Source organism: uncultured Methanobrevibacter sp., from assembly GCF_900314615.1.
Classification (GTDB): Archaea; Methanobacteriota; Methanobacteria; order Methanobacteriales; family Methanobacteriaceae; genus Methanocatella.
Genome location: NZ_OMWA01000001.1, coordinates 1 through 115,343 on the forward strand (window position 1 = coordinate 1; position 115,343 = coordinate 115,343).

General features: G+C 33.0%; 122 protein-coding genes and 1 pseudogene (1 of these 123 running past the window's edge). 83 read left to right on the plus strand and 40 right to left on the minus strand.

Annotated features, from left to right (window positions below; all coding sequences use genetic code 11):
* The 14 genes and pseudogenes from QZN33_RS00005 to QZN33_RS00070 form a co-directional block, all read left to right on the plus strand.
* Positions 1-261: pseudogene (locus QZN33_RS00005) on the plus strand (uL13 family ribosomal protein); the annotation flags it as partial.
* 18 nt (positions 262-279) lie between these two features.
* Positions 280-681: a 30S ribosomal protein S9 gene (locus QZN33_RS00010; RefSeq protein ID WP_296787949.1), complete on the plus strand. Its 402-nt coding sequence runs from the start codon at positions 280-282 to the stop codon at positions 679-681.
* Positions 682-727: 46 nt separating this feature from the next.
* Positions 728-1,024 (plus strand): hypothetical protein, encoded by a 297-nt coding sequence (locus QZN33_RS00015; RefSeq protein ID WP_296787952.1) that lies wholly within the window; start codon positions 728-730, stop codon positions 1,022-1,024.
* A gap of 54 nt (positions 1,025-1,078) precedes the next feature.
* On the plus strand, positions 1,079-1,276 hold the full coding sequence (locus tag QZN33_RS00020; protein WP_296787955.1) for a DNA-directed RNA polymerase subunit K: 198 nt from the start codon (positions 1,079-1,081) through the stop codon (positions 1,274-1,276).
* A 135-nt stretch (positions 1,277-1,411) separates the two neighbouring features.
* Positions 1,412-2,656: a phosphopyruvate hydratase gene (eno, locus tag QZN33_RS00025; protein ID WP_296787957.1), complete on the plus strand. Its 1,245-nt coding sequence runs from the start codon at positions 1,412-1,414 to the stop codon at positions 2,654-2,656.
* A 24-nt stretch (positions 2,657-2,680) separates the two neighbouring features.
* Positions 2,681-2,875: a 4Fe-4S dicluster domain-containing protein gene (locus QZN33_RS00030; RefSeq protein WP_296787960.1), complete on the plus strand. Its 195-nt coding sequence runs from the start codon at positions 2,681-2,683 to the stop codon at positions 2,873-2,875.
* Between the two features lie 22 nt (positions 2,876-2,897).
* Positions 2,898-3,497, plus strand: coding sequence for a 30S ribosomal protein S2 (gene rpsB, locus QZN33_RS00035; RefSeq protein WP_296787962.1), 600 nt, complete (start codon positions 2,898-2,900; stop codon positions 3,495-3,497).
* 9 nt (positions 3,498-3,506) lie between these two features.
* Complete coding sequence (gene amrB / locus QZN33_RS00040) at positions 3,507-4,355, plus strand: AmmeMemoRadiSam system protein B (RefSeq protein ID WP_296787964.1); 849 nt, start codon at positions 3,507-3,509, stop codon at positions 4,353-4,355.
* A 9-nt stretch (positions 4,356-4,364) separates the two neighbouring features.
* Positions 4,365-5,327 carry a mevalonate kinase gene (gene mvk, locus QZN33_RS00045; protein WP_296787968.1) on the plus strand — a complete coding sequence of 321 codons (963 nt, stop codon included), beginning with the start codon at positions 4,365-4,367 and terminating at the stop codon, positions 5,325-5,327.
* Between the two features lie 4 nt (positions 5,328-5,331).
* A complete protein-coding gene (locus QZN33_RS00050; RefSeq protein WP_296787970.1) occupies positions 5,332-6,132 on the plus strand; it encodes an isopentenyl phosphate kinase in 801 nt (266 codons plus the stop codon).
* Positions 6,133-6,136: 4 nt separating this feature from the next.
* Complete coding sequence (fni, locus tag QZN33_RS00055; protein ID WP_296787972.1) at positions 6,137-7,183, plus strand: type 2 isopentenyl-diphosphate Delta-isomerase; 1,047 nt, start codon at positions 6,137-6,139, stop codon at positions 7,181-7,183.
* A gap of 3 nt (positions 7,184-7,186) precedes the next feature.
* Positions 7,187-8,530 (plus strand): RNase J family beta-CASP ribonuclease, encoded by a 1,344-nt coding sequence (locus tag QZN33_RS00060; protein WP_296787975.1) that lies wholly within the window; start codon positions 7,187-7,189, stop codon positions 8,528-8,530.
* Positions 8,531-8,541: 11 nt separating this feature from the next.
* The gene (idsA, locus tag QZN33_RS00065) at positions 8,542-9,522 is read left to right on the plus strand and encodes a short chain isoprenyl diphosphate synthase IdsA (protein WP_296787978.1); all 981 of its coding nucleotides are present in this window, start codon (positions 8,542-8,544) and stop codon (positions 9,520-9,522) included.
* Between the two features lie 369 nt (positions 9,523-9,891).
* The gene (locus QZN33_RS00070; RefSeq protein ID WP_296787986.1) at positions 9,892-10,677 is read left to right on the plus strand and encodes an ADP-ribosylglycohydrolase family protein; all 786 of its coding nucleotides are present in this window, start codon (positions 9,892-9,894) and stop codon (positions 10,675-10,677) included.
* On the opposite strand, the gene QZN33_RS00075 is transcribed toward QZN33_RS00070, so the two are convergent.
* A complete protein-coding gene (locus tag QZN33_RS00075) occupies positions 10,672-11,457 on the minus strand; it encodes a TrmB family transcriptional regulator (protein ID WP_296787990.1) in 786 nt (261 codons plus the stop codon). The genes QZN33_RS00070 and QZN33_RS00075 overlap by 6 nt on opposite strands.
* A 120-nt stretch (positions 11,458-11,577) precedes the next feature.
* On the opposite strand from QZN33_RS00075, the gene hcp reads away from it, so the two are divergent.
* Together hcp and QZN33_RS00085 are read left to right on the plus strand one after the other, a co-directional pair.
* A complete protein-coding gene (gene hcp, locus QZN33_RS00080; RefSeq protein WP_296787993.1) occupies positions 11,578-12,888 on the plus strand; it encodes a hydroxylamine reductase in 1,311 nt (436 codons plus the stop codon).
* A gap of 2 nt (positions 12,889-12,890) precedes the next feature.
* Positions 12,891-13,217 (plus strand): cupin domain-containing protein, encoded by a 327-nt coding sequence (locus tag QZN33_RS00085; protein WP_296787996.1) that lies wholly within the window; start codon positions 12,891-12,893, stop codon positions 13,215-13,217.
* Positions 13,218-13,278: 61 nt separating this feature from the next.
* Here QZN33_RS00085 and QZN33_RS00090 read toward each other — a convergent pair whose 3' ends face one another.
* Genes QZN33_RS00090 through QZN33_RS00105 form a run of 4 tightly spaced genes read right to left on the minus strand, consistent with a single transcriptional unit; the run spans position 13,279 to position 16,333 of the window.
* Positions 13,279-14,052 (minus strand): PhzF family phenazine biosynthesis protein, encoded by a 774-nt coding sequence (locus QZN33_RS00090; protein WP_296787997.1) that lies wholly within the window; start codon positions 14,050-14,052, stop codon positions 13,279-13,281.
* The gene (locus QZN33_RS00095) at positions 14,049-14,855 is read right to left on the minus strand and encodes a class I SAM-dependent methyltransferase (RefSeq protein ID WP_296788002.1); all 807 of its coding nucleotides are present in this window, start codon (positions 14,853-14,855) and stop codon (positions 14,049-14,051) included. The genes QZN33_RS00090 and QZN33_RS00095 overlap by 4 nt, the downstream gene beginning before the upstream one ends.
* Before the next feature lie 9 nt (positions 14,856-14,864).
* Complete coding sequence (locus tag QZN33_RS00100) at positions 14,865-15,320, minus strand: GNAT family N-acetyltransferase (protein WP_296788004.1); 456 nt, start codon at positions 15,318-15,320, stop codon at positions 14,865-14,867.
* A complete protein-coding gene (locus tag QZN33_RS00105) occupies positions 15,317-16,333 on the minus strand; it encodes an aldo/keto reductase (protein WP_342764125.1) in 1,017 nt (338 codons plus the stop codon). The genes QZN33_RS00100 and QZN33_RS00105 overlap by 4 nt, the downstream gene beginning before the upstream one ends.
* Positions 16,334-16,427: 94 nt before the next feature.
* Here QZN33_RS00105 and QZN33_RS00110 point away from each other — a divergent pair, with 94 nt between their 5' ends.
* Positions 16,428-18,098: a glutamate--tRNA ligase gene (locus QZN33_RS00110; RefSeq protein ID WP_296788008.1), complete on the plus strand. Its 1,671-nt coding sequence runs from the start codon at positions 16,428-16,430 to the stop codon at positions 18,096-18,098.
* A 9-nt stretch (positions 18,099-18,107) separates the two neighbouring features.
* On the plus strand, positions 18,108-18,581 hold the full coding sequence (locus tag QZN33_RS00115; RefSeq protein WP_296788009.1) for a hypothetical protein: 474 nt from the start codon (positions 18,108-18,110) through the stop codon (positions 18,579-18,581).
* A 57-nt stretch (positions 18,582-18,638) separates the two neighbouring features.
* On the opposite strand, the gene QZN33_RS00120 is transcribed toward QZN33_RS00115, so the two are convergent.
* On the minus strand, positions 18,639-20,369 hold the full coding sequence (locus QZN33_RS00120; protein ID WP_296788011.1) for a hypothetical protein: 1,731 nt from the start codon (positions 20,367-20,369) through the stop codon (positions 18,639-18,641).
* A 308-nt stretch (positions 20,370-20,677) separates the two neighbouring features.
* On the opposite strand from QZN33_RS00120, the gene QZN33_RS00125 reads away from it, so the two are divergent.
* The 4 genes from QZN33_RS00125 to QZN33_RS00140 are packed head-to-tail and all read left to right on the plus strand — an operon-like array spanning position 20,678 to position 23,809.
* Positions 20,678-21,913: an LL-diaminopimelate aminotransferase gene (locus QZN33_RS00125; protein ID WP_296788013.1), complete on the plus strand. Its 1,236-nt coding sequence runs from the start codon at positions 20,678-20,680 to the stop codon at positions 21,911-21,913.
* A 9-nt stretch (positions 21,914-21,922) separates the two neighbouring features.
* The gene (locus QZN33_RS00130) at positions 21,923-22,615 is read left to right on the plus strand and encodes a DUF6882 domain-containing protein (RefSeq protein ID WP_296788014.1); all 693 of its coding nucleotides are present in this window, start codon (positions 21,923-21,925) and stop codon (positions 22,613-22,615) included.
* A gap of 7 nt (positions 22,616-22,622) precedes the next feature.
* Positions 22,623-23,219 carry a DUF6891 domain-containing protein gene (locus QZN33_RS00135; protein WP_296788016.1) on the plus strand — a complete coding sequence of 199 codons (597 nt, stop codon included), beginning with the start codon at positions 22,623-22,625 and terminating at the stop codon, positions 23,217-23,219.
* Entirely contained in the window at positions 23,216-23,809 is a 594-nt protein-coding gene (locus QZN33_RS00140; protein ID WP_296788018.1) for a hypothetical protein, read from the plus strand. The genes QZN33_RS00135 and QZN33_RS00140 overlap by 4 nt, the downstream gene beginning before the upstream one ends.
* 117 nt (positions 23,810-23,926) lie before the next feature.
* Here the strand turns inward: QZN33_RS00140 and QZN33_RS00145 are convergent, their stop codons facing one another.
* The 5 genes from QZN33_RS00145 to QZN33_RS00165 all read right to left on the minus strand — a co-directional run bounded on the left by QZN33_RS00145 (position 23,927) and on the right by QZN33_RS00165 (position 30,555).
* The gene (locus tag QZN33_RS00145; RefSeq protein WP_296788020.1) at positions 23,927-24,541 is read right to left on the minus strand and encodes a hypothetical protein; all 615 of its coding nucleotides are present in this window, start codon (positions 24,539-24,541) and stop codon (positions 23,927-23,929) included.
* Entirely contained in the window at positions 24,531-26,282 is a 1,752-nt protein-coding gene (locus QZN33_RS00150; protein ID WP_296788022.1) for a glycosyltransferase, read from the minus strand. The genes QZN33_RS00145 and QZN33_RS00150 overlap by 11 nt, the downstream gene beginning before the upstream one ends.
* 9 nt (positions 26,283-26,291) lie before the next feature.
* Entirely contained in the window at positions 26,292-26,681 is a 390-nt protein-coding gene (locus tag QZN33_RS00155; RefSeq protein ID WP_296788024.1) for a response regulator, read from the minus strand.
* Positions 26,682-26,786: 105 nt separating this feature from the next.
* Entirely contained in the window at positions 26,787-28,655 is a 1,869-nt protein-coding gene (locus QZN33_RS00160) for a sensor histidine kinase (protein ID WP_296788027.1), read from the minus strand.
* Positions 28,645-30,555 (minus strand): histidine kinase dimerization/phosphoacceptor domain -containing protein, encoded by a 1,911-nt coding sequence (locus QZN33_RS00165; RefSeq protein WP_296788031.1) that lies wholly within the window; start codon positions 30,553-30,555, stop codon positions 28,645-28,647. The genes QZN33_RS00160 and QZN33_RS00165 overlap by 11 nt, the downstream gene beginning before the upstream one ends.
* A 185-nt stretch (positions 30,556-30,740) precedes the next feature.
* On the opposite strand from QZN33_RS00165, the gene QZN33_RS00170 reads away from it, so the two are divergent.
* From QZN33_RS00170 to fdhD, 5 genes are all read left to right on the plus strand, one after another.
* Positions 30,741-31,760, plus strand: coding sequence for an adenylosuccinate synthetase (locus tag QZN33_RS00170; protein WP_296788034.1), 1,020 nt, complete (start codon positions 30,741-30,743; stop codon positions 31,758-31,760).
* Between the two features lie 58 nt (positions 31,761-31,818).
* Positions 31,819-32,259 (plus strand): cyclophilin-like fold protein, encoded by a 441-nt coding sequence (locus tag QZN33_RS00175; RefSeq protein WP_296788038.1) that lies wholly within the window; start codon positions 31,819-31,821, stop codon positions 32,257-32,259.
* Positions 32,260-32,312: 53 nt separating this feature from the next.
* A complete protein-coding gene (locus QZN33_RS00180) occupies positions 32,313-34,775 on the plus strand; it encodes an ATP-binding cassette domain-containing protein (protein WP_296788041.1) in 2,463 nt (820 codons plus the stop codon).
* A 13-nt stretch (positions 34,776-34,788) separates the two neighbouring features.
* Entirely contained in the window at positions 34,789-35,898 is a 1,110-nt protein-coding gene (locus tag QZN33_RS00185; protein WP_296788044.1) for an aldo/keto reductase, read from the plus strand.
* Between the two features lie 63 nt (positions 35,899-35,961).
* Positions 35,962-36,792 carry a formate dehydrogenase accessory sulfurtransferase FdhD gene (gene fdhD / locus QZN33_RS00190; RefSeq protein ID WP_296788047.1) on the plus strand — a complete coding sequence of 277 codons (831 nt, stop codon included), beginning with the start codon at positions 35,962-35,964 and terminating at the stop codon, positions 36,790-36,792.
* Positions 36,793-36,795: 3 nt separating this feature from the next.
* On the opposite strand, the gene QZN33_RS00195 is transcribed toward fdhD, so the two are convergent.
* The gene (locus QZN33_RS00195) at positions 36,796-37,551 is read right to left on the minus strand and encodes a HesA/MoeB/ThiF family protein (RefSeq protein ID WP_296788079.1); all 756 of its coding nucleotides are present in this window, start codon (positions 37,549-37,551) and stop codon (positions 36,796-36,798) included.
* 8 nt (positions 37,552-37,559) lie between these two features.
* The gene (locus QZN33_RS00200) at positions 37,560-38,567 is read right to left on the minus strand and encodes a 7-cyano-7-deazaguanine synthase (protein WP_296788081.1); all 1,008 of its coding nucleotides are present in this window, start codon (positions 38,565-38,567) and stop codon (positions 37,560-37,562) included.
* Positions 38,568-38,967: 400 nt separating this feature from the next.
* Here QZN33_RS00200 and QZN33_RS00205 point away from each other — a divergent pair, with 400 nt between their 5' ends.
* Together QZN33_RS00205 and QZN33_RS00210 are read left to right on the plus strand one after the other, a co-directional pair.
* Positions 38,968-40,269 (plus strand): GMC family oxidoreductase N-terminal domain-containing protein, encoded by a 1,302-nt coding sequence (locus QZN33_RS00205; RefSeq protein ID WP_296788396.1) that lies wholly within the window; start codon positions 38,968-38,970, stop codon positions 40,267-40,269.
* Complete coding sequence (locus QZN33_RS00210) at positions 40,266-40,466, plus strand: MoaD/ThiS family protein (protein WP_296788083.1); 201 nt, start codon at positions 40,266-40,268, stop codon at positions 40,464-40,466. Before QZN33_RS00205 ends, QZN33_RS00210 begins: the two co-directional genes overlap by 4 nt.
* Before the next feature lie 3 nt (positions 40,467-40,469).
* Here QZN33_RS00210 and QZN33_RS00215 read toward each other — a convergent pair whose 3' ends face one another.
* Complete coding sequence (locus QZN33_RS00215; protein WP_296788399.1) at positions 40,470-40,946, minus strand: class I SAM-dependent methyltransferase; 477 nt, start codon at positions 40,944-40,946, stop codon at positions 40,470-40,472.
* Between the two features lie 189 nt (positions 40,947-41,135).
* Here QZN33_RS00215 and QZN33_RS00220 point away from each other — a divergent pair, with 189 nt between their 5' ends.
* The 4 genes from QZN33_RS00220 to QZN33_RS00235 all read left to right on the plus strand — a co-directional run bounded on the left by QZN33_RS00220 (position 41,136) and on the right by QZN33_RS00235 (position 45,519).
* Positions 41,136-42,089, plus strand: a complete 954-nt coding sequence (locus QZN33_RS00220) for an ABC transporter substrate-binding protein (RefSeq protein WP_296788085.1) — start codon at positions 41,136-41,138, stop codon at positions 42,087-42,089.
* A 118-nt stretch (positions 42,090-42,207) separates the two neighbouring features.
* Positions 42,208-42,993 (plus strand): class II glutamine amidotransferase, encoded by a 786-nt coding sequence (locus QZN33_RS00225; protein WP_296788087.1) that lies wholly within the window; start codon positions 42,208-42,210, stop codon positions 42,991-42,993.
* Positions 42,994-44,394, plus strand: coding sequence for a hypothetical protein (locus QZN33_RS00230; RefSeq protein WP_296788089.1), 1,401 nt, complete (start codon positions 42,994-42,996; stop codon positions 44,392-44,394). It abuts the gene before it with no gap.
* Between the two features lie 153 nt (positions 44,395-44,547).
* On the plus strand, positions 44,548-45,519 hold the full coding sequence (locus tag QZN33_RS00235) for an ABC transporter substrate-binding protein (protein WP_296788092.1): 972 nt from the start codon (positions 44,548-44,550) through the stop codon (positions 45,517-45,519).
* 21 nt (positions 45,520-45,540) lie between these two features.
* Here the strand turns inward: QZN33_RS00235 and QZN33_RS00240 are convergent, their stop codons facing one another.
* The 3 genes from QZN33_RS00240 to acs are packed head-to-tail and all read right to left on the minus strand — an operon-like array spanning position 45,541 to position 48,677.
* Positions 45,541-46,167 (minus strand): DUF447 domain-containing protein, encoded by a 627-nt coding sequence (locus QZN33_RS00240; RefSeq protein ID WP_296788095.1) that lies wholly within the window; start codon positions 46,165-46,167, stop codon positions 45,541-45,543.
* Positions 46,164-46,523: a hypothetical protein gene (locus QZN33_RS00245; protein WP_296788099.1), complete on the minus strand. Its 360-nt coding sequence runs from the start codon at positions 46,521-46,523 to the stop codon at positions 46,164-46,166. The genes QZN33_RS00240 and QZN33_RS00245 overlap by 4 nt, the downstream gene beginning before the upstream one ends.
* 57 nt (positions 46,524-46,580) lie before the next feature.
* Positions 46,581-48,677, minus strand: a complete 2,097-nt coding sequence (gene acs, locus QZN33_RS00250; RefSeq protein ID WP_296788102.1) for an acetate--CoA ligase alpha subunit — start codon at positions 48,675-48,677, stop codon at positions 46,581-46,583.
* Between the two features lie 331 nt (positions 48,678-49,008).
* Here acs and QZN33_RS00255 point away from each other — a divergent pair, with 331 nt between their 5' ends.
* Positions 49,009-49,929, plus strand: a complete 921-nt coding sequence (locus tag QZN33_RS00255; protein ID WP_296788104.1) for a DUF2121 domain-containing protein — start codon at positions 49,009-49,011, stop codon at positions 49,927-49,929.
* 11 nt (positions 49,930-49,940) lie between these two features.
* Positions 49,941-50,864, plus strand: coding sequence for an MBL fold metallo-hydrolase (locus tag QZN33_RS00260; RefSeq protein ID WP_296788106.1), 924 nt, complete (start codon positions 49,941-49,943; stop codon positions 50,862-50,864).
* Here QZN33_RS00260 and aroC read toward each other — a convergent pair.
* From aroC to QZN33_RS00275, 3 genes are read right to left on the minus strand one after another with little or no spacing between them, the layout of a single operon-like run.
* Positions 50,861-51,961, minus strand: coding sequence for a chorismate synthase (aroC, locus tag QZN33_RS00265; RefSeq protein WP_296788109.1), 1,101 nt, complete (start codon positions 51,959-51,961; stop codon positions 50,861-50,863). The genes QZN33_RS00260 and aroC overlap by 4 nt on opposite strands.
* A gap of 48 nt (positions 51,962-52,009) precedes the next feature.
* Positions 52,010-52,657 carry a hypothetical protein gene (locus tag QZN33_RS00270; RefSeq protein WP_296788112.1) on the minus strand — a complete coding sequence of 216 codons (648 nt, stop codon included), beginning with the start codon at positions 52,655-52,657 and terminating at the stop codon, positions 52,010-52,012.
* A 2-nt stretch (positions 52,658-52,659) separates the two neighbouring features.
* Positions 52,660-53,139 (minus strand): DUF6932 family protein, encoded by a 480-nt coding sequence (locus tag QZN33_RS00275; protein ID WP_296788119.1) that lies wholly within the window; start codon positions 53,137-53,139, stop codon positions 52,660-52,662.
* 239 nt (positions 53,140-53,378) lie between these two features.
* Here QZN33_RS00275 and hemB point away from each other — a divergent pair, with 239 nt between their 5' ends.
* The 10 genes from hemB (at position 53,379) to QZN33_RS00325 (ending at position 61,368) form a co-directional block, all read left to right on the plus strand.
* The gene (hemB, locus tag QZN33_RS00280) at positions 53,379-54,383 is read left to right on the plus strand and encodes a porphobilinogen synthase (protein WP_296788122.1); all 1,005 of its coding nucleotides are present in this window, start codon (positions 53,379-53,381) and stop codon (positions 54,381-54,383) included.
* Positions 54,380-55,258 (plus strand): triphosphoribosyl-dephospho-CoA synthase, encoded by an 879-nt coding sequence (locus QZN33_RS00285; protein ID WP_296788124.1) that lies wholly within the window; start codon positions 54,380-54,382, stop codon positions 55,256-55,258. Before hemB ends, QZN33_RS00285 begins: the two co-directional genes overlap by 4 nt.
* Positions 55,259-55,333: 75 nt before the next feature.
* A complete protein-coding gene (locus QZN33_RS00290; RefSeq protein WP_296788127.1) occupies positions 55,334-55,954 on the plus strand; it encodes a TetR/AcrR family transcriptional regulator in 621 nt (206 codons plus the stop codon).
* Positions 55,951-56,565: a GNAT family N-acetyltransferase gene (locus tag QZN33_RS00295; RefSeq protein ID WP_296788129.1), complete on the plus strand. Its 615-nt coding sequence runs from the start codon at positions 55,951-55,953 to the stop codon at positions 56,563-56,565. Before QZN33_RS00290 ends, QZN33_RS00295 begins: the two co-directional genes overlap by 4 nt.
* A 2-nt stretch (positions 56,566-56,567) precedes the next feature.
* Complete coding sequence (locus QZN33_RS00300; protein WP_296788132.1) at positions 56,568-57,299, plus strand: flavodoxin family protein; 732 nt, start codon at positions 56,568-56,570, stop codon at positions 57,297-57,299.
* A 28-nt stretch (positions 57,300-57,327) separates the two neighbouring features.
* Complete coding sequence (locus QZN33_RS00305) at positions 57,328-57,711, plus strand: putative zinc-binding protein (RefSeq protein WP_296788135.1); 384 nt, start codon at positions 57,328-57,330, stop codon at positions 57,709-57,711.
* 24 nt (positions 57,712-57,735) lie between these two features.
* Positions 57,736-58,011 (plus strand): nitroreductase family protein, encoded by a 276-nt coding sequence (locus QZN33_RS00310; RefSeq protein ID WP_394347036.1) that lies wholly within the window; start codon positions 57,736-57,738, stop codon positions 58,009-58,011.
* A 148-nt stretch (positions 58,012-58,159) separates the two neighbouring features.
* On the plus strand, positions 58,160-58,891 hold the full coding sequence (locus QZN33_RS00315; protein ID WP_296788138.1) for a M15 family metallopeptidase: 732 nt from the start codon (positions 58,160-58,162) through the stop codon (positions 58,889-58,891).
* Positions 58,892-59,053: 162 nt separating this feature from the next.
* Positions 59,054-60,595 (plus strand): phenylalanine--tRNA ligase subunit alpha, encoded by a 1,542-nt coding sequence (locus QZN33_RS00320; protein WP_296788141.1) that lies wholly within the window; start codon positions 59,054-59,056, stop codon positions 60,593-60,595.
* Entirely contained in the window at positions 60,595-61,368 is a 774-nt protein-coding gene (locus tag QZN33_RS00325; protein ID WP_296788144.1) for an exodeoxyribonuclease III, read from the plus strand. The genes QZN33_RS00320 and QZN33_RS00325 overlap by 1 nt, the downstream gene beginning before the upstream one ends.
* Positions 61,369-61,390: 22 nt before the next feature.
* Here the strand turns inward: QZN33_RS00325 and QZN33_RS00330 are convergent, their stop codons facing one another.
* Positions 61,391-62,080, minus strand: a complete 690-nt coding sequence (locus QZN33_RS00330; protein ID WP_394347037.1) for a TIGR02253 family HAD-type hydrolase — start codon at positions 62,078-62,080, stop codon at positions 61,391-61,393.
* 41 nt (positions 62,081-62,121) lie between these two features.
* A complete protein-coding gene (locus QZN33_RS00335; protein ID WP_296788149.1) occupies positions 62,122-62,805 on the minus strand; it encodes a DNA polymerase domain-containing protein in 684 nt (227 codons plus the stop codon).
* Positions 62,806-62,997: 192 nt separating this feature from the next.
* On the opposite strand from QZN33_RS00335, the gene QZN33_RS00340 reads away from it, so the two are divergent.
* The 7 genes from QZN33_RS00340 (at position 62,998) to QZN33_RS00370 (ending at position 66,716) form a co-directional block, all read left to right on the plus strand.
* Positions 62,998-63,345, plus strand: a complete 348-nt coding sequence (locus tag QZN33_RS00340; RefSeq protein WP_296788151.1) for a hypothetical protein — start codon at positions 62,998-63,000, stop codon at positions 63,343-63,345.
* Between the two features lie 73 nt (positions 63,346-63,418).
* Positions 63,419-63,730 (plus strand): hypothetical protein, encoded by a 312-nt coding sequence (locus QZN33_RS00345; RefSeq protein ID WP_296788154.1) that lies wholly within the window; start codon positions 63,419-63,421, stop codon positions 63,728-63,730.
* Positions 63,731-63,738: 8 nt separating this feature from the next.
* Positions 63,739-63,975, plus strand: a complete 237-nt coding sequence (locus QZN33_RS00350) for a hypothetical protein (RefSeq protein ID WP_296788157.1) — start codon at positions 63,739-63,741, stop codon at positions 63,973-63,975.
* A gap of 193 nt (positions 63,976-64,168) precedes the next feature.
* Positions 64,169-64,543: a 30S ribosomal protein S8e gene (locus tag QZN33_RS00355; protein ID WP_296788159.1), complete on the plus strand. Its 375-nt coding sequence runs from the start codon at positions 64,169-64,171 to the stop codon at positions 64,541-64,543.
* 96 nt (positions 64,544-64,639) lie between these two features.
* Positions 64,640-65,659 carry a hydrogenase expression/formation protein HypE gene (gene hypE / locus QZN33_RS00360; RefSeq protein WP_296788162.1) on the plus strand — a complete coding sequence of 340 codons (1,020 nt, stop codon included), beginning with the start codon at positions 64,640-64,642 and terminating at the stop codon, positions 65,657-65,659.
* Positions 65,660-65,668: 9 nt separating this feature from the next.
* Entirely contained in the window at positions 65,669-66,070 is a 402-nt protein-coding gene (locus tag QZN33_RS00365; RefSeq protein ID WP_296788168.1) for an RDD family protein, read from the plus strand.
* A 7-nt stretch (positions 66,071-66,077) separates the two neighbouring features.
* On the plus strand, positions 66,078-66,716 hold the full coding sequence (locus QZN33_RS00370; protein ID WP_296788171.1) for a hypothetical protein: 639 nt from the start codon (positions 66,078-66,080) through the stop codon (positions 66,714-66,716).
* Here QZN33_RS00370 and QZN33_RS00375 read toward each other — a convergent pair.
* Complete coding sequence (locus QZN33_RS00375) at positions 66,713-67,168, minus strand: thermonuclease family protein (protein WP_296788174.1); 456 nt, start codon at positions 67,166-67,168, stop codon at positions 66,713-66,715. The genes QZN33_RS00370 and QZN33_RS00375 overlap by 4 nt on opposite strands.
* A gap of 2 nt (positions 67,169-67,170) precedes the next feature.
* Positions 67,171-67,863: a CRISPR-associated protein Cas4 gene (cas4, locus tag QZN33_RS00380; protein ID WP_296788177.1), complete on the minus strand. Its 693-nt coding sequence runs from the start codon at positions 67,861-67,863 to the stop codon at positions 67,171-67,173.
* Positions 67,864-67,947: 84 nt separating this feature from the next.
* Between cas4 and QZN33_RS00385 the strand changes: the two genes are divergently transcribed.
* Complete coding sequence (locus QZN33_RS00385) at positions 67,948-68,814, plus strand: radical SAM protein (RefSeq protein ID WP_296788182.1); 867 nt, start codon at positions 67,948-67,950, stop codon at positions 68,812-68,814.
* A gap of 21 nt (positions 68,815-68,835) precedes the next feature.
* Entirely contained in the window at positions 68,836-70,119 is a 1,284-nt protein-coding gene (locus QZN33_RS00390; RefSeq protein ID WP_296788186.1) for a DEAD/DEAH box helicase, read from the plus strand.
* Here QZN33_RS00390 and QZN33_RS00395 read toward each other — a convergent pair whose 3' ends face one another.
* Genes QZN33_RS00395 through QZN33_RS00420 form a run of 6 tightly spaced genes read right to left on the minus strand, consistent with a single transcriptional unit; the run spans position 70,120 to position 75,639 of the window.
* Entirely contained in the window at positions 70,120-70,923 is an 804-nt protein-coding gene (locus tag QZN33_RS00395) for a winged helix-turn-helix transcriptional regulator (RefSeq protein ID WP_296788405.1), read from the minus strand. It abuts the gene before it with no gap.
* 59 nt (positions 70,924-70,982) lie between these two features.
* Positions 70,983-72,389 carry a single-stranded-DNA-specific exonuclease RecJ gene (gene recJ / locus QZN33_RS00400; RefSeq protein ID WP_296788189.1) on the minus strand — a complete coding sequence of 469 codons (1,407 nt, stop codon included), beginning with the start codon at positions 72,387-72,389 and terminating at the stop codon, positions 70,983-70,985.
* Positions 72,390-72,394: 5 nt separating this feature from the next.
* Complete coding sequence (locus QZN33_RS00405) at positions 72,395-72,664, minus strand: signal recognition particle subunit SRP19/SEC65 family protein (RefSeq protein ID WP_296788192.1); 270 nt, start codon at positions 72,662-72,664, stop codon at positions 72,395-72,397.
* Positions 72,665-72,672: 8 nt separating this feature from the next.
* Entirely contained in the window at positions 72,673-73,767 is a 1,095-nt protein-coding gene (gene glf, locus QZN33_RS00410; RefSeq protein WP_296788194.1) for a UDP-galactopyranose mutase, read from the minus strand.
* Positions 73,768-73,772: 5 nt separating this feature from the next.
* Positions 73,773-74,876, minus strand: coding sequence for a glycosyltransferase (locus QZN33_RS00415; RefSeq protein ID WP_296788196.1), 1,104 nt, complete (start codon positions 74,874-74,876; stop codon positions 73,773-73,775).
* Positions 74,869-75,639, minus strand: a complete 771-nt coding sequence (locus QZN33_RS00420) for a uroporphyrinogen-III synthase (RefSeq protein ID WP_296788199.1) — start codon at positions 75,637-75,639, stop codon at positions 74,869-74,871. Before QZN33_RS00420 ends, QZN33_RS00415 begins: the two co-directional genes overlap by 8 nt.
* A gap of 405 nt (positions 75,640-76,044) precedes the next feature.
* On the opposite strand from QZN33_RS00420, the gene QZN33_RS00425 reads away from it, so the two are divergent.
* The 6 genes from QZN33_RS00425 to QZN33_RS00450 all read left to right on the plus strand — a co-directional run bounded on the left by QZN33_RS00425 (position 76,045) and on the right by QZN33_RS00450 (position 79,304).
* Complete coding sequence (locus QZN33_RS00425; protein WP_296788201.1) at positions 76,045-76,365, plus strand: hypothetical protein; 321 nt, start codon at positions 76,045-76,047, stop codon at positions 76,363-76,365.
* A gap of 4 nt (positions 76,366-76,369) precedes the next feature.
* On the plus strand, positions 76,370-76,756 hold the full coding sequence (locus tag QZN33_RS00430; protein WP_296788203.1) for a hypothetical protein: 387 nt from the start codon (positions 76,370-76,372) through the stop codon (positions 76,754-76,756).
* Positions 76,757-77,107: 351 nt separating this feature from the next.
* The gene (locus tag QZN33_RS00435; protein WP_296788206.1) at positions 77,108-77,572 is read left to right on the plus strand and encodes a flavodoxin; all 465 of its coding nucleotides are present in this window, start codon (positions 77,108-77,110) and stop codon (positions 77,570-77,572) included.
* Positions 77,565-78,080, plus strand: a complete 516-nt coding sequence (locus QZN33_RS00440; protein ID WP_296788209.1) for a flavodoxin family protein — start codon at positions 77,565-77,567, stop codon at positions 78,078-78,080. The genes QZN33_RS00435 and QZN33_RS00440 overlap by 8 nt, the downstream gene beginning before the upstream one ends.
* A gap of 311 nt (positions 78,081-78,391) precedes the next feature.
* On the plus strand, positions 78,392-78,832 hold the full coding sequence (locus tag QZN33_RS00445; protein ID WP_296788212.1) for a hypothetical protein: 441 nt from the start codon (positions 78,392-78,394) through the stop codon (positions 78,830-78,832).
* A 1-nt stretch (position 78,833) separates the two neighbouring features.
* Positions 78,834-79,304 (plus strand): hypothetical protein, encoded by a 471-nt coding sequence (locus tag QZN33_RS00450; RefSeq protein ID WP_296788215.1) that lies wholly within the window; start codon positions 78,834-78,836, stop codon positions 79,302-79,304.
* Between the two features lie 119 nt (positions 79,305-79,423).
* Here the strand turns inward: QZN33_RS00450 and QZN33_RS00455 are convergent, their stop codons facing one another.
* Together QZN33_RS00455 and QZN33_RS00460 are read right to left on the minus strand one after the other, a co-directional pair.
* Positions 79,424-81,001, minus strand: a complete 1,578-nt coding sequence (locus QZN33_RS00455; RefSeq protein WP_296788221.1) for a hypothetical protein — start codon at positions 80,999-81,001, stop codon at positions 79,424-79,426.
* 35 nt (positions 81,002-81,036) lie between these two features.
* A complete protein-coding gene (locus QZN33_RS00460; RefSeq protein ID WP_296788223.1) occupies positions 81,037-84,561 on the minus strand; it encodes a DEAD/DEAH box helicase in 3,525 nt (1,174 codons plus the stop codon).
* Positions 84,562-84,868: 307 nt separating this feature from the next.
* Here QZN33_RS00460 and QZN33_RS00465 point away from each other — a divergent pair, with 307 nt between their 5' ends.
* From QZN33_RS00465 to QZN33_RS00475, 3 genes are all read left to right on the plus strand, one after another.
* Positions 84,869-85,747 (plus strand): ROK family protein, encoded by an 879-nt coding sequence (locus tag QZN33_RS00465; protein WP_296788226.1) that lies wholly within the window; start codon positions 84,869-84,871, stop codon positions 85,745-85,747.
* 201 nt (positions 85,748-85,948) lie between these two features.
* Complete coding sequence (locus tag QZN33_RS00470; protein ID WP_296788239.1) at positions 85,949-86,161, plus strand: hypothetical protein; 213 nt, start codon at positions 85,949-85,951, stop codon at positions 86,159-86,161.
* Between the two features lie 347 nt (positions 86,162-86,508).
* Positions 86,509-87,333, plus strand: coding sequence for a hypothetical protein (locus tag QZN33_RS00475; RefSeq protein WP_296788240.1), 825 nt, complete (start codon positions 86,509-86,511; stop codon positions 87,331-87,333).
* A gap of 219 nt (positions 87,334-87,552) precedes the next feature.
* Here QZN33_RS00475 and QZN33_RS00480 read toward each other — a convergent pair whose 3' ends face one another.
* The 3 genes from QZN33_RS00480 to QZN33_RS00490 are packed head-to-tail and all read right to left on the minus strand — an operon-like array spanning position 87,553 to position 89,103.
* Positions 87,553-87,693, minus strand: coding sequence for a hypothetical protein (locus QZN33_RS00480; protein ID WP_296788242.1), 141 nt, complete (start codon positions 87,691-87,693; stop codon positions 87,553-87,555).
* A 34-nt stretch (positions 87,694-87,727) separates the two neighbouring features.
* On the minus strand, positions 87,728-87,859 hold the full coding sequence (locus QZN33_RS00485; RefSeq protein ID WP_296788244.1) for a hypothetical protein: 132 nt from the start codon (positions 87,857-87,859) through the stop codon (positions 87,728-87,730).
* A 53-nt stretch (positions 87,860-87,912) separates the two neighbouring features.
* Complete coding sequence (locus QZN33_RS00490) at positions 87,913-89,103, minus strand: hypothetical protein (protein ID WP_296788246.1); 1,191 nt, start codon at positions 89,101-89,103, stop codon at positions 87,913-87,915.
* Positions 89,104-89,411: 308 nt separating this feature from the next.
* On the opposite strand from QZN33_RS00490, the gene QZN33_RS00495 reads away from it, so the two are divergent.
* The gene (locus QZN33_RS00495) at positions 89,412-90,416 is read left to right on the plus strand and encodes an acyltransferase (RefSeq protein WP_296788249.1); all 1,005 of its coding nucleotides are present in this window, start codon (positions 89,412-89,414) and stop codon (positions 90,414-90,416) included.
* Positions 90,417-90,490: 74 nt separating this feature from the next.
* Here the strand turns inward: QZN33_RS00495 and QZN33_RS00500 are convergent, their stop codons facing one another.
* The 4 genes from QZN33_RS00500 to QZN33_RS00515 form a co-directional block, all read right to left on the minus strand.
* Positions 90,491-91,483: an acyltransferase gene (locus tag QZN33_RS00500; protein ID WP_296788251.1), complete on the minus strand. Its 993-nt coding sequence runs from the start codon at positions 91,481-91,483 to the stop codon at positions 90,491-90,493.
* An 18-nt stretch (positions 91,484-91,501) separates the two neighbouring features.
* Entirely contained in the window at positions 91,502-92,599 is a 1,098-nt protein-coding gene (glf, locus tag QZN33_RS00505) for a UDP-galactopyranose mutase (RefSeq protein WP_296788253.1), read from the minus strand.
* Between the two features lie 99 nt (positions 92,600-92,698).
* A complete protein-coding gene (locus tag QZN33_RS00510; protein ID WP_296788255.1) occupies positions 92,699-93,418 on the minus strand; it encodes a radical SAM protein in 720 nt (239 codons plus the stop codon).
* 17 nt (positions 93,419-93,435) lie between these two features.
* Positions 93,436-94,833, minus strand: a complete 1,398-nt coding sequence (locus QZN33_RS00515; protein ID WP_296788258.1) for an oligosaccharide flippase family protein — start codon at positions 94,831-94,833, stop codon at positions 93,436-93,438.
* A gap of 428 nt (positions 94,834-95,261) precedes the next feature.
* On the opposite strand from QZN33_RS00515, the gene QZN33_RS00520 reads away from it, so the two are divergent.
* The 11 genes from QZN33_RS00520 to QZN33_RS00570 all read left to right on the plus strand — a co-directional run bounded on the left by QZN33_RS00520 (position 95,262) and on the right by QZN33_RS00570 (position 106,781).
* A complete protein-coding gene (locus QZN33_RS00520) occupies positions 95,262-97,268 on the plus strand; it encodes a pyruvate formate lyase family protein (RefSeq protein WP_296788262.1) in 2,007 nt (668 codons plus the stop codon).
* On the plus strand, positions 97,269-98,231 hold the full coding sequence (locus QZN33_RS00525) for a hypothetical protein (RefSeq protein WP_296788268.1): 963 nt from the start codon (positions 97,269-97,271) through the stop codon (positions 98,229-98,231).
* Positions 98,232-98,471: 240 nt separating this feature from the next.
* Positions 98,472-99,506, plus strand: coding sequence for an N-acetylneuraminate synthase (neuB, locus tag QZN33_RS00530; RefSeq protein WP_296788271.1), 1,035 nt, complete (start codon positions 98,472-98,474; stop codon positions 99,504-99,506).
* Entirely contained in the window at positions 99,488-100,642 is a 1,155-nt protein-coding gene (neuC, locus tag QZN33_RS00535; protein WP_296788274.1) for a UDP-N-acetylglucosamine 2-epimerase, read from the plus strand. The genes neuB and neuC overlap by 19 nt, the downstream gene beginning before the upstream one ends.
* Before the next feature lie 5 nt (positions 100,643-100,647).
* A complete protein-coding gene (locus QZN33_RS00540; protein ID WP_296788276.1) occupies positions 100,648-101,655 on the plus strand; it encodes a Gfo/Idh/MocA family protein in 1,008 nt (335 codons plus the stop codon).
* Between the two features lies 1 nt (position 101,656).
* Positions 101,657-102,592, plus strand: a complete 936-nt coding sequence (locus QZN33_RS00545) for a Gfo/Idh/MocA family protein (RefSeq protein ID WP_296788279.1) — start codon at positions 101,657-101,659, stop codon at positions 102,590-102,592.
* Complete coding sequence (locus QZN33_RS00550) at positions 102,589-103,329, plus strand: cytidylyltransferase domain-containing protein (protein WP_296788281.1); 741 nt, start codon at positions 102,589-102,591, stop codon at positions 103,327-103,329. The genes QZN33_RS00545 and QZN33_RS00550 overlap by 4 nt, the downstream gene beginning before the upstream one ends.
* 8 nt (positions 103,330-103,337) lie before the next feature.
* A complete protein-coding gene (locus tag QZN33_RS00555; RefSeq protein ID WP_296788283.1) occupies positions 103,338-103,739 on the plus strand; it encodes a DapH/DapD/GlmU-related protein in 402 nt (133 codons plus the stop codon).
* 108 nt (positions 103,740-103,847) lie between these two features.
* On the plus strand, positions 103,848-104,963 hold the full coding sequence (locus tag QZN33_RS00560) for a DegT/DnrJ/EryC1/StrS aminotransferase family protein (RefSeq protein WP_296788288.1): 1,116 nt from the start codon (positions 103,848-103,850) through the stop codon (positions 104,961-104,963).
* Between the two features lie 8 nt (positions 104,964-104,971).
* Complete coding sequence (locus tag QZN33_RS00565; RefSeq protein WP_296788291.1) at positions 104,972-105,952, plus strand: UDP-N-acetylglucosamine 4,6-dehydratase family protein; 981 nt, start codon at positions 104,972-104,974, stop codon at positions 105,950-105,952.
* A 28-nt stretch (positions 105,953-105,980) separates the two neighbouring features.
* Positions 105,981-106,781 carry a DUF4422 domain-containing protein gene (locus QZN33_RS00570; protein WP_296788294.1) on the plus strand — a complete coding sequence of 267 codons (801 nt, stop codon included), beginning with the start codon at positions 105,981-105,983 and terminating at the stop codon, positions 106,779-106,781.
* Here QZN33_RS00570 and QZN33_RS00575 read toward each other — a convergent pair.
* Positions 106,778-107,809, minus strand: a complete 1,032-nt coding sequence (locus QZN33_RS00575; RefSeq protein ID WP_296788297.1) for a glycosyltransferase family 52 — start codon at positions 107,807-107,809, stop codon at positions 106,778-106,780. The genes QZN33_RS00570 and QZN33_RS00575 overlap by 4 nt on opposite strands.
* Before the next feature lie 115 nt (positions 107,810-107,924).
* Here QZN33_RS00575 and QZN33_RS00580 point away from each other — a divergent pair, with 115 nt between their 5' ends.
* The 8 genes from QZN33_RS00580 to QZN33_RS00615 form a co-directional block, all read left to right on the plus strand.
* Complete coding sequence (locus QZN33_RS00580) at positions 107,925-108,632, plus strand: class I SAM-dependent methyltransferase (RefSeq protein ID WP_296788301.1); 708 nt, start codon at positions 107,925-107,927, stop codon at positions 108,630-108,632.
* Between the two features lie 10 nt (positions 108,633-108,642).
* Entirely contained in the window at positions 108,643-109,716 is a 1,074-nt protein-coding gene (locus QZN33_RS00585) for an alanine--glyoxylate aminotransferase family protein (protein ID WP_296788305.1), read from the plus strand.
* Complete coding sequence (locus QZN33_RS00590; RefSeq protein ID WP_296788308.1) at positions 109,713-111,041, plus strand: Gfo/Idh/MocA family oxidoreductase; 1,329 nt, start codon at positions 109,713-109,715, stop codon at positions 111,039-111,041. The genes QZN33_RS00585 and QZN33_RS00590 overlap by 4 nt, the downstream gene beginning before the upstream one ends.
* 15 nt (positions 111,042-111,056) lie before the next feature.
* On the plus strand, positions 111,057-111,881 hold the full coding sequence (locus QZN33_RS00595) for a phosphorylcholine transferase LicD (protein ID WP_296788310.1): 825 nt from the start codon (positions 111,057-111,059) through the stop codon (positions 111,879-111,881).
* Between the two features lie 42 nt (positions 111,882-111,923).
* Positions 111,924-112,976 carry a UPF0104 family protein gene (locus QZN33_RS00600; protein WP_296788313.1) on the plus strand — a complete coding sequence of 351 codons (1,053 nt, stop codon included), beginning with the start codon at positions 111,924-111,926 and terminating at the stop codon, positions 112,974-112,976.
* 150 nt (positions 112,977-113,126) lie between these two features.
* Complete coding sequence (locus tag QZN33_RS00605; RefSeq protein WP_296788316.1) at positions 113,127-114,623, plus strand: sodium-dependent transporter; 1,497 nt, start codon at positions 113,127-113,129, stop codon at positions 114,621-114,623.
* 405 nt (positions 114,624-115,028) lie between these two features.
* Positions 115,029-115,208, plus strand: coding sequence for a hypothetical protein (locus tag QZN33_RS00610; protein ID WP_296788319.1), 180 nt, complete (start codon positions 115,029-115,031; stop codon positions 115,206-115,208).
* Positions 115,195-115,343, plus strand: the beginning of a protein-coding gene (locus QZN33_RS00615; RefSeq protein ID WP_296788323.1) for a DUF2283 domain-containing protein. It continues 229 nt past the right edge of the window; the window shows 149 of its 378 coding nt (coding positions 1-149); the start codon lies at positions 115,195-115,197; its stop codon lies beyond the right edge, outside the window. The genes QZN33_RS00610 and QZN33_RS00615 overlap by 14 nt, the downstream gene beginning before the upstream one ends.

Here is a 115,343-nt window from a genome sequence, read left to right on the forward strand (position 1 = left end):
GCAAGTATTTCCAACCCTCGTGACTTAGGTCCTAAATATCCTAGAAGACCAGATGATATATTTAGAAGAACTGTAAGAGGAATGTTACCTTTCAAAAAATCCAAAGGTAAAACTGCATACAAAGGATTAAAAGCTTTTGTTGGCGTACCTGCTGAATATGCAGATGCAGAACTCACTTCAGTTCCTGAAGCAGAATATAAAAATATTAAAAAAGGTATCGAATTAGGAGAAATCTCCAAACTTTTAGGAGCTACCTTTTAGATATATGGATGTGTGATTATGGTTAAAGTTATTCATACAAGTGGAAAACGTAAAACAGCTATCGCAAGGGGTACTGTTAGAGAAGGAACCGGTAAAGTAAGAATCAACAGAGTTCCTTTAGAACTTTATTCCCCAGAGCTTGCTAACTTAAAATTACAAGAACCATTAACTTTAGCTGGAGATTTAGCTAATGAAGTGGATATTAATATCCATGTTGTTGGTGGTGGAGTAATGGGTCAAGCTGAAGCTGCACGTATGGTTATTGCAAAAGGACTCGTACAATGGTCTCAAGATATGGATTTAAAAGAAAAATTCACTCAATATGACAGAACCATGTTAGTAGGTGACCCAAGACGTTCTGAACCTAAAAAATACGGTGGTCCTGGAGCAAGAGCACGTAAACAAAAAAGTTACAGATAAACTCTGTAATTTTAAATTTTATTTAAATTAAAAAAAGATGATATAAATGATTCCTATTAGATGCTTAAGTTGTGGAAAACCAGTTTCTTCTCATTTCGATGAGTATACAATAAGAATGATTGGTGGTAAACAGCTATTTCATGAATTAGAAGATCGTGATTTAGTTGGTGCCTTTATGGAACAATTAACTATTGAGAAAAAAGAAGCTAATGAAATTCTTTCTAACTTAGGATTACGTGGCAATTACTCTGGTGATAAATCTAAAGATGTTTTAGATGAATTAGGTTTAACCAGGTACTGTTGTAGAAGAATGTTAATTTCTCATGTTGAAACATGGGATTAACCGGTTTAGGGATTTTATATTTGAATATAATCTTGGTAAAATATATGCCTAAAAATGGAAGTAATATTCATGAATGTTGAAAAAAAATTAACAAGGTTTGAAAGGGCTAGACTTCTTGGAGCTAGAGCAATTCAAATATCCATGGGTGCCAGACCTTTAGTTGAAATAACTGACTCTCTTGACCCAATTGATATAGCTTATGAGGAGTTAAAAGCTGGAGTTTTACCATTAGATGTTATTAGAGATGAATAAATAGTTTATCTATTTATTCCCAAATTTATTTAAAAAAAATAAAAAATACCAACATAACTCTATAAAGAAACTTACTGATTTTTTAAAGAGTATAGATTATATGGTAATAAATTAATTGACACTGAGGTGTTTTTTTTGGATAGTATAATAGAAGATGTCCAAGTTCGTAAGATTTTGGATAGCAGAGGAAACCCAACTATTGAAGTAGATGTAGTTACTTGGAATGGTTTTGGTAGAGCTGCTGCACCAAGCGGGGCAAGTACCTGTTCTCGTGAAGTTGTATCTTTTCCAGATGGCGGAGTGGATGTAGTAGTCCGTGAAATGGAAGATTTTATAGCTTCAGAATTAATTGGTATGGATGCTAATGATATTAACACCATCGATGAAGTCTTAAAAGAGATTGATGGTACTGATAACTTAGCGGCTATTGGGGGAAATACTACTGTAGCTATTTCTATGGCCGTAGCTAAAGCCGCTGCACAATCTTATAACATGCCACTATACAAATACATTGGTGGTCACTTAGTTAATGAATTACCATTCCCTTTAGGAAATATGATGAATGGTGGTGCACATGCGGGCGTAAATGCACCTGATATCCAGGAATTTCTGGTAGTGCCTACTGGAGCTAATAGCGTTGTCGAAGCTGTTTTCGCAAATGCTAGTGTTCATAAAAGACTAAAAGAATTAATTCAGACTAAAGACTCTAACTTTACTGGTGGTAAAGGTGACGAAGGAGGATGGGTGCCTAACATAACCAATGATGCTGCTTTGGAAATTCAGGCTAAAGCATGTGAAGAGATTGGCGATGAATTAGGTATTGAGATTAGACCTTCTTTGGACATGGCAGCTTCTGAACTATGGAATGCAGATGAGCAGAAATACGTTTATGCTCAAGATGGTGTTAAAAGAGACACCGGCGATCAAATTGATTTCGTAAAAGATATTATCGATACTTATAATATGTTTTATGTAGAAGACCCATTTGATGAATCCGATTTCAATGGATTTTCTGAGTTAACCTCAAAAGTGGGTGAAAAATGTTTAATTTGTGGCGATGATTTATTTGTAACTAATAAGGAATTATTAGCTAAAGGAATCGAAACTAAAGCTGCAAATGCTATTATCATCAAGCCTAATCAGATTGGTTCATTATCTGAAACTTATGCTACTGTAAAACTGGCAAAAGAAAATGATATTATTCCTGTTGTATCACACAGGTCTGGTGAAACCACTGATGAGACTATTGCACATTTGGCTGTTGGTTTATCATGTCCAATGATTAAAACAGGAGCCATCGGCGGTGAAAGAATAGCAAAATTAAATGAACTTATTCGCATCGAAGAAGAACTTTTAAATCCACAGATGGGTAAATTTTAAGAAAAAATACATGGAGATTATACGATGTCAAAAGTAATACTTGATTACGATAAATGTGATGGTGCTGACTGTGCAGAATGTGCTGATGTTTGCCCAATGGAAGTTTTAGTACTCGAAGGAGATAAAATAGAAATTCACAATCCTGAAGACTGCAGTTATTGTGAAGTATGTATGGATGTATGTCCAAACGAATGTATTCAAATTGAAGATGAAGATTAAATTAGATAAAAGGTGATTATTAATGGCTAACGAACTTTTAATTGACTTAGATAATTATTTAGCAGCAGGTTTACATATCGGAACCCAACAAAAAACAAGTGATATGGAAAAATACATATTCAGAGTAAGATCTGATGGTTTATACGTTTTAGATATTCAAAAAACTGATGAAAGAATCAGACAAATTGCAAAACTTTTAGCAAAATACGACCCGGAAGATATTTTAGTAGTAGCTACCCGTCAATATGGTCAAGCTCCTGTTAAAAAATTCGGTGAAATTACCGGAGCAAAAACCATTCCTGGCAGATTCATCCCTGGTACTTTAACCAACCCAAATTATGCTAAATTTATCGAACCAAAAATTATTGTTGTAACTGACCCAAGATCAGACGCACAAGCAATTTTAGAATCCAAACAAAACGGTATTCCTGTTGTCGCATTATGTGATACTGAAAACTTACTCAGTTTTGTTGACATTGCTGTACCTGTAAACAACAAAGGTAGAAAAGCTATTGCATTAGTTTACTGGTTACTCGCTAGACAAATTTTAAGAGAAAGAGGAGATATTCCTGAAGACGGTGACTTAGATATAGAACCAACCGACTTTGAACTTAAATTCTAAATGATTTAAATGATTAGAAAACCTGCTGTTGCTGGAGCGTTTTATCCGGATAATCCTGATATTCTTAAAAAAACTATTGAGGATTGTTTTTTAGACAAAAGAGGTGTTGGTGAAATACCAACGCTTAATTCTTTTGATGGTCTAGATTATCCTTTAAACATTATGGTTCCGCATGCAGGTTATCAATATTCTGGTGCAATAGCCAGTCACGGCTATTGCAAATTAGTTCAAAATGGTTTTCCGGAAGTATTTATTATTCTAAGTCCTAATCACACTGGTTTGGGCAGTGAAGTTTCTGTTTTTAATGAAGGCGAATGGATTACTCCGTTAGGTAATATTGAAGTTGACGGGGAATTTGCAGATTCAATTATTTCACATTCAGATATTGCATCTGCAGATTTCATGGCTCACATTCGTGAACACAGCATTGAAGTTCAGCTGCCTTTCCTACAGTATTTTTCAAATGATTTTAAAATAGTTCCAATTACTATGGGATCCCAGTCATTTTCCGCTTCAAGCGATTTGGCAAAGGCAATTTTTGATGCTGCAAATGAATTGAACAAGTCTTATGCAGTTATTGCAAGCACTGATTTATCCCATTTTAACAATCAGGAAAAAGCTAATAAAGTGGATAACTTTGTTCTGGAAGATATTGGAGAGATGAATGAATTCAAACTCTTTGAAGAAGTTGTTCAGTATAACATTACCATGTGTGGTTACGGTCCGGTAATTACAACCATTTATCTTTCAAAAATGTCAGATAAAAACAGTTGTGATATATTGTCCTATGGGACAAGTGGAGATGTTACCGGAGACTTTACTTCTGTTGTCGGGTATGCTTCAGGTATTTTTAAATAAGGTGTGCATATGATAGCAAAGGCCTCAGCTCCTGCAAAAGCAATATTATTTGGTGAACATTCAGTTGTTTATGATGAACCTGCTATTGCCGGTGCTGTTAATAAAAGAGCTTACATTACAGTTAAGGAATCTCAATGCGATAAATCTATTTTTAGAGCACCTAATATTAATTTTGAAGCGGAATTACTTACCCGAGAAAAGAAATATATTTTAAGAAAAGGAAAACCAGGTATTATTCGATATATTTTGGAATCTCTTTATAGAGTTCACGACCACACTCCAATAGACATTACCCTAAATTCCAACGTACCTATCGGCTCAGGATTAGGGTCATCTGCTGCAGTTACAGTAGCTACTCTGGCAGCATTATACCGATATCACAATATTCGTTTTAACAAAAAATCTTTAGCTCATGATGCTCACATGGTTGAACAGGCAGTTCAGGGAGTTGCAAGTCCTTTGGATACTTTAGTATCTACCTATGGTGGCCTTGTATATTTATCCAGAAATAAGCAGGTTGAGCATTTCAATGTTAATTTTAATGTTCCGTTTGTTGTTGGTTTTACCACAAAACACGGAAACACAGGAAAAATGGTTAAAGATGTAAGATCTCTTAAAAATAGAAATCCTAAAATCATTAATCCAGTAATATCCTCAATGGGTAATTTGACCAATTATGCAAAGCAGGCTATTTTAAAAAGAGACTTTAATAAAGTTGGGGAATTGATGAATATTAATCATGGATTTTTAGATGTTTTAGGAGTTAATACTTTAGAATTATCTAGAATGGTTTATAATGCAAGGGAAGCTGGAGCTATAGGTTCAAAAACTACTGGTGCCGGTGGAGGAGGCAGTATTATTGCTCTTTGCCCTGGAAAAGTGGAACAAGTGGCAGAAGCTATTAATCGTGATGATAATGTTTTAAAAATCCGTTTCACACGTAAAGGAGTTTCTTCAAGGGTGTACAAGTGATTTTATGATTATTTTAAAAATTGGTGGCAGTATTTTAACAAATAAAGACTCATCAAAAAGTGAAGTTGATGAGGAATCTTTGAAAAGAATTGCATCCGAAATCAAATCTTCTCTTGATAATGAAAATAAAGAATTGATTATTGTACACGGTGCAGGTTCTTTTGGACATCCTCCTGCCAAACAATACAGAATCGGTGAAAAGTTTGCAGAAGATGAATATCCTGAAAAAAGAATTGGTTTCAGTAAAACTCAAAATGCCGTTAAAAAATTAAACATGCTAATTTGTGAAGCTTTCATTGATGAAGGTTTGCCTGTTGTTGCAATTCCAGCATCAAGTTTTATGAGCGCTGCAAATAAGAGGATTACTGAAGGAAATCTGGATTATTTCAGTAAATATTTAAGTAAAGGATTTATTCCTGTCATTTATGGTGATGTTGTTTTAGATTCTGAGCTGGAAATATGTGTAATTTCCGGAGACCAGTTAATACAATATCTTGCAAGGAATCTCAATCCGACTCAGGTGATTCTTGGGACTGATGTCGATGGAGTTTACAATAAAAATCCTAAAACTCATGATGATGCAATATTTTTTGAGAAATTCTCCTCACTTGAAGATCTGGATACATTAGAAGGAACAACCAATGTGGATGTTACTGGTGGAATGGTTGGTAAAATTAAAGAACTTTTATATTTAGCTGATTTAGGAATTGAATCTAAAATAATAAATGCTGAAGTTAAAGATAATATTTTCAAAGTATTGGAAAATGAAGACGTTAAAGGAACTGTAATTTCAAGGGGAAATTAAAAGTATGATTTCAGATAGAAAATTAGAGCATTTATTAATTTGTGAAAATTATGATGTGGAGTTTAAGAATAAGACTACAGGTTTTGAAGACATTGAACTGATTCATAATGTCCTGCCTGAAATTGATAAAAATGAAATAGATTTATCAACTTCTGTTTTTGGTAAAAAATTAAACTCCCCTTTATTTATTACTGCAATTACTGGAGGACACCCTGCAGCAAAACCTATCAATAAGGAATTGGCAATTGCAGCTGAAAGCAATAATATTGCTTTGGGAGTTGGTTCCCAAAGGGCTGCATGTGAACATCCTGAACTTGAAGATACTTATACTGTTGTTCGTGAAAATGCACCTGACTGTTTACTGGTTGGTAATATTGGTGCTCCTCAACTTAATTTGGCTGAAAAAGCTGTTGAAATATTGGATGCAGATATTTTAGCAATTCATTTAAACCCTCTTCAGGAATCAATTCAACCTGAAGGTGACTTGGATGCTAGAGGTTATACTAATTTAATTAATCAGATTACAGAATCTGTAGATATTCCTGTTCTGGCAAAGGAAACCGGCTGTGGAATTTCTGGAGAATCTGCAAAAACTTTAGTTGATGCAGGTGTTGATTTTATTGACATTGAAGGTGCCGGCGGAACAAGCTGGGCGGCTGTTGAAACATACCGTGCTGAAGACAAACATTTCGGAGAAATATTCTGGGATTGGGGAATTCCTACTGCTATCAGTACTGTTGAAGTAACCAATGCAGTTGATGTTCCTGTCATATCCTCCGGTGGTATAAGGAATGGTCTTGAAGCAGCTAAAGCTATTGCTCTTGGAGCAGATGCTGTTGGAATGGCTTTACCTTTCCTTAAAAATTGTACATCACAGGATCAACTTAACGAATTTATTCACAGATTTAATGATTCTTTAAGGATTGCAATGTTCTTAGTGGGGGCTAAAAATATAGAAGAATTAAAACAAAGCAATCTTGTTATACATGGAAAAACAAGGGAGTGGCTCAATGAAAGAGGAATTAACACTAAAAATTATTCAAGGAGATAAACAATGAGCGTAGAAGTAATCGCTATAGGCGGATATCAAGAAGTCGGGAAGAACATGACTGCGATTCGCATTGGTGAAGATGTTGTAATCTTCGATATGGGAATCCATCTTGATAGGATTAGTATGCATGAAGATACTGATATTGATAGGATGCATAGCCTAGATTTAATTGAAAGAGGAGTTATTCCGGACGATACATTAATGAAAGATGTTGACGGTAAAGTTAAAGGAATAGTTTTCTCTCACGGTCACTTAGACCATATTGGTGCAGTTGCTAAATTGGCACACAGGTATGACGCACCGTTAATTGGAACACCATATACCGCAGCTTTAATTGAAAAACAAATTAAAGGCGAACGTAAATTCAAAGTAACAAATCCAATCAGACCTTTGAATCCTGGAAGCAAACTAAAATTATCTAAAGACATTACTTTGGAATTTGTTCAATCAACACACAGTATTCCTCAAGCGGTATTTCCAGTATTGCATACTCCGGAAGGAGTTATCGTTTATGCATTGGATTTTAAATTTGATAACCATCAGAAAGTTTCTCCACCGCCGGATTATAAAAGATTAAGGGAACTTGGAAGGAAAGGAGTTCTTGCTTTAATTGTGGAGACAACTAACGCTAAAAATTATAATGAAGTTAAAACTCATTCAGAAAGAATTGCAAGAAATATTTTAGAAGATGTAATGAAAGGACCTCTTCAAGAAAAGACCGGTATGATTGTTACCACATTTTCATCTCATGTTGAAAGGGTTCAGGCTATCGCAGACATTGCTAAAAAAAGCCATAGGGAAATATTTTTCCTTGGAAGGTCTATGGAACGTTTCTGCGGAATCGCACAAAAATTAGGAATTTTAAAGTTACCTAAGAATGCCAGCATCTATGGCTCTCCTAAAGCTGTAAATAAAGCTTTAATGAAAGCTGATGAAGATAGGGCAAACTATTTGCTTGTTACTACAGGTCACCAGGGTGAACCTGATGCACTGCTTCCAAGAATAGCAAACGGCAGAACTCCATTCAACATTAAAAAAGGAGATAACGTAATCATATCTGCACCTATTATTCCGAATCCAACCAATGCTGCAAACAGGCACATTATGGAAAGGAGATTGAAATTAAAAGGTGCAAGAATTTATCCGAATGCTCATGTTTCCGGTCACGCTGGAAGAGAAGACCACAGGGAATTCTTACGTATGTTAAAACCACAACATATTATTCCAGCTCACGGAGATTTATCAATGCTTGCAGCTTATGCTGAACTTGCTGAAGAAGAAGGATACAGAATAGGATATGATATTCATATTTTAAGAAATGCTCAGGCACAAGTTTTCAAAGGTTAAGAGGGATAAAAATGAGTGATGTAAAAGAAGTACTTGGTAATTATTCAACTGATATTACAAAAACAATTGAGGAAGAATTGGCTATTATTACTCCGGATAATCTTGCAGAAGCATCAGTTTATCTTACAAGAGCCGGTGGAAAAATGCTAAGGCCGGCTTTAACATTAATTACTGCTGAAGCTGTCGGGGGAAAACGTGAATCTGCACTAAAATCTGCAGCAGCTATTGAATTAATCCATACATTTTCACTTATCCATGATGATATCATGGATCAGGATGATATGAGAAGAGGAATGCCTTCTGTTCATAAAGTATGGGGTGAAGATGTTGCAATCCTTGCAGGAGATACCTTATTTTCAAAAGCTTTTGAAATTATCATTGGCAGTGAAGGAACCAGTTCAGATCAGAATAACAGGGCATTGGCCACCGTTGCAGATGCATGTGTAAAAATCTGTGAAGGTCAGGCTTTGGATATGGGTTTTGAAGAAAGATTTGATGTATCTGAAGATGAATATATGGAAATGATTTTCAAAAAAACTGGTGCATTAATTGCAGCTGCCACAAAAGCCGGAGCTATAATGGGTGGAGCATCTGACGAAGTTATTGATGCAATGTATGAGTATGGCCGTTTGATTGGTCTTGCTTTCCAGATTCAGGATGACTATCTTGACCTTGCTTCTGATGAAGAAACATTAGGTAAACCTATTGGTTCCGATATCGGCAAAGGCAAAATGACCATTATTGCAATAAGAGGTTTGGACAGTGACGATTCCGGAAGATTGCTTGAAATATTAAAAGCTGATGAAAATTCACAAGATGAGATAGATGAAGCAATTGGAATTTTAACAAATTGTGGTGCAATTGAATATGCTCGCAATTTGGCATTAGAATCTGTCGATAAAGCTAAAGAAGTACTTGAAATATTGCCTGATTCTTCAAGTAAACAGGTACTTTGTGACATTGCAGATTTTGTTCTTGAGAGAAAAGCTTAAATTCTCTCACTTTTTTTAATTATTTTCAAAAACAGTTATGATTCCGGATGTTTCCGGAATCACTTTTTGTATATACAACCTTTTTATATGTTAGTTTTGGCTTCGATTTGAAATTTCTATGTTTAGTAACAATAGTATATGAATTATTCAAGGAAGTGTTCTATGAATGTTTTCCAGATATTTATGATAGAAATTTCCGTGTTTGTGATAATACTTCGTATTATCGAATAGAATTATATTTAAAGTGATATATATCTTTTTTCTTTGAAATTAAAACAATTTTACTCAACCATATCAATTTTACTTGGTTGCGACAATTTCACTAAGAGGTGGCAAAACTTATTAACTTGTTATACACAGTATATTATTATGAAAGGAATTATCGGTGCTATAAGCGGAGACATTATCGGATCAACTAGGGAATTTAATTCAATAAAGACAAAAGATTTCAATTTATTTACAAGAAATTCTGTTTTTACAGATGATACTGTCATGACATTGGCCATTGCAAAATGGTTGTGTGAAGATAAGACTTCAAAGTATGTTTTAATTAAAAACCTGAAGATTTTCGGAAATAAATATCCTAATGCAGGATACGGCGGGATGTTTAGAAACTGGCTGGCTCAGCAATCACCTGAACCTTATGGGAGCTGGGCAAACGGTTCTGCAATGAGGGTATCACCATGTGCATGGGTCGCAGATTCTTTGGAGGAATCTCAAAGATTGGCTGAAATGTCTGCAGCAGTTACACATAATCATTCAGAGGGAATAAAAGGAGCTCTTGCAACCTCTGATGCAGTATATCTTGCAAGAATAGGTGCAGACAAAGAGGAAATCAGAGAACATGTTGAAGTTAGATATGACTATGATTTGTCTCGAAGTGTTGAGGAGATAAGGCCGTCATATTCATTTGACGTTTCATGTGCAGGCAGCGTTCCGGAGTCAATTATATGCTTTTTGGATGGAAATGATTTTGAAGATACAATCAGAAATGCTGTTTCTTTAGGTGGTGATGCTGATACTCAGGCAGCTATTGCAGGCTCAATTGCCGGTGCTTATTGGGATGTTCCTAAAAATATTGCATTTAACTCAATCCATCGTCTTGACTATCGTTTGCTGAATGTTTTCATTGATTTTGAAGAAAAATTCTTATGATTTTTTCTTCTTCTGTTTGTTTTTAATCTTTTTAAGCTGGTTTAAAAACCTCTCATCATAATTTTTAGCTATATCTTCGTATTTGTTCCAGATTCCGATAGCAGTTTCGGGAATAACATTTCGTTTGTCTTCACTGAATTTGGTATATGTGTGCATCATTTCTTTTGAATCGGAAATAATCAGTTTTACAAATGGAATGTCTGCTTTTTGAATTGGAATGTCTGCATCTTTAAATAAAGATATTATGTCGAATTCCTCATCGTTAATGTAGCAGAGAGGTGAAGCTAAAATATTCACTCTTAAATCAGATCTGTTTTTAAGTGCTTCAACTAATGCTTCTCCTTCACCCTCAAAGAGAAATCCTATTCTCATGTTAATTGAATTTTTAGCTCTTTTGATGATTTCCAGTTCCTGTGCAATTATCTTTTCAACACCATATATTCTCCAGATTGGTGCTTGTACCTGGCTCATACCGTTTTCATAAACATAGGTGAGTCTTGTTATTGTATCGTCGATTTCTGAATTCAATCTTTCTTTTTCACGTGTGAGAACTTCCACAGGTGATTTTACATTGTATGTAAGGGGTCTTCCGTCTTCGACTTCAATGTAATTTTTTTTGGCAAGTTCCTTCAGGACATCATAAATTTTACTTCTTGGGATGCCTGATTTTTCTGATATTTCAGTTGCTGTAGATGATATTAATGAAGTCAGGGTTACATATGCCTGAGCTTCATACATTGTAAGCCCTATTCCTTTTAGTGTAACTATATTCTCGTCCATGATTATATTATTATTCTGATTGTATATAAATTTGTAACTTTTACCCCTTAAAAAGTGACAAAATCTTTATATACTTTTCAAATCAATTTAAGAATATAACTATTTAAAGAGGTATTTATTATGGCAGAAAACGGCTTAGATATGTTTTGTTATCAATGTTCCCAAACTGCTAAAGGTACTGGATGTACTGTTAGTGGAGTTTGCGGTAAAAAACCAACTGTAGCAAGATTACAGGATAATTTAATCTTTACTATGAAAGGAATTAGTGCATACAACTACAATGCAAATGCTTTAGGAAAATTCAACCCTGAAATTGATGCATTTTTAACCAAAGGATTATACACTACATTAACAAATGTCAACTTTGACGTTCAGGATTTAGTGGCACTAGCTTTAGAAGCAGGTAAAGTCAGTGTAGATGTAATGAGATTACTCAAAGACGCTCACATTGAAGCTTACGGTGAACCACAACCTGTAGAAGTTAAAGTCGGAGCACAAGAAGGGCCGGCTATCATTGTAACAGGTCACGACTTAAAAGCATTAGAAGAATTATTAAAACAAGTAGAAGGAACAGACATTAAAGTTTACACTCACTCAGAAATGTTACCAGCTCACGGATACCCTGGCTTAAACAAATACGAAAACTTAGCAGGACAGTTAGGTGGAGCATGGCACGATCAAAGAACAGTCTTTAAAAAATACAATGCAGCAATTGTCGGAACCAGTAACTGTGTCTTACCTGCACTTGATGCATACAAAGAAAGAATGTTCACTATGGATGTAGCAAAACTTGAAGGAGTTAAAACAGTAGAAGATTATGATTTCTCAGAAGTAATTGAATGCGCTAAATCTTTAGGCGGATTAGAAGCTGAAGAATTAACCACAATTACTACCGGATGGAGTGCAGGAGCTATTGTAGAACACGCTGATGCAATCAAAAAACTGGTTGAAGAAGGTAAAATCAGAAGATTCTTTGTAGTCGGAGGATGTGACAAAGCAGCAAAACACAACGACTACTACAGAGAATTCGTACAGAACTTACCTCAAGACACTGTAATTTTAACATTAGCATGCGGTAAATACAAATTCAATGACCTGGATTTAGGAGACATTGAAGGAATTCCAAGATTACTCGATGTAGGTCAATGTAACGATACTATTGTTGCAGTTGATGTAGCATTAGCATTATGTGACTTATTTGACATGGAATTAAATGAATTGCCATTAACTATTGTTCTTTCATGGATGGAACAAAAAGCAGCTGCAGTTCTCTGGGCATTATTATACCTTGGAAAAACTGACATGTGGCTTGGACCTGTGCTTCCTGCATGGTGTAATGATGATATCATAAGTGTTTTAGTCGAAAACTACAACTTAACTCCTACTACTGGTGATGCTATAGCAGATATCAAAACCATTATGGGGGAATAAGTATGGAAGATTTAAAGTCAAAAGCATTAGATATTGAAAACTTAGTCAAATACGAAAAGGACAGTGTTGTCAGTCGTGAAGTAATTAAAAAGGAGCTCGGAACAGTAACATTTTTTGCCTTTGATCAAGGTCAGGGACTGTCCGAGCACTCAGCTCCTTTTGATGCAATGGTTCAAATTATTGATGGGGAAGCCGAAATTACAATTTCTGGTGTGAAAAACACAGTAAAAAAAGGCGAAATTATCATTATGCCTGCCAATGAACCTCATGCGCTTCAGGCTGTAAACTCTCCATATAAAATGATTCTGACCATGATTAAATCTGATTAGATTCATTTTATTTTCTTTTTTTTCAATCATTTAAACTCCAAAAATGTATTTTGTGTTTAACTTAAATTTGCAGTTCACTAATGCTGAACAATACTGCTTTGCCTGCAAGAAATACTCTATCTTCACTCATCTGACAATATAATATTCCACTTCTTTTTGATGCTTGTAAAGCAGTAATTTCATTTTTTCCTAATCTTTTAGCCCAGTATGGTGCGATGTGACAATGTCCTGAACCGCACACTGGGTCTTCAGGAATGTTTAATTTAGGTGCAAAAGACCTTGAAATACAATCATATTTGCTGTCTGGGGCGGTGATATGGACCAAAAGCCCATCAAGTTTTTCAATCTTTTCCAAATCAGGTTTAAAATTGATAATGTCTTCTGATTTTTCAAAAACACATAACAAGTCTCTTGATTTGTAAACCTCTTCTGGTTTAACTCCCAGTGCATCTGTAATCCTATCGGTAATTTCAATAGGTTTTAGTTCATATGATGGAAATTCCATTTCATACAGTTTATTTTTCTTTTTAACTGTTAAATTAACATTATCTTGAGTTTTAAATTTAACTTCATCTGTTTTTTCATAAAAATTAAGTATTACAAAGGCGGTTGCAAGTGTGGCATGTCCGCAGAGGTCAACTTCTCCTCCTGGTGTGAACCAGCGGATTTCATAGCAGTCATTATTTTTAACAGCAAATGCAGTTTCTGAGAGATTGTTTTCGATAGCAATATTCTGCATCAGCTCTTCTGAAATCCAATTTTCCAAAATGCAGACTGCTGCAGGATTTCCTTTAAAAACTTCGTCTGTAAACGCATCAACTGTGTACTGCTTCATTTTTTCCACCAGATCATTATCCAGTCCGCTTTGTCCTTAACGTTAAAGTACTTGCCGTCTTCATAGGTTAAAATTCTTTCCAGATATTCTTTCAGCATCTCTTTTTGCTCATCTGTGTAGATGTCCAGCCTGAACTTTCCGTTATCCATAGCTTCTTCAATGCTTTTGTATTCTCTGTAATTGTTCAGGTCAAATCTTTCAATGTTTGCATAGATTCCCATATTGAAAAGTATGTTGAAGAAATAATTATAATCGGGGAAATTTTCTGTTTTTATTCCAAGTTCCTCATCAAAATCCTTTTCTATCTTCTTGTTTTCAGGTCCGAAAATTGTTATGAAGACATATTTATTTGCAATCTGGTTCAATTCATTTAGAACTTCTTCAATAGGCATGATTCCATTTAGAGACCTTGAACAGACTACAACATCAGCATCTCCAATTTCTGAGTATTTTATCTCTTCAATAGGTTTTAAAATTGTTTCAATATTGTCAACGTTATTGTCTCTGGCTCTTTTTTCAAGATATTCCAGCATTTTTGGGGATGAATCAAGTCCTATAACTTTTTTAACTCTTTTGGCTATTGGTAGTGTTACAGAGCCTTCTCCACATCCAACATCCAGAACGGTGTCATTTTTATCCAATATTAATTTATCAAATAATGCGGTCTGATAGTCGTCGTTTCTAGTTCTTTTATAAAATCCCGGAGCAGCTTTATCCCAGTCTTTATCAATTTTGTTTTCAAGTTTTTCAGCCCAGAATCCTGCCCAGTCAACATCATTCGGATTTTCAATGCATTGTTTCATTATATCACCTTAAAATTCTTTTTTCATACATACAACCGTTTCATCATCCTTAAACTGGCCAAATTTTGGAATCTGTCTGTAATTAAGTTTCTCATATAATCTGATTGCGGCAGTGTTGTTTTTGCCAGTTACAATATATGAATATCGGTAATTGTTTTTAACGGCATGCTTTTCAAGCTTTTTAATAAGATTAAATGCAATACCTCTTTTTCTGTATTGTTTTTTCACGTAAACTCGTTTAAATTCCACAATATCATCACTGCACTGCCTGTAGCTGGCACATGCTACTGGATTGTCTGAATCTAAAAGAATTATCACTACATGGGGTTTTGTAAAATCATTATACTGTTTATATCTGTCCAGTTCATCGCCGATGCGCTTGTAATATCCGCTGTCCAATTCTTCAACAAGCCTGTGAAATCGCACATCTTTTTCATCAGTTAAAATAGTTTCAATCTTATTCATGTCTTTGTTTTGCCGGATAGGATGTTTTTATAGTCTTCGTAGTTTTCTTTTAGAAGTCTTGGAATATCCAGTTCATAAGGGCATTTGTCAACACATGCATAGCATTCTATACAGTTTTCTGTTTCCGCCATTGTCTTTTGCCATTCTTCGCTCAGGTGAGGTTCGGTCGGAAATCTTCTAACCCAAAGAGACATTCTGGCGCATGTACTGATTTTGATTCCTTCAGGACAGGGCATGCAGTAACCGCAGCCTCTGCAGAAGTCCACTCCTAATTCTTCTTTATCCTTTTCGATTTCTGATTTTAAATCATCATCCAGAACGGTATTTTCATCGTATGATAAAAATTCATTAAGTTCAGAGATTTTTTGAATTCCCCAGATTGGCAATACATTATCGAACTGGTTTAAGAATGCAAAACTGGCTTCGGAATTGGTAATTAATCCCCCTCCCATTGCTTTCATAGCAATAAAACCGACATCATATTCTTCACATTTTTTAACAAGTTCTATTTCTTCATCTCCGCTTAAATATGAGAACGGATACTGCAGGGTTTCATAAAGTCCGCTTTCAACAGCTTCATGGGCAAATGTAATTTTATGTGTAGTAATTCCAATGTGTTTGACCATTCCTTTTTCTTTTGCTTCAAGCATTGCCTGATATACTTCATCATTTTCGCCAGGAACAAATGAAATGTTATGGAATTGATATAAATCCAAATAGTCTGTTTTCAAACTTTTAAGTGAAGTTTCAAGATCGCTCCAAAATACTTCTGGTGTTTCAGCTGCAGTTTTACTTGCAAGCAGTAAATTTTCACGAGGTATATCTTCAAAAGCATTTCCCATCTTCTCTTCACTGTCAGTGTAAAAATGAGCAGTATCATAGAAGTTTATTCCGTTTTCATATGCTTTTTTAAGTATTTCCACTGCTAGGGGCATATCGCATCTTTGAATTGGAAGTGCTCCAAATCCATTTTTATTTACTTCAAGATTAGTTTTTCCAAGCCTCATTTTCATTTCAACCCGTTGTATTCTTAATGTTTATATATCTTCAATTAAATAAATAATATTACTTATTTTTTTAATTGAATTATTAAATTGTGATGATTAAATGAATGATTTAGAAGAAATTATCTATAAACATGCTTTACTCAATGCAGCTAAACATAAAGGATCTGCAAATCCTGGTGCTGTAATGGGTTCAATAATGGCTAATGAACCTGAACTCAGAAGCAAAGCAAAAGAAATCGGTCCGATGTCAGGTAAAATTGTAGCAAAAGTTAATGCGTTAACACCTGAAGAGCAAGCATCTGAAATGGAAAAATACGGCGTTGAAGTTGAAGATAAAAAACCAAAAGCCAAAGAAGTGGGACTTCAGGAACTTCCTGGAACTCATGAAAATATTGTTTTAAGATTTGCTCCTAATCCTAGCGGTCCGCTACATATCGGACACTCAAGAGCAGCAGTTCCAAATGCTGAATATGTAAAAAGACATAACGGTAAATTAATATTGAGAATTGAAGATACAGACCCGAAAAGAGTATTTGAACCTGCTTATGAAATGATTCCTGAAGATTTGGAATGGCTGGGAATCAAACCTGATGAAATAATTTATCAGTCTGACAGATTTGAAATTTATTATGATTACGCTCGCCAGTTAATTGAAAAAGGCGCAGCTTACATGTGTACCTGCGACGGTGCTACATTCAAGGAACTTAAAGATAACTGCAAACCATGCCCATGTCGTGACAATAGCGTTGAAGAAAACCTTGAGCTATGGGATAAATTTGATAAAATGGAAGCCGGTGAGGCAGTACTTAGAGTAAAAACTGATATTGCACATAAAAATCCTGCAATTCGTGACTGGGTTGCAATGAGACTGGTTGATGAAGAACATCCTCGTCTGGGTACAAAATACAGAATATATCCTATGATGAACTTCTCAGTTGCATTAGATGACCATTTAATGGGCTTGACTCATGTACTGAGAGGAAAAGACCATCTGGCAAATACTGAAAAACAGAAATACCTCTACGACCATATGGGATGGGATGTGCCTGAATATATCCATTACGGTAGATTAAAAATGGAAGACATTGCGTTAAGTACCTCAAAAGCTAAAGAAGGAATAGAAAATGGTACTTACAGCGGATGGGATGATCCAAGACTTGGAACCTTAAGGGCTATCGCAAGACGTGGAATCAACCCGAAAACAATCTATGATTTAATCACCGAGATGGGAGTTAAAATGGCAGATTCAGCTATAAGCTGGAAAAAGATTTACGGACTTAACCGTAATTTCATGGAACCTGTTGCCAACAGATACTTCTTCTGTGAAAATCCTGTAAAAATCACAGTTGAAGGTTATGGCGATGGTCCGGTCGATATAGAAAGGCCACTTCATGCAGACCACATGGACAGAGGTAACAGAATCCTGCCGTTTGATGGAGCAGCTTATTTGGCTGAAAATGACATCAACGACGGAATTGCAAGATTAATGGATGCTGTTAATGTTAACATTAACGGTGATGAAATTACTTATCATTCCACTTCTTTTGAAGAAGCCCGTGAAGTTAAAGCCAAAATCATCCAGTGGGTGCCTGTAAATGACAATGTCAACGTTAAAATTGTAATGCCTGACGCATCAACCAAGACCGGTCTTGGTGAAGCTGCTTTAAGTAATCTTGAAGTCGGAGATGTAGTTCAATTTGAAAGAGTAGGATTTGCACGTCTTGATGAAATCACAGATGACGAGTTAATATTCTACTATGCACATAAATAAGGTGATTTTGTGACTTTATTTTCCAATGGATTCGCAACTCTTCAGATGCCTGAAGATTTTGAAGCAGTTGCTACAAAAGATGAATTTAATGACATGTATCTGGTAAATACTAAAATACCAATGTCAATTAAGTTTTCAACTACTCCTACTTTAGTAGGACTTCCTGCTATTAAGGAAGATATTGAAAATAATATTAAAACAAACGATAAAATCAATTTGATAACTTCCGATTTTATAGCTATCAATGACGATATTTACTATATGATTGTCTCTTCATTTTCCGATGGTGAAAATGAGATTCGCAGAAACGAATTTTTATATGTTGAAGACAGTAACTTGTATATTTTTGAATATACTTATCCTTATGCTGATAGGGAATTGGATGATTTTTATTTAAATGTTATCCGTTCTTTAAAAATTATTGTTCCAAAATATATTGTTGAAAATGGTAGTTATAAATTGAATAAAGAAGAATCTCAATGATTTTTCTTTTAATCTCTTTTTTTTAAAAAATAGTGTGGTGTTTGGTAAAAAAGATATTTAGTATATCTTTTTCACGTCTTCAGGTTTAATTTTAATGTCTTTTCTTCTGTATCTTACAGAGATTTCATCACCGTTGATTGCATAAACCTGACTGGAATAAGTTTCTCCGTCATGTTTGAATATGATTTCATCTCCTTTTTTAAGAACCTCTTCTGAATTGTTGATTTGTATTTTAATGTTGTCTCTTGATGGTTTTGATTTAATCACATTGGTTTTTGGCTCAGCAACTTCAATTTTAGGAGCTGGGCTATTATGTGATTCAAATAATTTACGGGTATTTTCCTGTCTTATTGCTTCATCATAATCAGGTTCGTAATATTCTCCGAATTCATCATGAGTTTCATTGATGATTGGTGCATATTCATCTTCGTATTCGTTAACGTTTCTGATGTAGTTTTCTTCTAAATCAGCAATAGGATCAACTTCAGGCTCATGTTCTGGTCTTAATCTTTCTTTAACATCTTGGAAAAGTTTTGAACCTCTGATTGTATTTTTAATTTTATTTAAATCATTTCTGTAATCTAATTCATTGGCAGTTTCATCTTTAAACAGATTGGAATCATCTATTGGTGAGCCGAAGTTATCTTCACTTTCACCCACTTTTGTTGGTGTTTTAAGTGTTGGTTCTTTTATTTCTTCTTCAACACTTTCTTCCTGTGAATTTAATAAAGCATCAGTGATGTCATGGCTTTCTGAAATTTCTTCGATTTCTTTTTCTTCAACTTCCTGTGAAGCTGTAGTTATGGCTTCTTCAATGTCTTTTGGTGAAGCAACGGACGGTACTTCAGGTTTATTTTCACTTTCAGAAGCTTCTTCTTTAATAACATCTTCAATAGTTTCAACATCCAGAACCTCTTGAACGCTCTCTTCTTTAGGTTCTTCAGTTAATGCGTCTGCAATAGTTTCCTCTTTTGGTTTTTTAGTTATTGTGTCTGGGATTGTTTGTTCTTTTACTTCAGGAGTTACTGTTTTCTCTGAAGGTTCTGATTTTTCTTCACTTTCCTCAGAAATAATGTTTTCAATAGTCTCTGCTTGAGGTTTTTCATCTTCAATTACGTTTTCTATATTATTAACTTCTTCAGCATTATCAGGTTCTGATTCTTCGAGTATTTTTCCGATTTCCTCGTCAGCTAGAATTTCTTCGATGAGTTTATCTTCAATTTCCTCATTTTCTTTTCTTTTTCTAATGCTTTCTTTAAGTTCGTTTAACTCTTCATCTTCTTCATTGTTAATTCTCTGAGCTTCTTTTTCTCTTTCACTATCTTTTCTTTTAGATTCTTTGATTAATTCATCAATGGTAAATAAGTCTTTTAATTCGTGTTTTTCATTGTTGTCTTGAGTCATAATTTCTACCTGGTATTCTTTCATTGGTTCTTGAGTTTTCTTAATTTGATTTTCATAATTAATAAGTATCTGATTTTGAGATTCGTATTCGATATTTTTATAGTTGTTTTCTTCAACTTCTGTAATCGGATTATAATCTTCAATAACTTCTATTGAGTTAGGATCAGCCACATTCTCTTGAAATTGTTGGGAATAACTGGTGGAATGTTGTTGAGATGTATCCTCTGACCGGTTTGGCATTAAATTGTTAATAGATTCTTTAGAAAGAATTGGTTTTTCATCTTTTTCTAATTCTGCACCTCTATAATGTAATTTAACCAGTATGATGGCAATTACACCAATAATAAAAATTGTAATCCATAGTATAATTGTAGTTCCGTTCATTTTTCCCAACTTTTAAATTTAATTTATAGTATAATATATTATGTAAAATGCTTAATTTAAATATTTTCATGACTATTTAAATATATTGAAAATTTTCTTAATTTCTTAAAAAATAATTTAAAACTTATTATATCTATTGTAACGGGGTTTAATTAGCTTATTTAATAAATTAGCAGTATTATTTTGATTTTAAATTTTCAAAATATTTTTTTAATTTAATTCAAAATATGAATTTTTTGTGCATACATTCAATTTATATATTTTTAAATTATAATATAAATTAGATTAATAATTATGAGGAATCTATTATGGTTGTTAAAATTAATGAAAACTATCTTAAATTAAAAAGTAGTTACCTTTTTGTAGAAGTTGCAAGAAGGGAAGCAGAATTCAGAGAAGCACACCCTGATGCAGATGTAATTAAAATGGGAATCGGGGATGTAACAAAACCGTTAGCACCAGCTGTAGTAGAAGCATTTGGCAAAGCTGTAGATGAAATGGGAAATGCAGATACTTTCATGGGATATGGTCCTGAACAAGGTTACGAATTTTTAGCTGACGCTATTATCAAAAATGATTATGAACCGTTAGGCATTTCACTTGATACCAATGAAGTGTTTATCAGTGACGGAGCAAAATGTGATACAGGTAATATTCAGGAAATATTTGGCATTGACAATAAAATTGCTGTAACTGACCCTGTTTATACTGTTTATGTAGATACTAATGTAATGGCAGGAAGAACCGGCGAAATGGGTGAAGATGGAATGTATGAAGGTTTAACATACCTCAAATGTAATGCAGAAAATAATTTCGTCCCAGAACTTCCGGCTGAACCAGTAGATATCATTTATTTATGTTATCCTAACAACCCAACAGGCACTACTCTTACAAAAGATCAGTTAAAAGTATTTGTTGATTATGCAATCGAAAACAAAGCTATTATCTTATTCGATGCCGCTTATGAAATATTCATTAGAGAAGATAATGTTCCACACAGTATTTTTGAAATTGAAGGAGCAAAAGAAGTTGCAATTGAATTCAGAAGCTTTTCAAAAACTGCAGGATTTACCGGAACCCGTTGCGGATACACAGTTGTTCCTAAAGAATTAAAAGCATATGACAGTGAAGGAAATGCAGTTGACGTAAATCCTTTATGGAACAGAAGACAAACCACCAAATTCAACGGTGCTTCATATCCTGTACAAAGAGCAGCTGAAGCAGTTTTCTCTCCTGAAGGTAAAAAACAAATCAATGACGCTATCGATTATTATATGGAAAATGCCAAAATCATCAGGGAAAGCTTATCAGACATAGGTCTTGACGTATATGGTGGAGTAAGTTCACCTTATGTCTGGGTAAAAACTCCTAACGATATGGATTCCTGGGATTTCTTTGACATATTATTGAATGAGGCTAATATTGTTGGAACTCCAGGTTCCGGATTCGGTCCTAGTGGTGAAGGTTATTTAAGACTCACTGCATTCAATACTTTAGAAAATACAAAAGAAGCTATGGATAGAATATCCAAATTAGAATTTTAGGTGTTAATGTTGAAAGAAAAATTTGAAAAACCTGTACAAGTTGAAGACGGAGACACTTTTAAAGTAGTACTATCAAAATACGGCGCTATTGCATTGGAAAAACAAGAAAGCTTATCACAACTTATTGGTGAAACTCCAGGCGATTTAGATATTGAAAATGGAACTCTTTCATTTGGAGATATTACAGTTCCAATCCAGATTATTGGTTTTCATGACGCAGACGCAAAGCAATGGTCATGGGCATGGGACAATGAAGAAATATTCGGAAAAAATTTGATTAAATCAGCTGTTCAAATGAAAGCTATTGGTGATGAGTTCGATATTCCTGAATTCAATACTCCTGTGATTAATACGGATATAAGTGACTGCCACACATTATCAATGTGTACTATCGGTATTTTAAAGATGGATGCTTATTATGCGGTTTCCGAAGAAGGTTTAGATATTTTTGTTGCAATTGAATCCGATTTAATCAAAGAAGATAATTCCTTATTGAACTTCAGAAATACTTTTTACAATTTCCAAAAGAATTTCAAAATCTATCCTAAGATTGCATTTGAATCTTATACCAAACTTAAAGGATACGGATATAAGCCACATGATGAGTTTGCTGTAGCTAAAATCCGTGAAAGCCGTATAATTGTAGGATTCACTGAAAGAGGCAATGTAACTCGTATATTAATGTATGATGAAGAAGAATAGTGATATTATGGATTCTGATTTAGTTGAAGAAATTGAATATATGATTGAAGTATTGACTAAATCAGGATTTTTTAATGTCGATGAAATTGTAGAGATATTGGAAGATCAGTTCATTGAGGAAGATATTGATTTTTCTCAATTTGAGATTTCTTTAAATGATTTCGACAATGTCAATTTCAGTAAGCTTGAAAAGGTTTTTGATTCATTGGTTAAACGTGATATCGTAGCAATCCATAACTGCGGCTATGATATTGAAGAAGGTGTCAGTGATGCTTTTGAACTTCAAGTTCATCTTTTAAATAACAAGTTCGATCCTTCCGGCTTTTGTTTTTATACATTTGACGATGTTGAAGAAGCCATTTGGGAAAACAAATTAAAAATCACATTTGGTGACTTTGAAAATAACGAACAAAAGGCAGTAGATATTGGAGAGATTGTTGCTGAAAGTCTAAAATCTGAAGGATTTTCTATTCTTTGGGATGGGACTGTTAAAAATCAGATTGAAATAAATCCATTTAAATGGGATAAATCATTTAATGATGACAATGAATATGAAATGGAAGGAGCTTATGCTAATTTTATTAATGATAAGGTGTTAAAATGAATGTCAGATCACTAAAATTAATTCGTGAAGTAATGTTGAATTCAGCTAAATTAACTTCTGTCGAAATAGCTCAGGATTCTATATATCTTGAATTTAAAGATGTTGAGCTTGGAATTCCAAAAGAAAGTGAAGACTTTCCTTTAACAGTTCGATTTGCAGTTGATTCTTTCATAACTGCTTTCTATAATAATATCTGGGATATTGACTTTTTAGCTAAATACAATTTCAAAAAGCAGATATTAAGTGAGGAAGTTTTATATGATGTCGTTGAAGTAAAATTCATAGACTTCGAGTATCTCAATACCTTTTTCTATAACTATAAGAAGGAAAAAACAATTTCAGTTGTGGATGACTTTGATATTCACAATATCAGAAATGATTTTTTCATGTTGATTGAAACAAAAGAGATTGCTCTTGTTGTTGGTGGAAACCAGATGGACTTTTTCTCAAAATATGAAAGACTGGATGACGCTTCATTAAGGGAACTGTCAAATCAGTGGATGCTTGCCTTTTTGAAATATCACTTAAAAAGAAACATAATTAAAAATCCTTTATTCGAAAATCATCCTTTGATGTATACGAAAAAATAATTTTATCATATTTTTGTTTTTAAAAATAAAATAATTAATTTAATAGATATTATAATTGATTTAAATTACATATCTATTATAATTATTAACTCTTTTTTTTAATTTGATGGCATGAAATCAATGACCGGTTATTGTATTGAAGACATGTTGAATTCCTGAAATGAATCCGTTATAATTATTGTTGTGGATATTGCTCATGTCATCTTCAACACGATCATCAACTTCTTTGATGAATGTTGAATTGTTGTAGTCATGAGTTGTGAAATAATGTACCTGTATTGCATAGTTTGTATCTTCTTTAGCAAATACGTAGTTTACTCCAACATGGTTCCAAGTTGTGTTGGTATTTCTAGAAGGATTTGAGAAATATTGTTTGGAAACATGCACTCCGGATAATGTCTTATTATCGTTTTTAAGAACTTTATATCCTCCATCTTCCATGGCCCGGAATTTCGCCTCAGATATTGATGTAATATGGTCTTCCGGCCAATCGTCCCAAAGGTCCATAAACACATATCCATTAGTGATTGCATGCGGTGTTTTTGACTGGTTTGTTAAGTTCATTTCGTCCGTAGTATTCCATGCCTGTGGAACAACAGCAATACTATGACCGAATTCTACAGTTTTATCTGTTTGAAAGCTTAAAAAGCTATTTATTCCATTAATATTGGCTGCAATGAAGATTATAATGACTATAATGATTATAGTATGGAGTATATCTTTATTTCTCATTATTTTTTCCTCCTTTATGTACAGTTTTGGACCATTTTCTTTCTTTTCTGCTCATCATGGAGTACATTGTTAAGAAAAACAATGGAATTAAGTGGAAACAGTAAATATAATATTTCACAATGTCTTTAATAGCTTCAAAAAATCCTAATTTGTCTCTTGCAAGAGAAAATATTATCCCTGGGAAAAATGCAACAGCAGATAATATACCAACAATAAATGGAGCTTCCATTCTGATTAATGTAACGTTATGGAAAAAGAACCATGATATTGCATTAAGGATTGTGATGATGAAACCAAAGAATATAAGTAAATTAAAACTGTAAAATGAAATGTGTTCTATAACATTAAATTTTTTTGTTATGGAAATTTTTGACCTTAATATCTGTGGGAAGTAAACAAATAAAGTTTCGAAGTTTCCTATTGCCCATCTTGTTCTTTGTCTGAAAAATGCTTTCCAATCAGTTACCGCTTCCTGATAAACTGCACAGTCTCCACAGTAACTAATTTTTCCGCCATTGAGGATAATTTTAATAGCTAAATTCAAATCTTCAGTTACAGCAAATCCGTCCCATCTTCCTGAATCGATAATAGCTTGTTTTCTTACAAACTGGCCGTTACCTCCTAAAAATCCTGTATGGTCTAAATTATCTTTAGCGATTAAAGTGTTTGCGAATGTTGTAAATTCCACATGCTGCATACGAGCTAAAAAATTCTCATTTTTGTTAAACATTTTAACTCTTGTCTGAACACCTTCAATGTCATCGTGAATATATGGAATAACTTTTTTTAAATAATCTGGTTTAATCTGTGTATCTGCATCGAAAACTCCAATAATTTCTCCTCGGGATAATGTCAATGCATCATTTAAAACGAAACCTTTACCTTTTCCTGATCTAGGAGGGTGTCTTGTAACTATCTTAAGCTGAGGAAATTCACTTTTCAGTCCTGATAAGATTTCTCCGGTACTGTCAGTTGAACCGTCATTAACAACTATCAGCTCATATTGAGGTTCACCCTCTTCATTATGGTAATCAATTTGGCATACGCTTCTAATTGTATCTTCAATGGTAAACTCTTCGTTGTGAGCCGGAATAAAAATGCTTACAAAAGGATATTCTTTTAATGGTTCTGGTTTTTTCTGTTTTTTTAAACTGACAATTGAATTAATCAGCATAGCTCCAGTTGGGATTAAAAGAACCCATTGAAGCCAGGTAGCATTTCTTGATAAAACTGCAATAATGATTAATGAAATACAAAGAATTAAAAGTAGACTTGAATCTGATTTTTCTATTAAAAGTTCAGTACTTTTTTCTTGAAGTTTAGATTGAGCTTCCTTAACACTTTTCATGTTCTGTTCATGTTTTCTAAGGGCAACTGCCATTGCTCTTTGAAGTTCATCTTCATCAAGAGGCTTAATCAGATATCCAAATGGATTACTCATTAGCAATTTATCGATAGTTTCGTTAAACAAATCTCCGATAATGATTATAACTGGAATATTGTACAATTCCAAATCATCAGTCAATTCAATCAAGTCAATGCCTTCAATTTCTGAATCTAGAAATATCAGATTAACAGACAATTCCTCAACTTTTTTGAATATGTCTGATTTATCGGATGCTGAACCTACATAGTCATAATCGTAGTTATCTACATATTCCTCTACAGTAGATAACATTTCACTGTTCTGACTAATTGCAAAAATTCTTGGTTTGCCTTCAATTAATTCGTATTCAGTCATGTAAAATCATTATTCAGTAAATCCGCTAGCGTCATCAAGTTTTTTTTCTTCTAGTCTTGCACGATTTATTGTAATTTTGAGAGTTTTATCTAATTTTTGTATATCGTAAGGTTTTGAGACAAATCCGTATGATCCTTTTACATTAGATTTTTCGAAGGTGTCTGTATCTGTGTTTGCGGTTAAATATATAATTGGAATTCTTAATTCGGAAATAATTTCTGCTGCTTCAATCCCTTCCATATCTCCTTTTAACTTGATGTCCATTAAAACAACATCTGGAACAGTTTCTGCGGCGGTGTCAATAGCGTCTTGTCCAGTATCTACTGTATCTACAATTTCGTATCCTAATTCTTCTAAACTGTATTTTAAATCTAATGCTGTAATCGCTTCGTCTTCCACAATTAATATTCTTTCATTCATTTTAAACCACCCTCATAACATTAAAATTTCTATTGCTTATTTTATATATATTTTAAGTAATTTTTCACAAATTGCTTTTTTTCATTATCCTTCAATTGTGTGTTCCATATCTAATGGGAATGTTAATTTATATCCAGTTCCATTTTCATGCTGGTATAATTCTATATGTCCGTCTAACTGCTTTGTCAGATTTTTAATTATCTCACATCCTAAATTTTTAGAGATTTTTGACGGATCTTCTATTCCAACACCATTGTCTTTAAGAATCAATTCACCGGTTTGCGGGTCAATCTTACTTATTTTCTTGTAGATTACTTTATCAGGCACACTTTTATCAGGGAATGCATGTTTGATAGCATTCATGGTCAATTCATCAATAACTAACAATAAAGGCGTAATAACTTCTATGGTTAAGTTAATGTCACTGTCAACTTCTGATATGAATTGAATTCCATCCCTTAATCCAATGAGATTTGTCATTTGGCTGTCTTGATCAACAATATACTCTTTTAAGTTGATGTTTTTGAAATCAGTGGTATTGTATGTTTTTTCATGCAAAATAGCCAATGAAGATAACCTTGATTGCATATGATCAATGATTATATTTGGTTTATCTTTATAAGCTCTTTTTTCCAGGTTTAAGAAACTGTTCAGTACCTGCAGGTTGTTTTTAACCCTGTGGTGCACTTCTTTAATCAATACTTGCTGATGTTCATTAGCTTCAACCAGTTCTTTCTGTTTTTCACGGTCTTCGGTAACATCAGTTATAAATCCGATACTGTGGTTGGTTTCTCCAAATTCAAAGCGTTCAAGATATATTTCACATATTTTCTGCTTATTGTCATTGCCATGAACTTTGTATGTGAATGTTTCTTCAAGCTCTTCAATTTCTCCTTTGACCAGCTTTTTTATTTTTTCCTTAACATTATCTTCAACAATGTATTCGAGAACTTTTTTGCTGTGATAATATTTTTCAGGGTCTACTTCTATTAAATTGAAATAGCCTTCGGAAAACTCATAGTGTTTTGTGTTCAATGGATCAATTAATAATGCGAGTTTAGTACTGTTTTTAAAACCTTTTAATAAGAAATCAACAGGTCTTGTCATTTTTCTATTGCTGTCAGTACTTACGTCCTTCATTAAACCGTATCTGTTCAGTAAATTGCCGTCTTCATCAAATTTGGAATAAAGGTTTACTTCAACATATTTTAAAATTCCGTCATCAGTTTTGATTCTAATGATTGAGTCATAAGTTGTTTTACCGTGATCCAGTTCTTTAAGTATTTTTTCAACTAACGGCTTGTCTTCAGGGATAACCAAATCGAAGACAATATTATAATATTCGTCGTTTTCTTCACGTGTACGGTTAATGATATTATAGATTCCCTGAGTCCATGTGTATCGGTCATTTATCTTATAATAACTTCCGGTCTGTGAGAAGTATTCAATTAGATTTGCTTTTTCATCATTGCTGTCTTCCGGAACTGCAAATCTTGTTTCCTGATTGTCTCTGTGGTCTGAAATTAAGATTATCTTATCCATATCATAGATGATTTTAACATTTGAAAATCGGGCTAATTTTTCATGGAAATGATAATAAAAAATCATCCGTTTTGTTTCTTTTGTTTCATAAACTTGTCTTAGGGGATCTGCTAAAACCTTAAAAAAACCAGGGGAGGTTTTACTCAGTAAACGACCCGCAACATCTTTTTGTTTAATGTTTCCTCGAACTAAAGCCCCTAATCCTAATCTCTGCACGATGAAATCTTCACCATCATTGTGAGGAAGGAATACATCAATATCATTCGAAATCTCATTTAATGTAGTCTCAAAAGGCATAAATGGAGCTTCAAATTCCTGAGGGACTTGTTTAAATAATTCCTTTTCCGTAATATCGTAGATATGAACTTCTTCCATATCTTCTAACTGACGATACGTTTTTTCAATTTTCATTTAAGTCACCTGCTGTTTTCTCATAGTATTCATCTAGTGAATGATCAAAGTTTATTGGAAATATGATTCTAAAACCTGTTCCCACATCACAATCTAATATTTCTAATTCTCCGTTAATTTGTCTTGTTAAGTTATTTATGATTTCCCATCCTAAATTATGATTAATTAATGATTCCGGATTTTTAAGACCTACTCCATTATCTTTTAGGATTAATTCACATATATGTTCATCAATATAGTTGATTTCTTTGGAAATGGTCTTGTTAGGCATTTCAGGGTCTGGGAATGCATGTTTTATTGCATTCATTGTAAGTTCATCAACTATTAATAGCAATGGGGTAATTACATCCATTGACAGATGAATTTGCGGGTCTATTTCTGATTCAAAGTTAATGTCTTTTGCAATGAAAAGTGAATGTAGGGTATCATCCTGGTCATGCATGTAATCATTAAGATTGATGTTGATGAAATCATCTGTGTTGTATGTCTTTTCATGGAGCAGTGCCAGTGAAGCTAAACGTGCCTGCATATTGTCTAAAATAGTGTTAGGATCGTTTTTATATGCTCTTCTTTCCAGATTAAGGAAACTGTTTAGCACCTGCAGGTTATTTTTAACCCTGTGATGCACTTCTTTAATTAAAATATTTTTGGTGGCATTAGATTCCATCAGTTCCTGTTGTTTTTTGCGAGCATAGGTGATATCAGTTAAAAATCCGATACTGTGGCTTTTATTTCCGTATTGGAATTTTTCAATGAACAGTTCACAGATTTTTTGATTGTTTTCATCACCGTTCACATAATATGTAAAAATAACATTTACTTCATTTATTTCATTGTTAATTAACTTTTTAAGTTGTTCTCTGACTTCCTCTTCAGCAATATTGTTTATTATTGATTTGCTGTGGACATATTCTGTTTTTGGAATTTCAACCATCCTGTAGAAGCCTTCACTGAATTCATATCTTTTACTTAATGGCTCTACTAACAGTGACAGTTTGGTATTGTGGTTAAAACCGTTTAACATGAAATCAACTGGTCTGGTCATATGTTTATGTGAATCCACACTAACGTCTTTAAACAGACCATAATGACTTAGTTCATCACCGTTTTCATCAAATTTAGAATATAAGTAAGTATCCAAATATTTTATATGTCCTCCGGGAGTTTTAATACGGATAATATTTTCATAAGTGTCAGTTTCAGGGCTCATAGTTTCAAGAAGCTCTTCAACTAACGGTTTATCTTCAGGGATGACCAGATCAAAAATAATATTATAAAACGCATCGTTAGGTTCTCTTGAACGATTAATGATATTGTAAATACCTGGTGTCCATGTAAATTCGTCCCGGGTTTTATAGTAACTTCCCGTTTGGGAGAAGTATTCAATCATGCTTGCTTTATTTTCATCTTCTTCCCTTTTCTGTTCTTCTATGCTTTTTTCTTTATCCACTTTGTTAATGATATCTGAAATGAGGTAAATCTCATTTTCATCACTTGTAATATGGATGTTTGCAATATTGCTGACTCTGTCGCTGTTATAATAAAATACTCTCATTGCTTTTGTTTCTTTAGTTTCATAAACTTCTTTTAGAGCATCATGGAATACTTCATTATAAAATGGTGATACTTGACTTAATTTACGGCCTTCAACATCAATTAAATTTGCATTGGCTCTTTCTAGAATGCTCCAACCCACACGTTCGACAATAAAGTCTTCACCGTCATCAATTGGCAAGAAAACATTTATGTCTGAAGGCACATGCTTCATAACATTACTGAATCGAACTTTTTCGGGCTTCAGGACTTGGGGAGCGTCTTGAAGGAGTTCAACTTGGTTGAAATTGTAAACCCTCACCTCTTCGACTTTTTCAAGTTCCCTAAATTTCCTTTTAATATGCATATAAATTACCTAATTTTATAAATTATATATTAAATTTTATTTAATATGATATTTATATTATGTGAAAATAATTTTCAGAGTAATAAGTATAATATTGGAAAAACTTTTTAATTAGAAATGATAAAATAGTTAGTGGTATGAAAATTTTACAATTTTCTATAAATAATTTTAAAAGGAGTTATTAAATGACTTGTAGTATTTTAGTTGGTGGAGCATGGGGTGATGAAGGTAAAGGAAAATGTATTACTTACCTTTGTGACAACGATAAACCTGATATTATTGCTCGTGCTGGTGTTGGACCGAATGCAGGGCATTCCGTTGAGTTTAACGGAGAAAAATATGGTTTAAGATTGACCCCATCAGGTTTTGTACATACTGATGCTAAACTCATGATCGGTGCGGGAGTTTTAGTCAATCCGGATGTATTATTTAATGAATTTGAAAAATTAAAAAAATATAATGTCAAAGAAAGAATGTGCGTTGATCCTAGATGCGCCATAATCAGCGAAGACCATATGTCAAGAGATAAGGCATCTGAACATTTGGCTAAAAAAATCGGAAGTACCGGTTCAGGCTGTGGACCTGCAAATTCAGACCGCGTATTAAGAACAATTGACCTTGCAAAAGACATTCCTGAACTTGAAGAATATATTACAGATGTTTCACTTGCATGTAATGAAGCGATTGACAACGGTGAAGATGTATTCATTGAAGGATCACAGGGTTTTGCTCTTTCACTTTACTACGGAACTTATCCTTTTGTAACAAGTAAAGACACCACTGCATCAACATTTGCTGCAGATGTAGGTGTAGGACCAACTAAAGTAGATGAAGTCATTAATGTATTTAAAGCTTATATTTCCCGTGTTGGTGAAGGTCCATTCCCAACAGAAATGACTCAGGAAGAAGCTGAAAGCAAAGGCCTTGAAGAATATGGTGTTGTAACCGGAAGACGTAGAAGAATCGGATACTTTGACATGGAACTTGCAAAAGAGTCCTGCAGAATCAACGGTGCAACTCAAATTGCTTTAACATGTGTTGACAGATTATTTGACTGTGCTCGTGTACAGAACTATGATGATTTGTCTGGCGAAACAAAAGCTTTCATTAATGATATCCAAACTGAAACCGGCGTACCTGTAACTATTATTTCAACAGGTCCGGATTTGAAAGATACAATTGATTTAAGAAAAGAATTGTTATAATTCTTTTTCACTATTTTTTTAATAATTTTTTTATATTATTCTGTTTAAATTATAATATATGCAAATTAATATCCGATTAGTGCTTATCATATTTTTAACTGGTGTAATAACATGCTCTGCGGCAGGTGCTGAAGATATGTCTGATGATATTGTTAAAGTTAAAGTAAACAATTCCACATTTGATGTTAAACTGGAAAATAATTCTGCAACTGCGGAATTGCTCAATGCTCTAAAAAAACAAAATATAACTGTTGAAGCTGCGGATTATGGTAATTTTGAAAAGGTAGGAAGCTTAGGCTTTTCACTGCCAACCAGTGATGAAAATATTCAAACATCCCCCGGAGACATTGTACTGTATCAGGGAAACCAAATCTCTTTGTTCTATGACAGCCATTCATGGAGTTATACAAAACTCGGCAAAATACAGAATGTTGATGCCGCACAACTTAAAGATGTTTTGGGTTCCGGAGATGTTACACTGGAATTCAGTTTAAAATAAGTAATCTATTTTTTCCTAAATTTTATTAATTTTAATTTTTATATATCATTATCATGTACCAAGATATGATAATAATTAGGGGCGCCAGAGTTCATAATCTCAAAAATGTTGATGTGGACATTCCTCTTGGAAAAATCGTTGCAGTCAGCGGCGTTTCCGGAAGCGGTAAATCCTCTCTGGCATTGGGCGTATTATATTCTGAGGGTTCTCGCAGATATTTGGATGCATTGTCAACTTATACTCGGCGTAGAATTTCACAATCTCAAAAAGCTCAGGTTGATATGATTCAGTATGTTCCGGCAGCTTTGGCATTGCATCAGAGACCAAATGTTCCAAATATACGTTCTACATTCGGAACATCAACTGAACTTTTAAATTCATTAAGATTATTGTATTCAAGATGCGGAAATTATACATGTCCAAACGGCCATTTCCTGGAGCCGACTTTAAGTGTCGCCCGTGATATTCCAATAAAATGCCCGGAATGTGGTGTGGAATTCTGGGGATTGGGTGCTGAGGAATATGCATTCAACTCCGATGGTGCCTGTCCGACATGCAGCGGAACAGGTTATATCCGGGATGTCGATACTTCAAAATTAGTTTCAGATGAAAACAAAACCCTTGAAGAAGGTGCAGTTGATGCATGGAACCAGTTTGGTATTTCCTGGATGTATCATGTAGCAGGTGAGCTGGGAGTCAGGATAAATGTGCCGTTTAAGGATCTGACTGATGAGGAAAAGGATATAGTTTATAATGGTCCTGCAGTTAAAAAATACATTAACATTCCTTCTAAAAACGGCAAGTTATTTGAACTGAATGCCGAATATCGTAATGCTCATAAAGCTATTGAAGAAGCTTTAAGAAATGCAAAAACCGAAAAAGGACTAACTAAGATTAATAAATTCCTAACAACTAAAGTATGCAGCGACTGTGAAGGTACCAGATTAAATTCAAAAGCACGTGAAACTTTGTTTGGCGGATTGAATCTCCCTCAGGCATGTCAAATGAACTTAAAAGAACTTGTTTCATGGATTCCTGAAGTTATAAAAGAATTGCCGGATGGTGTTCGAGAAATGGCTTTGGATATTTCTGAGGAATTTATGGACAATGCAAAAATATTGCTTGATTTAGGATTAAGCTATATTTCACTGGACAGGCCTTCAAACACTCTTTCTACCGGTGAACTGCAGAGGGTTCAAATTGCAAAAACCCTGAGAAACCGTACAACCGGGGTACTCTATGTTTTGGATGAACCTTCCATAGGTCTTCATCCTAACAATGTTGACGGGCTAATCAATGTCATAAAAAGACTGGTTGAAGATGGAAATTCAATTATTCTGGTTGATCATGATACAAAAATTTTAAGCATTGCAGATTATATGATTGAAATGGGACCTGAAGCAGGTGCTTGCGGTGGAAATATCATAGCTAAAGGAACTCTTGATGAAATCAAGGCAAATCCATCATCTCAAATCGCTCCATTTTTAACAAACTCTGAGGAAATCATCATAAGAGATAAATCACAGAATATCTTTGAAAACGGTGAAATCAATATCAAAACTTCTCAGATTCACAATGTGCAGGAGATGGATGTTAAAATTCCGAAAGGCAAATTAACTGTAGTCAGCGGAGTTTCAGGAAGCGGCAAAACAACACTGCTTCTTGAAGCATTATATCCTTCAGTTAAAGCATACATCAACGATGAAGATTTGCCTGACGGAGTTAAAGATATTGACTGTGAAGGCATTAAAAAAATAGACTTGATTGACAGTGTTCCAATCGGAAAAAACGTAAGAAGCACTGTTGCAACTTACTCCAAGGTTCTTGATGATTTAAGACGTGAATTTGCCAAGTTAACTGATGAATATAAAATGGCTGACTTTTCATACAATACCGGAAAATTGAGATGTGAAACCTGCAATGGCACAGGGCACGTTTCCATGGATGTGCAGTTCCTTCCTGATGTCGAAATGACCTGTCCGGACTGTAATGGTCTTAGATATGGCCGAAAAGTTGATGAAATAACATATAACGGTTTGTCTATAGCAGACATTATGAGTCTCACTATTGATGAAGCATTAGAGGAGCTGTTTGAGCTTAAAAAAGTCACATCTAAACTGCAGAAACTCTCTGATTTAGGATTGGGTTATCTCACATTGGGTGAAGCCACTCCGAGTTTGTCAGGTGGTGAAGCACAAAGGCTGAAACTGGCTTCTGAAATTGGAAAATCCCAGAAAAATTCAATATTCATCTTTGATGAACCGACAATAGGTCTTCATCCGTTGGATGTAAAGGTTTTAATAGATGTCTTTGATAATCTGATTGGCAAGGGAGCTACTGTTATTGTAATTGAGCATGACCTGGATTTAATAGCAAATGCAGATTACATTATTGATATTGGAATTGGTGAAGATTACAGTGCAGGTGAAATACTTGCCGAAGGCAGTCTGAAAGAAATTATAAATTCTAAAAATAGTTTAACAGGCAAATATCTGGCTGAAAAAGAACTGCTGTGAAGTTGGTGAAATAATGCAGGAAGACATTAACAGATTTGGTTTCGGATTCATGAGATTGCCTTTCAAAAAAGGTGAAATAGACTATGAAAAAACTAATGAGATGGTTGATGAATTCATATCTCGGGGAGGCAAATTCTTTGACACAGGTTTTGATTATCTCGATGAAGAAAGTGAAGTGGCCATTAGAAAAGCTGTTGTTGAGAGATATCCTAGAGATAAGTTCTGCATTTCCGATAAGATGCCTGTCTATACAATGAAACGCAGTGACAATCCCTATGAGATTTTTGAAACTCAGCTTGAACGCTGCGGTGTTGACTATTTTGACTATTATCTGGTTCATGATCCTGAAGACAGGTATTATGAAGGATTATGCAAGGAACTGGATATTTTCAATATCTTAAAGGAATTCAAAAGTCAGGGAAGAATCAAAAGACTCGGATTAAGTCTTCATGACACTCCTGAAGTATTGGATAAGATACTGACGCAACATCCTGAAGTCGAATTCGTACTCCTGCAAATTAACTATAATGATTGGAACAGCTCATATGTTCAATCCAGGCAATGTTATGAAGTTGCTATAAAACACAACAAGCCTGTTTTTGTAATGGGTCCTCTTAAAGGCGGACAGCTGGCAAGGGTAAATGCTAAAGTGAAAAATATATTCAATTCATACAATGACTTGTCCCCTGCACTTTGGGCTTTGGCTTTTGTTTTGAATCTCGAAAATGTTGACATGATTTTAAGCGGAATGTCCAGTCTTGATGAAGTTTGCCAGAACATGGTGTTCATTAAGAATTTCAAAAAGCTAACAGAAAATGAACTCAGAATAATAAGTAAAGCCCGTGATTTGATGGATAATCGTGGCCAAATAGATTGCACTACATGTGATTACTGTAAAAACCACTGTCCTAATGATATTCCCATCTCCAAATACTTTGAATTATATAACTTAAACAAAAATTCAGAAAAATTGAATACTGATTATTATGCGGAATATGACAATCTGGCCTGCGAATTTATAAAGGCATCTGATTGTGATGAATGCGGTATGTGTGAAGATACCTGTCCTCAGCATTTAAGAATTTCAAAAGAGCTTAAAAAGGTCGCCGACCTTTTTGAATAGTTTATTTTTTTTCATTAATTTTAAATATAACAATTGTTAATATTTATAATTGAGGTAGATAAAATGGATTTTTTAAGGCAAAGTGATGTAATTCAATGGGTGGATGGTGAATATAAAACCATCAAGGAAAACAGTGTCGATGATGAATATACTTATCTTTTTATAGATTATTTGCCTCCACGTAAATTTTCAACTTATCCTAAAGACCTGGAGGACTTTGCAGTAGGATACTGTCTTGGTGAAGGATTAATTAAAGACTACAGCGATATCAAATCAATCACCCTGGACGGAACTAATGTTTTGGTTTCAACTACTTTAACACATAATCCTGAAGAAGACCTTGAACAGGAAGGAATTGTTCAGGAGAGAAAAGGCAACTGTGAACATGCATGTGTCTGCAGACTGCTTGAATATAATGGAGTAAACTCGGATAATGCTGGAGGAATACGATCTGAGCTTAAAACAATAGAACCAAATACTTCTGATTTAAAAATCGATGCAACTCAAATTATAAAAGACATTAAACATTTAACAGATGAAGCTAAAATCTGGCAAAAAACAGCAGGTGTGCATGTTGCACAATTGAAATATGAAGACAATATTATCATCCGTGAGGATGTCAGCCGTCACGTTGCAGTTGATAAAGTAATTGGAGCTGCCTCAAAAGAAGGTTATGATTTTTCAAAATGTTATATTTCATACAGTGGAAGAATGCCTGCCGATATGTTAATCAAGGTTATAAGGGTTGGAATTCCTATAATCATATCAAATGCAGCACCTGCATCTTCAGGTATTGATGTGGCCAGAGCAGGTAACATCACTATGATAGGTTTTGTTCGTGACAACAGATTTACTGTTTATACTGCTCCGGAACGTGTAAATTTAAAAAAATAGTGATTAAAGTTCATCTAATGAAAATGAACCTAAATCCAATAAATCAAAAGTCAATATATTTGGAGCAACGGTTACTTTACCCACTCCAGTTATTATTTTATATGCTTCAAACGCTTCAAGACAACCTATCAGGTTTGGTGTAGGTCCGATAACAGGTGGGACTCCTGATGTAACGTTTTTCAATGCATCAACAGTTTCATCATTTAATTCTTTACCTACTGATGGCAAATTGAACATTTCTTCGTATGTTTTATCACTGTTCGGTAAAAATACTGTAATTTGACCCATTGTTCCATGAATTGCACCGTGAATATATGGGATTCCTTTTTCTTTTGCTTTTCTTGACACAATAACTCTTGTAAGCACGTTATCCAGTGCGTCAATAACAATATTGGAATCTCCAATCACTTTATCTATGTTTGTCTGGTCAATATGTTCATTGAATGTTGTAACTTTAACATAGGGATTAATCAGCCTTACTTTTTCAGCAGCTACACTGCTTTTATCAAGTCCCAAATCAGCTATTGATGCTAATGTCTGTCTGTTTAAGTTTGATAGGTCAAATGCATCTTTATCAACCAGAACAAGTTCTCCAATACCCATTCTTGCAAGCATTTCGATGGTTTCACCACCAATTCCACCACAACCAATAACTGTGATTTTTGCATCTTTAAATCTTTGCTGTTCGCTTCTAGTTACTATGCTCATTTGTCGGGAAGCTATTTCCCAGTATCCATCACCTATGTATCTTGTTGGCATTTTTTCACCTAAATATTTCTTCTTAATTTTGGTAATATGTCCATAAATGCATCTAATGCAGTTTCGTAAGTCTCTAAGTCGTATCCTTCAATCAGTCCATTTTCATGGACGGTTATCTTTTCGAGGTTTATCTTTTCATTTGTGCAGGAAATAATCCCGTTCAGTTGCTTTTTGGTTTTTACAATATTTATTGTAAAAGGGAGTTGATATGAAAAACTATTGTTGGTATAATTTATTTTAATAAATTCATCATCATCAATCTGAGATAAATTTACAGCAACACTCTTAAAACCTTGCTTAATGAGTTCAGCATTGATTTGATCATATTTTTTGGAGTTAAACAAGTCTTCTAAATTATCTACTTCAATTATGGTATATTTTTCTAAATCTCTAACTTTTGCAATTTGACATTTTGTGTTTTTTAAAATGTAATTCTCACAATGATTTATTCTTTTGATTTTTTCAGGAGTGGTTTTCGTATTTGTTGGAATTCTTGTTGCAAGACAAGTTGTTGATTTAGAGTAAGGAATATTCTTTAGGTCTAAATATCTATGAATGTCTTTGGAAGTTAATTTAGCGTCTATAAATGGTGTTTCAAATCCTTTTTTATAGGTTATAAGTATTCCTGGTCTGTCAATTACTAAATCACTAATGTTATTGCCGTCACAAATGAAATCAAAACCATTTTCATTAGCTATTTTTTCAATATTGGAATACATCAGGTTTCTGCAGTTATAACATCTGCCTGAATCATTTTTAAGGAACTCTTCTTCATTGAAAAAATTAATGTCGATAATTTCGTGTTTGATTCCAAATCTTTCTGTGAGATTTTTTGTATTTTCAATAAAATCTGACGGAAACAGATGATTATTGATTGTTATAGCTAATGTTTCTTTTGCAACTTTAGAAGATAAATAGGCCATTAAAGTCGAATCGGCACCACCTGAAAACCCAATGGCTACTTTTTTGTCTTTTAAAATTTCTTTAACAATATTAATTTTATCTTCCAAGTTCATTTTATCACGTGTTTTGTTTCTATTGTTTTTTAATAATTTCAGGAGTTGATTTCCAATCAATGTATTATATTTTGATTGGAAATAATAAAACAATTTTGTTAGTTTAAATTGTTTCCTTTGTTTTAATGGTATGTTTCCTGATTCGGAAAAAATAATTGATATATTTAATATAACAATAGTTATTTTTTCCTAAATACACTTTGATAATCTAACTATATAAATCTTTTGAAAAATTTTTTGTAAAAATTATTTTTCTATCATTTTCTGTAATGTCCTTTTAAACATGGTTTAGTTTTAGTAGGTATTTTTTGAATTGGGATATAGAAAAATTTAAATGATTAGATAATCATATAACAATTGTTAATATTGTGGAGGAATTAAAATTTATGATGTTATAGTTATCGGAACTGGTGCCGGAGGGGCTACTGTAGCAAAAGATCTCTCCCAAAACGGCAATAAAGTTCTTGTTCTGGAGAAAGGAAACTTCCAAAAGGACGGAAATTATGTAAAACACATGAAAGTAAAGGATATCAATCTTGAATATGATTTTTCAGATGAGGATAAAATCAGATATCCTTTTTTTACACAGCCTTTGGAACTGACAAATATTGAAGAAATCGGAGGGACAACTACCTCTTCAATAGGAAACGCATGTTTTTCATGCAGCGGGTGCTATACGAATTCGATAATGCAGCAGTTTGAAGATAAAAAATTAGATATATTTGAAGAACTTTTAGAAGCCAGCGGAGAGCTTAATGTAAGATATTTTCCAAGAGAATTATGGGGGAATTCAACAAAGTTGATAGCTGATGCCGGAAATGAGTTGGGATATGTCGTTGAACCCATGCCGAAATTCATAAACTTTGACAAATGTACCTCCTGCGGCAAATGCGTCAATGGGTGTCTGTTTGATGCAAAATGGGATGCAACATACTTTGTAAGTCAGGCAATAAAATACGGATGTGATGTAATCACTGATTTTAATGTATTTGAAGTATTGCATAAAGATAATCATGTTGTAGGTGTCGCCGGAATTGATAAAAACAACTGCAAACATGAATATTTTGCTAAAAATGTAATTGTCAGTGCAGGAGCATTGAATACTCCAATCATACTTAAAAATTCTGGAATTGAAAATGTTGGAAATCACATATTCTTTGACATTTTCACAACAATTGGAGGCTATCTTAAGGATGCCAATCTCAAAAATGAACTGATGATGGGTATTAAGGCGGAATTCGGACCCTATTTTCTATCGCCCCACTATTCTATGCAGCTTCTTCCAAAAATCAGAGAAAAAGGCATTGATGCAGGTGAAAAGGATGTTATTGGTCTGATGTTAAAATTTGCTGATACCAGTATCGGAACAGTTGATTTTGAAGGCAATATTCAAAAGACATTAACCAAGATAGACATTGACCTGATTAAGGAGGGCTATCAAAAAGCTGAAAATATTTTATTGAAATTAGGTGTTCACAGGGAGTCAATTGTTGCTACATCTCTTAAGGGAGCGCATCCCGGAGGGACTGCCGCTGTCGGAGAAGTTGTGGACAATAATTTTGAAAGCGGAATTAAGGGTTTGTATGTTTGTGATGCAAGTGTCATTCCAGAAGCCCCAGGAAGACCACCTATCTTAACAATAGTTGCAATAGCTAAAAAAGTGGCTAAAATTGTAGATAAAAATATTGAGGTGAAAAAATGAAGTACCAATTGAAATTTAAGCAAATAAATGAAACAAGAGAATTTGACGGATTACTGACAGTTAAAGATGTGCTCAATGATTTGGGTCTTTCTTCCCAGACCATTGTTGCAAAACAAAACGGTGAACTCACAATTGAGGAAAGTGTCATTGAAGACGGTGATGAAATTCAATTGATTCAGATTATTTATGGTGGTTAGCAGTTATTTTTCTGCAATAACTACTAATATATATTCATTTTCTTTTTTAAAGCTTTTAACACTACTAAAACCCGCATCAAGTAAATATTTCTCAAGTTCGGGAGCGGTGTAAACGCGCATCCCTTCAACGGTACTCAGCCATTTTTCATCATCAGGATGATTTCCGTCAGTTCCCTGAGCAATCATAAACTTTCCTTTTGGACGGATAATCCTTGAAACTTCCTTGAATGTTTCACCGATATCGGGCCAGAAATAAATGGTTTCAAATGCACTTGCAAGGTCATATTCCTCATCACCGATCGGCATGTCACTGACATCTGCCTGAATAATTCTGCATCTTTTTGCATCAACTGCATCCTGATTTCTATCCTCTGATGCTTTAACGGAAACTTCAGAATAATCAAGTCCGTCGACATTTCCTGATGTTAATTTAAGGAATTTTTCAATATTTACGCCTCCGCCACATCCTATGTCCAGAATGTTATCATTAACGTTATGTCAATGCATTTGAATGCGAATTCAGAAATTTCCCTGTGGTTTTCGTTCATGTTTTCAATTGTCTCAAATCATTCCTCTCCGTGAGGTTTCATGCACTGTGTTATTTTTTCAGCCACCATATTATCAAAACTTTTAATAATTTTTTAAATATATTTATATTTAGGTGATTTAATGGATAAAAAAATTGTCGCTATTATTCTGATAATTATTGCTGTTGTCATCGGCGGAGCGTATTACACTTCACATTCCGATGATAATATCATGACTATAGGATATCTGCCTTCTGACCATGATGCGGCATTGTTTGTAGCCAATTCTCAGGGTGAATTTGCAAAACATGGCGTTCACATCAAACTGGTCCAGTTCAACAACGGCGGGGACTTGATGACCGCTATGGCCAGCGGGGATGTTGAAGTCGGTTATGTGGGAATAACTCCTGTTTTATCTTCAATTGAAAAAGGTGTTCCTGTTAAAGTAATATCTGCCGCTCAAAGTGAAGGATCAGCAATTGTTGTTTCTCCAAATTCAGGAATAAGTTCTGTTTCAGACCTTCAAGGTAAAAAAATAGCTACTCCTGGTGAGGCATCAATTCAGCATATGCTGCTTTCATATTACTTGAATCAAAGCGGAATGAAGATTGGTGATGTAAAGGTTTCTGCTATGAAAGTTCCTTCCATGAATGATGCTTTAAAGACACACCAAATCGACGGTATGATTACATATGAACCTTATGTATCTACAGCAGTAGCTGACGGAAACACTCTGCTTGCTTCTTCATCAGATATACTGCCAAATCATCCGTGCTGTGTTGTTGTTGCATCCCAGGACTATTTAAACAGACATCCTAATGAAACCAAGGCATTGCTTAATATTCACGCTAATGAAACCAAATACATCAATGATAAAATAGCTGATGGAAATACTCAGGAAATCGTTGACCATTTGCCTGATGACATTATTACAAATAAGAATGTTGAAAAGGATTCAATTGAAAGTTTTCCGTTAATTTCAGGTTTGAATGAAAGCTTTAAAAAGGATGTAATGGACTTTATGAATCTTGAAGTTCAGTTGGGTGTTTTAAAGAAACCTTTAACTCAAGAACAAATTTTCTGGGACGGTAAATAATTTTACCTCTCACTTTTTTAATTTTTTTTTGTTGATAATCTTTATATATCAGAAAAAATATAACAATAGTTATTGCAATATAACAATTGTGATAAAAAAATGACAGGAGGAAGATAATATGTGTGAAATTTTTTGTTTTAATTCAAATATGCCAAAAAAATTAAACAGCTGCTTGGAATGTTTTTATAATCACTCTGAAAATCATCCGCACGGATGGGGATTAGCTAATATGCAATCCGATGAATTTGTTATAGATAAAGAGCCAGTAAAAGCTACATGCAGTCAGTACTTAAAAGACATATTATCTAATCCTGTTGTTGGTAAAAATGTATTCGCTCACATCAGGTTAGCTACTGTGGGTGAAATAATATCTCCCAATTGCCACCCCTTTATCGAAATGGATGGTAATAACAGGTCCTGGATGTTAATACACAATGGAACTATTTTTGACTATCCTATTCTTGAAAAGTATAAAGATAAAGAAAACGGCGATACTGATTCTGAGCGAATATTACTATATATAATTGATAAGGTTAATGAATTTGAACAAGCTAAAGGTGCTCCATCTACTATAAAGGAACGCTTTAATCTGTTAACTGAGATAGTCAACGATTTATCCAGAAGCAATAAGCTTAATTTAATGATTTATGATGGTGAAGTAACTTACATCCATTCCAACATGAAGGAATCTTTATACTATCTTAAAAACGAAAACGAATTTTTAGTAGCCACAACTCCTCTGGATAACAATGAAAATTGGCTTCAGGTTGAATTGAATAAGCTCTTTGTACTGGATGATGGCAATATTCTATATGAAAGCAGTGAGCATGACAACGAATTCATTTTAACCGAAGAACATGAAAGAATCATGGAAGAGTTTTTAAAAAATATCGATGGTGAGTAAATGATTGGTAAGGAACTTATCAGAAATAAATTATACAATGAATTTATAAAGCCGACAAATCAAAAGAAGAATTTCATAGGTATTGAAATTGAAATTCCAATCGTTAACTTAGATAAAAAAGCTGTTGATTTTAATATTGTTCACAAGATTACTGAAAAGTTTAAAAATCAGTATTCTGATTTTAAAAGTGATGGAATTGATTATGACGGAAATATCTTCTCTTTAAAAAACCCTGAAACCGATGATATAGTCTGTTATGACTGTTCATACAATAATATTGAATTTGCAATGGGAAAAGAAAAGGATCTCTTCACAATCAATGAACGTTTCTGCGATTATTATTCTTTTGTTAAGGAATCTTTTGAGCAGTACAATCATACATTAACCGGAATGGGCATAAATCCCTACCGGCAGTATAATTTAAATCAGCCTATACCTTCTGAAAGGTATCTGATGCTTTATCATCATTTGAAATCTTTTAAAAATTATCAAAATCTCCCTATGAGATTTCATAATTATCCTGAATATGGAATGTTTTCATCTGCTTCGCAGGTGCAGCTGGATGTTCATAAGGATAATCTCATTCAGACTATAAACGTTTTCTCCAAATTGGAACCGATTAAAGCATTATTATTTTCTAATTCAGTATTGCTTGGTGAAGATAATGATTTAACCTGCTTTAGAGACATTTTGTGGGAGTATTCTACCCATGGAGTGAATCCTCACAATATAGGAATGTATAATGTTGATTTTAAGGACATTTCCGAACTGCAGTCCTATCTTGAATCTTTAAATATGTACTGTGTAATGCGTGATGGAGCTTATATCAACTTTCCATCAATGAATCTCCTTGAATATTTCCAGAAGGATTATGTGCGCGGTGAAATATACTGTAAGGGAAACTATAGGGAAATAGATGTCAAACCGATGTTAAGTGATATAAAATACTTAAGACCATTTAAATTTATCAATTTGACATTTAGAGGAACTGTTGAATTTAGAAGCGTGTGTACTCAACCGATAAAAGATTCAATGTGCGTTGCCGCATTTCATCTGGGGCTAAAAGATAAATTGGATGATCTTGAAGAAATAATAACGACTGATGACGTGCTGTATCATCAGGGATATACCGCAACTGAACTTCGAAAAATACTGATTCATGATGAACTTCCAAGTTTTTTAAATCAGAAGGATTTGTGCAATTTAACTAAAGAAATTGTAGATTTGGCTTCTTTGGGTCTTCAGGAAAGAGGAATTGGTGAAGAAACATTTTTAAATCCATTATATGCTCGTATTAAAAATCACGCTAATCCCGCAAGCGAAATTAAGAAATTAATCAGTAAAGGCGTTAATTTAGAAAAAATTATCAGAGATTACGGTAATTTGGATATGGTCGTGTAATTTTTACGAAACTTTTAAATATTTTTAAGGATAAATTTTCATTAAGGGATTCATATAACAATTGTTAACTTAATTTAAAAAGGAATATATTTTATATATAAATTACATAGTATCTAATGTAAATTAAGTTAATTAATTAACGGTGGTTTATGAATGAATAAAAAAATTACATTTGTTTTAGTGATAGCACTTGCTGCATTTCTCGTAATGGGTTCAGCCAGTGCAGGTCTCTTCGACTTTTTAGGTGGAGGAGACGACACTGTAAAAATAGGTTACTTACCTTCTGACCACGATGCAGCATTATTCGTTGCAGACGCAAAAGGTATGTATAAAGATAAAAACATCACTGTTGAACTTGTTCAGTTCAACAACGGTGGAGACTTGATGACTGCTATGGCAAGTGGTGAAGTCGATGTTGGATATGTTGGAATTACTCCGGTTTTATCTTCTATTGCAAAAGGAGTTCCAGTTAAAGTTATTTCTTCCGCTCAAACTGAAGGTAGTGGAATTGTTGTAACTCAAGACTCTGGAATCAACTCAGCTGCAGATTTAAAAGGTAAATCCATAGCAACTCCTGGTGAAGCTTCTATTCAACACGCATTGCTTACTTACTACTTAAAACAAAATAACATATCAATCGATGATTTAAACGTTTCAGCTATGAAAGTTCCTTCAATGAACGATGCTTTAAAAACCAAACAAATTGACGGTATTGTTACTTTCCAACCTTATGTAAGTATTGCTACCAATGATACTGGTAATCAGCTTTTAGTTGGATCTGATGAAATATTACCTAATCACCCATGTTGTGTAGTTGTTGCATCCGATGACTTTATCAAAAACCATGAAGACCAGGCTAAAGAAATCGTAGCAATTCACAAAGAAGCTACTGACTTCATTAACAGCAATATTGAAAACGGTACTTCTGATGCAGTTGTAAAACTTTTACCACATGATATTGTATCTGATAGTGATGTAGAAGCTTTATCTTTAGCAAGTTTCCCATTCATATCTGGTATTGATAACTCTTTCAAATCAGATGTTGATGCATTCCAAAAACTTGAAGTAGATATTGGACTTTTAAACAGTACAATACCACAGGATAAACTCTACTGGGAAGCATAGTTATTTAAACTATGCTTTTTTTTAATTTTTTTCGTATTCTTCTTTTAAATAGGCGATAGCTTTTTTGGTTTTTTCATCTGAAACTTTATTTATAATTTTTTGATTTTCAATTAATTTGTCCATATATACTTTTCTTTGCTCTTCATCAACTATTTTGTATCTGGAGACGTTAACAAGACCTTCTATAAGTGCGGGTAGGCCTCTGTTAAATGCCTGTGCACTTTCATCGTTTATGATAAATTCTCTGATTTTTCCGGTTATGAAAAATATGTTTTCATCTTCCTTGACTGGAAAGTCATCATGTGTCTTTTTCTCAATATTTTCAACATCCACGATAATGTAAGCTGGAGTATTTTTAATGATAGCTATGTCATCATCATCACTATAATATTCATCGCCTAAACAATCTAGTGTAGCGTATGTGAAAACCAGTGGATCTTGTGTAACGTTAACTACATATTCTTTAGTATTTTGGATATTTTTCAATGTTTTTGATCCTTCAAGGATTCTGCAGAACACTTTATCTTCGCCAAGATATTTGAATGCAAAGGCCCCTGCATTTTTCACTCCATATTCATTGATCGTTGTTGTAACGCATTCGTACTGTATGTCTTTTTCAATTCCGACTTTGCCTAAATCATAATTCATTTTATCATTCCGTTTGCTGAGAACGGCTCAGCAATTTTGTTCAAATTATTGAAAACTTTCATAAGAGAAGTGATTTCGCCGTCAAGTTCTTCATTGTCAATGCTTTCAAGAATTTCAATATATTGGGGAAATATCTGCTTTCCGTTTGAAAAAAACAGATAGTATTCGTTAATGTTGACTTCTTCCTGATTAAGGTCTTCAACAATTTCATGATACAATTTATCCAAATCAGAATAACTTTCATGAAACATTTCCTTAATATCGGAAATCGGTTCATTATTTTCTAATTTTTCAAAAGCAGAATTTAATCTAATAATAGAAAGGGTATATGTTTCTAAATCAATTTCACCATCCATAATATCACCATGTATGGTTTAAAAAAGAAAAAAAGAGTTAATTTCTCAAAAGAGAAATTATAATTTGATTTTAATGTCGAGTGCAGATGAACCTTCTTCGTATACGAAGATTGGATTGATGTCTAACTCGGATATTTCTGGGAAGTCTAAAGTTAATCTTGCTACTCTTTTGATAGCTTCTTTAACTTCTTCAACATCACAAGGAGCTTCTCCTCTGTATCCTGCAAGTAATTTGGATACTTTGGTTGAATCGATTTGCTCATCGATTTCCTGGGAACTCATTCCTTTCGCAAGGTTGAATGAAACATCTTCAATAAGGTTTACGTAGATTCCTCCCATACCGAATGCAATCATAGGGCCGAATTGTTTGTCACGAATCATACCTACAATAACTTCTTCACCGGAATCCATCATTTTTTGCACTTCTACACCATCAGGAACAATGTCTGGATGTGCTTTATTGGCGTTTGCAATAATTTCATCATAAGTTGCTTTTGCTTCTTCAGCACTTTCAATTCCTACTTTTACACCGCCGATATCGGATTTGTGTAAAATTTTGTCTGATGCAATTTTAAGTACAACTGGGAATTCCATTTCTTCTGCGAGTTCTGCAGCTTCGTCTGCAGAGGTTGCTAATTTAATAGGTGCAGCTGAAATTCCGTAAGCTTCTGCAACAGCATATGCTTCACTACCGAGTAATGTGTCTCTTCCGTCAGCTTTAACTTTATCGAATATTGCCTTAACAGCGTCTTTGTCAACATCATCTACTTTTTCAACGACATCGTCATATTCCCTGTCTTCTAATCTTGCATATCTTGTCATTGCTTCAAGTGCAGTTACTGCAGTTTCCGGGAATACGTAGGTTGGTACACCATTTTCTCTTAAAGCGTCATTTGCAGCTTCAAAGGATGGTCCTCCCATGTTAACAACAATAATTGGTTTGCCGAATTCTTTTCTCTCTTCTAAAATTGCATTTGCAATTCCATCAGGGTCTGCTGATGCGGTAGGACAAACCATAACGATTAAACTGTCAACTTCATCCTGGCTTAATACGATTTCTAAGGATTCTTTGTATCTGCTTACCGGTGCGTCACCTAATACATCAATAGGGTTTTTGGCACTTCCTTCTTCGGTTACGCATTCTTTTAATCTTGCGGTAGTTTCTTCATCGAACTGTACTAATTGAAGTCCTGCTTTTTCCATTGCGTCAACGGTGAGTACTCCTCCACCACCTGCATTGGTAATAATAGCTACGTTATCACCTTTTGGAAGTGGTGCTTTGGAGAATGCAAGACCTAAATCGAAGAGTTCTGCCATGGTTTCTACACGCATAATTCCGGATTGTCTGAATGCAGTATCAAATGCTAAATCACTGCCTGCAAGTGCTCCTGTGTGTGAGGATGCAGCTGCTGCTCCTGCAGAACTTGAACCGGATTTAAGAACAATAATAGGTTTTTTATGTGCAGTTTCCCTCATGGTTCTTACAAAGTCTTCATCATCTGAAATTGATTCTAAGTAACAGATAATTACATTTGTTTCATCGTCTTCTGCCAAGTACTGTAATAACTCAATTTCAGTTACTCCAGCTTTGTTTCCTAAACTTATTACTTTACTGAATCCAATTCCTGAGGTTACACTCCAATCGATAATTGCTACCATCATAGCTCCACTTTGGGAAATGAATGCCATGTTTCCTTTTGGAGGCATCATCTGTGAAAATGATCCGTTTAAAGGAGTGTGTGAGTCAGTTATTCCTAAACTGTTTGGTCCAATAATGTTTATTCCGTATTCTTCACCAAGTGCTGTTAATTCTGCTTCTAATTTTGCACCTTCTTCTCCCACTTCTTTAAACCCTGCAGTAATAACTACCATGTTTTCAACGCCTGCTTCACCACATTCTTTTACTGTTGGGTTTACAAATGCAACAGGGATGGTAATTATTGCTAAGTCTACTTTTTCAGGTATGTCTTTTATGTTTGCATAAGCTTTTTTACCTAAAATCTCTCCGCCTTTTGGGTTTACTGGATATATTTCGCCTTCGAATCCATCATTGATAAGATTATCAACAATAATGTATCCGACTTTTCCCGGAGTATTGGATGCACCAATTACTGCCACGGATTCAGGTTTAAACATCTTATTGAGATCTTTCATAAGTAATTCTCCTATAATTTTTCTTATTTTATCATCGTGGTTTATAATGATAAATAATTAAGAATTATTATAATATAATATATGGTATATTCATATTTAAATATATTGATAAATATTGTGTTAACTTCTTAATTGATATTTTTAATGATTGTATATTCTTTTTTGGGAAAATATGAAAAATTTAGTTTGTTTTTTGAAAAATTAATTTTTTTAAAATTATATTTAAAATTTAATTTCGCTTAAACTATTTATTGTATGATGAATATAAATAGATATAAATAATAAATTTTTGATATTTTATTTGTTAAAATATCGCAATAAAAGGGATATTATGAGCTTAATTATTGCTTACATTGGTAAAAAAGGATGTGTAATGACTGGAGATAAAAGAAAAATAGGATATTTTGGTGATAAAGAAAGATTAGATGAATTAGAAAAAGATTTATATTCAGGTAACATTAAAAGTGATGAAGAGTTTCGAAAACGTGCAAATGATTTAGGCATTTCCATTAAAATCACTGACGATGCAAACAAGTTGAAAATTGTCGGTAACTGTGTTAGAGGTGAAGTCAGTACAAAAGGCACTTTTGAAACCAAAAGAAGAAGAATTTATGGAACCACAAACGGTTATCAGATTGTAGAGCTGTTGGGATCTGAGACACAGTCACGTAATGCAGGTGAAAAAGGAATAATTATTTTCGGAAATAATTATGCAAAACAATTGGCACAGTCTCTCATTCAAAAGAAATGGAAAGCTTCCCAAAGCTTAAAATACATGGGAGAAGTTTTTGAAGATATCTTAAGGGAAGTTTCTTCCAAAACACCAACTGTAGGTTCTCACTTTGACACTTTAATTCAGCAGCCTAAATTCAATGCTTCCGAAGCTCAAAAACACTTGAATGTTACAATTGACCACGATATTAAAGTACTGGTTAAATTCAGACAGGATTTAACTGAGCAGTTAGTTCAACAAAGTATTGCAATTGACATGGCTAACAAGATTATTGATAAAGGGGACGTTGGAAAAGTAGTTTCCATTGACGGAAATATGATCTATGTTCAATTAAATGATAAAACACAGGCAATGGATGGAAACTGGAAACAGCTAGCAGGCCCTGGTCAGAATGTTTTAATGTTTACTGAAAGCGACAATGTCAAATTAGGAGATAAAGTCATAATTGAAAATGAAAATTTATGTCTTAAAAAGGACAAGTCCTCTCTTAAATGCGATATAATATTATGTTCTTTATGATGGGGATTTAAATGAAGATAACCTTTTTTGGTAGTGGTGGTGGAAGATTTTCCGCCATTTCACAGCGAAGAATGACTGGAGGGTTCAGAATTGATAATCTGGGCGGAAAGAATTATCATATTGACCCCGGACCAGGAGCACTAGTTCGGACATATCAGTTTGGCTTTGACCCTCGTAATCTAAGCGGTGTTTTTGTATCTCATGCACACACTGACCATTATAATGATGCTGAAATTCTAATTGAGGCAATGACCAAAGGAATGACTCGGAGATTCGGTACAATATTTGGAAGTAACAGCGTATTGAACGGCCATGAAAAATGGGGTCCGTGCATTTCCAAATATCATCAGTCTCAATCAGACAAGTTCGTTTTGACACCTGATGAGTTTAAACCTGTTGACAATATTAAAGTCAAAGGCACCAGAACCCAGCACGGTGACCCTACAGGTTCAGGTTTCCAGATTGATTATAACGGATTTAAAATTTCATATACTTCAGATACAGGATACTTTGATGGTCTTGCAAAAGAACATAAAGGTGCAGATATTTTAATTGCCAGTGTTTTAAGACCTGGAAACAGAACAATTAACGGCCACATGTGCACACGCAATTTCATTGACCTGATTAATGAAGTTGAACCTCAGGTTGCCGTAATGACTCATTTAGGTCTTAAGATGATATCAAGCAATCCGGTTACAGAAGCTAAAAAAGTTTCAAAACAGACTGGAGTAAAGACAATTGCCGCTTATGACGGATTGTCTTTCAATGTTAACTATAACAATCCGAAACGCTTTAGACTGATATCTCTAAAAGATGTTGAATCATCAACTCACAGCACTTCTCACAATCTGTTTAATAATGAAAGAAAGAATTCTTATCAGTTGGCTTTCAAGCATAATGAGTTTGATGAAGTATCATTCATGAAAAAGAATTAAATTTGTTTGTCTAAATTTGTAGGATGAATGAATCCTGAACGAATCATGTGGTCTGCAAGAACTATTGCAGTGCTTGATTCAGCCACAACTGTCACTCTAGGACAGATGCACGGATCATGTCGTCCTTTAATTTCTATTTTTTTGTTTTCCATATTTTCCAAGTCAATTGAATTCTGACATTTGGAAATTGAAGGGGTTGGCTTAACTGCAATCCTTGAAATTATAGGCATTCCGTTAGTCATTCCTCCGATGATTCCACCTGAATTATTTGTTTTAGTTGTAACTTTACCATTTTCAATCTGGTATTCATCATTGATTTGTGATCCTGTATGGTTGGCTACATCAAATCCAAGACCAATTTCAACTCCTTTAACAGCCCCTATATTCATAAGTATTCTTGCCAGGTCTCCGTCAAGCCTTTCAAATACAGGTTCGCCAAGACCCTGGGGAACACCGACTGCAATGGTTTCTACAATTCCTCCAATTGAGTCTCCTTCCTGTTTTTTGGCTAAAATCAACTCTTCCATTTCTTCAGCAGCTTTTAAATCGCCGCATCTGACTGGATTTTTTTCAATATTTTCTTTGATGGTTTCAAAATCCTGTGGTTTTGCCTTAACATCACCGATTTGGGTAACATGTGATATTATTTCAATATTCTGTGTTTTAAGAAGTTTTTTAGCTATTGCTCCGCCAATTACATGTCCAATTGTTACTCTTCCGCTTCCTCTTCCGCCGCCGTTGTAGTCATAGTTGCCGTATTTCATCATCCAGCCAAAATCTCCATGGGACGGGCGTGGGGTATTTTTAAACATTGAGTAGTCTTTTGAATGCTGATTTTTATTGAATATGACTCCTGCAATAGGAGTTCCATCAGTTTTTCCTTCAAAAATACCTGATAATATTTGAACTTCATCAGCTTCTTTTCTTGGAGTAGTTACACTGCTTGTTCCTGGTTTTCTTTTGTCTAGTTCTTTTTGAATATATTCTGGTGTTAATTCAAGATTTGCAGGACATCCGTCAACAACAGCCCCAACAGCTACGCCGTGACTTGATCCGAAACTTGTTATTTTAAATTTTTCTCCAATTGAATTTGACATGTTTAGCCTCTTTTTAGCAATTGGTGTAATGTTTGTATTTTAAAGTTTTTAAATTTTTAAATTTTTGCAGATGTTTTTGCATTGTTGAAGAGTTAGTCCCGCTTTTAGTGTTCCTTTTTCAGTGTCCAGTGTAAAATCAGAATTGACATTAACGATTTCTTTTAGAAAATCTCTGTAAGCTTTGAGTGCTTCTTTTCCGTCAGGTCCTGCTTCTTTTTTTAGCTTTTCTATATCGTCTCCACACTTTATAAAATCAAAAATTTTCAATAATCCTTTTTTTCTTGGTGATGTTCTTTTCACATCTTCTTCAGTAGGATTTGGGAAAGCAAATGTGATTTTGTAAGAGCCTTGTGAAATCTCTTTAACAATTAAATCTTCGTTGTTTGGTGTAGTTTCGGATAACAGGTTTGTAGTTAAAAATTCTGTCTGGTTAAAGTTATTACTTACTTTATTCAGTTCTGGTACGTTTAAAATGTTATTTTGTTCGTTGTTTAATCTTAAATGAATATGATTAATTTCTTCTATGAATCTTATTTTGTCATTTTTGTATATATCATAAACATATTTGTATGTTTCATAATTGCCCTGAGTTCCAAATTTATCTGGATGTTTTTTTAGATATTCTTCCATTTCACTTAAATCAGCTTCCATTTCCTTTAATTCTTTATCATAATCTTCTAATGTATCAAAAACCATATTTAATCTCCTATTAAATGTATTACTCCTTTTTTATTTCCTTTTCTATCTTGTCCAAATAGTTTAGTCAAGATTCTTATTTTAGATTTTAGGAAATATTCATAGTCTGTTTTTTCATAATGGGGGTATCTGTATACTCTAAATGAATGACAATATCCTTTAGTTTTAGATTTAGAGGTCATTATTAAATCTTCAATTTCTCTCTTTTTGTTGTTTTTTTCAGCTTCGTATCCATTGAATTCTGTCAATGTATCAATATCATTTGGATTTTCTTTTGATGTTATAAAACTACCGTCAATCCAGTGATCAATAAAATATCCAGTATTTTTAATTTCTTCTAAATGTTTTTCATATTCTTTAATAATCTCCTTTCTTCTTTTAGTGTTTGAAAATATTTCTTTAATCTCTTTTAATGTCATATAATACATTCCATAAGGCAAATTTCCATTTTCGTCAAATCCGTCAAATTTTTTTCTAAGCATAATATCACTTTTAAAATTCAACAGACGTCTGCACCTATATATTTCAATACATAGATATAAATATTTTTTTCAAAACTCCTTCCTAAATTCTTCCAAAGTTATTCCAAGAGATTATACTAGTTTAAATCAATTTTACAGCCTCATGACAATTTTTTCAAGTCACTACAATTTTACGCAGTGACAACAATAATGCAAATTTTAAATAATTTCAGAAGTAAACTAATAACTAAGTGATTATTATGCAATATCCGGTTACAAGAATGAGAAGATTAAGAAAAAATGCTAAAATTAGAAATATTGTGCGCGAAACCAAATTAGAAAAAGAAGACTTAATTTATCCGATTTATTTTAAAGAAGAGCTTCAGGGAGATGAAAAAGAAGAAATTTCATCACTTCCAGGTGAATTCAGATACTCTCTCGATAGTGGTGTTGAATTTGCAAAACAGCTTGAAGAGAAAGGCTTAAAATCAATTATCGTATTTGGAATACCTCGTGAAGACAGTAAAGATGAAATAGCTACTCCTGATTATTCAGCAACAGGAATTGTACAAAAAGCTGTCAGAAGACTTAAAAAAGAAACAAATCTTGTTGTTATAACTGATGTGTGTTTATGTCAATATACTTCACATGGCCATTGCGGCATGATAGTTGAAAACGATGACACTGATGACGGAATAGAAATATTAAACGATGAAAGCCTGCCTTACATTGCAAAAGTTGCACTTTCACATGCTGAAGCTGGAGCGGACATTGTTGCACCTTCCGATATGATGGACGGTAGAGTCGGTGCAATCAGACAATGCCTTGATGAAAACGGTTATACTAATGTAATGATAATGTCATACTCTGCAAAATATGCTTCTGCATTCTATGAACCGTTCAGGGTTGCTGCATGTTCATCACCTCATGCAGGAGACAGAAAATCCTATCAGATGGATCCTGCAAATGCTGTTGAAGCAATCCGTGAATGTGAACTTGATGTAATTGAAGGATGTGACTTTTTAATGGTAAAACCTGCACTTCCTTATCTTGATGTAGTTCGCATGGTCAGAGATGAGTTCATGCTGCCTTTGGTTGCTTATAATGTAAGCGGTGAGTATGCAATGCTTATGGCAGCTATTGAAAAAGGATTTTTAACAGAACGTGCGATATTGGAAGCACTTCTTTCAATTAAAAGAGCTGGAGCAGACTTAATAATCACAAATTTCGCATCATATTTACTTTTAAATGAGATGATAGAATGAATCCATCTGAAATTGCAAAAATAGCTCAGATTGCATCAGCGCTTGAAGTAAGCGGATATCCTAAACCTGGAAATGTCCACAGAACCCGTGACTATGATGATATGGAATTTGAAGACTTTATAATAAGCGGTATTGTAATCGGTGATACAATCCGTGAAGCGTGCACTGACGTTGATGTGGAAAATCCTGAACTTGGTAAATACATCCTTCAGGCGGTTGCTGAAACCGACAGATGGATTAAAAACAACACCAACCTTGGAATTGTAATGATGACAACTCCTATTGCTGTTGCAGCTGCAATCAGTGAATCATTTGATGATATTCGCGAAAACATTAAATTATTGATGTCAAACACTTCAGTTGATGATGCATGTGATTTGTATGATGCAATAAACATTGCCGATGCCGGTGGAATGGGGGACCAGGATGAATATGATGTTGCAAGCGACAATGCTAAACAGGAGTTAAGGGACAACGCTCAGACAATGTATGATGTTTTAAAAATCTCTGCTCCATGGGACATGCTTGCACGCGAAATGACCTCAGACATGCCTGCAGTATTTGAAATAGGCTATCCTACATACCATAAATTAAGAGAAGAGAAATCTCAAAATGAAGCCTGTCTTTTAACATTTCTGACAATACTTTCTCATGTTCCGGACACTTTAATTTCTCGAAAATATGGGGATGATGAAGCACTTAAAATATCAATGATGACAAGAGACTTGCTTAAAATGCAGGATTCAGATGATTTTATGCAAACAGTCGGACAATTCGATGATTATTTATTTAAAAACAAGTATAATCCCGGAACAACTGCTGATTTGACTGCAGCTTCCATTTTTGTAAGTTATTTGAAATCCAATTTCGAATAATCTTTTTCTTTTTTTTATTGTTATTTAAACTAACAACCGTTAGTTTTATATGATATAACTAACAACTGTTAGTTAATGAAGATTAATAACAGAGATAAAATTTTTGATGTTTCAGTTGATTTGTTCTCAAAATACGGTTATGATGCTGTTTCCATTCGTCGGATTGCAGGTGAAGTCGGAATAAAGGAAAGCTCAATATACAATCACTACAAATGTAAGGAATCCATTTTGGATGCAATTCTTGAATACTATATTTCAAAAATGACAAGCGATGAGATTCCGCTTTCAAAAGCCGCTGAAAACCTTGATGTTGGCATTGATTTTTTTTATAATACTGGTCTGGAACTGTATAAATCAAAGCTGTGCGAACCTCAAATGATGAAGATAACAAGAATTATTCTTGTTGAAGCCTATCATAATGAAAAAATCAGAGATTTTGTAAAAAATGCAATGATTGCCGGACCGATTAACGGCTGGATGGATTTATTTGATTTGATGAAAATGAAAGGTTTAATCCGCAAAGACTCTGATTCCAGACATCTCGCCGAATCATTCTATTATTATGGGCTGTTTTTGATGATAGAACATTTCATTGTAAATTATCCTGAAGATGATGGTGTTTTTCTTGAAAGACTTGGTGAAAAATCACAGCTTCAAATGGAACTTATTTTTAATTCTGTAAGGGAGATAAAATGATTAAAATAAGACCTGAAAATGAAAATGATTATGATGATGTGGAAATACTGGTTAGAAACTCTTTCTGGAATGTATATCGTCCGGGAGCTTATGAACATTATATTGTCCATAATCTAAGAAGTGATGATAGTTTTATAGAAGATTTAGCATATGTTATGGAAATTGATGGCGAAATTGTGGGTCATATCAATTATTCATGGGGTTTCATGGAATACGAAAATGAAAGTATGCCTGCAGCAGTGTTGGGTCCTCTTTCAGTTGATGAAAATCATCAAAACCAGGGTTTAGGTTCAAAATTAATCAGATACACATTAAATCTTGCTGAAAGAGAAAATATTCCCTTTGTTTTTGTAATAGGCGATGAAAATTATTATCATAGATTCGGTTTTGAAAGTGCCTCGAAATATGAAATCTTTCTTGATGGGACTGACAGCGATGATGAATGTCCTTTTTTTATGATTAAAGTCTTTGATGAGAACAAATTAAAAAATAAGGGAATATTCCATAATCCTGATGTTTTTAACTTGAATCAATGTGATGTTGATGAATTTGATAAAAATTTTGAATTTAAAGAGAAATTAGTTCTTGAATCTCAATTGGGGGAATTATAGTTATGAAATATGTAATAATCAATGGGTCACCTAGAAAGAAAAATACCTGTGCCGTAATTAAACAAATCAAATCCAATCTTGAAGGGGAGTTTGAAGAAATTAACTTACAAAAGGAAAAGATTCCATTATGTCTGGGATGTTATAACTGCATAGTTAAAGGAGAGGAGTACTGTCCTCATGCTGATAAAATTGCTCCTATAGTTGAAAAGATAAATGAATGTGACGGAATAATTTTAGGTTCACCGGTCTATGCAATGAATGTAACAGCACTTCTCAAAAACTTCTTTGACCATACTGCCTATTTTTTCCACAGACCTCAATTTTTTACAAAAAAGGCAATAGTGGTCGTTACCACTGCCGGTGCAGGCCATAAAAAGGTAGCAAAATATATTGATGAGACATTAAGGCATTGGGGTGTAAATAAGGTGTATAAAATTGCAATGGCCTGTGGCGGAAAGGAAACTCTGGAGACAGAAGAGATAGATAAAGTCTCTAAAAAGTTTTCTAATGATGTAACATCAAATAAGATTTATTCTCCCAAATTTGGAGATATATTGTTTTTTGATGTGTGGAAGGTTATGGCAAAATCAGACAATCCTATCAAGGCGGATGCGGAATATTGGAATGAAACAGGTTTGATAAATGAGGATTTTTCACCTGACGTTAAATTGAATTTCATAAAAAAAGGATTTTCAAAACTAATGTTTTTTATATTGAAAAGAGCAATAAAATGATTATATAACATTTTGGGGTTGAAAATTCATGGCTGAAAAAATTGCTTTAGCACCTTGCAACGGCATGAGCGCAAACGGACTTGTATCCCGCGTAGCGGTTGGTGACTGCAAAAAAGAAAATGATAATGCAATATCAATATGTATGGGCTCGACATCAGCGGATATCGAAGGTAAAAACAATGAAATGCTTAAAAAGTATCCTATTGTTGCCGTAAACGGATGTCCCAACGGATGTGTGAATAAGATTTTAAAAAATAAGGGAATTGATGTGGGCTACACAATTGCTGTTGATGAAATTTTAAAAGACTATGATGTATCTGCAAAAGATCCTTTCAGATTAGACACAGAAGCCGAAGAATGTGTAAAAATAATCAAGGAAGAATTAAATAAAACGATTGAAAATTTAATGTGATTTTTAATTAATTCTCCTGCTGTTGTGTATTTTACTCTTCCAAAAGACCACACTCAATGGTCAATATATGACTTAGGTGGTTTTGGAATGAGTTTAATGCTGGCAGCAACTGATTTAGGTGTAGATTCAATCCCTGCATATGAACTTGTAAAATATCCATATATTTTAAGGGATAATCTCCCAATTCCTGAAGATGAAGATATTATTATGGGTATTGCTTTAGGATATGAGTCTGACGAACACATCAACACCTACGAATCCCCTAGATTGGATTTAGATGAAATTTTAAAAATAAATTAAATACTTTTTTTCTTTCTTTTCTTTTTTTTAGTTCAATATTTATACTTTTTTTGAACATATATTTTATTACGATTTAATAATTGGCAGAGTAATTTTTCATAATTTTGAACAGTTACTTAAATTGTAATTGCCAGTTGGGAGTAAAAAAATGAAGCGTAAACTTTTGATAACCTTTTTAATGGTGATATTGGCATTCTGTTTTTTAACTGCCGGTTTCAGTCAGAATTCTGATGAAAATTTAAAGTTTTCAAATGATTCATCTGATTTTGTGGTGGTTAATGATGTTGTACCTGATGTTATTATTGAAATAAGATATTACTCAACTTATAATTTCGTCGGTGACCGTATCGATGGATATGAACAGCCTACTGCACTTTTAACCAAAGAGGCTGCAGATGCTCTTAAGCAGGTCAGTGATGAGCTGAAATCTAAAGGCTATCGCTTAAAAATATATGATGCATACCGCCCGCAAATGGCCGTCAATCATTTTGAAAAATGGGCTAAAGACACTGGGGATGTTCGCATGAAAGATTATTTCTATCCTGAACTTGATAAGTCAGTATTGTTTGATCAGGGATATATCTTAAATCATTCAGGACACAGCAGAGGAAGTACTGTTGATTTAACTCTCTTTGATGAAAAGACAGGAAAGGAACTTGATATGGGAGGCACTTTTGATTATTTCGGTCAGCGCAGTCATCCTGATTACAAGAATATCACTGATGAGCAGTATAATAATCGTATGATACTTCGTCAGGCAATGATGAATCATGGTTTTGAACCTTTAGATGAGGAATGGTGGCATTTTACACTTAAAAACGAACCTTATCCGGATACATATTTCACTTTTCCGGTTAGCGAAGATTCTGTTTCAAGATAGATTATAACCTCTTCAATGAGGTTAATTATTTTTTTTTAACCTTTTTTTACATAATTTCTATATTTTCCCAAAACTTTTCCATTGTTTTTGAATTATCATTATCTTTATAAATAGATTTGAACATATATTATTATATTATAATTAATATATTATGGTGTTTAAATGAGTGAGGATATTAAAAAAACCATTAGTGAATTGCATATTTATGAAAAGAAACTTTTAAAAGAATTAGGAGATAATCCGGGCATTACTCCACAGCGCATTGCTTTAAATACTGATATGGACATCAAATCAGTCATGAGTGCGGCAGGTTCTCTTGCATCCAAGGACATTATAGAAATGCGCAAGGATGTTGAAAAAATTTATTCCCTGACAAAAGACGGGGAAAAATATGCTAAACAGGGTCTTCCTGAACGTAAAATATTAAACGCTCTTGCTGTTAAAAAACAAATCGCAATGAAAGATTTGGCTGATGAAGCAGGCATTGATAAAAAAGAAACAGGAATTGCTCTTGGATGGCTTCGCCAGAAAAACTGGGCTCAGATTGACAAAGGAGTACTCAACATTACCGATATAGGTAAGGAATTTGCAGACAAAGCAAGTGTTGATGAAGAGGTACTGGAGTACCTTAAGGCAAATGCTGATGGAGTTAAACTTTTTGCTGATGATTTAAAAGAAGGTTTTAAAAAATTAACCGGTAGGAAAAATATATTAAATATTAAAAAAGAGACCTCACACTCTTTTAAACTCCTTCCTAAAGGTGAAGCTATTTTAAAAGAAGGCTTTACAATCAAAGAACAGGCTACTCAATTAACACACCAGCAGTTAAAAGAAGGTGAATGGAAAAGCCTGGAATACCGTCCTTATGATATCAATGCTGAAGCTCCTGTTGTTTTTGCAGGTAAAAAACACCCGTTAAGAGTAATCATTGATGAGATAAGAGATATCTTTTTGGATATGGGGTTTCTGGAAGACAACGGGGAATATGTTGAATCTGCATTCTGGAACTTTGATTCACTTTTCCAGCCACAGGACCATGCTGCCCGTGAGATGCAGGATACATTCTACCTTAAAAATCCTTTAACATGTGATTTGCCTGATGATGATCTGGTTAAATTAACAGCTGAAACTCATGAAACCGGTGCAGATACCGGTTCTATCGGATGGCAATATAAATGGAGTGAAGACATTGCACGCCAAAGCGTTTTAAGAACACACACTACTGGAATTTCCACAAAACACTTATTTGAACATGAACCTCCAATCAAAATGTTTTCCGTTGGAAGAGTATTCAGAAGAGAAACTTTCGACTACAAACACTTGCCGGAATTCCATCAGGTTGAAGGACTTGTCTGCGGTGAAGGAATAAGCTATCAGAATCTTTTAGGTATCTTAAAAGAGTTCTATAAAAAATTAGGTTTCGAAGTAAGATTCAGACCTGCTTACTTCCCGTACACATATCTCTCCACTGAAAGTGAAATCTATCTTGAAGAAAAAGGAAGCTGGATTGAACTTGGTGGTGCTGGAATGTTTAGACCAGAAGTATTGAAACCTTTAGGTATCAACCAGCCTGCACTTGCTTTTGGTATGGGTATTGAAAGGCTTGCAATGATAAGATACGATGTGGAAGACATCCGTATGCTTTACAAAAGTGATATCAAATGGCTTCGTGAACTGCCTGTATCAAGAGGAGTCGAATTATAATGTCAATCAAGCTGGTTTCTTGGAATGTTAACGGAATCAGGGCAGTTTCCAAAAAGGATGAATTTTGGGACTGGTTTGAAAATACTGACGCTGACATTATCAACTTTCAGGAAGTAAGAGCAACTCAGGATAAGATTCCTAAGAAATTGGCTGACGTTGAAGGATTTCATCAGCACTTCAATGAAGCTGAAAAGAAAGGATACAGCGGTGTTGGAACATACTCAAAAATTGAACCTTTAAGCGTAACTCGGGGTCTTGGAGTTGAAGAGCTTGACAGTGAAGGAAGAGTGCTGAAAATCGAGTATCCTGACTTTATCCTATACAATATTTATTTCCCGAACAGTGGAATGAATGCCAAAAGACTTGATTTCAAAGTTGATTTCTGCAATGCACTTCTCAAACAGTTGGTAGAACTTAAAGAGGAAGGCAAAAACATTGTTATCACAGGAGACTATAACATCGCTCACAATCCGATTGATGTTTATAATCCTAAAAACTGTGAAGGAAAATCCGGGTATCTGCCTGAAGAACGTGCATGGCTGGATGAGCTGGAAGAGGCAGGTTTTGTAGACACCTTCAGAATCTTTGATGAAGGCGAAAACAACTTTACATGGTGGAGCTATAGAACCCGTGCACGTGAAAGGAATGCCGGTTGGAGACTGGACTACTTTTATGTCAACGAAGAAATTAAGGATAATGTAAAATCAGCTGAGATATTGGCTGATATCTATGGTTCTGACCACTGTCCTGTCACTTTAGAACTTGAATTTTAAAAAAATAGTTGATTTTTGGTGATTATAATATTGTATTAACGTCACCAATATCTTCAATAATTGTAATATCTAATTTTTCCTGTTTGATGTATTCCCGGTCTTCTTCTGTTACATCAGAATTTACAAGAATTGCACTTAATCCTGCATTGACCGCTCCAAGAGCATCTGCCTTGAATTTATTTCCAATCATTACTGATTTTTCAGGATTTCCATTCATTTTTCTAAGGGCAACATCAAAAATAAGTTTATTCGGCTTTTCCTGACCAACCTCTTCGGAAGTAATTACTTCATCAAAAAATGAGTAGATGTTGAGCCTTACAAGTTTTTCCCATTGCTTTATGGTAATACCGTTTGAAATGACTGCAAGACGATAACCCTGACTTTTCAGATAAATCAATGTATTGATAGTTTCAGAAAATGGTCTTAAAAGCGCCATTTTAACATTGTGGTATGTGGTCATTCCAAGTGCAACAAGCATAGGATCTTCATGGCCCAGAACAACCTGGGTTAACATATTGAAATGCTTACCATAATTTGATCCTTTTTCACGAATAATAGTTTTTAAAACTCCGTATGCTTCATCTTTATCAAGCGGCAGTCCATTATCAACCATCAAACCGATAGCTGCTTTTCTTGCAGTTTCAGCAAAATCTGTTGTGTCCAATAATGTTCCGTCTATATCAAAGAAAACCACACGGTCATCATCGTTCATCATATAAATCTAATTATAATTTTAAAAATATTTAAATTTTTTTAGAAGAATGCATCCAGACTCTGCTGGACTTCTCCACGTGCCATATCTTCAAGGTCTCTTCTTGTGTATCCGAAGGCATACATGATTCTCTCAACTGCAGGTATCAGCTGGTTGTTGATATAATAGTCCTTGTCATATGCATATCCTTCACTGTATTCATATGGTACGGCACGCTGGCTGATAGATCCTTTTCCTTTAACGATTATATACTGTATGATGGTTCCTCTTGTTACTTTAATGCCATGTTCCTCGATTTTCCTTGCAGCAACAACATGGGGTCCGACCTGTTTGTACTGGTCAAGAGGTTTGGTAATCTGGGTGTGAATAATCAGTTCCTTGTTTTCAACATCACCCTTTTTGATTCTTTTAAGGACTTTTTTTACAGCTTTAATGGCCTTGTCAGAATCCCCCTCTTTTAAAATTGCCATTAAAACTTCTTCCTGTGTTTTTTTAACAATAGGAGCCCAGTCTCTTCTAACAAGCTCAAGACCTTTTGCTATAATCTCTCCGTCTTCGATAACTGCATATCTTTTTTTGCTTACGAAAAATCCTCTTCTGTAGAATCCTTCATATTCAAGTTCCATGCTTTCGGGAAGTGTTGAATTGAGATAAGTTAAAAACTTTTGAGCTTGGGCTTTAATTTCCGCTTCAAGAGCAATTTGTTCGGGGCTTTCACTGACCAATTTTTACACCTGTTTAATAGTATATCGCTTGGTGTTAATATTCTTTTGTGAGGGCAATTTTACAGACTAATAACAATTTTATTGCCCTGAAATCACTTAATTTAGGTTAAAAATACTCAATATTACTTCTCAAATGCTCTTGGACTTTTAATATATGTTATGTTGTATATAGTATGGTATGGAGTTGATAACATGAAAAAGGAAAGATTAATTTCGAGTTACGATGAGCTCAACGATACATTCGTTGGCAAAATCGACGGCAAAAACGGATATAGTGCAAACTACTGCATTTCCGAAGGTATTTTTTTGAATATGGACAAGAATAACATGCCAACTTCAGTTTTAGTTGATAAAGCATCTGAAGTATTCAATGTATCCAAAAAATGTCTGGAAAGTGCAAACGTTCAGATAGGCATAATATGTGACGGAGACTGCCTGTCATTCAAAATGTTCGTTGAAGATTCCAATATCTGCTCTTTAAGATGCAAAAACAGTTTCGGAATCCCAAATTTGAACTTTCTTGTAGATTGTAACATTTAGTTACATCTTCCTTATTTTTTTTTTAAATAACTTTTAAATAGGATTAACAATAATGATTAATTAGAGTGATATCATGGATAATGAAAAAATCAATATTGATTCTGCTGATGAAATTGTTATTGTTGTACCTGAAGAATCTATCAAGGATGGAGAAATTGAAATAGATTTGGATGAGCTTGGAATTGATGTTGAATCATTAGGTGAAAACGTCAATATCGTAATTCAGGTTGAAGGCGAAGAAGACGGTGATCTGGTATTGGATGACGGCACAGAGGTTGTAATATTCGATGAAGACGATGATGATGAAATCACCGAGCCGAATGAATGGTATTTTGATGATGACCCTTATGAAATTGTTTATTATGAATTCCCTGATTTTGATTAGGTGGTAGTGTGGAAGAAATACCATATTATGTTTATGATGAAGATGAAAAATCCCACAAAATGTCTGAAAATGGTGAAGCCTACATTGATGATGAAGATTTAAGGCAACTGCTTTTGGACTACCTTGGAGATAAGGTTTCAGAAGAGGAAATTCAAAAAATCCTAAAAGCGGCTTCTGATGAGAACCTTTCCGAAGAGGATTTTGATAAACTCCTTGATGAATTTATTTCATCTCACAAATCCTGATTTTTACTATTTTTTGCTGAAAAATAAAACATTTATATATAATGATAAATTAATATTTAATTATCATTATTCTTTAAGGCTCTTTTTTGCTCTCAAAAATTAAACTATTATTAATCTTGCAAATAGCTTTAATTGAAAAGAGACTTAAAGGCTGCGATTATTATATTATTAATTATATTTATTAGGTGAAATAATGGCAATTTCTCAAGGAAAATCAACTAGAAGTCCATCCGGTGCAAGAAATGTTGCAAACCGTGGAAAAAGGAAATCCGAATTAGGAAGAGACCCAGCTGAAACTAGGTTAGATGAAAAAAAATTAAGAAAAATCAGAACCCGTGGCGGAAACGAAAAACTAAGATTAGCTTCCGGTAACAAAATCAACGTTACAGATGCTAATGGTAAAACCCAAGTAGTCGACATTCTTGGGGTAGTAGAAAACACCGCAAACCCTAACTACGTAAGAAGGAACATCATTACCAAAGGGGCTATTGTAGAAACTCCGGAAGGTAATGCAAAAGTTACATCTAGACCTGGTCAAGATGGTATTATCAACGGAATTTTAATTTAATTCCACTCTTTTTTTCTATTTTTTTTAACTAAATTAACTAAAATTATATACTTGTTTTAATAAATTATTATATTGATAATTAATTTAGGAGATATAATGTCAGACGATAAAATTAGTATGAATCATGGTGCTGGCGGAGAAGTTATGGCAAATTTAATTGCCAGCACAATATTGGATAATATCACTAAAAAAAGCGTAAATGGTGGAATTAGCTTAGATGCATTAGATGATGGAGCTTCCATTCCTTTAGATGACTGGGAAATTGTTATGACCACTGATGGTCACACAATCGATCCGTTGTTTTTCCCTGGCGGAGACATTGGTAGAATTTCCGCAGCAGGAACAATAAATGATGTTTCTGTAATGGGTGCACGTCCTCTTGCTATTTCCAATGCAATCATTATGCAGGAAGGATTTCCAATAGATGATCTGGATAAAATCATAAAATCCCTGAATGAAACCTGTCAGGAAGTTGATGTGGCTGTAATCACAGGAGATACCAAAGTAATGCCTCAGGATAAAATCGATGGAATTGTAATGGTAACCACCGGTATAGGTATAGCTAAAAAAGGTGAAGTGATTCGTGACTCAACATTGGAGGTCGGTGATAAAATCATTGTCACAGGAAGTTTAGGTGACCACGGAATGAGTTTGATGTCATTCAGGGAAGGATTCGGTTTTGACACTGATTTGAAATCTGATGTTGCTCCAATGTGGAATATTATCAAAAAAGCATTAGATATCGGGGGAGTTACTGCTATGAAAGACCCTACTCGTGGAGGATTTGCAAATGCAATCAATGAAATGGCTTCAAAAGCAGGAGTTGGTGTCGTCCTTGAACAGGATGCAATTCCTATCAGAGAAGAGGTTCATGCAGTATCTGAAATGTTAGGCATAGATCCGTTTGAAGTAGCTAATGAAGGTAAAGTTGTAATGGGAGTTAAAGCCGATAAGGCTGAAGAAATCCTTGAAGCCATCAAAGGCGAAAAATATGGTGAAAATGCAGCTATAATCGGCGAAGTGGTTGAAGGAGATTATGTTGTAGTCAACACTCCTATTGGCGGTGAAAGAATTCTCGAAGCACCTATCGCTGACCCGGTTCCTAGAGTATGTTAAGGTGATAAAATGGCATCAGTTTTTTCCAGAAGAATATTTGCATACATAATTGACTTCTTTATAGTATCTGCAGTAATGGCAATAATTTCATATTTGCTGTCCCTGACAATAAATCCTACAGAAATTTCTTCAGTATATGCATATTTCCCTTATATAGCTCCTGTTTTAGGATTCTTTTACTTTGTCCTTTGTGAAAAAGCTAAAGGAGCAACTGTAGGTAAAGCATTACTTTATCTTGAAGTAAGGTCTAAAAACGGTTCATATATGAATTGGGCACAGGCTATCGTACGTAATGTCACTAAAATATACTGGATACCAATCATCTTCGATTGGCTAATCGGCAGAATAATGAACACTGACAGACTGTTTGGTAATATTACACGTACTGTCGTTGTTAACGCTATAAATTAAGAGTATTATGATAAAAAAGGTTCAAGTTCTTTGGTACTTAAATAAGGAAGATTTAGAAAACTATTGTATTGATTTCAAGGAATATAAATCCCATAAGCTTGACGGATATGAAATCTGTGATGTTGATGAGGATTTAATCTTTGATTTGTGTGATAGAGACCCTGATAGACTTGAACCGATCGGTTATTTTAAAAACGTTAAAGAAATTGAGAACTATGTCTCTGACACCATCACAAATAATGAGTATGAGCTTGACATAGATTCTCCCGAGCTTAAAGAAAAAATAAAAACTGCCTGTGAAAATATCGAATTTTCAGGCGAGGACTACTACATCTCTATAGGTTCTGGTCTTGGAGATGAGGATATAAAAATAGCCGGTTGGTTTGATGCACTGAGACGGGAGTACAATAGTGCTTCTAAAGATAATGTGTGGATTTTGGCCGTTACAGGCTATGATCCTTATGAGTTGTCTTTAACCGGCAGAACATTGTCATATGTTCTTGCAGACATTTTAAATTTAAATGAATCATCACTTGATAATCTCATCCCGAATAAGGGCAGAATAAGCGTTGAAGAATGGAATGAGATTTTAGAAAAAGTATACAAGAAAAATAAAATTTATTTAGGTTTAAACAGGGTAATTTAAACTTCACCCTTTTTAAACTCACTTGGTTCGAAATAAGATATTTCAGCTAGTTTCTGGTCAATCAGCTCTTTGTTTACATCTGTTGTATCAGTGTATACAATAGCCAATGTCCTTCCGTATCTGTCCTGTGGCTGCTTATCGTCAATATCAAGATAAACTGTTTTTCCAAGGCATGCATCCTTGACGAATTTTTCCGCATTGCTGTTTGTTGCATCTGTTTTTATCTGTGTCAGCTGGACTCTGCCCACTCCGTAAACCTGAATGGTATTGCCGTCAATGACATCGACGCATTTGCCTGCATTGTCATAGTGCACTGTTTTCCCGCCAATAGTAAGGCTTCCGCTTTTCTTTTCAATGCTGTTTGAATCAGCTAAAAGCGCATTGGCTATTGTAAGGCCGATTGTTACTAAAAAGATTATCAGCAGTATAATGGATATTTTCTGTTTGTTCATGATTATTCTTTCTTGTAGTGTTCACAGTAACGTTTGTATCTGCAGGATCTGCATTTGTTTGCGTTTTTGGTTGGAACGAACGGTTTTGTTCCGTCAAGAAGTCCCTGCATTCTCTCAATTGTGAATTTGATTTCCTTTTCCACTTCAGGTGTGAATATTTCAATCCAGAACAGGTTGTCGGTTCCTCTTTCTCTTAATGCTGCTTTCATTTTCCTTTCATCGCCAGTCATGCTTTTAAATGCAAGGCAGTATGCTCTGACCTGGTTCATTGTGGATATATATGGTGTACGTCCAGGTTTGTCATCGATTATCACGATTTCATCAGGTTTCATCCATATTTCATCGATGTGGCCTCTTATTCCGTATTCTGGAGCTATTACAAAGACTTCCCTTGACATTGATGCATCAGTTTTTGACGCTTCAACTGCATCTTCAAATGTTGAAGGTGTTGAGTCTTGTTTGAAGATGTCTTCAAGCTGGTGGTGGATGTCGCTTCCATGTGTCATTTCAGGTGTGGATGGTGTTTCTATACCTTTCATGTATTCGAGATATATCTGGTATTCACAATATCCTTGCTGATTCAACCAGCTGATTGGGAAATTGTTTTTACCTTCGATTATTTGAACACCTTTAATGTCAGGATGCTGTTTGCTTTCATATTCTTTTTCATATCCAGTAATGTTTTTTTGTTCCATAATTAGATTTTGTCATTTTAAATACTTATTACTTGTCATGCGCTCTGTGAGATTTTAAATACAAAGTAATCTAAAAGTAATCTCATGCATTATGTCACATCCAAAAGCATACTGTCCAAAGACAACGGAATGAATCTCTACAGAGGATGCACCCACGGATGCATCTACTGTGATTCAAGAAGCGATGTCTATAACATGGACCATGACTTTGAAGATATAGAGGTTAAGCAGAATTCCCTGGAACTTCTTAAAAAGGAGCTAATCAAAAAAACGCCGTCAATGATTGGAACAGGTGCAATGACAGATCCTTACGTTCCTCTTGAAGGCCATCTTAAATATCTGCGAAGGGCACTGGAGATGATATATAAATACGGATTCGGATTTACATGCATCACCAAATCAGACCTGGTTTTAAGGGATCTGGATTTGCTTTTGAAAATCAATGAAAAATCTAAGGCGGTAGTTCAGATGACTCTGACTACATCAGATGATGATTTGTCTAGCATACTGGAGCCAAATGTCTGCACTACTTCACGGCGTGTTGATGTCCTAAAAAAGCTGAGTGATGCCGGAATTCCAACAATCGTGTGGTTGTGTCCGATTCTTCCATACATTAACGACACCGAAGATAATATTGGCCGGATTATAGATTACTGCATTGAATCGAATGTTAAAGGAATACTGTGCTTTGGAATGGGCTTGACATTAAGGGACGGCAACAGAGAGTATTTCTACTCAAAGCTTGATGAAAATTTCCCCGGCCTCAAAGAGACCTACATTAAAAAATATGCAAACTCTTATTCCCTTCCAAGTCCCGATGAGGGCAAACTCATGGACATTTTCAAAAAAAGAACTTCTGCCAATGGAATTTTAAACGATCCTGATGAAATATTCAGGTATCTTCATGAATTTCCCGAGAAAACCTACCAGTCCACCTTAAATTTTAAATAGCTATTTTTTAAAATATTAATAATGATGAATTTTGATGATTTTAACATTTCAGATGAAATTAAAAATGCCATCGGCGATATGGGCTTTGAAAAGACCACTCCAATTCAGGAAATGGCAATTCCTCTTGGATTGGCGGGAAGAGATATTACCGGCCAGGCACAAACAGGTTCCGGAAAAACAATTGCCTTTGCAATACCTGTTCTTGAAAAGCTGTTTATTCCAGACAGATCTCCTCAATCAATTATCCTATGTCCCACCAGGGAGCTTTGCCTTCAGGTAGCCGATGAGATTTCCAAACTCGGCAAATATGTCAAAAAACTTAAGGTACTTGCAGTTTACGGCGGTCAGCCAATAGGAAAGCAGACAAGAGTTCTTAAAAAAGGAGTTCATATTGTTGTCGGCACTCCAGGTCGGGTAATTGATCATATCGAACGTGGAAACCTTAACCTTATTGGAGTTGAAAGTGTTGTTCTTGATGAAGCAGATGAAATGTTGGATATGGGATTTAGGGATGATATTGAAACAATACTTAAAAGTACTCCTCGCCAAAGACAGACTATGCTTTTTTCAGCTACAATGCCAACAGAAATCAGAAAAATAGCCAAAAATTATCAGAATAATCCTAAATTTATAAAAGTTTCCAACAAAAAGGAAAACATTCCAAAAATCACACAGCACGCCTTCATGACAAATCACAAATATAAGTTTGATGACTTGACAAAATTATTTGAAGTATATGCCATAAAATCAGCGCTTATATTCTGCAATACCAAAAAAGGAGTTGATTTTGTTTTTAAACGCCTGAAAAAGAATGGCTATTCATCAGAAGCTTTGCATGGAGACATGACTCAGAAGACCCGTGACAGGGTAATGAACAAGTTTCGAAACGGAAATGTCAGTTTCCTGGTTGCAACCGATGTGGCTGCCCGTGGTCTTGACATCTCAAATCTTGATTTTATTGTCAACTATGACGTTGCCCAGAACTATGATTCATATATCCACAGAATCGGCAGAACTGCCCGTGCAGGAAAAAGCGGCTGTGCTTTAACATTGGTTTCAAAAGAAGATTTTGCAAACTTTAACAATATCAATAAGCAAAGCAAAGGCAAAATCACACAAAAGAAAATTCCCAGTGATGCAGAAATTGAAAACATTAAATTAAATCGAATTTTGGATGATTCATTAAATTCAATTAAAATTGATAATTTAGAAAAATATATTAAAATAATAAAAAAGAAGTCTTCTGCAGATATTTCTTCTGAGAAAATAGCTGCAGCATTATTAAGGAAATTGGGTGAAAATTAATTATTTTCCACCATCAATAATATTGTATTTGATTTTTTCGTTCTCTAGCTCTCTTGTAAACGCTTTGCTCATATCTCCAACGCAAATTGCAAGAACATTTAAGCCTTTACGTGCCGCATTTGCACTTGCTTGAGGAGCAGCAAACTCAATATCAATTGGTAAGCCTAATTTTTTAACTACTGCACGTGAAACAGTACCTGCAACAGCAACTTTATCAATAGGTTTTCCAGTATTTGTTCCTTTGTCATAGACATTTTTAATGAGGTCTAAATCACATGATTTTGATCCTCCGTCTTTTATTGTTGGAACATTAATTACTGTCACTTCACCAACAGCCATGTCAATAATACCTGTCAAATTGGTTAGTGCTACGTCCATATTCGCTTCAGCATCGTCTAAAACAACACCGGTAGCATTTTCTTCTTTTTTATGAGCGTATAATACTCCATTTTCCATGAATAATCCAACGATGTCATCTTTTTTAAGTTCTTCTTTTGCAATCGCTGGCCAAATGGTTTTATAATGATTCATGGTTTCTAAAACAGAATCAGAGTATTTCCTTAAACTTATAGCATCCTTTTTAACTTTATCTATACCAGATTGAGTTATTTTGTAAGGGGACCTTCCATCTTTGGAGGTTATGTATCCAAGTTCAATTAAGGTCTTGATATTCTCAGATACTGCTTGTATGGTTATTCCTAGTTTTTCAGCCAAATCTTTTTGTTTGAGATGCGGGTCCTGCTTTGAAATTTCACTTAAAATTTGAAAATGGGTAAGTGCACCTCTTTTTTTAAATGCTTTCATCATTTTCATTCCTCAATTATACTTGATTAATATATATTTTTAAACTTATTATATATAAATTAGTTTGATAATTTCCCGGCCAGTGCATCATTGAACTGTTGGAGAAATTCATCTTTTTTGTCAATTGGAATGTATGCACCGCATGCCATGGCATGTCCTCCACCGCTTCCTCCGACATTTGATGCAATTTCACGAATGATATTTCCGAAATGAATTCCGTCATATGAAAGCAGTCTTGAACATCTAAGTGAAATCTTAAGTCCGTCGCTGTCAGTTTGGGTAAATCCTATAATTGGTTTTTTCCAGTTGCAGTATCCTAAAATCATTCCAGTTATTGTTCCGACGATTTCAGGTTTTATACCGTCTCCGTCAAAATACTGGAGGTTTTCCATCTCTATGATGTTGGTTTCATCGCTTTCAGCTACTCTGGCGATTGATGTTGCCAGATTATACCTATGAGTTTTGCTTACTGCTTCCAGTTCATCCAATGCAACGAAACGGTCGCCCTTCAGCACTTCCATGGCAATTTTTTCTTCGTGGTTTCTTCCGCATGCATTCATTGCGGTTGAAAATTCAGATCCGTCTCTTAAAAAACTGTTCTCATCTTCTTTGAGGAATGTATATGAATCTCCGATAATAAGCTGGGGAATGTACTGAACATATTTTCCCGGAACCGCCTTTGAAATCATCTCAACAAGTTTCTGGAAGAGTTTTCCTTTTTCCTGCTGTGTCAGTTCATTCAATGTTTTACGGTTATGCTTTTCATCGATTCCAAGTTCTTCTAAAATGGCCATGGTTTCGGTGGTGTTGTTTGTAATCGGCAGTTTTACATCGCTGAAATAGGATAGTGCAACAAATAACGGACGGGTATTTCTTCCATAAATGTTTATGTCATTTTCTATAAGTCCAAGGTATCCTCCGTCGATTGCATCCTGCTGGATAATCTTATTCAGTCCTTCGAAATGACCTGTCTTTGTATTCTGCATGTCTCCGATAGCTGATAAAACTCCAATCCAGCTTAAATCAGTATAGCCGAATTGCTTGGCTAAAAAATAGCATAATCCTCCTCCGCAAACATAATAGGACCCGTCAATTCCATGATGTATCGGATTGATTTCAAGATAGGTGTAGTCCTTATCATCTCTGTAGTCTAAATCTCTGAGGGGTGGATGGTGGTCTAGGATGATAATTTTTTGACCTTTGACTGCATTGGTATCAATGCGCTGTCCTGAACCCAAATCAGAAAAGATTGTAAGTTCATGGTCAAGTTCGATATCATCAAGGACATCTAAATTTACAAATTCAATTTCATGTTCTTTGTTTTGTCTATCTAGTATGGTTGATAAGATTGCACCTGAACAGATGCCGTCACAGTCGATGTGGGAGTATACCTTAATGTCTTCGGCATTTTTAATAATCTCACATGCCTCGAGGTACTGTTCGTGCATTAGTTGTGGTATTTTCATATTAATCAGTTTCTTATTTCTTTAATTTTTAAACTAACTTCTTTTAACAGTTCAAGTTTTGTTCCTTCCCATTCAACAAGGACACGTCCGGATTTTTCATACCATTTGCCGGGATATGAAAATTCCTTCTGCATACTGTATTTCAAACCGAGCCTTTTAAGAGCTCTTTCGATATCGTTTAATTCCGGATCTTTAACAGCATACTCTTTTGCAATTTTACGTCCTTCTTTTAGGGATAAGTTTTTATTTAGATATTGTGGCCAGATAGTAATCATTCTATCACCTATTTGATTTGATTTTCAAAGATTTCCAATGCATCTTTAACGACTAAATCCATATTGTAGTATTTGTATTTGGCAAGTCTTCCTGCAAAGATGACATTTTCCTCTTTTTCCATTTCAGCTTCATATAATTTGAATTTATCCAGATATTCCTGTGTAGGATAAGGATAACATTTTTCTCCGTTGAATCCGGGATATTCTCTCATGATTGCAGTTTTTCCTTCAACTTCCTGCCATGTAAGTTTTTTAAACTCTGTAATCCTTGTAAAGTAAGGGTCATTAGGATAGTTGACAACTGCAACGTCCTGATATGAATCCTCGTCAACTATTTCATATACGAAGTTCAGGCATCTGTATAAGAGTTCTCCGTATTTGTAATCATAAAAGTAATCGATAGGGCCTGTATATATTAAGGTTTCGTAGTTGATTTTGTCAATGTAGTCCTTGTAGTCTGCCTTAAGGCCCACGTGGATTTTATCGGATTTAATCATGTTTTCACACATTTTTGTAAATCCTTCCTTAGGCATTCCCTGGTAGGTATCGGCAAAGTATCTGTCGTCATGATTGAATCTGAACGGGATTCTTGAAATGACGCTTGAGCTTAAATTGGCAGCTGATGTTCCCCACTGCTTTTCGGTGTAGTTTTTGAAAAGCTTTTCGTAGATGTCACGGCCCGCATTTTTCAAAACCACATCTTCAGAGGATTTTACCTCATCGATATCTTCCTTGTGCTTGTCAATCCACTCTTTCATTGAATTTTCATCCAAATCCAAATCGTAGAGTGCATTCAGGGTATCTATGCAGATTGGCATAGGTACAAGTTTTCCGTCAACATAGCTCAGGACTCTGTGAACGTAATCGTTCCATTCAGTAAACTGTGACAAGTAATCGTGAACCTTCTTTTCATTGGTATGGTAGATGTGAGGTCCGTATTTCTGAATCAGAAGTCCGTTGTCATAAAAGTCATAGACGTTACCTCCGATATGGTCACGCTTTTCAATAATAAGCACTTCTTCATCCAGTTCATTTGCAATTCTCTCAGCAAGTGTAAGTCCTGAGAGTCCTGCTCCTACAATAACGTATTTATAATCCTTCATAATCTTTACTCCCTTGCGGTATATATGGCGGTTTCAATCGCTGTTGTCATTGAGCTCATCAGCATTCTGGTTTTTAAATCGCCTTTATGTATTTTTTTAAGTTTGTTTACTTTTTTAAGCAGCAGTCTGTTTTCTTCTTTTGTAAATGGAGAGGTTTTCCATGTATGCATCCAGTGAAGCAGATGCGGATTGAGTGATACTGTCTGAACCTCTTTTGAAAATCCTTCAGTTTTCTTTCTGCAGTAAATGTAGGCTTCCATCAGCTCATCAAGAAGTCTAACGTTAACGTTGTTGGTAATTGACTTGTCGTTAGGCAGGTCTCTTATGTAGTAGTCGTAACTGAAGTAATTGTTGAGATATACGATTCCTTCTGCATTTAAAAGTGCTTCAAGGGTAAATGCCATGTCGTCTCCGGTAACGAACTTTTTAAAGCGCAGGTCATTGTCCATAATCAGTTCCCTTCTATAGATTTTACACCATACTGAAGGCTGAATTTTTAAAAGGTCAGGTTCCTGCTCGATATTGTCAACACTGATTGTATCGATTGGTCCGTCTCTCGGATAGGTTACTTCCAGGGTTTTTCCGTAGAGAACCCTTTCAACGACATTGTCCCAGATGACATCTGGAATGTCAAGGAAGTTTGCAGACTCAAAGGTCTCGCCGGGATATGCGCTTTCAAGATCCGCTTCATAAGGTGAATATGATTCCTGAACATATCCTCCGTATTCGAATATTCTTTTGAAACGTGCAAATGCCAAATCAACGTCATTTTCCTTAACGGCATTGTAAAGTCTTTCGCATGCGTCAGGAACATACCTGTCATCAGGGTCTAAAAACATGATATAGTCACCGGTTGAAGCTTCAATTCCGGTATTTCTTGGAGTATGTGCGCCTCCGCTGTTGGTTTCATGATGAATTGCACGGCAGCAATCGTATTTCTCAGCATATTCATCTATGATTTTATCAGACCCGTCGGTTGAGCAGTCGTTAACCATGATTATTTCCAGATTTTCTTTTCCGATTGTCTGATTTATAAGAGAGTCAATACCTCCTTTAAGGTGAGGTCCAACATTAAAAATCGGTAAAATAATGCTTATTTTATCATTCATTGCTTTCTCTCCATCTCTTAAATAATAATTCCATCATGTCCGGAACTGTATAGGTATCCGGGTGGATGTAGGCAACATCATATTTGTCAAGAACCCTTGCAGTAATAGGACCTATTGAAACTGTAAGTAAATTGTCGTTTAACAGTTCAGCCAGTTTACGTTTGTCATCAGCTATTTTAAAGAAGTTTTCAACGGTCAGAGGGCTTGTGAATGTTATTGCATCAATCTCTTTGTTTTCAATTTTTGAGATGAGTTCTTTTACTGATTTTTCATCCATCGGAAAGAGTGACTTGTATGCTTCGGCAAGTATTATTTCATTTCCAAGTTTTTCAAGCTCTTCAGGCAAAATTGGTCTTGCAGAAGCAGTTCTTGGAATTCCTATGGTTTTTTTGGTAATTCCACGTTTTTTAAACTCTTCAATAAGTCCTTCAGCAGTGAAATCATCAGGCATCAAATCAACAGTCAGCCCATTTTTTTCAGCCAGTTTTCCGGTTTTATTTCCGATAACTGCCAGCTTGCAGTCAAGAGTTTTAATAAAATCCGGATAGAACTTGTTTAGAGAAACGATTGTGGTTGGAGAAGTAAATATGATCCAGTCCAGGTCGTCTTTTCTGGCTACAAGATTTTTTAATGATTCGCTGTTGACAGGCTGAAGGTCAAGTGTAGGTGCCATAACGGGTGTTCCGCCCAGCTTTTCTACAATCTCACAAGCCTTTTTTGCCCTATCTTTTGGCCTAGTTATTGCAACAACAGGTTTTGACATTTTATATTACCTTCATTAATTTATAATATTATTATTTTGTTTTTGTTAGTTTATAATCTTTGTTAATTCAAATTATGTTTTATATTGCGTTTAATGCGTCAAGCTGTTCTGATTGGAAAAACATGATTTTTTAGCATATTTTGAGTTTTTTGTGTTTATAATGTTTGGGATGAAATTCATATTTGACTTTAATGTGTGCTTGTGTAAATTTTTTTGTAGGAAGTTATTTTTTCAAAAATGTAAAATTGTTGTCATTTCGTTAAATTGTTGTAATTTGATTAAATTGTTCTTATTTTTATTTTTAAATTAGTTAAATTTATATATTTTTAAATTAAATAATTATTTGGCGGTGAATTATATTAATTCCAGTATTAGGTAGTTGAATTATAATTAAATGGTGTTTTCATGTTAAATTATAAAATGGATCGGGAACATATTTTTAATCCTAATATGCCTTTCGATGACTGCGATTTAGAAAAATTTGAAAATTTTTTAACTGAATTAAGCAAAAAACATGGTTTAGGCGAAGTATATTTTAAACCAAAGAATAAACATGATTGGGATTCTATGGCTACATTCAATATTGTGGCTCCAAATGACTGGTCATTTGAGAAAATACATAAAGTTACACACATTATTGGTGATGAATCTCTTGAATTTTCTAAAAGGGAAGGTTTAATGTATATTTTCAATAATTCATGCACTATTCTTACTCAATTGGAGTGATTCAATGGTTCATGCATTTGTGCCTGAACATCTATTGGATTTAGCAGATTATCTTAATAATCATCAATTCCGCTCTGAATTATATGATCTTCAATGCATAAATAGAACTGTAATAAATAGGTTATATTTTGCCAGTTATTTGCATGCAAAAGAGTGGATATTGGTGCATGGGGAATATGATAGTTTGGATGACTACACTGATGAATCAAGTTCTCATCTTGCTATTGTCGTTGCATTAAGAAGATTAAATCAGCATAATCTTTCAACTGATTTTTTTAATTTCAAAGAATTAAGAAAAGATGTTGATTATGACATTGTCAAAATTATTAATGATGATGATGTAAAAAAGGCATATGAATTTGCCAATGCTATTTTTAGTAGTTTGGTTTGAATATTTTTTTTTAAAAAATTTTAAAATTGCTTTAACTTTGTTAAATCTCTTTAAACGTGAAATATTGTCTTTTTCAAAAAATTTGATTTCACTTTAACATTCTAATTTTTGATTTTTCACTTAAATTTCACCTGTGCATATATATCCCAGTATTTAATCAAATCAGATTTCAAATATCTGTGATGTTAAAGTAAAATCCGATTGATTAAACACAATCTTTTTTGATATAATTTCATTTTAATTCAACCTATCTTCAATATAATCAGTTCAAAAAATATTGCTCTCAGGACTAATTGTTGCGAATGTAAACAATTATATATTAGGATATTCTAATTTAAATTAGGTGATAAAATGAGCAATGTATTAGTAACTTACTTTTCAGCCAGCGGAGTAACCCGAAATGTTGCCGAAAAAATTGCTGGTGAAAACGGATATGATATTTTTGAAATTAAACCGGTTGAAAAATACACTTCTGCCGATTTGGACTACATGGACAAAAATTCCAGATCAACAATCGAGATGAACGACAAATCATTCAGACCTCCAATAGAAGAAACATGTGACGTTTCAGCTTATGATACTGTAGTAATAGGCTTTCCGGTATGGTGGTATACCGCACCTACAATCATAAACACATTCATAGAAAGCGTTGATTTGAACGGAAAAACCATCAAGGCATTCTGCACATCCGGAGGATCCGGAATCGACAAATGCGTAAGCGACCTTCAGAATACTTATCCTGAACTTGATTTTGCAAAAGGCATGAGATTCATGGGTAATGTCTCAAAAGCAAAGGAATGGATTGAAAATGAGTAAAAAAGTAGTCGTAATAAGCTCATCTCCAAGAAAAGGCCAGAACTCAGATACATTATGTGATGAGTTTGTAAAAGGAGCAATTGACGGCGGAAACGATGCTGTAAAATATTTCCTGGAAGACATTGAATTTTCATCATGCAAGGCCTGCTACAAATGCAAGACTCCTGAGATGAAGTGTTTTCAGGATGACGGCATTGCTGAAATTCTTGATGACATGATGGCTGCTGATGTAATCGTCTATGCGACTCCTGTGTATTACTTTGAGATGTGCGGAACCCTTAAGATGTTTTTCGACAGATGCTATCCTATATTCAGACACCTTGAAAACAAGGATTTCTATATCATAATGGCAGCCGGAAGTTCCTGCGGTGATGCATTGACCGGACTTAAAAGCTTTATAGGATTTGCCAAAAATCCGACAATTAAAGAAGTATTTGAAGTATTAGGTAATGTCAAATCACAAGGAGATGTGCTTAAAAAAGTATATGATGCAGGTAAAAACTGTTAAAAAATAGAATTTAGGAAAGAATCCTTCTTTCCTACCTTTTAATAATTTTACTGTGGCAGTTGTTAAGTCTTTTTTTTGAAATTAATTTATAAAACGTTTTTTAATCTCTAATCGGATTTTTAATTAGTAATGAAGTTTATATAATGTCCCATTTTAATTTATCATATGTGTGCTTTTGTGATTTTTCGCACTTCAAAAAGCTATTTTTAAAATAATTTCCATACTATTGTTGTAGATTTAGTTAAAACCATAAGTCGACTTTAGCCATTGTTCGTAAATCTACATAATTCAATTATGTGGAGACAAAATAAATGATAAGAAAACGTAGAATCAACAATCCGTTTGATTTTGCCTTTGGAATTATGTATAATGAATATGCTAAAGAATTGCATGAGGAACTTGAAATTCCGGGCATTTTTAGGAGAAAATCCAATGTCAAAGTACGCCGTAAAAACGGTAAAGTTTTGGAGATGGATGCATCATATGTTGTTGACCCTGATTTCAAAGAGTTATTTGAATCTGCAGTGGTTAACTTGGAACACCAGTCCACACTGGGCGATGATTCTAAAATTATTATAATTGGAGATTATAATATTCAGCAAATTTCTGATGAAAGATTGCCTCCTTTAAATGTGATTGCTTCACATTTAAATGAAGAAAAATCAGTTAAAGAATACAAAAGAACACTAACTTATTCCACAAAACTAATGTTTCTTGATTTAGGTCCTCAGAATAATCAAAAGATTAAGTAATGTGAGCAATATAATTAATTACCATGAAGAGAGCATAACTATCAACAATGCTCTTAATTTGGGAATAATTGTTTTGTTTGCTCCAAGAGATAATGCGCGTGCAATTATAAGGCAGGTAGTATCGTTATACAAAAAAATCAAAAATAAACCTAAAAAGCTTGAATATGTTTTGTATTCAGTTATTACTGCAATGATTGATGCATATTTTGATGATGAAGATGAATTTCAGGAGTTAATGGAAATGATAAATAATGAAACAGAAGATGAAGTAATAGGCAAATTTGAAACTGAAATTATTTCAGAAAACAAAATCCGTGAGTTAAAGCAGGAACTTGAGGTTTTTGCTAGTGAAAATGAACAGGTTGTTAGTGAGAATTCTCAGCTTCGTAGTGAAAATGAACAGGTTGTTAGTGAGAATTCTATACTTAAAGCTGAAATTCAAGAGTTAAAAAACCAGCTAAACAATAAATAATAGTCAATATCTTTTTAGATATTGATTTTCTTTTTTTTTGGATTTTAAAAATAGTTTCATATCTAATTTAAAATTCAGATTTCATTAAAAAATAGAATTTAGGAAAGAATTAATCTTTCCTAACCTTTAAAAGGATTTGAACTGTCGTATTTTTGCCCGTTTACTGTAATTGAATAGTCACTGTATTCGATGTTTCCTTTAACAGCAAGGGATGAAACTGTACTGTCACCGGTCAGTGTCCATGTTGAACCTTCAGCTACATTAACGGTAGTGTTTCCGGTTGAGTTGACAGCACCTTTAAACTCAGTATTTTTCATGGTCCAGTTAAGAGAACTTATTTCATCAACAATAACGTTGCCTTCTATTTTTTCATTGTCTGTGTTGAGCTCAGCAACTCCTCCGTTGGATCCGGTTGTTCCCCACTGGTTCTGACCTGCTATTTCTAAAAATACTCCGCTTCCAAAGCTTAACTCGGTATTGTCAAGGTTAATTACACATGCTGTGTTTGTTACATGAAACATAGGAGCGTCCTTATACACTGATGAGTCGGAAGCTATTGACAGTTTGGAGTTTTTAGCAGTAAAGAGTGAAGTTCCAACATCAGCGTCTCCGCTCATGGACTGGTATATGAATACGCCTCCTAAATCAACATATTCACTTCCGTCCTGACGGTTTCCTTCTGCATAACCGGTTAAATCAGAGTTTGTAACTTCAATGGAGTTTTTACCTTCGATACATGCAATCTGAGATACATATGATGTACCTTTTGAGTTTTCAAGAGTAATGTTTCCTGTAGAATAGATTAAAGGTGAACCTCTTCCGCTTTGTTTGCTTACTCCTGTGTTTATCTCTGAGTTTTTAACATGCACTTCACCTTCTCCACGGTCTGTTGCAAGTGCAGCGCAGCTTTGACCGTCAGTATTGATGATAACGTTTTCAGCATTGATTATTCCTTTGTATGTGGCGTCAAGTCCTCTTGACTTGTCGGAGTGGGTTGTGATTTTAACGTTTTTGATGGTGGCTTCTGTGTGGCCGCTGACGTCACTTGCACCTGACGGGTCTGCACCGCCGTTTCCAGGAGCCTGACCTCCTTCACCTGATGGCATTTCAGGAGGCTGTCCTCCATCTCCGCCCTGTTGGTTTCCAGTTGCTTCAGGAGGTTGACTTCCATTTCCTGCCGGTGAGCCTCCGCCGTTTCCAGTCGCTTCAGGAGGTTGACTTCCACCCTGGGAAGCGCCGTCACCAGATGCATTTCCGCTTGATGATGATGTTGAAGCCTCTGAGTTTGTTACAAAAATACCGTTGGAACCTTTGGAATCTGTGTTGATTTCAACATTTGAGATGTCCAGAGTACCGTTGGTATTTACAAGAACAGCTGAATTAACTCCGTAAAAGTCAGCATCGTCACCTGAAGTAGCTGTGTCTCCTGTCTTGTTGATGATTGCATCTTTCAATGTCAGTTTACCGCTATTGGTTACTAAAATAGAATTCAAATCACTGGCACTTGATGAAATAAGTCCTTTCTCTTTTGATTCATCACTGCCGTTTACTACAATATTTCCCATATCTTCAAGTGCACTTGCATCAACATTGACAGACGCATCTCCCGAAGATGTATTTGTGTTTGTCAGTGCAAATGCACAGATGCCTATTATAACTATGACTGCAATAGCTGCAATCAGATACTTTCTGTTCATAAAAGTAATAACTCGCAAGTGATATTTAAAAATTGCTATTTTCTAAGTTTCAGCATATTCTTTAAATCTTTGCTGTTCATTTCGGTTATGAATGTTTCACCGTTTCCAACTGTTAGTTTTGCAAGTTCCTCTTTGCTCTGTATCATTTCATTGATTTTTTCTTCAAATGTTCCTTTTGTGATGAATCTGTAAACCATAACATTTTCTTTTTGCCCGATTCTATATGCCCTGTCGGTTGCCTGATTTTCAACTGCAGGATTCCACCACAAGTCATAATGGATTACATTTTGAGCGGCAGTCAGGTTCAGACCGGTTCCTCCGGCTTTAAGGGATATGATGAATATTTTATTTTGATGACTGTTCTGGAACTTTTTAACCATTTCATCCCTTTTTTTACGACTGAGCGAACCATGTAAGAAGAGCACTTCAGTGTTGAATTTGTCTTCAGCTTCTTTTTGTATAATTTCTCCCATTTTGACGTACTGGGTAAAAATAAGGACCTTTTCATCAGACTGAAGAATGTTGCCCAGAGTATTCATCAGCACTTCCATCTTTCCGGATTCGTGAATGTCTGTCGAGTCGTTTTTGGTAAACTGTGAAGGGTGATTGCAAATCTGCTTTAGGGAATTGATCAGTTTTAAAACCAGAACTTTTCTTTTCATGCCCTCATTTTCTTCAACTTCGGCCATTGATGCATCAAGTGTTTCTTTGTAAAGCGCAACCTGTTCTTTTGTAAGATTGCAGTATATGTCACTGACTATTTTGTCAGGCAGGTCTTTTATAATGTTCTTGTCACTTTTAAGGCGTCTCATGATAAATGGCTTTGTTATTTGCCTGAAGTTTTCAAGAGTGTCCTGATTTTTTTCCTTTTCAATCGGAACAATATAATTCTGTCTGAATTTCTTCAAACTTGTCAAATATCCTTTATTTGTAAAGTCAAATATGCTCCAGTACTCTGACAATCTGTTTTCAACAGGAGTACCTGACATTGCAATCTTATGTTTTGCTTTGACGGATTTGACTGCTTTTGTCTGTTTAGTATTCGGATTTTTAATGTTTTGCGCTTCATCCACAACAACCAAAAACCATTTTCTTTTTTTGAATTTTTCAATATCGCTTCTGATAACGCCATAGGATGTCAGATACACGTCATATTTCTTTTTGGTAAATCTTCTTGCTGTTCCATGGAATATATATGAGGTTAAATCAGGTGTGAATTTTCTGATTTCTTCCTGCCAGTTTGTCAGAAGGCTTGTTGGTGCAATTACAAGAACGGACTCCTTTTCAAGCATTCCTTCCTGTTTGAAATATTGGATTGCTGTTAGAACCTGCAGTGTTTTTCCAAGTCCCATGTCATCTGCAAGTATGCTTCCAAAACCGGATTTTATGTTTTGAACAAGCCAGGAATAGCCTCTTTTCTGATATGACCTTAATTTTGCGTTAATATTATCCGGCACTTCAATGTCATCGATTCGGGTAATGTTTTTGACCAATTCATCAAAATCACCTTCGATTTCAACATCTCTGTCGAGAATTTCTCCGCTAAGCATGGCCTTCATCATTTCGTGGCGGTTTATTTTTTCAGGAAGTTTATCGATTTGCTTTATTAGAGATTTGACTTCCCTTTCATCAAGCATCACGAATTCATTTGCTATTTTAACAAGGCCTTTTGATTTTTCAGCAAGGAGTTTAAACTCTTCAGGAGTGCATGTAGTATTTCCGATTGCAACTTTCCAATTAAAATTTGTCAGGTCTTTGAATGTGATGTATTTCTCTTCGCTTTGTGTGTTTTCAACACTCAACTTCAGTTTAGGTTTGAATATTTTCTGAAGACTTTTCGGCAGAATAATTTTAAGACCCATTATTTCATATAACGGCAAAGTATTTAAAAAGAAACTGGTAAAGTCGTCCAGATTCAACTGGAGATTTTCATTATAATTAAGTGCGCTTCTGAATTTGGGATAAATCTCATTGATGGTGTATGTGTCTTTCAGCAGATTTGTCCTCAGCAGTTTATCGGATGTGGTGTTGATGACCTCAGTGATATTTTCAAGCTCATCATTTACTCTGACATCCACATTAAAGCCGTTCATTGACTCTTCAACAAGCAGATACAAATCATAGTCCCTGGAATTGATCTGAAACCTTGAAAGCCACTGACTGATCGCTTCGGGTGTTGAAAGGTCATTTTTAAACTTCTGAGATTTGCCAAAAAATAGTTTAAAGACACTTTCATCATAGTTTTTCCTGATGTTCTGGGCAGTTCCGAATTTAAGATAATTTTCATGAAATCCTTTGACAAATATGCTGACCATTGAAATGATCTGGTCCTTTTTTGCGATTTTGCGATTTTTAAACTTAACAAGATTATCAGGACATTCATTTGTCAGAATATCAATAATATTTGAAATGTTTTTGTCAAAAACGGCTGGAATCCATCTTATATGATAATTTTTTGATGATTTGAATATTTCCGGAATCAGCGCATGCTTTTTTAACAGCTCAAGAGTGAACTGATAAATCAGATTGAGAAACTGAATGTCATCGTTGAATTTCTCAACACTGCTTTCGCCAAGCTCAACAAAAAATCCAAAGACAGTTGATTCATAGGTGTCATTTTTAAAAACGCTTTCGCCATTTGTAGTGATTTTTGAAATTGAATAATTGTTGTTGATATTCAATTTGAAGTTTTCCCACTGGTTTGGCATTCCCCAGCGCCTTTGAAACACATTTTCCAGCCAGTCATCCAATTCCTCCTCAGAGCCGTTAAATGGTTCAGGTTCATAATCAAGCCTTTTATAAGATTCATAATATTTAAAACGTTGTCTGGTGTAGTTTTCACATTCCTTTTTGACAAATCTTGCCTTTGATTTGCAGGTATTGTCAAGAATTGATTTGAAATCTTTTTGATAGAAAACGGGATTGTCATCTAAAAGCTCAAAAATCTGAGTGTGAAGGTCTGGAATTTTGGAAAAATCAAGTTCGCCCTCAAGGGGATTGTCTTTATTTGTGAAAAGTTCATCTATATCTTTTATGCTTGTTTTTTCCACTTCAAAGTTTAAAACGTCAAGCAGATCAAGTCCCTGCAACTTGAAAATCAGAAACGGATCCTTGTCGATTTCCATTGCAATCATATAAACCAGTCCAGCAATGTGTTTGCAGATTGTTGCATAGTCCGGACAGTTGCAATCGGTATCCAAATCCCTGTGGGATGAAGGAAAAACATTTACTCCCTCATCAAGCAAAATCTGATATAATTCATTTGGAAGCTTATGATTTAAAAGTGCAGACATTATTGAGGGATTTTCATAGATTGTTCTGATTATAATGTTCTTTTCTTTTTGGCTGAACTGTTTAAACTCAACCGAAACATTGTAAAAGCTTTGATAATTTCCTCTGACTTTAGCCAGTGCGAGATTATCGTTGATTAAGATGTCATATACTTTGCCTGTGTTTGCATAGGTTTTTCCACGGCCGATACGGTTAGTTAGATAAACTCCATTAAGAGCATCCAGCCATTTTTCTCCCCACCATGTTTTTGTTATTTTTTTACTTGCCATTTGATTCCATTTCTTTTTAATTTTTAATTGAACCTCTCCGGCTTGTAGACGCCAGAGAGGTTCAATTATTTGAAGTGTATTTTTTGCTATAATACTTAATTACATTCTTTTATTTATAAATTTAACTAATTTTATTAATCTATATTGAGTTTAAAGTGTAAAATTGTTCCCATTTAGTTAAATTGTTCTCATTTCATAATACTTTTTTTAAGTTTATATGGGGATAGTTGGCATTTATGTACTTTGATTCTAGTTTTTCATGTTTAGATGAATATATTTTTATAAATGATTTTTTAAACTATTAAATATGAATGATTATGCCTTTTCCGTTGATTTGGGAGGAACATCAACAAATTTTTCGGTTTTCACCTCAGATGAGATCATAACTGAATGGACAGTTCCAACTCCAAAAAACCACATAACTGAAATGCTTGAAGCTGAAATCAAAAATAAAATAAGTGAATTGAACTTAAAAAGTACTGATTTTAAAGCTATTGTAATGGGCATAGCAGGCATTGTTAAAAACGGCATTGTCCAAAAAGCAATTAATTTAAATTTGCCAGATTGTGATATCGGATCTGTTTTGCAGTCCAGAGTCAACATAAACGTAATTGTTTTAAATGATGTGAATCTGCAGGCCATTGGTGAGTCAGCAAATTACAGCAGTCTATTTCTTGTTGCAATCGGAACAGGAATAGGCGCGGGACTTGTAATCAATAATTACCTGGTGGAAGGCCATAACGGTGCTGCAGGTGAAATCGGCTTTATTTATCTTGACTCAAAAACTCCCGGAGAAAATGCTTCTGCAACAGGTCTTGTTAAAACTGCTGAAAGCTATTTAAAATCCAATGATGATTATTCCAGTCTGAGGGATTTTAAATCATTGACTGCAAAAGATATTTTTAATGAGGCAAAAGCCGGCGATGAGGTAGCTTTAAAAATCGTTAATGAGGTCTATTTCAAATTAGGCAAACTGCTTGGCCTAATTTCAAGCGCTTTTGATCCTGAAGTCATAATAATTTCAGGAGGCATTTCAAATGCAGGAGACTTTCTTTTGAATATAATCAAAAAAGGTTTCAGTGAAGTATCATTTGCAGGTACTGAAATTTGTATATCTGAAATGAAAGAAAAAGCATCTGTTTTTGGAGCAATGAAGATTGTTAGGGATAGTTCAATAATTGAATAATGTTTGGATTAATTCATGGATTATTGTCTTTTTTTTTGAATATAATTTTAAATTGGCTTGTTTTTATATTTTAATGAGGTAATTACCTTTTTAACTGATTTTAATATGCAAGTAAGTACTTACACTCGAAAATCTTTATATGTGGCCAGTTTATACTATAAAATAGAGTTTGTAAAACTTAAAATTAAAAAGGCGATTAAAATGAATAGGGCTAGATTGATTCAAGTTTTGATTTTAGCAGTGGTTGTTTCACTTGCATTTGCAGGGGTATATGCTGCAGGTGAAGCAGGTGAAGTTTCCCATGCTGATTCAACCGATGATATAGGTGGTTTGTATATAAGTGGGTCTGGTGATGTCTGTCATGTGGCAAGCTGCTATGAACCTTTAAGCGCAATTTCCATGGTGGAACTGTAACACGTTTGAGATTTAAATATTAGATTTGCGGGTTTAATGATATTAAACCCTTATTTCCTCCATTTAACCATTAAAATTATTTTTTAGGTGTTTTCTTAGATACTGTTTACTTTTTTTTTACTTTTCACTGTTGTTGATTATATTAATCTAAATCATTTTTTCTCATTATTGATTTTAAAATGTAAAATTGTAGTGACTCAGTAAAATTGTTATCACTTCGTAAAATTGCTTTAACTATGTTAAATTGCTTTAATTATGAAATTTTTAGATTATAATAGGTTTATAGTTAAATTTAAATAATATTTGTTCTATATTTTTAAAATAAATAAATTTATGAGGTTTTTTAAATGTCGCAATTTCAGGAAGATATGATATTTAAAAATGTTGGTGAAGAAGATGCAAGGATACTTTTAGATATAATTGGGAAAAAATCTAAAAAAGTAAAAATTTGGACAAAAGAGCTAAGGCTACTTGATCCGGCAGCGTTCAAACCTGATATAATACTTGAACTCGATGATGAGATTCTTATAATAGAATTTCAATCAACAAAAGTTGGAAAAAGACATCACAGAAGATTTCATGTCTATGTTGCAATAACGGATTATAATGTTGAAAATCATGATAAAGAAGTTAATCTTTGTGTTTTTACAACAGCAGAAGAATCTAAACTGATAACTTATCATGTAAATCAGTATAATGATTTTAAATATGATGTAATAAGCTTATCTGATTATGGCAGCGAAGAAATTATTAATAATATCAATTATAAAATAGAACATAATGAAGAAATAACTGGAAAAGAATTAGTATTATTCTCCCTAGTTCCTATAATTGAAAAAGAAGGTGAAATAGAAGATTATATTTTTGAGGTAATTAATACATTAATTGGTCTTAAAGATTTAGCCTCGTCAATTCAGGCTTTGGTTTTTGGAATTGAATGGTTAATTGTTGATAAATTCGTTGAAAATGAAAATACAAGAAATATATTGCAGGATTTATTGGGTGGTAGAATGAGCATGGTTCATGAATATGGGGAAAGGAAAAAAAATAATGAACAAGAAAGGATTGTTAGAAATCAATTAAAATCTGGTATGAGGCCGGAAATTATTGCAAGTACTGCAGATATTCCATTATCTAGGGTTCAGGCGATTAAAAGGAAATATAATTTATAATTCTTTCATTTTTTTTTATTTTTGTATATGCATTATGTTGAAGGTATAGTTTTTGTTATAATCGGTAAGTGACTCTCTTAAATATGGGGTTTCATCAATTTAGATTTTAGTTTTTTGATTTGAATGGCTCATTGTTGATAAATTTGTTGAAAATGAAAATATAAGAAATATATTGCAAATTTAATTTTTCTCAGTTGAATTAAGCATAATTAGTACATTTTAATCATCCATTGAATCCATTTGTTTTATACTTCTAGCCACAGATTCTTTAGCTAATCTAATCGCATACTTTCTGAGATATTCTTCAGACGGTAAAAGGGTATCTCCAGTATCTTCTGATTTAATTATCATGTTTATCATATTATTATGGTTATTAATGTATAATTAGTAAATTTTACTCGTCTATAGAATCCATTTGTTTAATAATTTTATCCACGGATTCTTTAGCAGCATTAATTGCCCATAATCTTAAATATCCTTTAGGTGGTATAAGTGCATCTCCAGTCTCTTTTGATTTAAATATCATGAAAATCATCCTTTTTTAAATATTTATTTTAATTTAATTTTATATTAAAGTTATTATTCATCATTCTTTTCAAAAAATTGAGGGTTTAAATCTGATTCAAAGTACTGTTTTTTTCTTTTCCAGATGAATCCGTCTCCTTTTGAAATTATGGCAACATCAATATCTCCGCCAACGCTTTCTAAATCTGTTGAAATTTTTCTTTTTAGGGAGGTGATGTGTATTAATGATTCTCCCATATTTGCTAATTCATTTCTAGGTAAACCTCCAATTGAATCTAAAATTGGTTTAGTAAATGCTTCTTCTAATTTTTCAAAGTTTTTCAAGAATTCATGTGACTGATTTTCACAACTTTCAATGAATTTATCTATTTCATTATTGAATTCAATTAATTGTGCATTTTTAATTTTTTTATTTGAATTTACCTTATTTTTTAATTGTTTGAGATATTCCTCTGTAAATTGATAGAAATAAATAATAATGGCATATTTCATGTTTTCATCAATTCCACTTATGAATGTTTTTATAACATCTTTTTGTGCAAATGGTATTATTACATTTTCTTCAAAATTATTCAAATAATTATAATTTGATATTTTAATGTTATTTTTGTAATTAAAATGTATATTGAATTGCATGCATGATGGAAACATTTCATTTTCATTGAATCCAGCAATGACTATTCCAGTACTCATTGATGCTATGAAATCAAAAAAAATATTTTTTAAAGAATCTATTAATAGTTTCTGTTTATTTGTATCGATTTCAGAGGGGATTAATTCTTCAAACTCATAATTATAATTGTTTAGTTCATTAATTTCGTTTAAAAAATCAGGTAGTTTTCTATTTCCTTGACTTATTATAAATTCTTCATAGTCTTCTATGCTGATATTTTCAAGTTCCAATTTAATAAAATTTTTAAATAAGGGGAGTGTGATTTCAATTTCATGTTCAATATCAGTTTTTGGAGTATTTTCAGTTAAAAATTTTAAAAATTCTTCTTTAATCAGTTCAATGTTATTATTTTTCTTAAAATCGGTTTTTCTTTTAAATTCTTTAATTAAAGTTTCCATAGGAATATTTTCAAAATCTGCGGATCCAAATATCATTATACCCATAGGGGGTGAATTTGATAACATGAACAGTTTATTAACGCCATTATAGGTTTTAGTTCCACCAACAGTCACAGCACTATCTGCCGCCATTACAATTGCATTTTTATTCATAATTACAACTTCTGAAGTCACAAAATACACCTTATATCATTACTTAATATTTAATAGAGTATTTGATATTTAAACAATTTTACATTCGATTTAAATCATATTAAGTTATATGTGATGGTTTTTTGGAGTAAATTTTACATAATGGCGACAATTTTACAAAGTGGGAGCAATTTTACTAAATGAAAACAATTAAGGAATTTTAACGTATATTTTTAATAGAATTATACATTTCTTTTATATATAAAATTCTAGTAATTTCACTTTTGCAGGTTTAATTAAAATTAATAATCATATTGTTTAAATATAATATTATAACTCATTTCGGTGATATGATTAAGAATAGAATTGAATATTATGATAATTTAAGGGTTCTTGCAATATTTGGAATCATTGCAATACATGTTTTCCAGCTTTGGCATCATGGAGAACAGGTAAACGGCATTTATATCTACATGTTTTCAGAGATTGTAAGGTATGCGGTTCCAATCTTTCTGATGTTAAGCGGTGCGCTATTACTTAATCGCGATATTGAAATTGGTAATTTTTTAAAGCGCAAACTGCCGAGGATTGCCTATCCGTTCATATTTTATTTAATCATCTCGTTTATTTTATCATTATTTACTGATAAAGGATTTTCATTCAATATATTCTCTCAATACTGGTATTTCTGGCTGATTTTTGGAGTATACTTATCTGTGCCGATAATCAATAAGTTTGTTTTAAATTCATCAATAAGAGAAATAGAGTATTTTTTAGTTATATTTGTCTTGGCCGCAATTTTTTATCAGTTTGTATTATTTTATAATATTGAAAGTTATTTCAATTTGAATTTCTTTGCAGCTCCAATCGGATTTCTGATTTTAGGTTATTACCTGTCTGTAAAGGACTTTAAAATTGATTCTAGAAAACTTATCATGGTAATGCTTGCTGTTTTTGTAATTGCAACCTTTTTTAAAATGCTAGAAACCGGTGCCATAATGCCTAAAAATTTTGCTCTTGACTATTCTGCTACACAATCAGCAGTTCTTGCTTCATGGGTTGATGTAAGTATATGGGTAATTCTGCAGGCAGGATCATTATTCGTCATATTTAAGCATCTGAACTTTGGGAAATTTAGAAAAGCGATTGTTTCAATAAGCAATCTGAGCTATGGGATGTATCTGATTCATTCATTGCTGATGTTTTACACAAATCCATTTTTTACAAGTCTACCGAGAAACGGTGTAGAAATATGTTTGGTTATTGTTTTTTATAGTATTTTTGTCTTTTTAGTTTCATGGCTGATGGTGTTTGTTTTATCAAAAATTCCTGTTGTTGGAAAGTATTGTGCCTAATGATTTTAGGCAGATAATTATAAGTGGAGAATCTTAAAAATGTATGATGATAAAAAAGATTCTCCAATTTAATTTCAGACTCCGCTTATAGTCTTGACATACGGAATTTTGCTTAAAACATAAGGTAAAAGCCAGCTTAAAAATACTATTAAAACGAACATTACTGGAAACATCAGGTTTGATCCGGGATTGTGGTATGACAATGCTTTAACGACTATCACATGTGAGAAGTACATTCCGTAGCTGCACACGCTTAGGGATAGAATTGCCTTTCCGATGAAATTATCTTTGATTCTGTTGAATTTGTTTAATCTGTCAAGACACATTATGAATATGAACAGTCCGACTCCCATAAACATGTTTGGCAGGTTTTCATATCTTATTAAATCGATTTTTGCATATCCTAGATATACAAAGACAGTTAAGGATATTATTAGCATTATCAATCCTATGATGCACAGCTTTTTGTCATTTAGTTTAAATTCTTTGTTTGCAATCCAGTAACCTAACACAGGATATCCGATAAAGCTTGCAAACATATCCAGATTAAAATAGTTCCACAGAGGATATGCGCTGAATGTTTTTAGAATCATTGTAAAAAGCCATATTGCCAAAAAGTATTCAACACCTTTGATTTTATATTCTTTTATAAATGAGTTTAAAACAGGGATGAATAGATAAATTCCAATTAAAGTCCAGAAATACCATGTGATTGAAGGTTCTCCAATGAATACATTCCAGATGAACTTTGAATTGTATCCGTGATAGTAGAGTTGACCTAAAATCAGAATAATCCAGAATATGAACGGATAGATGATTCTTGCAAATCTTCGCTTTAAAAAGTTTTCCAAACTGGGATATTCTCTGTTTAATAGCAGTGCTCCGCTTATCATTAAAAAGATTGGAACGCCTATGTCTCCGATATCGTGGAATGTCATCTGTGCAATAACTTGTGTAGGTGTTGTCAGTGGGCCGAAAAAGTGGTCAACATGACAGATTATTACAGCTATTATTGCAAATGCTCTTAAGACATCATAGTAAAATATTCTTTCTTTTTTGGTTTTCATTATATCTTAACTTTCTAATTATTCAAGTGTTTTAACTAGTTTTAAAGCTTCATCAATTACCTGCCACATGTCAAAGTATTGATACATTCCAAGTCTTCCACCAAAAATAACTTTGTCTTCTTTTTTAGAAAGTTCAACATATTTATTGTATAATTCTGAATTTTTCTCATCATTCATAGGATAATATGCTTCTTCACCTTTCACCCAATTTTTAGGGTATTCTCTTGTAATAATGGTTTTTGGAGATTCTGAGCTTTCAAAATGTTTATGTTCAATTATTCTTGTGTATGGGGTCTCTGCATCAGTGTAATTGATTACTGCATTTCCTTGGTAGTTTTCTATATCTAAAGTTTCAAACTCAAAATTTAAACCTCTGTATTCCAGTTCTCCATAGCAATAATCATAATATTCATCAATCATGCCGGTAAATAGTACTTTATCAGCAATATTTAGCCATTTTTCTTTGTCATCAAAGAAATCTGTGTTGAGTTTTACTTCAATTCCTTCAAGCATTTTTTCAACAATTTTTGTGTATCCTCCAATTGGGATTCCCTGATATAAATCATTGAAATAGTTGTTATCATAAGTAAATCTTACTGGAAGTCTTTTGATAATGAATGCTGGAAGTTCTGTGCATTTTCTCCCCCACTGTTTTTCAGTATATCCTTTAACAAGTTTCTCGTAAATGTCTTTACCAATTAATGAAATTGCTTGTTCTTCAAGGTTTTGAGGATTATCCACTTTTGCTTCAGCTTTTTGTTCTTCAATTTTAGCTTTAGCTTCGGCAGGAGTTTTAACTCCCCACATTTGATAAAATGTATTCATGTTGAATGGTAAGTTGTATAATTCACCGTTGTAATTGGCAACAGGGGAGTTTGTAAATCTGTTAAAGTCTGCAAACTGGTTGATATATTCCCAAACTTCTTTATTGTTTGTGTGAAAAATATGCGCACCATATTTGTGGACATTAATGTTTTCTTTTAACTTAGTATATGCATTTCCAGCAATATGGTCTCTTTTTTCTATCACTAAACATTTTTTTCCAGCTTTTGTCATTTCATGTGCAAAAACTGCACCAAAAAGACCAGCACCTACTATTAAATAATCATACTTCATAATATCATATATTTTCTACTAATTATTTTAAATTTTATCTTTTTTTTTGATTTAGAAGATATTGCCCAAAGATTTTTTTCAGAATTTGAGTGTTGTTAATTAAATTTCGATAATTTCTGTAGTAGGAATAATTTCTTTTAATTTTTCATAAAATTCTTTAATTTCTCTATCATCTATTTTTTCATAATATTGTTCTTTATTTAAAATATCATATTTTTTTCTTGCGAGATTGTGGAGTTCAAATATCTCTAAATGTTTAGGTTGATAAGTTTTTAGTAAATCTAAAATTAATTTTGTATCTTTAAGGATGAATTTTGTTATTGGTATTCTAAATGTAGTTTTTTTTAAATCAAGTAGTTTTATATTATTTAAATATTGGTCAATTTTTCCTCCAATTACTTTTTTGCAATTTTCATGATTAATCATTTTAATGTCAACAATAAATTCATCACTATATTTTTTAGCAATTTTTAAATATTTTTCAGGAACAAATAGTGCTGTTTCAAAGCAAATATTGATATTTTTATTTTTTAGGGATTTTAAAAGAGGTTCTAAATCATTAATTTGAAGTAGAGGTTCTCCTCCAGAAAAGGTCACTCCACCTCCTGTTTCATAGAATGGTTTGTCTTTAACGATTTCTTGTTCCAATTTCTCCAACGAGATATCATATCCAAATTCTCCTTGGATTTTAGATGAAATACATTCTGGATTAGCACACCATGGACATTTTAAGTTGCAACCTTTAAGAAATACAGTTGTTCTTATTCCTGGACCATCATGGAGTGAAAAATGTTGGATGTTCGTAATTCGTACAGTCATTTTATTGTCCGTAATTGTTAGTTTCTTCCTAAAATCTCTTTTACAATATATTTGTCGTCATCATCAAATACTCTTAAAATGAAAATTGTTACAAAATATATTATTATTCCTACTGGAATAGCTATCCACATATTTAAGTTTAAGAAATATAATGCAATTCCTAATATTACAGATCCGATAATTATTTTTCCAATACTAAAATAAAATCTTTTATCTGGGGATATAATCTGTTTCATAGAGTATAAATATAGGAATAGGAGTAATAAATCAGTCAATACTGTTGTTATTGCAGCTCCATTATATGTGTATTTAGGAATCATAAATAAGTTCAAAACTACATTAAATATTACAGCAATGAAATTGAGTTTTGTCACTGTCATTTCTTTAAATGATGCATTTAAAACGGTTGCTATTGATGCATTGAAGAATACTAAGCAAACTGTCCATATTAATATGGATAAAGGTGTTGAAGCAGCCGCATATTCTCTGCCGAAGAATAAAACAACAATATCTGTTGAATAAAATTGAGTTGCAATAGCAATTGGGATGATGATAAGCATTAGATATTTAGTTGACTTTTCAAAACTAACAGATAACATTTTCTTATCATTTTTAAACATTCTGCTCATTACAGGAAATATAACTGCAGTATAAACTCCATAAAATAAGGTTAAAACAGAAATAAGTCTATAAGTTGCATTATATATTCCTGTTGCATAGTCTCCGGCCATAGGGGTAAGCATAATCATGTCAACGGAATAATATAATGTTGATAGTAAACCCCCTACTGCAAAGGGTATTGCTGCGATTGTTATTTTTTTACAGAATTCTTTGTCGAATTGAATAGTAACTTTTGTAATATGCTTGTTAAGTGCATAAAATATATAAGTTAGTGCAATAATGTTTGAAAGGACATATGCAAAAGTTATTCCAAAAATACCTGTATCTGTAAAAATTACGATGAAAACAAAAAGTAATAATAATGAATTCATTATTGTATTACCAATTGCTTGGTATTTTCCTTCTTCAACAGCTTGAAATGTGCTACTAAATAAACTAAAGAATGATTTAATAATAGATTCTATTGTAAATAGTAATGTAATCTGAATTGTAAGTGGGTTACATTTCATTATTATTAATATAATTAAGGATATTCCAAAATTAAAAGTAGAAAATAAAGATTTTAAAGGAATTGCATTTCCCAGGTAATGATTAGCCGAATCATAATCTGTCGCTACATGTCTGATGATATGGGTTCCAACACCTAAATCATTTAATACCGTTAAAATTCCTGTAAATGATATTGCAAATCCTAAAATCCCGTAATCATTAACTCCTAAGTATTGTGCAATAACGATTGTCCAAATAAACCCACAAATGCTGGCAATTATTTGTGATATTAATAGCCAACTCATATTTTTAAATATTTTTCGCACTTGACTCATAAAATCAACAGTTCTGTATTTTAATTATAAATTTCTTCTAAACGGATAATGTTTATTTTTTAATAATTAAATTAGTTTAAATGTAATATATTTTCTTTATTGAAGTTTGTATAAATAAATTTTTTGTTAATGTTAATATTATAAGATGTTATTGAAATATGACTTAAATTTATTAAAACTAATTTTTGAAAATTATATTTTTTAACTAAAAAATATTCGGTTTTTATTGAATATCTGATTTTAATGGGCAAATTCTTTAAAATTATTTTTTTTTAGTCCGAGTTTATTTTACAAAATTTTATGTATAATGGATAAATAATATAAAATTGATAAATATGATTTCATTATATATTCAAATAGATTTTGATATTTATTTATAAATTGAATTTGGTGTATTTATGGTTAATTTAATACTAAATCTCAAATCAATCCTTTTAAAATTAGGGTTTTTTGAGTATGCAAAAAGAATATTGATTTTTAGGGCTCTGTCAAAAAAATTAGGTAAATACAACTCTGATAATTTTTTTAAGAGATTGCATAATTTTTATGTTCCTTCTATAAAACAGACAAAAGGAAAACAAATACAAAAATTATTTACAAAAATTAATATTAATATTCCAAAAGAAGGATTTATTTTCACATTAGACCCTTGGAAATGTTTATATAATGAAAATGGGACTATAGGAAATATCACTATGGATTATAGTAAAATTTTAAATAATTCTATAGAAGATTTGAAATTAGCCTATAATTCTCAAAATGAATTTACATCAAATCAATTAGATACATTAAAAGCTTTTGAAATTTTAATTGACCGTGAAATTGAAGAATTGAAGTTATCTAACCGTGAAGATAAATATGAATATATAACTTATTTGAAAAATATTAAATTTAAAAAAGCCGAATCATTTAAAGAGGCATTGCAAAGAATTCTATTTTTTAATCAAATTTTATGGCAAACAAATCATTCTTTAAACGGTGTGGGTAGACTTGATTTAATTTTAAATGATTTGTATGAAAAGGATAATATTAGTAAAAAAGAAGCAAATGAACTGATTAAAGATTTTATAATAAAAATTCATAGTTATTATTATTACAAAAGTAATGAACTTGCAGGAGATACTGGTCAAATCATTGTTTTAGGGGGATTAAATGAAGATAATTTTTATTTTCATAATGATTTAACATATTTGTTCATTAATGCTTTAAAAGAACTTAACTTGCCAGATCCAAAAATAATTTTGAGATATTCTGATAAAACACCTGATGATTTGATGGAGCTTGCTGTTGAAACAATGGCTACTGGAATTGGTTCTCCATTATTGTCGAATGATGATGTTGTCATAAAAAATTTAATAAATTTTGGATATGAAAAAGAAGATGCTTATAATTATGTTGTTTCTGCTTGTTGGGAACCTGCACCATTAGGTAAAGGTTTAGAATTAAATAATGTTACTTCTATTATCTTTTTGAAACCATTAAATGCTTTATTAGATAATGAAGATTTATCAAAATATTCAAATTTTAATGAATTTTTTGATGAATATAAAATTTATTTAAAAAATTATCTCAATGAAATTTTAAATCAAATTAACAATTATGTTTGGGAAGAAGACCCTATTATTTCCTTATTCATTGAGAATAATAATAATGATGTATCTAAAGGCAGTGCAATTTATAATAATTATGGATTAACTTCTGTATCATTATCAAATACTGTAAATAGTTTATATAATATCAAAAAATTAGTTTTTGATGATGAAAAATATTCCTTTGAAGAATTAAATGAAAATCGAAAAGCAAATTTTCAAGATGAATTATTATTAAATGAACTTAAATCTCAAAAAAAATTTGGTATGGATGATTCAGAGATTATTAGATTAACTAATGAAGTTACTTGTTTTGTTGATGAGGTTTTCAATAGTAAAAAAACAAAATATGGGGGTAAATTTAAATTTGGATTAAGTGCGCCGAGTTATATAAGTGGATCTTTAGATATTCTAGCATCTTTAGACGGTAGAAAAAATTATGAACCTTTTAATGTGCATATTTCTTTAGATGATAATAAAGATTACATAGAAATCATGCATTTTGCATCTAAACTTGATTATACTAATCATAAATTCAATGGGAATGTTGTGGATTTTATGGTTGCTCCAGATTTCATTGAGAAAAACTTCAAAAAATTTTTAGATTTTCTTAAAATGAGTTTAAATATGGGTGTTTTTCAGATGCAGCTTAATGTAGTTTCATCAAAAATTCTAATCGATGCACAAAAGCATCCAGATAGATATCCTAATTTAATTGTTCGTGTTTGGGGATTTAGTTCTTATTTTAAGGATTTGCCTATTGAATATCAAAACATACTAATTAAACGAGCATGTGATAATGAAAACTTAAATTGAATGATGGTGATTATTATAAATATTGAAAGATTTATGTTAAAATTCATAGATACTGTGTATCCAAAAGTTAATGAACGAATTTCATTTACAAATAATTATGTATTTGAAAATAGGTCTAATAATAAAGATTCTCTATGTATAATTTTAGCAGGATACAAAGAATTTTTATGGGATAATATTTTTGATAGAATTTATAGATTTTCTGAAGATACTATTGATATATGTATTGTTTCATCAGGTTTGTATAGTGAAAAATTAAGTAAAATAGCAGAAGAATATGGATGGTCTTACATTTCTACAAAAAGAAATTCGATTACACAAGCTCAGAATACTGCAATAAAATTGTTCCCAAAGGCTAATTATATTTATAAACTTGATGAAGATATTTTTATAACTAAAAATTTCTTTAAAACTTTAAAAAATACTTATGAATATGTTCAAAACGAAGGGGAGTATGATGTAGGTTTTGTTGCTCCAATTTTACCTATAAATGGGTATTCTCATGTTGTATTATTAAAAAGATTAAATTTAATAAATTATTATGATAAACATTTTGAAAAGGTGAAATATGCTACTGGTGATCATAGAATGATAGAGAATAATCCTGATGTTGCAAAATTTATGTGGGGTGATGGAAAAAATGCAATGATTCCCCATATTGATGATATAAATGAGATGTTACAAAATTCACCATTATCTTATTCTGCAGTACCAATAAGATTTAGTATTGGGGCGATTTTATTTCATAGAAACTTATGGGAAAATATGAAGTATTTTAAAGTAAGGTTAGGAATTGGATTAGGATTAGATGAAAGACAGATTTGTACATATTGTATGATTAATTCAAAAGCAATGATTGTATCTGAAAATAGTTGCGTCGGGCATTTAGGATTTCAAAAACAAAATGAAGATATGAAAAATTATTATCTCAATAATCCTCAAAGATTTGAAATAAAAGATTGAATTAATTCATTGTTTATTAAAATATAAAATTATGGAGAAAATAATTCGTATTAGAGAAAATTTAATAATGAATGAGAATGTATATAGTAAAAACTTTTAAATATTATAAAAAAACATTAAAATGAGGATGTAAAAAATTTAACTAAAGGTTTTTAAACTTATTTTTTTTTTAGTTAATGCATAAAATTAAATTATATTAATAATATATTAGGATATAATGAATTTAATTAGGTTTTTGCTATGATTTTTGATGTTGAAAGTAATAAATCAAATGTTACATCTACATTCATTATTGCTGAAATTGGTGTTAATCATAACGGTAGTGTTGACCTTGCTCGAAAAATGATTAAATCAGCTAGTGATTGTGGTGTTGATGCTGTTAAATTTCAAACTTTTGTAAGTGAAGATTTAGTTAGCAAAAATGCGAAAACTGCAGACTATCAAGAGAAAAATACTAATGAAAATTCTCAACTTGAAATGCTTAAAAAATTGGAATTGTCCTATGATGATTTTTTTGATTTAAAAAAATATGCCGAGGAATGTGGTGTTGTTTTTTTATCTTCTCCTTTTGATATTAAAAGTGTAGATTTATTGGAAAAATTAAATGTTTCTCTTTATAAATTAGGTTCTGGCGAATTAAATAATTTTGAATTAATTGATTATGTTTTAAAAACTAATAAACCTTTAATTTTATCAACAGGTATGGCAACTTTAGATGAAATTAGAGAAACATATGATTATATCTCAAATAAACAGAATTTGATAATTTTACATTGTATAACAGGATATCCAACTTCATTTGAGGAAGCAAATCTTAATTTTATCAAAACCCTTCAAAAAGAATTGGACGTGCCTATTGGATTTTCAGACCATTCTCCAGGTATTGAACTTCCAATTGCAGCTGTTGCATTAGGTGCATGTGTTGTTGAAAAACATTTTACTTTAGATAAAACTCTTGAAGGGCCTGACCATAAGGCATCTTTAAATCCAGAAGAGTTTAAAGCTATGGTAAGTGCTATTAGAAATGTAGAAGTGGCTATGGGAGATGGGATTAGAAAATTCTCCGAAAATGAAAATGAAATTAAAAAAGTTGCAAGAAAAAGCATTATTTTAAATAATGACATTAAAAAAGGAACAGTGCTGGAAAAAGAAATGCTAGTAATAAAACGCCCAGGTACTGGCATTGCACCTAAATTTATTAATGAAATCATTGGTAAATCTGTAAATAAAGATTTAAAATCCAATGATGTTTTAAAATGGGAAGATTTGGAATAATTATGTTAAAAAAAGTTTTATATATTACTGGGACAAGAGCAGATTATGGTTTAATGCATAATACTTTAGAATTATTGGATAAAGATGATGATATTCATTTAGATGTTGCAGTAACAGGCATGCATTTAATGGAAGAGTTTGGATATTCATTAAATGAAATTAAAAAGGATAATTTTATGTTGCATGTCATTAATCAAACCTTCTTAAAAGATAATGAGCAATCAATGTCTGAGTTTATAGGAAATTTAATTGTTGATTTAACTAAATTAATGGTAGATTTAAATCCGGATATTGTGTTGCTATTGGGTGATAGGGGTGAGATGTTAGCTGGAGCTATTGTGGCATCTTATTTGCAAATTCCAGTTGCACATATTCATGGAGGTGATGTTTCATCTACTGTAGATGATTCTGCACGTCATGCTATAACAAAATTATCTAATATTCATTTTCCAGCAACTGAAAAAAGTGCATCAAGAATAAAGCAAATGGGTGAAAATCCAGAAAATATTTTTGTTGTTGGAGCTCCAGGTTTAGATTCTATAATAAAACTTAAAGATAACATTGATGAAAATTACTTAAAAGAAAAATATAATATCAAAAAAGATTTTGTTTTAGTTTTACAGCATCCAGTAAGTCTTGAAGTTGAAGATTCAGCATATCAAATCAAACAAACTTTAGATGCGGTTACTGCTACTGATTATCAAGTTTTATTAGTTTTTCCTAATGCTGATGCCGGTGGAAGGGCAATGATTGAGGTAATTAACCAATATGATGTGGACGCATATAAGAATATTTCTCATGATGATTTTATAGGTCTTTTAGGATTGTCTAGTGCATTAATTGGAAATTCTAGCAGTGGGATTATAGAGTCATCTTCATTTAAATTGCCTGTAATAAATATTGGAACAAGACAATCCGGACGTGAAAAAGCAGAAAATGTAATAGATGTTGATTATGACTCAAATGAAATACTTCAAGCAGTAAATTATATTAAATCTGAAGAATATCAAAACAAGTTGGAAAGCTGTAAAAATCCTTACGGTGAAGGTAAAGCGGGAGAACTAATTTGCAAGATTTTAAAAAAAATTGAAATTAATAACGATTTATTAAATAAAAAATTTATTGAACTAGAGTGAATATTATGGACGTAGGAGTAATTGGTTTAGGATCAATGGGAAAAAGACGAATTAGATTAATTAAAGATAATTTTCCTGAGATAAATGTAGTTGGTATTGATAATAATCTTGAAAGGTGTGATGAAGTGAAATCATTGTTTGGAATTCCAGTATGCAATGATTCTGCAGAATTCTTTAATAATTATAACTTTGATGCAGTTTTTATATCAACCCCTCCATTAACTCACTCAAATATTATTAATCAAGCTTTAAAATCTAATTTAAATGTTTTCACTGAAATTAATTTGGTGAGTGATGGGTATGATGAAAATATAAAATTATCTTCACAAAATGAACTTATTTTATTCTTATCTTCCACACAGCTTTATAGAAAAGAAATTAATTACATTGATTCTGAAGTTAAAAAATCTGATAAAATTACTAATTATATTTATCATATTGGTAATTATCTTCCAGACTGGCATCCTTGGGAAAGTTATAAGAACTTTTTTGTTGGCGATAAAAAAACTAATGGCTGTAGAGAAATTTTAGCTATTGAGTTGCCTTGGATTATTAATGTGTTTGGTGAAATTGAAAAAGTTCATGTTTCAAAAAATAAAATTACTGATTTGGAAATCGATTATCCGGATAGTTTCTTTATTAATATTATCCATAAAAATGGCAGTCGAGGTGTTTTAATTGTTGATTTAGCATCACGTAAAGCTGTTAGGAATTTGGAAATTATTAATGAGGATATTTACTTATCATGGGATGGGACTCCTCATGGTTTTGAAGAATTTGATCTTGAATTAAATGAAATGAAAAAATTGAATTTATATGAAGAAATTTCTAAAGAAAATGATTATAATCAAACAATTATTGAAAATGCTTATTTGGAAGAAATTAAAGATTTTTTCAAGGTTTTATCTGGGGATGTCAAAAAAGGATTGCACTCTTTTGAGGAAGACAAATATATTTTAGATATTATTGATAAAATTGAAGAAATTTCTGATGATGAAGTTTTTGAGGTTTAATATGATTGATTTAAAGATTTGTTTTATTGGAATTGGATCAATTGCTAAACGACATATTTTTAATATTAAAAACTATTTAAATAGTGACTTTAATTGTCAGATTGATGCATATAGGAGCAGTAACTCTTTATTGTCTGAAGATATTTCTCAGTACATAACTAATGAATATCACTGCTATGGGGATGTTCCGAAAGATTATGATGCAATTTTCATTACAAATCCTACAAAACTCCATTATGAAACGTTAAAACTATTTAAAGATAACTCTGATAACTTTTTTATAGAAAAACCTATTGTTTATTCTAATGATTTGGATAAAAATTTTGATGAGTTTGAATCAAAGACATGTTATGTTGCATGCCCTTTAAGACATGGGAGTGTAATTCAATATCTTAAAGAACATCTTGATTTATCTCAGGTAAATAGTGTTAGATCAATCTGTTCCACTTATCTTCCGGAATGGCATCCTGGAGAGGATTACAGAAAATCTTACAGTGCTAAAAAGGAATTGGGTGGTGGAGTAAGCATTGATTTAATTCATGAATGGGATTATTTAACTTACGTATTTGGAATGCCTGATTCTGTAGTAGGTGTTTTAGATAAAGTATCCAGTTTAGAAATCGACACGGAAGACATTGCAATTTACATGGCAAAATATGAGAATATGCTTATAGAATTACATTTGGATTATTTTGGAAGATTTCCAATAAGAGAATTAATGATTTTTAAAGAAGATGAAACTATTATTGGAGATATTTACAATAATAAAGTTATTTTTAAAAATGGAGATAAAATCATTGATTTTAACGAACAACGCAATGATTATCAGGTTGAAGAATTAAAATATTTCTTTAAATTGATTACTGAAAATATGGGTAATATTAATGATATTGAAAATGCATTGAAAGTTATGAAATTAGCTGGTGGAAAATTATGAAATTATTGTTTACAATTTGTGGGAGAGCAGGGTCTAAAGGAATTAAAAATAAAAATGTTAAAAACTTTTTAGATAAGCCTTTAGCATTATATTCATTATCTGTAATTGATTTATACTTAAAAGATTCAAAATATGATGCAGATATTGTTGTAAATACTGACAGTGAAGATTTGATTAATATATTTAATGATAATGATGTTCATCCGGTACAAATAATTGAAAGAACCTCTGATTTGGCAGGAGATAATGTTGCTAAAGTGGATGTTATTCAAAATTGTTTAGAGATAATGGAAGAAAAAAATGGCATTTATGATTTAGTAATTGATTTGGATATTACTTCTCCTCTTAGGACAGTAAAAGATTTGGATGATATGGTTGAAAAGAAATTAAATACGGATTATGATTTGATTTTTTCTGTGACTGATTCTAGAAGAAATCCCTATTTTAACATGGTTATGGAAACCGAACATGGATATGATAGAGTGATTAAGTCTAATTTTAATACACGACAAGAGGCGCCAGTGATTTATGATATGAATGCATCTATTTATGTTTACTCTAGAGAATTCTTACAAAGAAAAGTGGGATTATTTGATGGAAAATGTGGAATTCATAAGATGTTTGACACTGGGGTATTGGATTTGGACCATGAAAATGACATGTTTTTAATGGAAGTTATTGCAAAATATCTTTTTGAAAATAATGAAGAGTTTGCTAAAGTTTACAATAATATTTAGGTGAAATTATGAGTGAAGATAGATTTGATGGCTGGAAAGCTCCTGAAATAAAAGAATGTGAATTAACTAAGTATAATTGGTTGGTTCAAAACAAAGACAATTTGGAATTAGGTTACAAGACTGATATTGGTGCATTTACATATATTAATGCAAAAAATCATGTTGTAATTGAAGATTATGTTCAAATTGGATCTCACTGTTCCATTTATTCAATATCTACTATTGATGATAAGGAAGGGGAAGTAATCTTAAAAGAAAACTGCAGAATCGGAACTCATTCAGTAGTGATGCCTGGAGTTACTGTGGGTAAAAATTCCATTATTGGTGCTTTTAGTTTTGTAACTGAAGATATTCCTGATAATGTTGTTGCTTTCGGCGTTCCGGCTAAAGTAGTGAGAAAAATTGATTAATTGGAAAATTATTTATAATAATTTATATATATTTATTAGTGATTATTTGATTTAAATTTAAAATTCATTGAATTTAAAAGTTATTTTTAGTTTATGTAGGTAGATAAGATGAATGTCCCATTATTTGAAATTTATAATGATGAAGAAGATGTTAAACTAGTTTCCGAACAAATTGCTTCAGGTAAATTTTGGGCTGTTGGCTCAAAGGTTACTGAATTTGAAGACATGATTGCTGATTATATTGGGACAAAACATGCGATAACATTTAATTCAGGCACTTCTGCTTTACACGCTGCTTTACTGGCTCATGGAATTGGAAAAGGTGACGAGGTCATTGTTCCGTCATTTACATTTATTGCTACTGTAAATTCTCCATTGTTTGTAGGAGCAAAACCTATATTTGCAGATATTGAAGAAGAGACTTTAGGATTAAATCCGGAATTAGTTGAAGAAAAAATTACAAAAAATACTAAAGCTATTATTCCGGTTCACTATGGTGGATGTCCATGTAAAATTAAAGAATTAACGGATATTGCTGAAGATAATAATTTAGTACTAATTGAAGATGCTGCAGAAGCTTTTGGTGCTTCTGTTGATGGAAAAAATATTGGTACTTTCGGTGATTCAAATATTTTAAGTTTCTGTCAAAATAAGATTATAACAACTGGTGAAGGTGGAGCGATTGTCACAGATTCTGATGAAATTTATGAAAAATTAAAATTGATTAGGTCTCACGGAAGATTGGAAAGTGGGGACTATTTCTCAACTGTAGGATTATTTGATTATATTGAACTTGGTTTTAACTGGAGAATGTCAAATTTAACTGCAACTTTGGGAATTTCACAAATTAAAAAGGCGGATAAAATCATTGAAATGAGAAAAAATAATGTTGGATATCTTTCTAAAAGAATATTGGAAGAAACAGATGAAATAACTATTCCTGAAGTTCCGCAAGGTTATAATCATGTTTATCAATTATTCTCAGTTTTAGCAAATAAAAGGGATGAATTAATAGATTACTTGTCAGATAATGGAATATCATCTAAAATTTACTTTGATCCTGTTCACAAATCTGAATTTTATAAAAACAGATTAAAATATGATGATGTATTGCCTGTTACTGAGAAAATGCATGAAAAAACAATTACTCTGCCTATGTTTCCTACATTAACAACTGAGCAAATGGATTATATGGCTGATACTATTGGAAAATTCTATAAATAGGTGATTTTATGTTAGATGATTATTATAAAGGAAAAAAAGTTCTTGTTACAGGCGGTTCTGGATCTATTGGTAGAAAAATAGTTGCAGAGTTATTAAAGTATGATGTTGATGTTGTAAGAGTTTTTGATAATAATGAAACTGCTTTATTTGATTTGGAGCAAGATTTGAATTCATCCAAAATAAGGACATTTGTTGGAGATATTAGGGATTTAAAAAGACTTGAAAGGGCTTTTAAGGATATTGATATAATTTTTCATGCAGCTGCTTATAAACATGTTCCTTTATGCGAATATAATCCTATGGATGCTGTAAAAACAAATGTTGGAGGAACTCAAAATATTATTGATGCAGCTATTACCTGTGATGTTGAAAAAGTAATTTTAATCAGTACTGATAAGGCAGTAAATCCTGTAAATGTAATGGGAGCTACAAAATTGCTGGCTGAAAGATTAATGATTTCATCCAATGCATATAGTGGAGCTGATGGAACTAAATTTGCATGTGTCAGATTTGGAAATGTTTTAAACTCAAGAGGATCAGTCATTCCTGTGTTTAAAAAACAAATTAAAAATGGTGGTCCTTTAACTATTACAGATGAGGCAATGACTCGTTTTATTATGCACATTCATGAAGCTGCTAAATTGATTTTAGATGCGGGCAGCATCTCTGAAGGGGGAGAAATATTTATCTTAAAAATGCCTTCTGTTAAAGTAACTGATCTTGCTGAAGCAATGATTGAATATTATGCTCCTAAATATGGTTATTCAGTTGATGATATTGAGGTTGAGATTATTGGAAAGCGTATAGGAGAAAAATTACACGAAGAGCTAATGACTCCAGATGAAATCTTATATGCTGAAGAAACAAATGATTTATTTATTATTAGAAAAGAATTTGTTGAAAATCATCCTAATTTCATTTATGACTCTTCTGAAATTGGCCAATTATCAAAAAATGATATTTTAAATGTTTTATCTGAATTAGAATGATTTTTTTATTATTTAAGGGATTAATATTATGAATCAAAAAATTGAAATATTTATTTTAACTCATAAAAAGTTTGATGAACAATATGATTCAAATTTGTATAAACCTTTATTAAATGGGTCTTGCATGTTGGATGACGATTATGGATACATTAGGGATGATTCTGGAGAAAATATCTCAAATTTAAATAAATATTTCGCGGAGTTCACTGGTCAATTTTGGGCTTGGAAGAATTCGGATGCTGATATAATAGGTTTTTGCCATTACCGTCGTTGGTTTGTTAGAAATTTAAAATTTGATAAATTAACAAAAAAGGACATAATTAATGATTTATCCAAATTTGATATTATTCTTCCTCAGAAAAGAAGATTAAACGGTACTGTTTCGGAAGTTATTCAAGATAGTTTAAAAATTAATCCTGATTATGGTGTGAAATATGAAGATTATTTGATTTTAGGTGAAACAATAAAAGAGGATTTTCCGGAGTATTACACCTCATTTCAGAAAGTGATGAATAGTAAAAGCGCTTATTATAATACTATGTTTATATCTAATAAAAAATTGGCGGATAATTATTTCAAATGGCTTTTTGATATTTTTAAAAAGGTCTTTGATAAAATTGATCTTTCTAAATATCCTAAAAATAATAAAAGAGTATTTGGATTTTTTGGTGAAATTTTATTGAATGTATATGTTTTAAATAATAATCTAAAAATTAAAGAACATTATATTTTGTTTAATGATAGAAAGTTTCCTGTTTTTGATGTCTTATGTCGCAGATTTCCAAAATTAGTGTCTGTTGAAACTAGGTTAGTTTCTTTATTGTCTTAATTTTTTTCATTAATCAATTTAATCAATTCTTCTCTTAGTTTTTTTAATCTTTCATTTTTCAATTCACCTTGATAAATATATATTTCAGAATTCTTGAAGTTTAATAAGGCTGTTGAAATTGCGGAACAAACGACTGTTGGATTAATATTTATTAAATTTAATAATTCGATTGGAAAATGTTTATCAATAACTTTTATGTTTGGATAAATCTTTGTATAATCCTTTTCATCTCTTGGATGAGGTTTTATGATTATCTCATAATCTGAAAATTTGTCGATAAATTCATCATAGATTTTTAATTCATCCTCATAAGTTGCTAAATTATCTTCACTCAAAGGTTGGGATAAGATTAATGCAGTTTTTCCATCAAAATTAATGTTAGCAACATTGACGTTGAATATATCTAAAATTTCATTCTGTTCGTTGTCAGTTAAGTTATTCCATTTTTTTTCAATGTCAATTACTTCAACTTTATCTTTAATTAATGGATGATTAAATTCACGTGTTAAATAAACAGTTTTTATATTTTTATGGCTTCCTAACGCCTCATTGGCATTTAAAAAGTAAATGCCGCATAAATGGAGAATTTTGTCAATTATCGGATTTATTTTATGGGTTTCACAGATGTTTGGATTGTAATTTTGAAGCCCATCTTCAATGATATTTGAATTTTCATTTTCATAAAACATGTATGAAAAAGGTGTTTGTGCATGTCCGTATATATCAATCTCTTTATTACATGTTTTAATGAAGAATAATATTCTTAATTTAATATATCCATAGAAATATCTGCAGTATCCAAGTACATTTTGGAAAATCCCTTTAATTGAATCTGTTGAATACATTTTAGCACCATATCGGAATGCAACAGGAGGCATTTGAATATGGGGGATATTTTTTGATACTTCTTTTGGAAACCATGCAGTAAATATAAAAATATCATTCTCATTGTATCCTTTGATTAACAAATATAAGAAAAATGAATATACTGTTGTAACTAGACATACATTTTTATGTTCTTTAGACATGTTTATCCCTATTGTTATTAAAATTAAATTTTATCAATACTAAATTATTTAAACAATTATTTATATAATTTATTTTAAATTTATTTAAATTTAAATTTATTCTAGGAGTTTTATAATGGTAAGATTATACGGTGATAATGAGGATATTAACTCTGATAAAGTTAAAAACTTTTTTGCAGATAGGGCTAATCGTGAGTTGGAAAGTGATTTATCAATTGTTTTATTCCAGGATAAGGAAAATTCCGAACAAAGACATATTGAAGAAAAAAAATTATTACATGAACACATTGATGTAACCGGTAAAAAAGTTCTTGAAGTCGGCTGCGGAATCGGCCGTTGGGTTGAAGCATTATATGATAAATGCGAATCATACCTCGGAATTGATTATACTGAAGATTTAATTGAAATAGCTGAAAAAACTTATGACTATGACAACTGCAAGTTCCAGGTCATGTCTGCAACAGATATTGATGAAGATAAACTTTTAATTGAACCTCCATTTGATATTATTATTTTCAGCGGAGTTTTAATGTACATTAACGATGAAGATATAAAACTTGTTTTTGAAGAATTGAACCGTGTAGGTGCTGATGATAAAAAATTATTCATAATGGAGCCTGTTTCTCATATTGAATCAAGATTAACTCTTAAAGATTTCTATTCTGAAGGTTTGGAAGCAGATTATAATGCCATATACAGAACTAAAGATGAATATATGGAATTATTCAAAGGTTTGAATTATAATAATGTATTTTCAGATGACCTTTTTAAAGATTTAAGCGATCATAGTGAAACCCACTATATGTTTTTCGTAATTGAATAAGTGTGATATCATGTTAAATTTTACTGTTGGTCCTGTAATGAGTAGTGATGAAGTTTTAAGAATTGGTGGTGAGCAAACTCCATATTTCAGAAATGATGAATTTTCAGAGGTAATGTTTGAAAATGAGAAATTAATGACGGAATTTGTATATGCCGGTGAAAATTCAAGGACTGTTTTCATCACAGGTTCTGGAACTGCTGCCATGGAAGCTACAGTAATGAATGTATTTTCGGCTGAAGATAAGGTTTTGGTTGTAAATGGTGGTGGATTCGGTCAGCGTTTTGCTGATTTATGCAAAATCCACAATATTCCTTTTGAAGACATTAAACTTGACTTTGGCCAGGATTTAACACAAGATATTTTAAATCAATACTCTGATAAGGGATTCACCGGATTTTTGGTAAATATCTGCGAAACCAGTTCTGGAGTTCATTATGATTTGGATTTAATCAGCGATTTCTGCAATAAGAATGATATATTTTTAGTGGTGGATGCAATAAGCTCTTTTCTTGCAGATCCAATTAACATGAAAGAACAAAATATCAACGCATTTATAACAGGTTCACAAAAAGCACTTGCCTGTCCTCCTGGAGTTTCAATAGTTGTTCTAGATGAAAAAGCACTGGAAAGAGTTGAAAAAAATCCTGTCAAATCAATGTATTTTGACCTTAAGGATGCTCTTAAAAATGGTGAGCGAGGCCAAACTCCATTTACTCCTGCAGTAACTATTCTGCTTCAGATAAATGCAAGATTGAAAGAAATCAAAGCTCGAGGTGGGGTAGAAGCAGAAATTAAAAGAATCTCAAATTTAGCAGAAGATTTCCGCTCAAGAATTGAAGATTTGCCTTTGGAGATAAAATGCAAAAATTTAGGTAACGCAGTAACCAGTGTTTACACAAATTCATCTGCAAATGAAATCGTAAACACATTAAAAAAAGAGTATTCCATCTGGGTAAATCCAAGCGGAGGAGAAGTTGCTGATAAAATGTTTAGAGTAGGCCATATTGGTGATTTATCAATTCAGGATAACGACAAACTCATCGAAGCATTGCATGACTTAGAAAAAAGAGGAATACTAAAATGATTAAAGTAATAACCTACGGAACTTATGATTTGTTCCATTACGGCCATCAAAGACTCCTTGAACGAGCAAAAGAATTGGGTGATTATCTGATTGTGGGAGTTACAGCAGATGATTTTGACAAACAAAGAGGAAAAATCAATGTTAAACAGTCATTGATGGAGAGAATAGAATCCGTCAGAGCAACCGGACTGGCAGATGAAATAATAATTGAGGAATATGAAGGCCAAAAAATAGACGATATCAAAAGATACGGAGTAGATATATTCACCGTAGGTTCCGATTGGGTAGGTCACTTTGATTATCTAAAAGATTACTGCGATGTCATATACTTGGAGAGAACAGAAGGAGTATCAAGTTCCGATATCCGTTCCAAAAACAGAGGCGTTAATTTGGGTTTAATTGGTGAAGGTAATGTCTTAAAGAAGTTTTATGATGAATCCAAGTATGTCAATGGAATCAATGTTAATGCAATTTTTATAAGCAATGACTCTGAAAAGGAAGTTTATGAAAATGACTCTTTATTTTTAACTCACAGTTATGATGATTTGTTGAATGTGGTTGATGCGGTATTTATCATATCTCATCCCTCAAAACATTATGAGCATATTAAAAAAGCTTTAAATGCCGGAAAACATGTGCTGTGTGAGTCTCCAATAACATTAAACGAATCTGAATATGTTGAATTGGAAAAGTTAGCTAATGAGAAAAATCTGATTTTAATGGATTCTATCAAAACTGCTTATTCAACAGCATATAACAGATTATTGCTTTTACTTAAAGGTGGAAATATTGGGGACATCTACTCTGTAGATGCAACATGCACCAGTTTAAGAGAATTTGATGATAATTCATGGAACAGTATTACTTCATGGGCTCCTACTGCATTATTACCAATATTTCAGATTTTAGGCGTAAACTACAATGACATGACAATTAATTCACTGCTTTTAGATGATAAATCTAATTTTGATTTGTTTACCAAAATTGATTTTCAATATGATAATGCAGTTGCATCAATAAAAGTTGCAAACAGTGTTAAATCAGAGGGTGAACTTATAATTTCGGGTTCTGAAGGTTATGCATATGTTCCTGCACCTTGGTGGAAAACTGATTATTTTGAGTTAAGATATGAAAATCAGGAAGACAATAGAAAGTATTTCTATCAGTTGGACGGTGAAGGAATAAGATATGAACTTGTTGCCTTTGCAAAATCTATTGAACTTGGAAAAAATAATACATATATTGACTCAGAAGTTTCAAAAGCAATCTGTAGGGTTATGCAGGATTTTGAAAATAATAATTTCAATATTATTAAAAAATATTAATTTTTTGGGGATTTTATGACCAATCAGGATGAAGAGACTCTTAATCATATTAAAGAAATCGAATATATGATTTTAAAGGATTTCATTGAAATCTGTGATAATAATGATATCGAATATTACCTGATTTACGGAACACAAATCGGTGCGATTAGGCATCAGGGTTTCATTCCGTGGGATGATGATATTGATGTTATATTATTTAGGAAGGATTACGAAAAATTCCTGAAGGTCATGGAGGAAAATCCTTCAGATAAATACACTATTTTTGATTCAAGATATGATGATGAATATTTCTTCCAGTTTGGCAGAATGTCATTGAACGGTACTTATTGGGCAGAATATTGGGATAAACAGGTTTCATTTAAACTTGGAATCCACATAGATTTATTTATATTGGATAATCTCCCTGATAATAATCTTAAAAGAAAATTACATATTCAGAGATGCTATTATCTTGCAAGGTTATATTCAATTTCAGTTTTAAGATTTGACAACTATTCCAAAGTTCTAAATGTAATTTTAAATTTAACTCATAGCTTGATTAATGTATTACGTTTATCTCCAAAATATTTTCAAAAAAAGCTATATAAACTGTTTACAAAATATGAAAACAGCAGCAGCGGAAAGTATGTTACAGATTTGACATTGATGGAAAAGGTTACTTTTAAAAAAGAGGATTATAAACCTCCTAAAAAGGCTCAATTTGAAGATATTGTAGCAAATATTCCTAATGATGATTACAATACTTTAACTCCGATTTATGGAGATTATATGCAGCTTCCGCCCGAAGAAGACCGTGTTGCACATATTCTAAATGAAATTGATTTCGGCCCGTATTAATAATCAATAATTATATAAAAAATAACTGAATAAATTTTAATCATGGATAAAAAATCAGCATTTTTCATCATACTAAGTATTGTAATTCTTGCAGTAATGCTTTATTTTATAGGAATTGACAAGCTAATTGATGCAATTGAAGATGCCAATCTTTTAATATTGGGAGTAGCTGTCCTAATTCAGATTGGAACCTATTTCTTATATACATACCGCTGGCAGATAGTCAACAGTATTGCAGATATAAACGTCAGCTTTAAAAAACTCCTGCCGATTGTAATGGTGGGGCTTGCTGTTAACAACATCACACCGTCCGGACGTGGCGGAGGTGAACCTGTAAGGGCATACATTTTAGCTAAAGAACACGGTTATGATTTAAAAGAGACTTTCGCAACCGTTATTGCTGATAGAATGCTTGACACTTTTCCGTTTATTGTTTTAGCAATCATCACAATCATTGCAACTGTCCTATACTTTGATTTCCCGATGTGGCTTGAAGTCATTCTTGTCCTTTCAGTAATAGCTATCGTAATTATTCTGGGGATGCTGATTTACATGTGCATCAATGAAGGCTTTGGAGTTAGAGTCGAAAATCTCATTTTCAAGCTGACCCACAGATTCTACAAGAAAGGCTCTGAAAACCTTAAAATAAAAATCCATGAAAACATTTCAGGTTTTCAGGACACTATGAAAATGCTTATTTCAGACAGAAAACTCTTCTACTATACCATTCCGCTTTCATTTCTGATTTGGGTTTTTGAAATCCTAAGAGTTTATGTGGTATTTCTGGCATTCGGTGCAACACTCAATGTAATCGTCATCGGTGAAGTATTTATCCTTGCTTCTCTTGTCGGTATGATTCCGCTTTTACCGGGCGGTCTTGGTGCAGTTGACGGTTTGATGATGGGACTTTATTCAAGGGCAGGCTGTCCTCAGGGTCTTGCAGGACCTGTAACTTTAGTCGAAAGGCTAATATCATTCTGGATGGCATCAATAATAGGACTTGTAATTCTTCCGCATTACGGATCTTCAGTTCTTGAAAAGATTTCCATTGGAAATTCCGCCGAAGAGCTTGATAATTCAATTAATGAAGAATAGTTTTCTATTTATATTTTTTTATTTATTTTATTTTAATGAACTGTTTATTCATTTTTACCTATTTTTTTTAAACAATTCCATTTTTAAGGCAAATATAAAGCTTTTTAACCTTTCAATGATAAAGATATTTAACATAATTTATATAGGAAAATGGAAATTATGGCAGACAAAAATGAATGGGGCAGTAACCTGTCATTCATATTGGCAATGATCGGTTCTGCCGTTGGACTTGGAAATATTTGGAGATACCCGTACGTACTTTACTCTAACGGTGGGGGAGCATTCTACATCCCTTATATCGTGGCTATTCTTTTGATGGGAATTCCATTTTTGATTTTAGAGTATGGTGTTGGATACAATTTCAAATCTTCCTTTGCAAAGGCTGCAAGAAAGATCAACTCCAAATTTGAGTATTTAGGCTGGCTTTTACCAGTTGCTGTTTTTATGATTATGATTTACTACTCAGCTATTCTCGGCTGGGATGGAATATACATTATTTTAAGTTTCTTTAAAGGATGGGGAGCAGATCCGAACACTTACTTTACAACTACTTTGCTTCAGGCTTCCTCATCATACACAGGACTTTTGAATTTCATTCCTATTATTGCAGTTGCAATGCTTGTCGGTTGGGTAATTATCTGGTTTATATCTCACAGAGACCTTGAATCAGGTTTAGGTAAGGTGTCAAAGGTTTTAGTACCAGCACTATTTATAATTATGGTTATTATTGTCGGATTTTCACTGACATTGCCCGGCGCTTCTGTTGGACTTGCCGAACTCTTCCATCCGGACTGGTCACTATTGGGCAATTTTGAAATCTGGATGGCTGCATTCGGACAGATTATATTCTCATTGAGTTTAGGAATGTCAATTGCTTTTACTTATGCAAGCTATACAAAAGACGATGCGGATCTGATTACAAATACTATTTCAATTGCTTTTGCAAACTCTCTTTTTGAAAACTTTGCAGCATTGGGTGTATTTTCAATTCTCGGTTACATGTCCATGCAGTCCGGAACTGCAGTAGCTGACCTTGTAACACAGGGAACAGGACTTGTATTTATCGTATATCCTACAGTATTCAATGTTTTAGGTCAGTGGGCATATGTTTTAGGACCGCTGTTTTTCTTGACAGTTTATCTTGCAGGTCTTACAAGTATCTTATCAACAATTGAACCTTTATCCTTTTCAATCCAGAACAAGTTTGGACTCACAAGAAAAAGGACAATGACTATTTTAATCATCGTCGGTGCTTTGATTTCAATGGTTTATGCAACTTCATTCGGTGGAGACTTTTTAGGTTATGTTGATACATTCATCAACCAGATTGCACTTCTTTTAGGTGTTATCATTGAGTGCATACTCTTTGCATGGGTATTCAAGGCAGATAAACTCATTGACTTTTTAAACAAAAGATCAAAAACAATCAAGGTCGGCGGATGGTGGCTTGTTATTGTCAAGTATATTCTTCCGATATTTTTATCAGTTGTGTGGATCGGCGGAATGTTTGATGTTATTGCTGGGGGAACAATGGAACAGCTTGTATTTACACTTTTAACAGCAATGCTTTTATTTGGCGCTACACTGGTATTTACAATTTTACCTGCCAAAAACCCGGACTGGGATAATGCTGAAGAGAGAGTTTAAACTTTAAGTTAGATTTTTATCTAACTTTTTACTTTTTTTTTTTAATTAAATTGCTTTCATTGCGTAAAATTGTTTTTATTGTGTAAAATTGCTTTTCGAGTTTAGTAAAGTTTAAATACTAGTCATATCTATGTTTAATCATACAGTAGCACTTCAATAAGTATTAAAACTGATTTTTAACAGATTTTTAATTGAAGTTTTAAATCAAATTTAATATTTGGCCATATATTATGCTTTGATTTTAATAAATCGAAGAGGTATAATATGTTAGATTATACTATTGAGGATGCAAGAGAATATTGAAATCTTTTGATAGTTCTGAATTGAGATTGGATAGTCATGTATTGGATAATTGGTTTGAAAGAGATATAAATTGATTATATTTTTGAATGTTTAAATGATAAAATGCTTTTAAGTATTTCAAAAACAATGGAAAATCGTTTTAAATTAATTTATCCTCATGAAACTGTTAAATCACAGGATTTGTATATAATTATTGGGATTGATGACTTTGAAAGAATAACTGTTAAAACAGCTTATTCATTTTCTAAAACCAGGAGGCAAAGAGAACATGAGAGAAAATAACATTCAGGAAGTAATATGCAGATATGATGTTGCATCCGATATTTTAGGCGTTAAATCAAATAAAAAGTTTGAATATCGTGAAACTATTGAAATGGATGATGGTTTACTCTTGGATTTTGATGTTGATAATGTTCC

Bases quoted from the DNA above. Each gene is read 5' to 3' on its own strand.
- QZN33_RS00370 (WP_296788171.1), top strand. From the start codon at position 66,078: ATGATAAAAAAGGTTCAAGTTCTTTGGTACTTAAATAAGGAAGATTTA.
- idsA (WP_296787978.1), top strand. From the start codon at position 8,542: ATGAGTGATGTAAAAGAAGTACTTGGTAATTATTCAACTGATATTACA.
- QZN33_RS00390 (WP_296788186.1), top strand. From the start codon at position 68,836: ATGATGAATTTTGATGATTTTAACATTTCAGATGAAATTAAAAATGCC.
- QZN33_RS00210 (WP_296788083.1), top strand. From the start codon at position 40,266: ATGAAGTACCAATTGAAATTTAAGCAAATAAATGAAACAAGAGAATTT.
- hypE (WP_296788162.1), top strand. From the start codon at position 64,640: ATGTCAGACGATAAAATTAGTATGAATCATGGTGCTGGCGGAGAAGTT.
- QZN33_RS00520 (WP_296788262.1), top strand. From the start codon at position 95,262: ATGGTTAATTTAATACTAAATCTCAAATCAATCCTTTTAAAATTAGGG.
- QZN33_RS00465 (WP_296788226.1), top strand. From the start codon at position 84,869: ATGAATGATTATGCCTTTTCCGTTGATTTGGGAGGAACATCAACAAAT.
- QZN33_RS00290 (WP_296788127.1), top strand. From the start codon at position 55,334: ATGAAGATTAATAACAGAGATAAAATTTTTGATGTTTCAGTTGATTTG.
- QZN33_RS00120 (WP_296788011.1), bottom strand. From the start codon at position 20,369: ATGAACGGAACTACAATTATACTATGGATTACAATTTTTATTATTGGT.
- aroC (WP_296788109.1), bottom strand. From the start codon at position 51,961: ATGTCAAATTCAATTGGAGAAAAATTTAAAATAACAAGTTTCGGATCA.
- QZN33_RS00160 (WP_296788027.1), bottom strand. From the start codon at position 28,655: ATGAAAATTGAAAAAACGTATCGTCAGTTAGAAGATATGGAAGAAGTT.
- QZN33_RS00420 (WP_296788199.1), bottom strand. From the start codon at position 75,639: ATGTCAAAACCTGTTGTTGCAATAACTAGGCCAAAAGATAGGGCAAAA.
- QZN33_RS00175 (WP_296788038.1), top strand. From the start codon at position 31,819: ATGCAAATTAATATCCGATTAGTGCTTATCATATTTTTAACTGGTGTA.
- QZN33_RS00575 (WP_296788297.1), bottom strand. From the start codon at position 107,809: ATGTCTAAAGAACATAAAAATGTATGTCTAGTTACAACAGTATATTCA.
- QZN33_RS00295 (WP_296788129.1), top strand. From the start codon at position 55,951: ATGATTAAAATAAGACCTGAAAATGAAAATGATTATGATGATGTGGAA.
- cas4 (WP_296788177.1), bottom strand. From the start codon at position 67,863: ATGGAACAAAAAAACATTACTGGATATGAAAAAGAATATGAAAGCAAA.
- QZN33_RS00510 (WP_296788255.1), bottom strand. From the start codon at position 93,418: ATGACTGTACGAATTACGAACATCCAACATTTTTCACTCCATGATGGT.
- QZN33_RS00515 (WP_296788258.1), bottom strand. From the start codon at position 94,833: ATGAGTTGGCTATTAATATCACAAATAATTGCCAGCATTTGTGGGTTT.
- QZN33_RS00605 (WP_296788316.1), top strand. From the start codon at position 113,127: ATGGAAATTATGGCAGACAAAAATGAATGGGGCAGTAACCTGTCATTC.
- QZN33_RS00330 (WP_394347037.1), bottom strand. From the start codon at position 62,080: ATGAACGATGATGACCGTGTGGTTTTCTTTGATATAGACGGAACATTA.
- QZN33_RS00125 (WP_296788013.1), top strand. From the start codon at position 20,678: ATGGTTGTTAAAATTAATGAAAACTATCTTAAATTAAAAAGTAGTTAC.
- neuC (WP_296788274.1), top strand. From the start codon at position 99,488: ATGGGAAGATTTGGAATAATTATGTTAAAAAAAGTTTTATATATTACT.
- mvk (WP_296787968.1), top strand. From the start codon at position 4,365: ATGATAGCAAAGGCCTCAGCTCCTGCAAAAGCAATATTATTTGGTGAA.
- QZN33_RS00580 (WP_296788301.1), top strand. From the start codon at position 107,925: ATGGTAAGATTATACGGTGATAATGAGGATATTAACTCTGATAAAGTT.
- QZN33_RS00435 (WP_296788206.1), top strand. From the start codon at position 77,108: ATGAGCAATGTATTAGTAACTTACTTTTCAGCCAGCGGAGTAACCCGA.
- QZN33_RS00285 (WP_296788124.1), top strand. From the start codon at position 54,380: ATGAATCCATCTGAAATTGCAAAAATAGCTCAGATTGCATCAGCGCTT.
- QZN33_RS00170 (WP_296788034.1), top strand. From the start codon at position 30,741: ATGACTTGTAGTATTTTAGTTGGTGGAGCATGGGGTGATGAAGGTAAA.
- glf (WP_296788253.1), bottom strand. From the start codon at position 92,599: ATGAAGTATGATTATTTAATAGTAGGTGCTGGTCTTTTTGGTGCAGTT.
- QZN33_RS00425 (WP_296788201.1), top strand. From the start codon at position 76,045: ATGTTAAATTATAAAATGGATCGGGAACATATTTTTAATCCTAATATG.
- QZN33_RS00570 (WP_296788294.1), top strand. From the start codon at position 105,981: ATGAATCAAAAAATTGAAATATTTATTTTAACTCATAAAAAGTTTGAT.
- QZN33_RS00565 (WP_296788291.1), top strand. From the start codon at position 104,972: ATGTTAGATGATTATTATAAAGGAAAAAAAGTTCTTGTTACAGGCGGT.
- QZN33_RS00585 (WP_296788305.1), top strand. From the start codon at position 108,643: ATGTTAAATTTTACTGTTGGTCCTGTAATGAGTAGTGATGAAGTTTTA.
- QZN33_RS00200 (WP_296788081.1), bottom strand. From the start codon at position 38,567: ATGAACTTGGAAGATAAAATTAATATTGTTAAAGAAATTTTAAAAGAC.
- QZN33_RS00185 (WP_296788044.1), top strand. From the start codon at position 34,789: ATGCAGGAAGACATTAACAGATTTGGTTTCGGATTCATGAGATTGCCT.
- QZN33_RS00555 (WP_296788283.1), top strand. From the start codon at position 103,338: ATGAGTGAAGATAGATTTGATGGCTGGAAAGCTCCTGAAATAAAAGAA.
- QZN33_RS00060 (WP_296787975.1), top strand. From the start codon at position 7,187: ATGAGCGTAGAAGTAATCGCTATAGGCGGATATCAAGAAGTCGGGAAG.
- QZN33_RS00090 (WP_296787997.1), bottom strand. From the start codon at position 14,052: ATGAAGCAGTACACAGTTGATGCGTTTACAGACGAAGTTTTTAAAGGA.
- QZN33_RS00405 (WP_296788192.1), bottom strand. From the start codon at position 72,664: ATGATTACTATCTGGCCACAATATCTAAATAAAAACTTATCCCTAAAA.
- hemB (WP_296788122.1), top strand. From the start codon at position 53,379: ATGCAATATCCGGTTACAAGAATGAGAAGATTAAGAAAAAATGCTAAA.
- neuB (WP_296788271.1), top strand. From the start codon at position 98,472: ATGATTTTTGATGTTGAAAGTAATAAATCAAATGTTACATCTACATTC.
- QZN33_RS00485 (WP_296788244.1), bottom strand. From the start codon at position 87,859: ATGATATTTAAATCAAAAGAGACTGGAGATGCACTTATACCACCTAAA.
- QZN33_RS00255 (WP_296788104.1), top strand. From the start codon at position 49,009: ATGAGCTTAATTATTGCTTACATTGGTAAAAAAGGATGTGTAATGACT.
- QZN33_RS00100 (WP_296788004.1), bottom strand. From the start codon at position 15,320: ATGAATAAGATTGAAACTATTTTAACTGATGAAAAAGATGTGCGATTT.
- QZN33_RS00180 (WP_296788041.1), top strand. From the start codon at position 32,313: ATGTACCAAGATATGATAATAATTAGGGGCGCCAGAGTTCATAATCTC.
- QZN33_RS00480 (WP_296788242.1), bottom strand. From the start codon at position 87,693: ATGATAAACATGATAATTAAATCAGAAGATACTGGAGATACCCTTTTA.
- QZN33_RS00500 (WP_296788251.1), bottom strand. From the start codon at position 91,483: ATGAAAACCAAAAAAGAAAGAATATTTTACTATGATGTCTTAAGAGCA.
- QZN33_RS00135 (WP_296788016.1), top strand. From the start codon at position 22,623: ATGGATTCTGATTTAGTTGAAGAAATTGAATATATGATTGAAGTATTG.
- QZN33_RS00560 (WP_296788288.1), top strand. From the start codon at position 103,848: ATGAATGTCCCATTATTTGAAATTTATAATGATGAAGAAGATGTTAAA.
- QZN33_RS00085 (WP_296787996.1), top strand. From the start codon at position 12,891: ATGGAAGATTTAAAGTCAAAAGCATTAGATATTGAAAACTTAGTCAAA.
- QZN33_RS00105 (WP_342764125.1), bottom strand. From the start codon at position 16,333: ATGAAAATGAGGCTTGGAAAAACTAATCTTGAAGTAAATAAAAATGGA.
- QZN33_RS00385 (WP_296788182.1), top strand. From the start codon at position 67,948: ATGCATTATGTCACATCCAAAAGCATACTGTCCAAAGACAACGGAATG.
- QZN33_RS00595 (WP_296788310.1), top strand. From the start codon at position 111,057: ATGACCAATCAGGATGAAGAGACTCTTAATCATATTAAAGAAATCGAA.
- QZN33_RS00525 (WP_296788268.1), top strand. From the start codon at position 97,269: ATGATGGTGATTATTATAAATATTGAAAGATTTATGTTAAAATTCATA.
- QZN33_RS00600 (WP_296788313.1), top strand. From the start codon at position 111,924: ATGGATAAAAAATCAGCATTTTTCATCATACTAAGTATTGTAATTCTT.
- QZN33_RS00460 (WP_296788223.1), bottom strand. From the start codon at position 84,561: ATGGCAAGTAAAAAAATAACAAAAACATGGTGGGGAGAAAAATGGCTG.
- fni (WP_296787972.1), top strand. From the start codon at position 6,137: ATGATTTCAGATAGAAAATTAGAGCATTTATTAATTTGTGAAAATTAT.
- QZN33_RS00145 (WP_296788020.1), bottom strand. From the start codon at position 24,541: ATGAGAAATAAAGATATACTCCATACTATAATCATTATAGTCATTATA.
- QZN33_RS00300 (WP_296788132.1), top strand. From the start codon at position 56,568: ATGAAATATGTAATAATCAATGGGTCACCTAGAAAGAAAAATACCTGT.
- QZN33_RS00545 (WP_296788279.1), top strand. From the start codon at position 101,657: ATGATTGATTTAAAGATTTGTTTTATTGGAATTGGATCAATTGCTAAA.
- QZN33_RS00225 (WP_296788087.1), top strand. From the start codon at position 42,208: ATGTGTGAAATTTTTTGTTTTAATTCAAATATGCCAAAAAAATTAAAC.
- QZN33_RS00340 (WP_296788151.1), top strand. From the start codon at position 62,998: ATGAAAAAGGAAAGATTAATTTCGAGTTACGATGAGCTCAACGATACA.
- QZN33_RS00020 (WP_296787955.1), top strand. From the start codon at position 1,079: ATGGAAGTAATATTCATGAATGTTGAAAAAAAATTAACAAGGTTTGAA.
- QZN33_RS00030 (WP_296787960.1), top strand. From the start codon at position 2,681: ATGTCAAAAGTAATACTTGATTACGATAAATGTGATGGTGCTGACTGT.
- QZN33_RS00365 (WP_296788168.1), top strand. From the start codon at position 65,669: ATGGCATCAGTTTTTTCCAGAAGAATATTTGCATACATAATTGACTTC.
- QZN33_RS00430 (WP_296788203.1), top strand. From the start codon at position 76,370: ATGGTTCATGCATTTGTGCCTGAACATCTATTGGATTTAGCAGATTAT.
- QZN33_RS00070 (WP_296787986.1), top strand. From the start codon at position 9,892: ATGAAAGGAATTATCGGTGCTATAAGCGGAGACATTATCGGATCAACT.
- QZN33_RS00470 (WP_296788239.1), top strand. From the start codon at position 85,949: ATGAATAGGGCTAGATTGATTCAAGTTTTGATTTTAGCAGTGGTTGTT.
- recJ (WP_296788189.1), bottom strand. From the start codon at position 72,389: ATGAAAATACCACAACTAATGCACGAACAGTACCTCGAGGCATGTGAG.
- QZN33_RS00305 (WP_296788135.1), top strand. From the start codon at position 57,328: ATGGCTGAAAAAATTGCTTTAGCACCTTGCAACGGCATGAGCGCAAAC.
- QZN33_RS00110 (WP_296788008.1), top strand. From the start codon at position 16,428: ATGAATGATTTAGAAGAAATTATCTATAAACATGCTTTACTCAATGCA.
- QZN33_RS00165 (WP_296788031.1), bottom strand. From the start codon at position 30,555: ATGCATATTAAAAGGAAATTTAGGGAACTTGAAAAAGTCGAAGAGGTG.
- hcp (WP_296787993.1), top strand. From the start codon at position 11,578: ATGGCAGAAAACGGCTTAGATATGTTTTGTTATCAATGTTCCCAAACT.
- QZN33_RS00240 (WP_296788095.1), bottom strand. From the start codon at position 46,167: ATGAATTATGATTTAGGCAAAGTCGGAATTGAAAAAGACATACAGTAC.
- QZN33_RS00095 (WP_296788002.1), bottom strand. From the start codon at position 14,855: ATGAAACAATGCATTGAAAATCCGAATGATGTTGACTGGGCAGGATTC.
- QZN33_RS00540 (WP_296788276.1), top strand. From the start codon at position 100,648: ATGGACGTAGGAGTAATTGGTTTAGGATCAATGGGAAAAAGACGAATT.
- QZN33_RS00445 (WP_296788212.1), top strand. From the start codon at position 78,392: ATGATAAGAAAACGTAGAATCAACAATCCGTTTGATTTTGCCTTTGGA.
- QZN33_RS00140 (WP_296788018.1), top strand. From the start codon at position 23,216: ATGAATGTCAGATCACTAAAATTAATTCGTGAAGTAATGTTGAATTCA.
- QZN33_RS00260 (WP_296788106.1), top strand. From the start codon at position 49,941: ATGAAGATAACCTTTTTTGGTAGTGGTGGTGGAAGATTTTCCGCCATT.
- QZN33_RS00550 (WP_296788281.1), top strand. From the start codon at position 102,589: ATGAAATTATTGTTTACAATTTGTGGGAGAGCAGGGTCTAAAGGAATT.
- QZN33_RS00235 (WP_296788092.1), top strand. From the start codon at position 44,548: ATGAATAAAAAAATTACATTTGTTTTAGTGATAGCACTTGCTGCATTT.
- QZN33_RS00415 (WP_296788196.1), bottom strand. From the start codon at position 74,876: ATGAATGATAAAATAAGCATTATTTTACCGATTTTTAATGTTGGACCT.
- QZN33_RS00475 (WP_296788240.1), top strand. From the start codon at position 86,509: ATGTCGCAATTTCAGGAAGATATGATATTTAAAAATGTTGGTGAAGAA.
- QZN33_RS00395 (WP_296788405.1), bottom strand. From the start codon at position 70,923: ATGAAAGCATTTAAAAAAAGAGGTGCACTTACCCATTTTCAAATTTTA.
- QZN33_RS00015 (WP_296787952.1), top strand. From the start codon at position 728: ATGATTCCTATTAGATGCTTAAGTTGTGGAAAACCAGTTTCTTCTCAT.
- acs (WP_296788102.1), bottom strand. From the start codon at position 48,677: ATGAAAGATCTCAATAAGATGTTTAAACCTGAATCCGTGGCAGTAATT.
- QZN33_RS00245 (WP_296788099.1), bottom strand. From the start codon at position 46,523: ATGGATGGTGAAATTGATTTAGAAACATATACCCTTTCTATTATTAGA.
- QZN33_RS00270 (WP_296788112.1), bottom strand. From the start codon at position 52,657: ATGGTTTTTGATACATTAGAAGATTATGATAAAGAATTAAAGGAAATG.
- QZN33_RS00010 (WP_296787949.1), top strand. From the start codon at position 280: ATGGTTAAAGTTATTCATACAAGTGGAAAACGTAAAACAGCTATCGCA.
- amrB (WP_296787964.1), top strand. From the start codon at position 3,507: ATGATTAGAAAACCTGCTGTTGCTGGAGCGTTTTATCCGGATAATCCT.
- QZN33_RS00455 (WP_296788221.1), bottom strand. From the start codon at position 81,001: ATGAACAGAAAGTATCTGATTGCAGCTATTGCAGTCATAGTTATAATA.
- QZN33_RS00150 (WP_296788022.1), bottom strand. From the start codon at position 26,282: ATGACTGAATACGAATTAATTGAAGGCAAACCAAGAATTTTTGCAATT.
- QZN33_RS00315 (WP_296788138.1), top strand. From the start codon at position 58,160: ATGAAGCGTAAACTTTTGATAACCTTTTTAATGGTGATATTGGCATTC.
- QZN33_RS00440 (WP_296788209.1), top strand. From the start codon at position 77,565: ATGAGTAAAAAAGTAGTCGTAATAAGCTCATCTCCAAGAAAAGGCCAG.
- QZN33_RS00275 (WP_296788119.1), bottom strand. From the start codon at position 53,139: ATGCTTAGAAAAAAATTTGACGGATTTGACGAAAATGGAAATTTGCCT.
- QZN33_RS00320 (WP_296788141.1), top strand. From the start codon at position 59,054: ATGAGTGAGGATATTAAAAAAACCATTAGTGAATTGCATATTTATGAA.
- QZN33_RS00075 (WP_296787990.1), bottom strand. From the start codon at position 11,457: ATGGACGAGAATATAGTTACACTAAAAGGAATAGGGCTTACAATGTAT.
- QZN33_RS00495 (WP_296788249.1), top strand. From the start codon at position 89,412: ATGATTAAGAATAGAATTGAATATTATGATAATTTAAGGGTTCTTGCA.
- QZN33_RS00325 (WP_296788144.1), top strand. From the start codon at position 60,595: ATGTCAATCAAGCTGGTTTCTTGGAATGTTAACGGAATCAGGGCAGTT.
- rpsB (WP_296787962.1), top strand. From the start codon at position 2,898: ATGGCTAACGAACTTTTAATTGACTTAGATAATTATTTAGCAGCAGGT.
- QZN33_RS00610 (WP_296788319.1), top strand. From the start codon at position 115,029: ATGCTTTTAAGTATTTCAAAAACAATGGAAAATCGTTTTAAATTAATT.
- QZN33_RS00355 (WP_296788159.1), top strand. From the start codon at position 64,169: ATGGCAATTTCTCAAGGAAAATCAACTAGAAGTCCATCCGGTGCAAGA.
- QZN33_RS00195 (WP_296788079.1), bottom strand. From the start codon at position 37,551: ATGCCAACAAGATACATAGGTGATGGATACTGGGAAATAGCTTCCCGA.
- QZN33_RS00375 (WP_296788174.1), bottom strand. From the start codon at position 67,168: ATGAACAAACAGAAAATATCCATTATACTGCTGATAATCTTTTTAGTA.
- QZN33_RS00590 (WP_296788308.1), top strand. From the start codon at position 109,713: ATGATTAAAGTAATAACCTACGGAACTTATGATTTGTTCCATTACGGC.
- QZN33_RS00345 (WP_296788154.1), top strand. From the start codon at position 63,419: ATGGATAATGAAAAAATCAATATTGATTCTGCTGATGAAATTGTTATT.
- QZN33_RS00050 (WP_296787970.1), top strand. From the start codon at position 5,332: ATGATTATTTTAAAAATTGGTGGCAGTATTTTAACAAATAAAGACTCA.
- QZN33_RS00230 (WP_296788089.1), top strand. From the start codon at position 42,994: ATGATTGGTAAGGAACTTATCAGAAATAAATTATACAATGAATTTATA.
- glf (WP_296788194.1), bottom strand. From the start codon at position 73,767: ATGAAGGATTATAAATACGTTATTGTAGGAGCAGGACTCTCAGGACTT.
- fdhD (WP_296788047.1), top strand. From the start codon at position 35,962: ATGGATTTTTTAAGGCAAAGTGATGTAATTCAATGGGTGGATGGTGAA.
- QZN33_RS00220 (WP_296788085.1), top strand. From the start codon at position 41,136: ATGGATAAAAAAATTGTCGCTATTATTCTGATAATTATTGCTGTTGTC.